At 70.4% G+C, this 114,697-nt stretch carries 94 protein-coding genes, 1 tRNA gene, 5 pseudogenes and 1 riboswitch (2 of these 101 cut by a window edge); of the genes and pseudogenes, 44 read left to right on the top strand and 56 right to left on the bottom strand.

What is annotated here, in order from left to right; all coding sequences use genetic code 11:
* A protein-coding gene (locus RPQ07_RS22395; RefSeq protein ID WP_384443602.1) for an acyl-CoA dehydrogenase crosses the window boundary here: on the bottom strand, window positions 1-44 show its beginning. 1,138 nt of this gene lie to the left of the window's left edge; the window shows 44 of its 1,182 coding nt (coding positions 1-44); its start codon is at window positions 42-44; the stop codon falls past the left edge of the window.
* Between the two features lie 163 nt (window positions 45-207).
* Here RPQ07_RS22395 and RPQ07_RS22390 point away from each other — a divergent pair, with 163 nt between their 5' ends.
* On the top strand, window positions 208-1,551 hold the full coding sequence (locus tag RPQ07_RS22390; protein ID WP_313945958.1) for a UDP-glucose/GDP-mannose dehydrogenase family protein: 1,344 nt from the start codon (window positions 208-210) through the stop codon (window positions 1,549-1,551).
* 63 nt (window positions 1,552-1,614) lie between these two features.
* Here RPQ07_RS22390 and RPQ07_RS22385 read toward each other — a convergent pair whose 3' ends face one another.
* A complete protein-coding gene (locus RPQ07_RS22385) occupies window positions 1,615-2,133 on the bottom strand; it encodes a CGNR zinc finger domain-containing protein (protein ID WP_313945957.1) in 519 nt (172 codons plus the stop codon).
* A 116-nt stretch (window positions 2,134-2,249) separates the two neighbouring features.
* Here RPQ07_RS22385 and RPQ07_RS22380 point away from each other — a divergent pair, with 116 nt between their 5' ends.
* Window positions 2,250-2,612, top strand: a complete 363-nt coding sequence (locus tag RPQ07_RS22380) for a VOC family protein (protein WP_313945956.1) — start codon at window positions 2,250-2,252, stop codon at window positions 2,610-2,612.
* A gap of 58 nt (window positions 2,613-2,670) precedes the next feature.
* On the opposite strand, the gene RPQ07_RS22375 is transcribed toward RPQ07_RS22380, so the two are convergent.
* The 4 genes from RPQ07_RS22375 to RPQ07_RS22360 all read right to left on the bottom strand — a co-directional run bounded on the left by RPQ07_RS22375 (window position 2,671) and on the right by RPQ07_RS22360 (window position 7,172).
* Window positions 2,671-3,777 (bottom strand): membrane dipeptidase, encoded by a 1,107-nt coding sequence (locus RPQ07_RS22375; RefSeq protein WP_313945955.1) that lies wholly within the window; start codon window positions 3,775-3,777, stop codon window positions 2,671-2,673.
* Window positions 3,778-4,320: 543 nt separating this feature from the next.
* Window positions 4,321-5,517 (bottom strand): dipeptidase, encoded by a 1,197-nt coding sequence (locus RPQ07_RS22370; protein WP_313945954.1) that lies wholly within the window; start codon window positions 5,515-5,517, stop codon window positions 4,321-4,323.
* Window positions 5,518-5,523: 6 nt separating this feature from the next.
* A complete protein-coding gene (gene purE, locus RPQ07_RS22365) occupies window positions 5,524-6,057 on the bottom strand; it encodes a 5-(carboxyamino)imidazole ribonucleotide mutase (RefSeq protein ID WP_313945953.1) in 534 nt (177 codons plus the stop codon).
* Window positions 6,054-7,172: a 5-(carboxyamino)imidazole ribonucleotide synthase gene (locus RPQ07_RS22360; RefSeq protein WP_391844843.1), complete on the bottom strand. Its 1,119-nt coding sequence runs from the start codon at window positions 7,170-7,172 to the stop codon at window positions 6,054-6,056. Before RPQ07_RS22360 ends, purE begins: the two co-directional genes overlap by 4 nt.
* 168 nt (window positions 7,173-7,340) lie before the next feature.
* Here RPQ07_RS22360 and RPQ07_RS22355 point away from each other — a divergent pair, with 168 nt between their 5' ends.
* Window positions 7,341-7,850: a GtrA family protein gene (locus RPQ07_RS22355; RefSeq protein ID WP_313945951.1), complete on the top strand. Its 510-nt coding sequence runs from the start codon at window positions 7,341-7,343 to the stop codon at window positions 7,848-7,850.
* A 47-nt stretch (window positions 7,851-7,897) separates the two neighbouring features.
* On the opposite strand, the gene RPQ07_RS22350 is transcribed toward RPQ07_RS22355, so the two are convergent.
* On the bottom strand, window positions 7,898-9,163 hold the full coding sequence (locus RPQ07_RS22350; RefSeq protein ID WP_313945950.1) for an ATP-binding protein: 1,266 nt from the start codon (window positions 9,161-9,163) through the stop codon (window positions 7,898-7,900).
* Window positions 9,164-9,787: 624 nt separating this feature from the next.
* Entirely contained in the window at window positions 9,788-10,465 is a 678-nt protein-coding gene (locus tag RPQ07_RS22345; protein WP_313945949.1) for a response regulator transcription factor, read from the bottom strand.
* A gap of 461 nt (window positions 10,466-10,926) precedes the next feature.
* Between RPQ07_RS22345 and RPQ07_RS22340 the strand changes: the two genes are divergently transcribed.
* Complete coding sequence (locus tag RPQ07_RS22340) at window positions 10,927-12,426, top strand: peptide MFS transporter (RefSeq protein WP_313945948.1); 1,500 nt, start codon at window positions 10,927-10,929, stop codon at window positions 12,424-12,426.
* Between the two features lie 69 nt (window positions 12,427-12,495).
* Here the strand turns inward: RPQ07_RS22340 and RPQ07_RS22335 are convergent, their stop codons facing one another.
* The 6 genes from RPQ07_RS22335 to RPQ07_RS22310 form a co-directional block, all read right to left on the bottom strand.
* A complete protein-coding gene (locus RPQ07_RS22335; protein ID WP_313948983.1) occupies window positions 12,496-13,866 on the bottom strand; it encodes a hypothetical protein in 1,371 nt (456 codons plus the stop codon).
* Window positions 13,867-13,880: 14 nt separating this feature from the next.
* Complete coding sequence (locus RPQ07_RS22330) at window positions 13,881-14,969, bottom strand: hypothetical protein (RefSeq protein WP_313945947.1); 1,089 nt, start codon at window positions 14,967-14,969, stop codon at window positions 13,881-13,883.
* Window positions 14,966-15,820 carry a hypothetical protein gene (locus tag RPQ07_RS22325; RefSeq protein WP_313945946.1) on the bottom strand — a complete coding sequence of 285 codons (855 nt, stop codon included), beginning with the start codon at window positions 15,818-15,820 and terminating at the stop codon, window positions 14,966-14,968. The genes RPQ07_RS22330 and RPQ07_RS22325 overlap by 4 nt, the downstream gene beginning before the upstream one ends.
* Before the next feature lie 2 nt (window positions 15,821-15,822).
* Window positions 15,823-16,524 carry a peptidase gene (locus RPQ07_RS22320; RefSeq protein WP_313945945.1) on the bottom strand — a complete coding sequence of 234 codons (702 nt, stop codon included), beginning with the start codon at window positions 16,522-16,524 and terminating at the stop codon, window positions 15,823-15,825.
* A gap of 175 nt (window positions 16,525-16,699) precedes the next feature.
* On the bottom strand, window positions 16,700-17,191 hold the full coding sequence (locus RPQ07_RS22315; protein ID WP_313945944.1) for an ATP-binding protein: 492 nt from the start codon (window positions 17,189-17,191) through the stop codon (window positions 16,700-16,702).
* Window positions 17,192-17,349: 158 nt separating this feature from the next.
* Window positions 17,350-17,718, bottom strand: a complete 369-nt coding sequence (locus RPQ07_RS22310) for an STAS domain-containing protein (protein WP_313945943.1) — start codon at window positions 17,716-17,718, stop codon at window positions 17,350-17,352.
* A gap of 328 nt (window positions 17,719-18,046) precedes the next feature.
* On the opposite strand from RPQ07_RS22310, the gene RPQ07_RS22305 reads away from it, so the two are divergent.
* The 3 genes from RPQ07_RS22305 (at window position 18,047) to RPQ07_RS22295 (ending at window position 22,484) form a co-directional block, all read left to right on the top strand.
* A complete protein-coding gene (locus tag RPQ07_RS22305) occupies window positions 18,047-18,940 on the top strand; it encodes an RNA polymerase sigma factor SigF (RefSeq protein WP_313948982.1) in 894 nt (297 codons plus the stop codon).
* A 171-nt stretch (window positions 18,941-19,111) separates the two neighbouring features.
* Window positions 19,112-20,293: a DegT/DnrJ/EryC1/StrS family aminotransferase gene (locus RPQ07_RS22300; RefSeq protein ID WP_313948981.1), complete on the top strand. Its 1,182-nt coding sequence runs from the start codon at window positions 19,112-19,114 to the stop codon at window positions 20,291-20,293.
* Window positions 20,286-22,484 carry a lipopolysaccharide biosynthesis protein gene (locus tag RPQ07_RS22295; protein WP_313945942.1) on the top strand — a complete coding sequence of 733 codons (2,199 nt, stop codon included), beginning with the start codon at window positions 20,286-20,288 and terminating at the stop codon, window positions 22,482-22,484. Before RPQ07_RS22300 ends, RPQ07_RS22295 begins: the two co-directional genes overlap by 8 nt.
* On the opposite strand, the gene RPQ07_RS22290 is transcribed toward RPQ07_RS22295, so the two are convergent.
* The 6 genes from RPQ07_RS22290 to RPQ07_RS22265 all read right to left on the bottom strand — a co-directional run bounded on the left by RPQ07_RS22290 (window position 22,459) and on the right by RPQ07_RS22265 (window position 29,337).
* Window positions 22,459-23,544, bottom strand: a complete 1,086-nt coding sequence (locus RPQ07_RS22290; protein ID WP_413777845.1) for a glycoside hydrolase family 26 protein — start codon at window positions 23,542-23,544, stop codon at window positions 22,459-22,461. The genes RPQ07_RS22295 and RPQ07_RS22290 overlap by 26 nt on opposite strands.
* A gap of 26 nt (window positions 23,545-23,570) precedes the next feature.
* A complete protein-coding gene (locus tag RPQ07_RS22285) occupies window positions 23,571-23,972 on the bottom strand; it encodes a hypothetical protein (RefSeq protein WP_313945940.1) in 402 nt (133 codons plus the stop codon).
* On the bottom strand, window positions 23,969-25,897 hold the full coding sequence (locus RPQ07_RS22280) for a hypothetical protein (RefSeq protein ID WP_313945939.1): 1,929 nt from the start codon (window positions 25,895-25,897) through the stop codon (window positions 23,969-23,971). Before RPQ07_RS22280 ends, RPQ07_RS22285 begins: the two co-directional genes overlap by 4 nt.
* Window positions 25,898-26,121: 224 nt before the next feature.
* Entirely contained in the window at window positions 26,122-26,913 is a 792-nt protein-coding gene (locus RPQ07_RS22275; RefSeq protein WP_313945938.1) for a polysaccharide deacetylase family protein, read from the bottom strand.
* Window positions 26,914-26,930: 17 nt separating this feature from the next.
* Window positions 26,931-28,229 carry a glycosyltransferase gene (locus RPQ07_RS22270; RefSeq protein WP_313945937.1) on the bottom strand — a complete coding sequence of 433 codons (1,299 nt, stop codon included), beginning with the start codon at window positions 28,227-28,229 and terminating at the stop codon, window positions 26,931-26,933.
* Between the two features lie 31 nt (window positions 28,230-28,260).
* Window positions 28,261-29,337, bottom strand: coding sequence for a GNAT family N-acetyltransferase (locus RPQ07_RS22265; protein WP_313945936.1), 1,077 nt, complete (start codon window positions 29,335-29,337; stop codon window positions 28,261-28,263).
* A 340-nt stretch (window positions 29,338-29,677) separates the two neighbouring features.
* Between RPQ07_RS22265 and RPQ07_RS22260 the strand changes: the two genes are divergently transcribed.
* From RPQ07_RS22260 to RPQ07_RS22235, 6 genes are read left to right on the top strand one after another with little or no spacing between them, the layout of a single operon-like run.
* Window positions 29,678-31,132, top strand: a complete 1,455-nt coding sequence (locus RPQ07_RS22260) for an ATP-binding protein (RefSeq protein WP_413777764.1) — start codon at window positions 29,678-29,680, stop codon at window positions 31,130-31,132.
* Window positions 31,129-31,575: a roadblock/LC7 domain-containing protein gene (locus tag RPQ07_RS22255; protein WP_313945935.1), complete on the top strand. Its 447-nt coding sequence runs from the start codon at window positions 31,129-31,131 to the stop codon at window positions 31,573-31,575. Before RPQ07_RS22260 ends, RPQ07_RS22255 begins: the two co-directional genes overlap by 4 nt.
* Window positions 31,572-31,931, top strand: a complete 360-nt coding sequence (locus RPQ07_RS22250; RefSeq protein ID WP_313945934.1) for a DUF742 domain-containing protein — start codon at window positions 31,572-31,574, stop codon at window positions 31,929-31,931. The genes RPQ07_RS22255 and RPQ07_RS22250 overlap by 4 nt, the downstream gene beginning before the upstream one ends.
* Window positions 31,909-32,565 carry a GTP-binding protein gene (locus RPQ07_RS22245; protein WP_313945933.1) on the top strand — a complete coding sequence of 219 codons (657 nt, stop codon included), beginning with the start codon at window positions 31,909-31,911 and terminating at the stop codon, window positions 32,563-32,565. The genes RPQ07_RS22250 and RPQ07_RS22245 overlap by 23 nt, the downstream gene beginning before the upstream one ends.
* Window positions 32,562-33,893 (top strand): cytochrome P450, encoded by a 1,332-nt coding sequence (locus RPQ07_RS22240; protein WP_313945932.1) that lies wholly within the window; start codon window positions 32,562-32,564, stop codon window positions 33,891-33,893. Before RPQ07_RS22245 ends, RPQ07_RS22240 begins: the two co-directional genes overlap by 4 nt.
* A gap of 26 nt (window positions 33,894-33,919) precedes the next feature.
* On the top strand, window positions 33,920-35,125 hold the full coding sequence (locus RPQ07_RS22235; RefSeq protein WP_313948979.1) for a cytochrome P450: 1,206 nt from the start codon (window positions 33,920-33,922) through the stop codon (window positions 35,123-35,125).
* Between the two features lie 60 nt (window positions 35,126-35,185).
* Here RPQ07_RS22235 and RPQ07_RS22230 read toward each other — a convergent pair whose 3' ends face one another.
* Entirely contained in the window at window positions 35,186-35,875 is a 690-nt protein-coding gene (locus tag RPQ07_RS22230; RefSeq protein WP_313945931.1) for an aspartate/glutamate racemase family protein, read from the bottom strand.
* A gap of 74 nt (window positions 35,876-35,949) precedes the next feature.
* Here RPQ07_RS22230 and RPQ07_RS22225 point away from each other — a divergent pair, with 74 nt between their 5' ends.
* Window positions 35,950-36,816: an SDR family oxidoreductase gene (locus RPQ07_RS22225; RefSeq protein ID WP_313945930.1), complete on the top strand. Its 867-nt coding sequence runs from the start codon at window positions 35,950-35,952 to the stop codon at window positions 36,814-36,816.
* On the opposite strand, the gene hutI is transcribed toward RPQ07_RS22225, so the two are convergent.
* The 4 genes from hutI to hutU form a co-directional block, all read right to left on the bottom strand.
* On the bottom strand, window positions 36,795-37,964 hold the full coding sequence (gene hutI, locus RPQ07_RS22220; RefSeq protein WP_313945929.1) for an imidazolonepropionase: 1,170 nt from the start codon (window positions 37,962-37,964) through the stop codon (window positions 36,795-36,797). The two genes, RPQ07_RS22225 and hutI, sit on opposite strands and share 22 nt — an antisense overlap.
* Window positions 37,965-38,061: 97 nt before the next feature.
* Window positions 38,062-39,399: a formimidoylglutamate deiminase gene (locus RPQ07_RS22215; protein WP_313945928.1), complete on the bottom strand. Its 1,338-nt coding sequence runs from the start codon at window positions 39,397-39,399 to the stop codon at window positions 38,062-38,064.
* Window positions 39,390-40,580 carry an allantoate amidohydrolase gene (locus RPQ07_RS22210; RefSeq protein WP_313948978.1) on the bottom strand — a complete coding sequence of 397 codons (1,191 nt, stop codon included), beginning with the start codon at window positions 40,578-40,580 and terminating at the stop codon, window positions 39,390-39,392. The genes RPQ07_RS22215 and RPQ07_RS22210 overlap by 10 nt, the downstream gene beginning before the upstream one ends.
* Before the next feature lie 26 nt (window positions 40,581-40,606).
* Complete coding sequence (hutU, locus tag RPQ07_RS22205) at window positions 40,607-42,319, bottom strand: urocanate hydratase (protein ID WP_313945927.1); 1,713 nt, start codon at window positions 42,317-42,319, stop codon at window positions 40,607-40,609.
* A gap of 130 nt (window positions 42,320-42,449) precedes the next feature.
* Here hutU and RPQ07_RS22200 point away from each other — a divergent pair, with 130 nt between their 5' ends.
* From RPQ07_RS22200 to RPQ07_RS22170, 7 genes are all read left to right on the top strand, one after another.
* Window positions 42,450-43,763: a diaminopimelate decarboxylase gene (locus tag RPQ07_RS22200; RefSeq protein ID WP_313945926.1), complete on the top strand. Its 1,314-nt coding sequence runs from the start codon at window positions 42,450-42,452 to the stop codon at window positions 43,761-43,763.
* Between the two features lie 54 nt (window positions 43,764-43,817).
* Window positions 43,818-44,282, top strand: a complete 465-nt coding sequence (locus tag RPQ07_RS22195; protein WP_313945925.1) for an SRPBCC family protein — start codon at window positions 43,818-43,820, stop codon at window positions 44,280-44,282.
* Window positions 44,283-44,457: 175 nt separating this feature from the next.
* Complete coding sequence (locus RPQ07_RS22190) at window positions 44,458-45,822, top strand: APC family permease (protein ID WP_313945924.1); 1,365 nt, start codon at window positions 44,458-44,460, stop codon at window positions 45,820-45,822.
* Window positions 45,823-45,998: 176 nt separating this feature from the next.
* A complete protein-coding gene (locus RPQ07_RS22185) occupies window positions 45,999-46,445 on the top strand; it encodes a hypothetical protein (protein WP_313945923.1) in 447 nt (148 codons plus the stop codon).
* A 17-nt stretch (window positions 46,446-46,462) separates the two neighbouring features.
* Window positions 46,463-47,221: a transcriptional regulator gene (locus RPQ07_RS22180; RefSeq protein ID WP_313948977.1), complete on the top strand. Its 759-nt coding sequence runs from the start codon at window positions 46,463-46,465 to the stop codon at window positions 47,219-47,221.
* 79 nt (window positions 47,222-47,300) lie between these two features.
* Complete coding sequence (locus RPQ07_RS22175; RefSeq protein WP_313945922.1) at window positions 47,301-47,687, top strand: roadblock/LC7 domain-containing protein; 387 nt, start codon at window positions 47,301-47,303, stop codon at window positions 47,685-47,687.
* A gap of 57 nt (window positions 47,688-47,744) precedes the next feature.
* Window positions 47,745-48,119 (top strand): hypothetical protein, encoded by a 375-nt coding sequence (locus RPQ07_RS22170; RefSeq protein WP_313945921.1) that lies wholly within the window; start codon window positions 47,745-47,747, stop codon window positions 48,117-48,119.
* A 35-nt stretch (window positions 48,120-48,154) separates the two neighbouring features.
* Here RPQ07_RS22170 and RPQ07_RS22165 read toward each other — a convergent pair whose 3' ends face one another.
* From RPQ07_RS22165 to RPQ07_RS22155, 3 genes are all read right to left on the bottom strand, one after another.
* Window positions 48,155-48,715, bottom strand: coding sequence for a hypothetical protein (locus tag RPQ07_RS22165; RefSeq protein WP_313945920.1), 561 nt, complete (start codon window positions 48,713-48,715; stop codon window positions 48,155-48,157).
* A 186-nt stretch (window positions 48,716-48,901) separates the two neighbouring features.
* Window positions 48,902-49,738, bottom strand: a complete 837-nt coding sequence (locus RPQ07_RS22160) for a MurR/RpiR family transcriptional regulator (RefSeq protein ID WP_313945919.1) — start codon at window positions 49,736-49,738, stop codon at window positions 48,902-48,904.
* A complete protein-coding gene (locus tag RPQ07_RS22155; protein WP_313948976.1) occupies window positions 49,735-51,240 on the bottom strand; it encodes an aromatic amino acid ammonia-lyase in 1,506 nt (501 codons plus the stop codon). The genes RPQ07_RS22160 and RPQ07_RS22155 overlap by 4 nt, the downstream gene beginning before the upstream one ends.
* 142 nt (window positions 51,241-51,382) lie before the next feature.
* Between RPQ07_RS22155 and RPQ07_RS22150 the strand changes: the two genes are divergently transcribed.
* From RPQ07_RS22150 to RPQ07_RS22120, 7 genes and pseudogenes are all read left to right on the top strand, one after another.
* Entirely contained in the window at window positions 51,383-52,435 is a 1,053-nt protein-coding gene (locus tag RPQ07_RS22150) for an ABC transporter ATP-binding protein (RefSeq protein WP_313945918.1), read from the top strand.
* On the top strand, window positions 52,432-53,076 hold the full coding sequence (locus RPQ07_RS22145; RefSeq protein WP_313945917.1) for an ABC transporter permease: 645 nt from the start codon (window positions 52,432-52,434) through the stop codon (window positions 53,074-53,076). The genes RPQ07_RS22150 and RPQ07_RS22145 overlap by 4 nt, the downstream gene beginning before the upstream one ends.
* A gap of 1 nt (window position 53,077) precedes the next feature.
* Window positions 53,078-53,740 carry an ABC transporter permease gene (locus RPQ07_RS22140; RefSeq protein ID WP_313945916.1) on the top strand — a complete coding sequence of 221 codons (663 nt, stop codon included), beginning with the start codon at window positions 53,078-53,080 and terminating at the stop codon, window positions 53,738-53,740.
* A 9-nt stretch (window positions 53,741-53,749) separates the two neighbouring features.
* Window positions 53,750-54,691, top strand: coding sequence for an ABC transporter substrate-binding protein (locus RPQ07_RS22135; RefSeq protein ID WP_313945915.1), 942 nt, complete (start codon window positions 53,750-53,752; stop codon window positions 54,689-54,691).
* Between the two features lie 3 nt (window positions 54,692-54,694).
* Window positions 54,695-56,140 (top strand): cytosine permease, encoded by a 1,446-nt coding sequence (locus tag RPQ07_RS22130; protein WP_313945914.1) that lies wholly within the window; start codon window positions 54,695-54,697, stop codon window positions 56,138-56,140.
* A gap of 11 nt (window positions 56,141-56,151) precedes the next feature.
* On the top strand, window positions 56,152-56,577 hold the full coding sequence (locus RPQ07_RS22125; RefSeq protein WP_313945913.1) for a hypothetical protein: 426 nt from the start codon (window positions 56,152-56,154) through the stop codon (window positions 56,575-56,577).
* Between the two features lie 46 nt (window positions 56,578-56,623).
* Window positions 56,624-57,016, top strand: a pseudogene (locus tag RPQ07_RS22120) (transcriptional regulator); the annotation flags it as partial.
* 341 nt (window positions 57,017-57,357) lie between these two features.
* Here the strand turns inward: RPQ07_RS22120 and RPQ07_RS22115 are convergent.
* A complete protein-coding gene (locus RPQ07_RS22115; RefSeq protein ID WP_313945912.1) occupies window positions 57,358-58,746 on the bottom strand; it encodes a cystathionine beta-synthase in 1,389 nt (462 codons plus the stop codon).
* Window positions 58,747-58,880: 134 nt separating this feature from the next.
* On the opposite strand from RPQ07_RS22115, the gene RPQ07_RS22110 reads away from it, so the two are divergent.
* The 3 genes from RPQ07_RS22110 (at window position 58,881) to RPQ07_RS22100 (ending at window position 62,670) form a co-directional block, all read left to right on the top strand.
* Entirely contained in the window at window positions 58,881-59,876 is a 996-nt protein-coding gene (locus RPQ07_RS22110; RefSeq protein ID WP_313948975.1) for an SGNH/GDSL hydrolase family protein, read from the top strand.
* A gap of 152 nt (window positions 59,877-60,028) precedes the next feature.
* Window positions 60,029-61,249, top strand: coding sequence for an acetyl-CoA C-acetyltransferase (locus tag RPQ07_RS22105; protein WP_313945911.1), 1,221 nt, complete (start codon window positions 60,029-60,031; stop codon window positions 61,247-61,249).
* A gap of 569 nt (window positions 61,250-61,818) precedes the next feature.
* Window positions 61,819-62,670 carry a hypothetical protein gene (locus RPQ07_RS22100; RefSeq protein WP_313945910.1) on the top strand — a complete coding sequence of 284 codons (852 nt, stop codon included), beginning with the start codon at window positions 61,819-61,821 and terminating at the stop codon, window positions 62,668-62,670.
* A 109-nt stretch (window positions 62,671-62,779) separates the two neighbouring features.
* Here the strand turns inward: RPQ07_RS22100 and RPQ07_RS22095 are convergent, their stop codons facing one another.
* On the bottom strand, window positions 62,780-63,106 hold the full coding sequence (locus RPQ07_RS22095) for a hypothetical protein (RefSeq protein WP_313945909.1): 327 nt from the start codon (window positions 63,104-63,106) through the stop codon (window positions 62,780-62,782).
* A 99-nt stretch (window positions 63,107-63,205) separates the two neighbouring features.
* On the opposite strand from RPQ07_RS22095, the gene RPQ07_RS22090 reads away from it, so the two are divergent.
* On the top strand, window positions 63,206-63,436 hold the full coding sequence (locus tag RPQ07_RS22090) for a DUF4287 domain-containing protein (protein ID WP_313945908.1): 231 nt from the start codon (window positions 63,206-63,208) through the stop codon (window positions 63,434-63,436).
* Between the two features lie 60 nt (window positions 63,437-63,496).
* Here the strand turns inward: RPQ07_RS22090 and RPQ07_RS22085 are convergent, their stop codons facing one another.
* Window positions 63,497-64,387, bottom strand: coding sequence for a Bax inhibitor-1/YccA family protein (locus RPQ07_RS22085; protein WP_313945907.1), 891 nt, complete (start codon window positions 64,385-64,387; stop codon window positions 63,497-63,499).
* Window positions 64,388-64,574: 187 nt separating this feature from the next.
* Window positions 64,575-64,657, bottom strand: a tRNA-Leu gene (locus RPQ07_RS22080).
* Window positions 64,658-65,058: 401 nt separating this feature from the next.
* Here RPQ07_RS22080 and RPQ07_RS22075 point away from each other — a divergent pair.
* Both RPQ07_RS22075 and RPQ07_RS22070 read left to right on the top strand, forming a co-directional pair.
* Window positions 65,059-65,829, top strand: a complete 771-nt coding sequence (locus tag RPQ07_RS22075) for an ABC transporter ATP-binding protein (RefSeq protein ID WP_313945906.1) — start codon at window positions 65,059-65,061, stop codon at window positions 65,827-65,829.
* 51 nt (window positions 65,830-65,880) lie between these two features.
* The gene (locus RPQ07_RS22070) at window positions 65,881-68,427 is read left to right on the top strand and encodes an ABC transporter permease (RefSeq protein ID WP_313945905.1); all 2,547 of its coding nucleotides are present in this window, start codon (window positions 65,881-65,883) and stop codon (window positions 68,425-68,427) included.
* 61 nt (window positions 68,428-68,488) lie between these two features.
* Here the strand turns inward: RPQ07_RS22070 and RPQ07_RS22065 are convergent, their stop codons facing one another.
* The 13 genes from RPQ07_RS22065 to RPQ07_RS22005 form a co-directional block, all read right to left on the bottom strand.
* Window positions 68,489-69,778: a cyclopropane-fatty-acyl-phospholipid synthase family protein gene (locus RPQ07_RS22065; protein ID WP_313945904.1), complete on the bottom strand. Its 1,290-nt coding sequence runs from the start codon at window positions 69,776-69,778 to the stop codon at window positions 68,489-68,491.
* A 234-nt stretch (window positions 69,779-70,012) separates the two neighbouring features.
* Window positions 70,013-71,398 (bottom strand): NAD(P)/FAD-dependent oxidoreductase, encoded by a 1,386-nt coding sequence (locus tag RPQ07_RS22060; protein ID WP_313945903.1) that lies wholly within the window; start codon window positions 71,396-71,398, stop codon window positions 70,013-70,015.
* A gap of 319 nt (window positions 71,399-71,717) precedes the next feature.
* Window positions 71,718-72,647, bottom strand: coding sequence for a Ppx/GppA phosphatase family protein (locus tag RPQ07_RS22055; RefSeq protein ID WP_313945902.1), 930 nt, complete (start codon window positions 72,645-72,647; stop codon window positions 71,718-71,720).
* Window positions 72,644-73,240 (bottom strand): DUF501 domain-containing protein, encoded by a 597-nt coding sequence (locus RPQ07_RS22050; protein WP_313945901.1) that lies wholly within the window; start codon window positions 73,238-73,240, stop codon window positions 72,644-72,646. The genes RPQ07_RS22055 and RPQ07_RS22050 overlap by 4 nt, the downstream gene beginning before the upstream one ends.
* 49 nt (window positions 73,241-73,289) lie before the next feature.
* Window positions 73,290-73,760: a septum formation initiator family protein gene (locus RPQ07_RS22045; protein WP_313945900.1), complete on the bottom strand. Its 471-nt coding sequence runs from the start codon at window positions 73,758-73,760 to the stop codon at window positions 73,290-73,292.
* A gap of 91 nt (window positions 73,761-73,851) precedes the next feature.
* Window positions 73,852-75,138 (bottom strand): phosphopyruvate hydratase, encoded by a 1,287-nt coding sequence (gene eno / locus RPQ07_RS22040; RefSeq protein ID WP_313945899.1) that lies wholly within the window; start codon window positions 75,136-75,138, stop codon window positions 73,852-73,854.
* A 262-nt stretch (window positions 75,139-75,400) separates the two neighbouring features.
* Window positions 75,401-76,063: a transglycosylase family protein gene (locus RPQ07_RS22035; protein ID WP_313945898.1), complete on the bottom strand. Its 663-nt coding sequence runs from the start codon at window positions 76,061-76,063 to the stop codon at window positions 75,401-75,403.
* 4 nt (window positions 76,064-76,067) lie between these two features.
* Window positions 76,068-76,242, bottom strand: a riboswitch (cyclic di-AMP (ydaO/yuaA leader).
* A gap of 263 nt (window positions 76,243-76,505) precedes the next feature.
* Entirely contained in the window at window positions 76,506-77,438 is a 933-nt protein-coding gene (locus RPQ07_RS22030) for a transglycosylase family protein (RefSeq protein WP_313945897.1), read from the bottom strand.
* A gap of 132 nt (window positions 77,439-77,570) precedes the next feature.
* On the bottom strand, window positions 77,571-78,806 hold the full coding sequence (locus RPQ07_RS22025) for a cytochrome P450 (protein ID WP_313945896.1): 1,236 nt from the start codon (window positions 78,804-78,806) through the stop codon (window positions 77,571-77,573).
* Entirely contained in the window at window positions 78,803-79,777 is a 975-nt protein-coding gene (locus RPQ07_RS22020) for a nucleoside triphosphate pyrophosphohydrolase (RefSeq protein WP_313945895.1), read from the bottom strand. Before RPQ07_RS22020 ends, RPQ07_RS22025 begins: the two co-directional genes overlap by 4 nt.
* 19 nt (window positions 79,778-79,796) lie before the next feature.
* Window positions 79,797-80,447, bottom strand: coding sequence for a SurA N-terminal domain-containing protein (locus RPQ07_RS22015; protein ID WP_313945894.1), 651 nt, complete (start codon window positions 80,445-80,447; stop codon window positions 79,797-79,799).
* Between the two features lie 197 nt (window positions 80,448-80,644).
* Window positions 80,645-81,166: a hypothetical protein gene (locus RPQ07_RS22010; RefSeq protein WP_313945893.1), complete on the bottom strand. Its 522-nt coding sequence runs from the start codon at window positions 81,164-81,166 to the stop codon at window positions 80,645-80,647.
* A 57-nt stretch (window positions 81,167-81,223) separates the two neighbouring features.
* A complete protein-coding gene (locus RPQ07_RS22005; protein WP_313945892.1) occupies window positions 81,224-81,415 on the bottom strand; it encodes a hypothetical protein in 192 nt (63 codons plus the stop codon).
* Between the two features lie 85 nt (window positions 81,416-81,500).
* Here RPQ07_RS22005 and RPQ07_RS37815 point away from each other — a divergent pair.
* A pseudogene (locus RPQ07_RS37815) lies at window positions 81,501-81,657 on the top strand (site-specific integrase); the annotation flags it as partial.
* A 1,043-nt stretch (window positions 81,658-82,700) separates the two neighbouring features.
* On the opposite strand, the gene RPQ07_RS21990 reads toward RPQ07_RS37815, so the two are convergent.
* The 3 genes and pseudogenes from RPQ07_RS21990 to RPQ07_RS21980 all read right to left on the bottom strand — a co-directional run bounded on the left by RPQ07_RS21990 (window position 82,701) and on the right by RPQ07_RS21980 (window position 84,726).
* On the bottom strand, window positions 82,701-83,015 hold the full coding sequence (locus tag RPQ07_RS21990) for a helix-turn-helix domain-containing protein (protein ID WP_313945889.1): 315 nt from the start codon (window positions 83,013-83,015) through the stop codon (window positions 82,701-82,703).
* A pseudogene (locus RPQ07_RS21985) lies at window positions 83,012-83,396 on the bottom strand (type II toxin-antitoxin system RelE/ParE family toxin). Before RPQ07_RS21985 ends, RPQ07_RS21990 begins: the two are co-directional and overlap by 4 nt.
* A gap of 949 nt (window positions 83,397-84,345) precedes the next feature.
* On the bottom strand, window positions 84,346-84,726 hold the full coding sequence (locus tag RPQ07_RS21980; protein ID WP_313945888.1) for a hypothetical protein: 381 nt from the start codon (window positions 84,724-84,726) through the stop codon (window positions 84,346-84,348).
* 75 nt (window positions 84,727-84,801) lie between these two features.
* Between RPQ07_RS21980 and RPQ07_RS21975 the strand changes: the two are divergent.
* Window positions 84,802-85,224 (top strand): annotated as a pseudogene (locus RPQ07_RS21975) (tyrosine-type recombinase/integrase); the annotation flags it as partial.
* Between the two features lie 536 nt (window positions 85,225-85,760).
* Here RPQ07_RS21975 and RPQ07_RS21970 read toward each other — a convergent pair.
* Window positions 85,761-95,453: a polymorphic toxin-type HINT domain-containing protein gene (locus RPQ07_RS21970; RefSeq protein ID WP_313945887.1), complete on the bottom strand. Its 9,693-nt coding sequence runs from the start codon at window positions 95,451-95,453 to the stop codon at window positions 85,761-85,763.
* Window positions 95,454-95,606: 153 nt separating this feature from the next.
* Between RPQ07_RS21970 and RPQ07_RS21965 the strand changes: the two genes are divergently transcribed.
* The gene (locus RPQ07_RS21965; RefSeq protein WP_313945886.1) at window positions 95,607-97,568 is read left to right on the top strand and encodes a tachylectin-related carbohydrate-binding protein; all 1,962 of its coding nucleotides are present in this window, start codon (window positions 95,607-95,609) and stop codon (window positions 97,566-97,568) included.
* 201 nt (window positions 97,569-97,769) lie between these two features.
* Here RPQ07_RS21965 and RPQ07_RS21960 read toward each other — a convergent pair whose 3' ends face one another.
* Together RPQ07_RS21960 and RPQ07_RS21955 are read right to left on the bottom strand one after the other, a co-directional pair.
* The gene (locus RPQ07_RS21960; protein ID WP_313945885.1) at window positions 97,770-98,186 is read right to left on the bottom strand and encodes a GtrA family protein; all 417 of its coding nucleotides are present in this window, start codon (window positions 98,184-98,186) and stop codon (window positions 97,770-97,772) included.
* Window positions 98,183-99,160 (bottom strand): glycosyltransferase family 2 protein, encoded by a 978-nt coding sequence (locus RPQ07_RS21955; protein WP_313945884.1) that lies wholly within the window; start codon window positions 99,158-99,160, stop codon window positions 98,183-98,185. The genes RPQ07_RS21960 and RPQ07_RS21955 overlap by 4 nt, the downstream gene beginning before the upstream one ends.
* 124 nt (window positions 99,161-99,284) lie before the next feature.
* Here RPQ07_RS21955 and RPQ07_RS21950 point away from each other — a divergent pair, with 124 nt between their 5' ends.
* From RPQ07_RS21950 to RPQ07_RS21940, 3 genes are all read left to right on the top strand, one after another.
* Window positions 99,285-101,774 (top strand): YfhO family protein, encoded by a 2,490-nt coding sequence (locus tag RPQ07_RS21950; protein WP_313945883.1) that lies wholly within the window; start codon window positions 99,285-99,287, stop codon window positions 101,772-101,774.
* A gap of 96 nt (window positions 101,775-101,870) precedes the next feature.
* On the top strand, window positions 101,871-103,859 hold the full coding sequence (locus tag RPQ07_RS21945; RefSeq protein WP_313945882.1) for a tachylectin-related carbohydrate-binding protein: 1,989 nt from the start codon (window positions 101,871-101,873) through the stop codon (window positions 103,857-103,859).
* 344 nt (window positions 103,860-104,203) lie between these two features.
* On the top strand, window positions 104,204-105,130 hold the full coding sequence (locus tag RPQ07_RS21940; RefSeq protein WP_313945881.1) for a class I SAM-dependent methyltransferase: 927 nt from the start codon (window positions 104,204-104,206) through the stop codon (window positions 105,128-105,130).
* 55 nt (window positions 105,131-105,185) lie between these two features.
* Here RPQ07_RS21940 and RPQ07_RS21935 read toward each other — a convergent pair whose 3' ends face one another.
* The 3 genes from RPQ07_RS21935 to RPQ07_RS21925 form a co-directional block, all read right to left on the bottom strand.
* On the bottom strand, window positions 105,186-106,733 hold the full coding sequence (locus RPQ07_RS21935) for a serine/threonine-protein kinase (RefSeq protein WP_313945880.1): 1,548 nt from the start codon (window positions 106,731-106,733) through the stop codon (window positions 105,186-105,188).
* Window positions 106,730-107,386 carry a hypothetical protein gene (locus RPQ07_RS21930; RefSeq protein WP_313945879.1) on the bottom strand — a complete coding sequence of 219 codons (657 nt, stop codon included), beginning with the start codon at window positions 107,384-107,386 and terminating at the stop codon, window positions 106,730-106,732. Before RPQ07_RS21930 ends, RPQ07_RS21935 begins: the two co-directional genes overlap by 4 nt.
* A 271-nt stretch (window positions 107,387-107,657) precedes the next feature.
* On the bottom strand, window positions 107,658-109,727 hold the full coding sequence (locus RPQ07_RS21925) for an N-6 DNA methylase (protein WP_313945878.1): 2,070 nt from the start codon (window positions 109,725-109,727) through the stop codon (window positions 107,658-107,660).
* Between the two features lie 212 nt (window positions 109,728-109,939).
* Here RPQ07_RS21925 and RPQ07_RS21920 point away from each other — a divergent pair, with 212 nt between their 5' ends.
* Both RPQ07_RS21920 and RPQ07_RS21915 read left to right on the top strand, forming a co-directional pair.
* Window positions 109,940-110,773: a DUF4352 domain-containing protein gene (locus tag RPQ07_RS21920; RefSeq protein ID WP_313945877.1), complete on the top strand. Its 834-nt coding sequence runs from the start codon at window positions 109,940-109,942 to the stop codon at window positions 110,771-110,773.
* 142 nt (window positions 110,774-110,915) lie between these two features.
* Window positions 110,916-111,713, top strand: coding sequence for a hypothetical protein (locus RPQ07_RS21915; RefSeq protein ID WP_313945876.1), 798 nt, complete (start codon window positions 110,916-110,918; stop codon window positions 111,711-111,713).
* A 209-nt stretch (window positions 111,714-111,922) separates the two neighbouring features.
* On the opposite strand, the gene RPQ07_RS21910 is transcribed toward RPQ07_RS21915, so the two are convergent.
* Window positions 111,923-112,669, bottom strand: a complete 747-nt coding sequence (locus tag RPQ07_RS21910) for an N-acetyltransferase (RefSeq protein WP_313945875.1) — start codon at window positions 112,667-112,669, stop codon at window positions 111,923-111,925.
* Window positions 112,670-112,780: 111 nt separating this feature from the next.
* Window positions 112,781-113,203, bottom strand: a pseudogene (locus tag RPQ07_RS21905) (HNH endonuclease family protein); the annotation flags it as partial.
* A 122-nt stretch (window positions 113,204-113,325) separates the two neighbouring features.
* Between RPQ07_RS21905 and RPQ07_RS21900 the strand changes: the two are divergent.
* Both RPQ07_RS21900 and RPQ07_RS21895 read left to right on the top strand, forming a co-directional pair.
* A complete protein-coding gene (locus RPQ07_RS21900) occupies window positions 113,326-114,447 on the top strand; it encodes a tyrosine-type recombinase/integrase (RefSeq protein WP_313945874.1) in 1,122 nt (373 codons plus the stop codon).
* A gap of 173 nt (window positions 114,448-114,620) precedes the next feature.
* A protein-coding gene (locus RPQ07_RS21895) for a site-specific integrase (protein ID WP_313945873.1) crosses the window boundary here: on the top strand, window positions 114,621-114,697 show its 5' end (the start). Its footprint extends 1,951 nt past the window's final position; only the first 77 of its 2,028 coding nucleotides appear in the window; its start codon is at window positions 114,621-114,623; its stop codon lies off the right edge, out of view.

Raw genomic sequence — 114,697 nt, 5'->3', positions numbered from 1 at the left:
GGGCGGTACAGGTCAAAAGCCGAGTTACCGGTCGATCCGGCCACTTCTCTCACTCCCCAAGCATGCTAACTACCGTTAAGTAACCCAATTTTAGAGGTCCCCCGGCCCATCGGCATACGTGAGCTTGGCGACAGCGGAAAAGTGCCCCGGCGGCGGCGCGGCTATGCTCGGGTCGCATTCTTGCCGCGCAATTCTCTGGAGCACCGCATGGCCCTCAAGATCACCGTGATCGGCACCGGCTACCTCGGCGCCACGCACGCCGCGGCCATGGCCGAGCTGGGCTTCGAGGTGCTGGGACTCGACGTGGTCCCGGAGAAGATCGAGATGCTCTCCGCGGGCCGGGTCCCGATGTACGAACCGGGGCTCGAGGAGCTGCTGGCGAAGCATGTCGCCGGGATCGAGGGCTCCAGCGGACGGCTGCGCTTCACGACCTCCTGGGAGGAGGTCGGCGAGTTCGGCGACATCCACTTCGTCTGCGTGAACACTCCGCAGAAGCACGGCGAGTACGCCTGCGACATGTCCTTCGTGGACCGTGCCTTCACCTCGCTCGCTCCGCTGCTGAAGCGCCCCGCGCTGGTGGTCGGCAAGTCGACCGTGCCGGTGGGCAGCGCGGCCCGGCTGTCGGCGCTGCTCGCGGAGCTGTCGCCGGTCGGCGCGGACGCCGAGCTGGCGTGGAACCCGGAGTTCCTGCGCGAGGGCTTCGCGGTCCAGGACACGCTGCACCCCGACCGGATCGTGGTCGGCGTCGAGAGCGAGCGCTCGGAGAAGCTGCTGCGCGAGGTGTACCGCACGCCGGTCTCGGAGGGGTCGCCGTTCGTGGTGACGGACTTCCCGACGGCCGAGCTGGTGAAGACCTCGGCGAACTCCTTCCTCGCGACGAAGATCTCCTTCATCAACGCCATGGCCGAGGTGTGCGAGGCCGCCGACGGCGATGTGGTGAAGCTCGCCGAGGCCATCGGCTACGACGAGCGCATCGGCTCCAAGTTCCTGCGGGCGGGCATCGGCTTCGGCGGAGGCTGTCTGCCGAAGGACATCCGCGCCTTCATGGCGCGCGCCGGTGAGCTGGGCGCCGACCAGGCGCTGACCTTCCTGCGGGAGGTCGACTCGATCAACATGCGGCGCCGCGGGCACATGGTGGAGCTGGCCAGGGACGCGGTCGGCGGCGACTCCTTCCTCGGCAAGCGGGTCGCGGTGCTGGGCGCGACGTTCAAGCCCGACTCGGACGACGTCCGGGACTCGCCCGCGCTGAACGTGGCGGGCCAGATCCATCTCCAGGGCGGCCAGGTCACGGTCTACGACCCCAAGGGCATGGAGAACGCGCGGCGGCTCTTCCCGACGCTCGGCTACGCGGACTCGGCGCTGGACGCGGTCCGGGGCGCGGATGTGGTGCTGCACCTGACGGAGTGGCGCGAGTTCCGCGAGCTGGACCCGGCGGAGCTGGGCGAGGTCACCTCGAGCCGGCTCATCCTGGACGGCCGCAACGCGCTGGACAGCGTGAAGTGGCGCGAGGCCGGCTGGACGTACCGGGCGATGGGCCGCCCGAAGGCCTGAGCAGGGTCTGAGCGGGATCCGCGCCCTGGGCCTCGGGGCGCGGACTGGCCGGGGCTTCGCGGTTCAGCCGGCCGTCGTGCGACGGGCCCGGTACGTACGCATCTTGGCGCGCGCCCCGCACACCGACATCGAGCACCAGCGCCGCCGGCCCGATGGGCTGCGGTCGTAGTACGCCCACCGGCAGTCCTCGGCCTCGCACGCCTTCAGCCGTGCCCATGTGCCGTCCGCCACGGCTGCCGCGATCGCTTCGGCGACCCGTGAGGTGAGGCTGCCGGGAGCGGCCGGGCGCAGGGCGGCCGTGCCGTCGTCGGCGACCGTGACCAGCAGAGGCGCCGCCGCGAGGAGCCCGTCGAGGGCCGTGGGCGGCGGACCGCCCGCCGGCCGGTGGCCCGCATGGGCGAGACAGGCCGCGCGCAGGGCCTCGCGCAGTTCCCGAGCGGCAGCGACCTCGTTCTCGGCGAGGCCGTGGGCGGCGCGGCCCTCGGGCGTGTCGAGGGCATCCCTGCCGGTCTCGACGTCCAGCGTGTTCACCAGCGCTTCGATCAGCGCCAGCCCGCCGGGTGCGACTGCCCTCTCATTCATGGTTGCGACGTTACCTCCGATGCGGGACCATGCAGTAACGGTTACCGGTTGAGCCGATGTAGCGGTAACTGCGCCAACAGTCGCCGTCGGCTCCGCATTCCGATCGAGGAGGAACCATGGCCATCGCCACCCTGGGCACGGTCGTACTGGACTGTCCCGACCCCGTCGCACTCGGCCGCTTCTACGCCGAGGTGCTCGGCGGGGAGATCGAGGACGACGGCGCGGGCTGGGTGAACCTGGTGGGCGCCACCGGTACCGCGCTCGCCTTCCAGGCCGCGCCCGGTCACGTACCGCCGAAGTGGCCCGCGCCGGACGACTCCCAGCAGTTCCATCTGGACCTGATGGTCGACGACATGGACGCGGCCGAGAAGCAGGTCCTGGCGCTCGGTGCGACGGTGCTGGAGGCGGACGACCGGTCCCGCGGCTTCCGCGTCTACGCCGACCCTGCCGGTCACCCGTTCTGTCTCTGCGCGAACTGATCCCGCGCCGCCTCCGCCAAAGGGGGCGGAAGAAGCAGGGACCGGAAGGGCGGACCTCTTACGCGTCCAGCGTCGTCAGTCTCGCCGTCGACGCCGGCCGCCTCGCCTGCGTCGCCCGAGCGACGAACTCCGCGTCCCGCAGCACTCGGTGCACGTTCGACCACGTGAGCAACTCGATGTCGGCCTCCGGCCAGCCGCGTTCGAGCAGTTCGGCGATCAGGCGGGGATAGCACGAGACGTCCCCGAGGCCGGGAGCGTGGGCGGCCCCCGTGTCGTAGGCACCGGTGAGGGCAATCGACCGGGGGCCCGCCAGGTCGCGGATGTGGTCCAGCAGATCGGCCGTCTCACGGAGCGAGGCGGCCGTGCAGACCGCCATGCACACGCCTCCGTTGGCGCGCAGCTGCCGCAGCACGTCGTCGGGGACGCGCGCCGGGTGCTGCGAGATGACCGCCGGGGCCCGGGTGACCGCAAGGGTCCGGTGCATCGTCGCGGGGGTGCAGCCGGAGAGGTCCACCAGCATCCCGAGACGGTTCATCTCCCGTACGACTTCGTGGCCGAAGGGCGTCAGGCCGTCGCGCTGGGTCCAGCGGGTGCCCGCGAGGGCCGCGCTGCGGACGCCGAGCGCGTGGTACGCGCGCAGGGTGCTCAGCGAGTCGGCGAGCGCCGGGCCCGAGACCGGGCCGAGCAGACCGGCGATACGGCCGCAGTTGCGGGCGTGGGCGAGTTCGTCGGCGCTCCGCGCCGGTCGCAGGGCCTCGGGGTGGGCCTCCACCACGGAACGGATGAGGTCGATGTGTTCCAGGGTCGTGGCCAGCGCACGGTCCCCGGCGAGCCCGGGCGGCGTCAGGAGCGACCAGAACAGCGCGCCGACTCCCCCATCGCGCAGCCGCGGGATGTCCGTCTCCAGAAGGCTCTCGCCTTCCTCCAGGTCGTAGTGCGCCATCTCCCTCAGGGCGTGCGCGAGTCCGTTGGAGCCGTCGACGACGGGGTACCGCGCCAGCAGTTCGCGGGCGCGCTCCAGAGGTCCCGGGCCACCGTCTGCCGGGGCGTCGGGCCCGTCGGGCTCCGCGGGGGCAGGGCCGGCCGCCGGCGCGGAGTCGCGGACGTGGTCGACGTCGCCGACCGCGACCGAGCCGGTCTGGGGGTCGTCCTGAAGATCTGCCATGTGCTGCTCCGTGCTCCGACGGCGGGCCGTACGGCCACCGTGGCACGGGAGCGGCGAGGGGTCGCGGCGGACGGAGCGTTCGGGGGTACGGGGCGGCGGGGCGCCCGTACCCTCCGGGGGCGCTGTCGAAGGGCTCGCCCTCACTGCGGCCCCTCGGCGGGACACAGGCCACGTGTGAGTGGGAATCTCCCGGCCCGCAGTGCGTGGCGGGAGGGCCTGATGCGTGGGATCGCAAGGCGGAGGACCGAGCCGCCGCGGTGGGGCACCGAACGCGCGCCAGATCGCTGGGCGGCACGGGAGCTGGTGCGGACACCTCCCGCACTCGAAGGGGTGCGAGTGGGGGTGCCCCCGGGCCGAAGGGCTGGGGGGTGCCTCCCGTTCCTGAAGGGGAGCGGGTGCGGACACCCCTACCCGAAGAGGTGCGGGCTTCTCCCCCGCCCGCGGTACTACGGGTGGGGGCACCTCCCGTGCCCCGAAGGGCTACGGGGCCACAGGAGGTGCGGGCCGGGGCACGCGACCCCGGTGCGAGCCGAGCGACCGGCTCTAGCCGTCGAGCTCGTCGATCGTCGCGTTGGACGGTCCGCGCCGGGCCTGCTCGTCCCGTGCCACCGCCTCCGCGTCCGCCAGGACGCGCACGGCGTTCTGCCAGGTGAGCTTCGCGAGGTCGGCCTCGGACCAGTTCCGCCGGAGCAGCTCCGCGACGAGGTTCGGATAGCCGGCGACGTCGTCGAGCCCGGCCGGTGTGAACGCCGTCCCGTCGAAGTCGCCGCCGATGCCGATGTGGTCGACGCCCGCGGTCTCCCGCATGTGGTCGAGATGGTCGGCGACCGTGGACGCGGTGGCGGCGGGCCGCGGGTTCGCCTCCTCGAAGGCCTGGTGCAGCTTCATCGCCTCGGGTGTGGTGTCGAGGTGGTGGAAGCCGTGCGCCCGCAGGTTCTCGTCCGCGGCCCGGGTCCAGTCGCCGGCGGCCGGCAGGATGAACTTCGGTACGAACGTGGCCATCGCCACGCCGCCGTTGTCCGCGAGCCGCTCCAGCACATCGTCCGGGATGTTGCGGACGTGGTCGCAGACCGCCCGGGCCGACGAGTGCGAGAAGAGGACCGGGGCGACCGAGGTGTCGAGCGCGTCCCGCATGGTCGAGGCGGCGACGTGCGAGAGGTCGACCAGCATCCCGGCGCGGTTCATCTCGCGGACCACCTCGCGCCCGAAGGCGGAGAGGCCGCCGACGCCGGGCTCGTCCGTCGCCGAGTCCGCCCAGACGGTGTTGTCGTTGTGGGTGAGCGTCATGTAGCGCACGCCGAGCGTGTGCAGCGCGCGCAGCGTCGCCAGGGAGTTGTTGATGGAGTGGCCGCCCTCGGCCCCCATCAGCGAGGCGATGCGGCCCTCGCCGCGGGCCTTCTCCATGTCGCCCGCGGTCAGCGCGGGCGCCAGGTCCGCGGGGTAGCGGCTCAGCAGCTGCTGCACGCCGTCGATCTGCTCCAGCGTCGCGCTGACGGCGTCCTCGCCGGACATGTCGGAGCGGACGTACACGGACCAGAACTGTGCGCCGACCCCGCCGGCCCGCAGCCGCGGGATGTCGGTGTGCAGCCTGCCGGTCTGGTCACCGGCGATGTCGAGCTTGTCCAGGTCGTAGCGGACGTTTTCGCGCAACGCCCAGGGCAGGTCGTTGTGACCGTCGACGACGGGGTGGGCGGCGAGCAGCTCGCGCGCCCGGGCGAGGTGATCCGTGCGGGATGTCATGAACACTTACTTCCCGAAGCCGAAGGAGTCCGCACCTGCGACCTTGGCGCGCAGGCGCTTGCCCTTGTCGGTGGCCTGGTCGTTCAGCTCCTGCTGGAACTCCCGCATCCGGGAGAGCAGTTCGGGGTCCTGCACGGCGAGGATGCGCGCGGCCAGCAGACCGGCGTTGCGCGCGCCGCCCACCGAGACCGTGGCCACCGGCACACCCGCCGGCATCTGCACGATGGACAGCAGCGAGTCCATGCCGTCGAGGTACTTCAGCGGGACGGGCACACCGATGACCGGCAGCGGGCTGACGGAGGCGAGCATGCCGGGCAGATGGGCCGCACCGCCCGCGCCCGCGATGATCACCTTCAGGCCGCGGGAGTCGGCCTTCTCGCCGTACGCGATCATCTCGCGCGGCATGCGGTGTGCGGAGACGACGTCGACCTCGTAGCGGATCTCGAACTCGTCGAGGGCCTGCGCGGCCGCCTCCATCACGGGCCAGTCGGAGTCGGACCCCATGACGATGCCAACGGCAGGACCGGTCATGCTGCTCATTCGACGATCGTTCCCTTGAGATAGCCGGCCGCGTGACGGGCGCGCTCCAGCACGTCGTCCAGATCGTTGCCGTAGGTGTTGACGTGCCCCACCTTGCGGCCGGGCTTGACGTCCTTGCCATACATATGGATCTTCAGCTGCGGGTCCCGGGCCATGCAGTGCAGATACGCCTGGTACATGTCCGGGTAGTCGCCGCCGAGGACATTGCACATCACGGTCCAGGGCGCGCGGGGGCGGGGGTCGCCGAGCGGCAGGTCGAGGACGGCCCGCACATGGTTGGCGAACTGGGAGGTGACGGCGCCGTCCTGGGTCCAGTGGCCGCTGTTGTGCGGACGCATGGCCAGCTCGTTGACGAGGATGCGGCCGTCGGCCGTCTCGAACAGCTCGACCGCCAGATGCCCGACGACGCCGAGCTCCCCCGCGATCCGCAGGGCGAGCTGCTGGGCCTGCCCGGCCAGCTCCTCGTCGATGCCCGGGGCGGGCGCGATGACGGTGTCGCAGACGCCGTCGACCTGCTGCGACTCGACGACGGGGTAGGCGACGGCCTGGCCGTGCGGGGAGCGCACGATGTTGGCGGCGAGCTCGCGGACGAAGTCGACCTTCTCCTCGGCGAGGACCGGCACACCCGCGCGGAACGGGTCGGCGGCGTCCGCCTCCGTCCGGACGAACCAGACGCCCTTGCCGTCGTAGCCGCCGCGCACGGTCTTCAGGATGACGGGGAAGCCCCCGACCTCCTCGGCGAACGCGGACACGTCGGCGGGGTCGGTCACGATGCGGTGGCGCGGGCAGGGCGCGCCGAGCTCCATGAGTCTGGCGCGCATCACGCCCTTGTCCTGCGCGTGCACGAGCGCGTCGGGGCCGGGCCGGACGGGGATGCCGTCCGCCTCCAGCGCGCGCAGGTGCTCGATGGGGACATGCTCGTGATCGAAGGTGATCACATCGCACCCGCGGGCGAACTCACGCAGCGTGTCCAGGTCGCGATGGTCGCCGATGACGACATCGCTGACCACCTGGGCCGCGGAGTCCTGCGGGGTGTCACTGAGGAGCTTGAAACGGATGCCGAGGGGGATGCCTGCCTCGTGGGTCATACGGGCGAGCTGACCGCCGCCGACCATGCCGACTACCGGGAACGTCACTCTCCTAGGGTATCCGCCGCTCCGCGGGGCCCCGCCGCCCGTGTCACAGCCTCGCCACACGATTGTCGATGTGCCCGGGCAACCGGGGAGGCGGCTGGTTAGCATGACGGGGATGACGCTGTCGATCTGATGGGCTGGACTCTCACTATGAGTGAACGAGGCGGAGCGCTACGCGGGCGGCTCGATCAGCTCATGCGGGAGATCGCGAAGTTCGGCGCGGTGGGCGGCGCGGGGCTGCTCGTCAATCTCGCCGTCTTCAACCTGGTGCGGCACACCACCGAGCTCCCCGTGGTCCGGGCGTCCGTCCTCGCCACCGTGATCGCCATCGCGTTCAACTACGTGGGCTTCCGGTACTTCACCTACCGGGACCGCGACAAGTCGGGCCGGACCAAGGAGCTCACGCTCTTCCTGCTGTTCAGCCTGGTCGGCCTGGTCATCGAGAACGGCGTTCTCTACACCGCGACGTACGGCTTCGGCTGGGACAGCCCGCTGCAGAGCAACATCTTCAAGTTCCTGGGCATCGGCGTCGCGACGCTGTTCCGCTTCTGGTCCTACCGCACCTGGGTCTTCCGGGCGCTGCCGGCGCGCGAGGCCGTACAGACCGCGGAATCGTTCCTGGGACAGCCCGCGGCGGAGCCGGACCGGGTCGGCCGCTGAGCCCGTTTCCGGCCGGGGGCCGCGTCAGCTGAACGGGCCGGTGCCGGCTATCTGACAGTCGGCGGGTCGTCCTTGGGCTTGCGCGCCACCCGGCTGAGGAAGAGCGCGAAGACCGGCGGATGCTGCTGCAACAGCTCCAGCCGCCCGCCGTCCGCCTCCGCGAGGTCCCGCGCCACGGCCAGTCCGATGCCGGTGGAGTTGCGGCCGCTGATGGTCCGCTCGAAGATCCGCGCGCCGAGGTCGGCCGGCACGCCCGGCCCCTCGTCGGTGACCTCGATGACCGCCTGGTTGCCGGTGACACGGGTGCGCAGGGCCACGGTCCCGCCACCGTGCATCAGGGAGTTCTCGATGAGCGCGGCGAGGACCTGAGCGACGGCGCCCGGGGTGCCGACCGCGCGCATCCCCGTCTTCCCCGAGCAGACCACCGCGCGCCCCGCGCTGCGGTAGGCCGGCCGCCACTCCTCGATCTGCTGCTTCACGATCTCGTCGAGGTCGAAGACGATCGCGGAGCCGATACGGGGGTCGCGGGAGTTCGTGAGCAGCCGCTCCACGACATCGGTGAGCCGCTCCACCTGGGCGAGCGCGACGCTCGCCTCCTCCTTCGCGGTCGCCGGGTCGTCGGTCTCCGAGATCTCCTCCAGCCGCATGGACAGGGCTGTCAGCGGCGTACGGAGCTGGTGCGAGGCGTCCGCGGCGAGCCGGCGCTCCGCGGTGAGCATCCGCGCGATGCGCTCGGCGCTGGCGTCCAGGACGTCGGCGACCCGGTCGAGCTCGGGAACGCCGTACCGCTTGTGACGGGGGCGCGGGTCACCGGAGCCGAGGCGTTCGGCGGTCTCGGCGAGGTCGGTGAGCGGCGAGGCGAGACGGTTCGCCTGCCGTACGGCGAGCAGGATCGCGGCGATGACGGCGAGCAGCGCGACGGCCCCGATAATCATGAGGGTGCGTCCGACCTCGCGGGTCACGGAGGAACGGGGCTCCTCGACGGTGACGGTCTCACCGCGCTCCCCCTGGGCGACCCCGCGGATGACACTGCCCTCGGGCCGCTCACCGATCTCGATGGACGGCCGCCCGGGGATCTCGATCAGGGCGTAGCGCTGGGCACCGCTCTGGTCGGCGAGGATGCCGGGATTGACGGGCTCACCGCCGATGAGCCGGCTGTCGACGATGCTGACGAGCCGCACGGCCTCGGAGTCGACGCTCTCCTGGGCGCTGTTGCTGATGGTGCGGGTCTCGACGAGGACGAGGGACACGCCGAAGACGGCGATGACGACGAGGACCACGGCGAGCGTGGAATTGATGAGCCGTCGACGCAAGATGCCCTCCGGGCGGGGTGGATGGTGCCGACACCGAGCCTATGGCGTGCGGGGGGTGTTCTCGGCGGGGCACGTCTTGTCGATGGGAGTGGGGGCGTTCCCCACGGGGCGGTGGCTCTCGCCGAGGTCGGTGTTCCCGGGGCCGGGTGCGGCCGTTCCCCGCCGAGGTCGGTGCTCCGGGGGCCGGGCGCGGACGTTTCCCGCCGAGGTCGGTGCTCCGGCGTCGGACGCCGCCGTTCCCCACCGAGGGTTGGTGCTCCCGGCCAGGGCCCGCCTTCCCTGTCGAGCGCGAGGGCTCTTCGCAGGCAGCGGTCGTTCCGTGTCGAGCACCGGGCCCCGGGCACTCCGCCGGGTGCTGGTGCTCTCGCCGGGGGCTGATGCTCCACCGTCGGATGGCCGCCCCTGCCCAGCGGTGCCGTTCGCCATCGAGGCCCTGGCCGCCTCCGGCCGCACGGGGGGCTCCTCACTCCGCTGTCCGCGGGCGCCACCCACCGAGCCCAAGGACTGAGCGCGCCGAACGCGACCGCTCGCCTCGCCTCGTACCGGCGCTCCCCCGCCAGGCGCCCGGTGCTCCGCCGGCACAGGCGCCCCGGCCGGCCCCTGGGCTCCGCGCCGACCGTCCCGTCAGCTCTTCTCGAAGCGGAAACCCACACCCCGCACCGTCGCGATGTACCTCGGGTTCGCCGCGTCGTCGCCGAGTTTCTTGCGGAGCCAGGAGATGTGCATGTCCAGCGTCTTCGTGGACGACCACCAGGTCGTGTCCCAGACCTCCCGCATCAGCTGGTCGCGGGTGACCACCCGGCCCGCGTCGCGGACCAGGACGCGCAGCAGGTCGAACTCCTTGGCCGTCAGCTGGAGTTCCTCGTCGCCCATCCACGCACGGTGCGACTCGACGTCGATCCGCACCCCGTGCGTCGCGGGCGCCGGGGCGGGCTCCGTCGCGCCGCGCCGCAGCAGCGCCCGTACCCGGGCGAGCAGCTCCGCGAGGCGGAACGGCTTCGTCACGTAGTCGTCCGCGCCGGCGTCCAGGCCCACCACCGTGTCCACCTCGTCCGCGCGTGCCGTCAGGACCAGGATCGGCACGGTGTGGCCCTCCGAGCGGAGCCTTCTGGCGACCTCCAGGCCGTCCATGCCGGGCAGGCCGAGGTCGAGAACGACAAGGTCGACACCGCCCGCCAGACCGGCGTCCAGCGCTGCCGGACCGTCCTCGCGCACCTCGACCTCGTACCCCTCGCGGCGCAGGGCGCGGGCCAGCGGTTCCGAGATGGATGCGTCGTCCTCGGCGAGCAGTACACGCGTCATGTGGTGATGGTAGTCCGCGTGACGTGCACATCGGTGCGTCTTCCAACCACCCTGCGGGACTGGGATGCAATCATGGTTGCGACCTTCGATTCAGGGTGGACGGTTCCAGTAAAACCTGTGATCCATCTCTCAAGTCCTTCCATATGCCACTGTGTCGTGTCGTATGGTGGCGAGACGCCTGTTGTACTGCACGGGGACCCTTTGGCCTGCCGGCCAAGGGTCTCTTTTCTGCGCTGAGCCCTTCGGCCCCGAGCGCAGTGAATGACCTGTGGGCCGGGCCCCGGACGCGACGTTGCGCCAGGGGCGTGGATCCCGGTGCGGACCGTCCCCGCCTCCGTCACGACACGGAGCGAACCCCTCGGGCGTGGGGGTGGAGCGGCTTGCTGCCGGTGCCGGCCGCCCCCCACCGGGCGCGTAACCGCTCACGAGGCAGTCGCGTCCCGAGCAAGCAAGGATCGACCATGGCGTCCAGCCTGACGAAGGACTCGGCCACTCCCGGCGAGAAGACCTTCCTCGGCCACCCCCGCGGTATGGCCACACTCTTCATGACGGAGATGTGGGAACGCTTTTCCTGGTACGGAATGCGCGGCATCCTCGTCCTCTACTTGGTCGCGGGTGTTCTCGACGGTCCGCTGGCCGGTCGCGAGGCGCTGGCCGCGTCCATCTACGGCGTCTACAACGCCGTCGTCTACATGGCCGCGATGCCGGGCGGCTGGGTCGCCGACCGTCTGTGGGGCGCGCGCAAGGCCGTCCTCGTCGGCGGCATCATCATCGCTCTCGGCCACTTCACCCTGGCCATCCCGTCGGACTCGGCGTTCTTCGCCGGCCTGGCGCTCATCGCCGCCGGTACGGGCCTGCTGAAGCCGAACATCTCCGCCATGGTCGGCGGGCTGTACGAGGGGCAGCCCAGCGCCCGTCGTGACGCGGGCTTCACGCTCTTCTACATGGCGATCAACATCGGCGGCATGGCCGCCCCACTGGTCGTCGGCTACCTCGGCGAGAACGTCAACTGGCACCTCGGCTTCGCCGTCGCCGGTATCGGCATGACGCTGGCCGTCGTGCAGTACATCCTCGGCAGCCGCCACCTCGGTGACGTCGGCAAGGAGCCGGCGACTCCGGCGACGCCGGAGGAGAAGCGGACCGTCCTGCGCAAGGTGCTGCTGTGGAGCGGCCTCGCGGTCGTCGCGCTGCTCGCCGACATCGTGCTCGGCACCTACGACATCGAGCACATCGTCAACGTCCTGGCGGTCCTCGGCATCGTCGTCCCGGTCGTGTACTTCGTCTCGATGTACCGCAACCCCGGACTGCAGACCGAGGACAAGCCGAAGATCAAGGCCTTCGCCTGGTTCTTCGCCACCGCCGTGCTCTTCTGGATGATCTACGACCAGTCCGGTTCGCTGCTGACGCTGTTCGCGGACAACAAGACCGACCGCATGATCGGCGGCTGGGAGTTCCCCGCCTCCTGGTACCAGTCGGTGAACCCGGCGTTCGTCATCATCCTCGCGCCGCTCTTCGCTGCCCTGTGGGTCAAACTCGCCAAGCGCAACCGCGAGCCCAGCACCCCGATGAAGTTCGCTCTGGCGATGCTGCTCATCGGCGGCTCGTTCGCGATCATGGGCCTGGCAGGTGCTGCGGCCGCCAACAGCGAGACCGGCAAGGTCACCGTGTTCTGGCTGCTGAGCGTCTACCTCGTCCAGACCATCGGCGAGATGTGCCTGTCCCCGGTCGGCCTGTCGCTGTCGACGAAGCTGGCGCCCAAGCAGTTCGTCGGCCAGATCATGGGTCTGTGGTTCCTGGCCACCGCGACGGGCAACGCCCTGAACGGCTGGACGACCAAGCTCAACGAGCCGCTGGGCGACGCGATGTACTACACGCTGTGGGCCGTCATCGCGGTCGTGACGGGTCTGGCCTTCATGACGGCCGGCAAGAAGATCCGCTCGCTCATGGGCGACGTCCGCTGACCCCTGCCCCTGGCCGAGAAGGGCCGCCGCACCGATCCGGTGCGGCGGCCCTTCTCGCGTAACAGCCCCTCAGCGGGAGAGACCCCGCAGCCTCCGCCACGGCGTGAACGTGAACACCGCGCCGCCCAGCAGGATCACCGTGCCCGCGACCAGGGCCAGGGCGCGCAGGGCGCCGTTGTCCTCGGCGCCCGTCTGGGCCAGGCCTCCGCTCGTGCCCGCGCCTCCCGCGCTGCCCGCTCCGCCGGATGCGGCACCGCCCGAGGACGTGCCGCCGGCCGCGCCGCCCGGCTGGGCCGCGGTGTCGAGTTCCAGGGAGAACGCGACATTGCCGGGCGGGGTGCAGGTCGTCGTCGTACCGAGCGCCTTCACCGTGAAGACACCGGGAGCGAGCGTCGCCTTGCCGGTGGCGCCCGGCTTGTACGTGCCCGTCATGTCGGGGATCGTCATGGGCTCCCCGGACTTGATGGGGTCCTTGTTCAACGGGCCCTCGACATGCACGGTGCCCTTGTCGGCGCCGCCGAGCTTGACCTCCATGGACGGCTTGACCGAGTTCGCCGGGATGTCGGCGGGGCTGTCCATGACGGACTTGGAGAACTTGACCGTCAGGTCGTAACTGCCGCCGTTCTTCTTGGCGTTGATCTGCACCGGGGAGACGGCGTTCTTGTCGCCGATGGGCGTCTTGCAGGCGTAGGCGACGCTGATCTCCTTGCCCTCGAAGTCGGTCTGGCCACCGCCGCCGCCCGTGGTCCCGCCGGAGGTCGTCCCACCGGACGTCGTCCCACCAGAGGTGGTGCCGCCGGACGTCGTACCGCCGCTCGTCGTCCCACCGGACGTCGTCGTCCCGCCGGTCGTGGTCGTCCCACCGTTCGTCGTGCCGCCCGAGGTGGTCGTCCCTCCGGTCGTCGAGCCGCCGCCCTCCGTCACCTTGATCGTGGCACCGGGCTGGACGGCCGCCTTCGGCGAGCACTTCGTGTCCGTCGACAGCGGCTTGGAGACGTTGATGTTGTACGCCCCCGGCGTCAGCGTGATGTCGCCCGCCTTCTCCAGCTTCAGCTTGGCCTTCATGTCCGGCAGCACCATCGGGCTGTTCTTGGGGATGGGCGGGTTCTGGCGCGGTCCCTCCATCTTCAGCTCGCCCGAGGCCGCGCCACCGATCGTGATCGTGCCGGTCGGCTTGACCGTGTCCTTCTCCAGGTCGAGGACGTCCGGGTTCTTGGACGCGGCCTCGACCGTCTTCCACACCACCTCGACCTCGTCCCCGACCTTGGCCTCGGCGGGCGCCGTGATCTGCACCTTCGTGGTGCCCTGAACCGGCGGCAGGCCGGAGATCGGCGGTGGTATGCACTCGGTCGCGTACGAGACCTCGGCTGCCTGAGCGGGGCTCGCGGCCAGCAGGATCCCCGCGCCGCCGAGCATCAGCGCGACTCCCGCCGCGCTCATCCTCCGTTGCGTGCTCACGAATGTCCCTTCGTCGTGGGTCGGTTCTCTGACGGTGCGGAGTCAGCTGTGAACCACGGCAGTGCCGTGGTGGTCGTGGTGCCGGCCGCCGTGGGGGCCGGGGGCGTCCCGCCGCGGGACCTGGTGCCGGGAAGCCGCAGGGCCGGCAGCCGGACGGTGAGGTCGGCGGTGCGGTGCCGGCCCCCGCCCCGCGGGCGGAGCCGGTCGACGACCGCCATGCCGATACGGAACACGGCGGCGGGGACGACGACGGCCAGCAGGACCCAGAAGAGCGTCACGCCCCAGGGACGGCCCACTCCCCACGGCTGCGCGACGATGACCTTCGTGCCGTACTTCACGGAGATCTCGTAGTCGCCGTGTGCTCCGGCAGCCAGTTGAACGGGCAGTTCGACCTGCACCTTCCGGCCGGGCTCGATGGTGCCGCGCCACTGCTGTTCCTCCCACTGCGGCGCGAACACACCGTGCGAGGTGCCGACCTGGAACACCGGGTCCTTCACCGGCGCCGAGCCGAGGTTGCCGACGGTGAACTCGAGCCGGCGGGAGGGCGGGGCACCGAAGAAGACGAGAACGCCGGAGTCGCCTTCGAGCCGGGTCGCGGCGAGCACGGCGAGCCTGCCACCGGTCGTCTCGCTGGGCAGGGGCGCGGTGGGGTGTCCGGCGACGGTGAACACGGCGTCCACAGCGGTCTGTTCACCGGTGACCGTGGCGACGTGCACCACGCACGGACAGGGCTTGGGCGGTTCGGCGACCGGCATCTTCTTGCTGAACACGCCCTTGGAGTCGGTGGTGACGGCGCGGCCGTCGGCATTGGCGCAGGCGTTGGTGCCGCCGATCACGCCTCTGGCGGGGGTGGCCTGTCCGCAGATCAGCAGCATGAGGAGGGCTCCGGGCCGCCAGCCCGTGCCGCTCACGGTGATGTCGCCGCCCTTGCCGGCCTGCTGCCGGGAGACCGCCACACCGGGGCCGGGCTCGGCGGCGGAGGCCGTGGGCGCCGGCAGGAGCAGGAGCAGAGGGACCAGGGCGAGCAGCAGCGCCAGGGCCCTGCTCGCTGTTCCGCGCGGGCGGCCGGCTACATCCATCATCATGCTCCTGACCTCGCCAACTGCCGCTCTGTGGTGGCCTGTTCGCACTCGGGGGCAGGGGGACGGCCGCGACGGCGGCGCAGCCAGAGCGCGGCCGCCGCAGCGCCGAGGGCGAGGGCGAGGGCGGACGCGCACCAGGCCCAGGGCACGAACCGCACCGACGTCGTCGCGTCCGCCGCGGGCGCACCCGCGGCCGTGGCCCGTACGCGGACGTCCACCGCGTCCAGCGCCGGGCGGTCCCGCCAGTTCTCGGTGAGCGTGATGCGCCGGGCGGGCAGGAGTTCGGCGGGCAGGCCCTCCGGTGTGCGGCGCAGCACCTCGCCGAAGAGGCCGTCCGCCGTGATCGTGACGCGCGGTGAGAGGACGGTGTTGCCCCGGTTCACCAGGGTGTAGCGGATGGTGCCGCCCGCGACCGAGACGTCCTCGACGGTGAGGGCCGCCAGTAGCGGCCCGCTGACGCGGAGATGGATCCGTACGCGCGACTCACGGCCGCCCGACGACGCCGTGACGGCGGCACGGTGGTCACCCGGCACGGCATCCGGCGGGACCGTGAGGGAGAGAGGGACCTCCGCGCGGGTGCGCGGCGGGACCGTCACGGAGGGTGCGGCGAGCACGATCCGGCCGCCCTGCCCGTCCGCCCGGAGCCGTACGGTGAGCGGTTTCGTGCCCGGGTTGGTCACGGCCAGCGTGTCCTCGAGCACGGCGCCGGGTGCGCCCTCGGCGTAGATGTACGGCCGGTCCCCGCCCGGCCCGGGCGTCGCCGTCCAGGCCGGGCCGTCCGCCGCCACCGCCGTGACGGGCGTCAACAGCCCGGCCAGCAGCGCGGCGAGAGCGGCGAGGAGCCGTGCCGTCACGGTCAGCCCGCGGTCCGCCGGCCACCGCGCCGGGTCAGCCACAGCACGCCGGCCGCCCCGGACAGCAGCACCGTCCCGCCGAGCGTGCCGAGCGCCGTCGCGGAGTCCAGCGGGCCGGTCCTGGGCAGTTCGTCGCCGCCGGACGGGGTGGCCTGCGAGTTCGACCCGGAGCCGCCCGTCGATCCCGAGCCGCCGCCGGCCGCCGTGACGTCCAGTTCGAGGGAGGGCCGCGGATTGTTCTTCGGCGTACAGGTCGTCGTCGTACCCAGCGCCTTGATCGTCAGCACCCCGGCGGTGAAGGTGACCTTCCCGCTCTTCTTTGGGGTGTACGTGCCCGACAAGTCACTGATCTTGATGGGGGTGTTGGCGGGGATGGCCGCCGCGTTGGACGCGCCGGACACCGGGACCGACCCCTCGCCCGCCCCGCCCACCTTGATGAGCGCGCTCGGGTTCATCGCGCCCTTGCCCAGTTCCACGGGGCTGGAGGAGACGCCCTTCTGGAAGGACATGGTCAGCCGGTAGCCGCCGCCGCTCTTCACCGCCTTGATGTCGATCGGCGAGACCGCGCCCTTGGGGCCGATCGGCGTCTGGCACTGGTAGTCGACGTCCACGACGGTGGCGTGTGCGGCGGGGGCGGCCATGAGCACCACCGGTCCCGCCACCGCAGCCGCCAGCGCGAGTGCCGTCCGTTTCTGGTACCTCACCTCAAGTCCCCTCGGCCGGAAGTCGCCACACGTTACTGACGACACATCAGATCGGGCGCTCAAGGTACGCCTGGGACCTTGGGGAGGGAAGACAAAGAGCACGCCGTATTGACGTGCTCCACAAGAGATTCAAAAACGTGCCGGTACACCCGGGCGAACCGGGAGGGCGCCGCCCCTAGGACGGCGCCGCGAGCTCCGCCCACACGGTCTTGCCGGCCGATTCCGGTGTCCGGACGACCCCCCAGTCCAGACAGAGCCGCTGGACGATGAACATGCCGTGGCCGCCGGGCCGTCCGGCGCGGTGAGGGGTACGGGGCGCGGGCTGGCCGCCCCCGCGGTCGGTGACTTCGAGGCGCAGTACCTTGCCGTCGCTGGCGACCCTCAGCTGCTCCGGGCCGTCGGCGTGCAGGCAGGCGTTGGTGACCAGTTCGGAGACGACGAGGAGGACGTCCTCGGCGGCGGCCCGCCGGTCGGCCGTGGCCGCGGGGAGCCAGCCCCAGTCGTACAGTGCCTGACGCGTGAAATCACGGGCGAGGGGAACGATCCCGCTGGCCGAGCCCAGGGCAAGAGTGCGCACCGGGGCGCCGGGAACCGCGGAGGCAGAGCCGGTGGCGCCTTCGGGCTCGGGGCCGAGGTCGCCCGGCGGCTGCTGCCGGGTGGTGCTCATCAGCGCTTCACCTCACCGATTCACCATTTCGCTAGTGCTTCCATACGCAGAGTGCCGAGTGGCCGACGGTCTGCGGGGTTCTCCTGCCCTGCCGACTCGTGACAACACGTACTACGCCGACAGCGGATTGTCCGACACGGACGACAGGGGTCTGCGTCTCAGTCGGCGAGAGCCGCGTCGAGCGACTCGTGGACGGTGAAGACCGCCTCGGCGCCGGTGATTTCCAGGACCCTCGCCACCACCGGCAGCAGGCCCGCCAAGTGGACGCCACCCCCGGCCGCGTCCGCCTGCAGCCTCGCGGCCAGCAGGACATTGAGGCCCGTGGAGTCGCAGAACTCCAGCTCCGAACAGTCGATGACCAGTCGTGAGCGTCCTCGGGCGAGCGCCTCCTCCAGGGGAGTGCGCAGCAAATCGGCGGTGTGGTGATCCAACTCACCCGCCGGTTTGACTACCTCACTTCGGCCCTCGGTCCGAACCTCGACCTGAAGCCGGCCCCGATTCGCGCTGCCGACCGTCCCGCGGTCCATGCCCGTCCCTCTTCGCCGTGTCGTTCACCGTGTCATCACTGGGCGCCCGCCGTGCACTGCCACTCCGCACGTCGTACTGCACCCAGCATCATCGCGCCGTCGGGCGACGGCGCGACCTCGGCGGAAGACTACGCCTTCCTTACGCCACGGAGCCACCGGAACTCCCTGGCAAATCCGACATACGGAATAATTGGTACTTGCAACTGCCCCTGGGGAGCGGGTAGGCCTAGTACAGACACAACGACCCACGACCGGCTTTGGAGGCGCCGCACACCGCAGCGCATGTATGGGCTTCGGCGGCCATACGCCGAGAACGATGGAGGAGACCATGTCACCCCGGCTCGACGCTTCGCGTACCCCCACCGCGCCGTCGACACTTCCCGAAACGACCGGCGACTCGTCCCGGCCCCTCGAAGGCCTGGAGGATCTCCCCGAGATCCCGCCCTTCGACCAAGTGGGCCCGCTGGACGCACGAGCGCTGTCCAAGACGCTCTTCGGGCGCCTCGAAGGCCTCGAAGAAGGCACCCACGAGCACGCGTACGTACGCAACACGCTCGTCGAACTGAACCTGGCGCTCGTCAAGTTCGCCGCCTCCCGGTTCCGCTCCCGCAGCGAGCCGATGGAGGACATCATCCAGGTCGGCACCATCGGCCTGATCAAGGCGATCGACCGCTTCGAGCTCAGCAGAGGCGTGGAGTTCCCCACCTTCGCCATGCCGACCATCGTCGGCGAGATCAAGCGCTTCTTCCGTGACACCAGCTGGTCGGTGCGGGTACCGCGCCGGCTCCAGGAGTTGCGTCTCGACCTCGCCAAGGCGGGCGACGAACTCTCCCAGCGCCTGGACCGCGCGCCGACGATCGACGAACTCGCCACCGCGCTCGGCATCGGGCGGGACGAGGTCGTCGAGGGCATGGCCGCGAGCAACGCGTACACCGCGAGCTCGCTGGACGCCCAGCCCGAGGAGGACGACTCCGAGGGGGCGCTCGCGGACCGCATCGGCTATGAGGACCACGGACTCGAAGGCATCGAGTACGTCGAGTCGCTGAAGCCGATGATCGCAAGCCTTCCCCCACGGGACCGTAAAATCCTCTCCCTCCGTTTCGTCGCCAACATGACGCAGTCGGAGATCGGCGAGGAGCTCGGAATCTCGCAGATGCATGTGTCCCGGCTGCTCTCCCGCACCCTGGTCAAGCTCCGGAAGGGCCTGACTCTCGAGGAGTGAGGGCGCACCCGCCGAAACGACCTGTGAAGGGCCCATTCCTCAAGGAATGGGCCCTTCCCCGTTATTGACGGGGCCATCCTGATTGGTCCACATTGAGCGCGGGGTAAATGGGGGGACAACATGGCTCTTGGGGAGGGCTGTCCTGCGGCGTACGCACCACTGGAAGAACTGATGCGCCGGCGTCTGGGCAGGGAATGTCTGTATGTACCGTCATGCCGTCTCGGGCTCTATCTGGCGCTGCGCCACTGGTGCCGGCCCGGCGGCCGGGTGCTGATGTCACCCGTCAACGACGACGTGATCTTCTTCGTGGTGCTCGCGGCCGGTCTGCGGCCGGTGCAGGCACCCCTGCGCGCCGAGGACGGCTCGATCGACGTCGCGGCCGTGCCCGATGCCGTGTGGCAGGGGCTGTCCGCGGTGCTCACCACCAATCTGTACGGCAATCCCGACGAGGCTCCCGGACTGCGTGAGCACTGCGACCGGCTGGGCATCCCCCTGGTGGAGGACGCGGCGCACGCCATCGGCAGCGTGGTCGGCGGGCAGCCGGTCGGGACCTTCGGCGAGGCCTCCGTCTTCAGCCTCTCCAAGCACACCGGCGCCAGGACCGGCGGATTCCTCGCGATCGCCGATCCGTCCCGGCGGTCCGCACTGGAGCGGGCCCGCGACGAGCTGATGGAACCGGCGGGATCGGTGGCGGAGCTGGCCTACGGGCTGAGACCCTACGCCGAGGCCGCCGTGCGGGGGCTCCGGCTCGTCGGGGCGGCCCGCGCCACCCTGCGGCTGACCGGGCGGGAGGAGCGTGAGGGCATACGGATGGCACTGCGGCCCGGCGAACTGGAGCAGGCGCTGACCGCCGCACCCGCGCTCGCGGACTTCACCTCCTGGATACGCGTGGACATGCACGACTACCGGCTCGCCCCCGGCCCGCTGCGGCTGCGCCGCACCCGGCGGCTGCTGAGCCGCCTCGACGGGCTGCTCGACGCGTACCGGGCCGGCGTCCGCACCCTGTCCGCCTCCCGCTGGGCGCTGCCGCGCCCCGGGCCCGTCCAGCCGCTGTTCCGGGTGCCGCTGCTCGTCGAGGACCGTGATGCCGCCGTCGCCGCGCTGGCCCGGCGCCGGATCACCGTCGGCTACCTCTACGACCCGCCGCTCGACACCTACGCGGGGCCGCACTTCACCGACCCGTCGCCCATGCCGCAGGGCGCTGCCTGGTTCGCGCGCCACGCGCTGCCCGTCGATCCCCTGCGGGCCGACGCGGTGCTGGAGGTCCTCAACAAACGGGGCAGCCGTCCCGTTGCGCCGCCGGCCCGCATCGTGGCGGCACAGCCCGCCATGCAGGGCGGGACCGGTGTCTGACACCACCCGACTGCGGAAGCCGCAGCTCCAGGGGTCCGCCGTTCCCGAAGCCCCGGAGACGGACCGGACGGACGCCGCGCCGGCGGACGCCGCCAGCGGCGACTCGATGTTCCGCAACGCCTACGCGCTGATGCTCTCCACCGGTGTCTCCGCGGCCCTCGGCCTCGGTTTCTGGCTGGTCTCGGCGCGCTACTACACCGAGGAGGCCGTCGGCCAGGGCTCCGCGGCCATCGCCGCGATGCGCCTGCTGGCGTCCATCACGGCGACCACGATGATCGGCGCGGTGGTGCGCTACGTCCCCCGGGCCGGGCGCGCCACCGGACCGCTGGTGTGGCGGGCCTATGCGCTCAGCTCGCTCGTGGTGTGCGTGGCCTCGGTCGTCTTCCTGCTCACCCTCGACCTGTGGGGGCCGTCGTACGCGCCGCTCGGCGGCCTCGGACCCGGGATCTTCTTCGTGGCCGCGTGTGTCGGCTGGGCGCTGCTGACGCTTCAGGACGGGGTGCTCACCGGGCTGCGCAGGGCCTTCTGGGTACCCGTGGGCAACGCCGTGTTCTCCATCGGCAAGCTGCTGCTGCTCGCCGTGTTCGCGACGACACTGCCCGTGCTGGGCATCTTCGTCTCCTGGGGCGCGGCCATCGCCCTGTCGGTCCTGCCGCTGGCCTGGCTGATCTTCCGCCGGCTCATCCCCCGGCAGGCCGCGGCCGACCGTGACCGCGAGCCGCCGAAGGCGAGGGAGATCGGTCGGTTCCTGGCCGGTGACTCGGTGGGGTCGCTGTTCTCGCTGGCGATGATCAACCTGCTGCCGGTGATGGTCGCCGTCCGCTTCGACGCCACGCACAACGGCTTCTTCTACATTGCGTACACCGTCGGCGGCACGATGGAGTTCATGGCCATCAACATGGCCTCCTCGCTGACGGCGCACGCCTCGCACAGCCCCGAGACCCTCGCGGCGGGCGTCCGCGGCGCGCTGCGGCGGATGACCGTGCTGCTCGTGCCGGTCGTGATCTTCCTGGTGGTCTTCGCCCCGCAGATCCTCGCCCCCTTCGGTGAGGAGTACGCAAGCCACGGCACGACGGTCCTGCGCCTCCTCGCTGCCGCCGCGCTCCCGCGCGTGGCGGTCGAGCTCTACATCGGCGTGCTGCGCGTCCAGGGACGCACGGGCGTGCTCGCGGTCCTCCAGGGCATGATGTGCGCCCTCGTACTGGGCAGCGCGGCCGTGCTGCTGACGCCCGTCGGCATCGCCGGCGCCGGCTGGGCGATGCTGCTGTCGATGACGCTGATGGCCGTGGTGTCGGCTCCGGGGCTGCGTGCCGCGCTGACGGGCAGCGACCCGAAGCCCTCCCGGTTCGCCCGGCTGCTGCGCACCCGGCGCGGCACGGAGCAGCAGGAGTACGGGACCGAGTGGGCCCGCAGGGCCGCCGAGCGCCGTGAGCGCGCCGCCCTGGAGGAGCGGGAGTACGGCGCCCGCCCGACCTATGTGTCGAGCGGACACGACACGGCGACGCCCGCGTTCGGCTTCCCCGTGTACGTTCCCGAGCCCGCGGACGAACGGCCGCCCGCCGCCGACGGGGCTGAGGACCGGCTCACCCAGTGGCTGTGGCTGTGGCTCGGGATGGCCGCCGGTCTCTTCTGGGTGCCGCTGGCCCGCGCCGAGGACCTGGGCCGGCGCCATCTGCATGACGGCGAACTGCTCGAAGCGCTGCCCCCGGTCACCCTCACCGCGGGCATTCTGCTGGTCGTGGTGTACGTCGCCGCCGTCGCTCTCCAGCGGCCACGCCCGGTACTGACGGGCACGGTCCTCGTGGTGACGGTCGCCGCGCTGCACACCGCGCCCCTGCTGCTGGGCATCCGGCCGGAGCCGGCGGCAGGCTCGTGGTTCGGGGCGTACGCGGACTTCCTCGCGGAGGCGGCCGGACTGGGCAGTGCTGCCGGTGTGCTGACCACGCTGCCCGTCGTCGTCCAGCTGCTCTGCCTCGGGCTCGCCGCGGCGGCGCTGCGCACGGCGGGCGCGGACGGACGGGTCATCGCGGCCGTGGTGTGGCTGCTGGCCGTCGCCGGGTGGGCGGCACAGGACGCCGTGGCCGGGGCGGCGCAGCCTGTGTTCGCGGCTTTCGCGGGGCTCTACGCGGCCACGGCCCTGTGGGCGGCCCTGCGGCGACGGGCGGTCAGCGGGTCGGGACCGGCTGTCTGAACCAGCTGTCGAGGCCGGCCTCGCGGTAACCAGCGAGCGCCGGCCCCTCGTTGACCGTGAGGTCGCACTTGCGCTCCTCGGACGTCGGCCGGTTCCAGTGGACCATCGCCTTGACCCGCGGCATCGTCCGGATGACCTCGGGGATCTCGGTGTACCAGCCGCGCTGCCGGTCGGCGTCGGCCAGGTCGGGCGCGGTGGCGAACTCCGCCATCATCAGGGGCTTCTTCGCGGAGATGTTCTCCAGCAGCCAGTCGTAGGTGGGCCGTTGGCTGTCCTCGAAGGTCTTCCAGTCGGTGGTGTCGTGGCAGCCGAAGTAGTTGTACTGGTCCATGCCGATCCAGTCGACGTAGGCGTCGCCCGGATAGAGCTGCTTCATCACGTCGGCGCTGCCCAGATACCCGGAGACCGTCCACACCCAGACGACGTTGTCCGCGCCCAGCTCCTGGAAGCGCTGGTAGAGGTGCCGGTAGGCGGCGACGTACTCGGCGGGCGTGCCCGCGCCCTCCTTGATGCGCGCGTCGACCTCCTGGTCGAAGGAGAACAGCACCTTCTTCCCGTACGCCTTGAGACGGCGGATCTGCGGGTCGATGATCTCCTTGTCGTGCTTGCCGGAGGCGATGTTCTTCCAGCCGAGCTGGGTCTCCGTGTAGTCCTCGTGATGGCGCTCGGTCCACACCGTGGACTCCCAGGCCAGCATGAGCATGCGCTCCTTGCCGAGCCGCTGCTCGTCCTCGGTGAGCAGTTCGCCGTCGACCTTGTTCCCGGACATGTCGTGGTACGTGTAGACGAGGTCCAGCTTGCGGCCGATCTTCTTCTCGAACGCGAGGACCGGTTCGGCGAGAGAGCCGTCCTCGTCGTACGGAATGTAGGCGCCCCACCAGGCACCGCACCCCGGGACCAGCCGCTCGTCCGGTGCGCAGCTCCCCGTCGGGGACGGGCCGGACGCCGCATCGGCGGGCAGATCCCCGCCCTTCCCGGACGTCGTGCCGGCGCCCCCGCCCCAGACGGCGATCCCGGCGACGAGCAGCGCCACGACCATCAGGGCGGCGGCGGTGTACATCTGCCCGCGGGGCACGGCGCGCCCCTTCACCGGTCCCCCGTCGCGGGCTTGCGTTTCACTCGCTCGGCCGCTCCCTGGGTGGCGGCGGGCAGTGGCAGCCCGGGCAGCGCGGCGACCACGGTCGCGAACGCGGCGAGCGACACCATGAACGCCGTGGCCGAGAACGCCTCCACCAGGAACAGCGAGGTGGCGGTCAGCACACCCAGCGACAGGCTGATCGGGGCCGCCAGCGCGAACGCCTCCAGCCGGGCGCCCGACCGCAGCCGGGCGGGCTGCGGATGGAGCACGGCGAAGCCCGGCCCGAAGCAGACGAAGAGCAGCGCCGGGACCCAGCGCAGCGGCGAACCGCCGGGCAGCGCCGTCGCCGCGAGGGCCACCCAGCCCGAGAGGGCCACCGCCACTCTGAGCCGGTGCTCTTCCACCTTCATCGGACGGTCCCCCCGCTTCCTGTCCCAGGGCCTTGCGGCCGGTATTCCAGTACGACTCCGTACGGATGCTCCTCCACGACCCTGAACAACGGTGATGCCTCCAGGCGCGAACGCAGCGTGGCGAAGCCGCCGGCCGGGAGCAGTCCCTCGCCGGCGCTGTAGATGTCCTGCGTCCGGGTGAGCAGGACGAAGGCTTCGGTACCGCGGGGGATGCCCGCGGCCAGATAGCCCGCCGGATCCTTCAGCATCTTCTCGTTCTCCGGGAGTTCCTGCTCGGCGAAGAACCAGTGCTCCACCTGGTCGTAGCGGTGCAGCGCCTGCGGGAACGAGCCGGTGGTGGCGAGCAGCAACGCGCCCTTGGGAGCCCGGTCGATGGCACGGGTGACCATCGCCGTCTCGGCGGGCGGCGTGTAGTACATCCTCTCCTTGCCGTAGTACGACGGCAGGAATCCCACGACCAGCGCCACCAGCACCACCGGGAGCGCCACCGCCGTGACCCGGCGGCGGATCAGATGGACCCGCGTGGCCGGTCTGCGCAGGCCGGCGACGGGCGGGACGAGCGCGGCGGCCGCGAAGAAGGCCGCTCCCGGGAGCCCGAAGAGGTAGACGCGGAACAGCATTTCGCCGCCGTAGTCGTTGACGGCGAACAGCGGCACGGGAGCGGCCGACACGAGCAGCAGCGGCAGTGCGCTGCGGGTCAGCTTGCGCCGCGTCAGCACCGCGATGCCCGCGAGCGCGGCGACCGCCAGCACCATCAGCACATTGGCGAGTCCCGCCAGCTCCGGCCCCGGCCCGGTGAGCTCACCGGCGTAGCCCGCGCGGGAGTTCTGCATCAGCTCGCCGAGCGAGTCACGCAGGGTGCGCAGGGTCTCCAGGAACAGCGGCCGCCCCATCGTCAGGTCCCAGGCCAGCATGAGCAGTCCGGCGACGGCCAGGAGCCCCCAGTTGCGGTAGCGGCGGGTGAGCGTGAGGGCGAGCAGCGAGGCGCACAGCATCACCGGTGTGAGCTGGTGGGAGGCGTTGATGGCGACGATGAGCGGGGCGAGGATCGCGATGCAGACGGCCCGCTGGCGTACGCCGGTGGGGGGCGGCACCGGGGCCGCCACCGGATCCAGACAGGTGCGGTCGCGCAGCCTGCCCGCCGATCCCGGGCGCACGAAGTGGCGCAGCACCACGGCCAGCACGGTCAGATGCAGCAGGAACGCGAAGCCCTGCGGGGCCAGATAGTCCTGCCCGACCCAGTTGGCCACCTGGAAGATCCAGACGGCTGTCCACACCAGGCGCCAGTCCTCGGTGAAGGTGCGGTAGATCAGGATCAGGACCGGCATGACCAGCAGGCCGAGCACGATCGGCGCCCAGTTGAGATAGGCGGCCGCGCTCTCCACCCCGAAGACCCGCACCAGGGCGGCGTTGAGGGAGAAGAAGCCCGGCCACTGGTCGTACGCCGACATGTTGCCGGACAGGGCGGCGCCCGGCCGCAGTTCACCGTTCGCCAGCAGCTGGTTGATGACCGCGTCGTGCTTGGACGCCCAGGGGTAGCGCACCGAGTCGTACAGCAGGGCGGGCGCCGCCTTGAGCGCGAAGAGCAGTGCGACGCAGTAGGCCGCGGGCCACCACGGTGCGGTTCCCGCCCGGCGCAGACTGAACAGGAAGCCGCAGGTCAGCACCAGCAGCGACAGATGGAAGGCAAGGGGCAGCCGGTCCAGCAGACCGTAGTCGCCCATCGTGCGGAACCCGATGCGCGGCAGCGCGAACAGCCACAGACAGACGCCGGTCAGCAACGGCAGCCAGGTGAGCAGGAGATCCGGCCGGAGCAGGTCCGGGGGTGTCCTGGTGGTGGTCCGGGCCGCGTCGGCGGGCGGCGGCCCCTCTGCCGTCTCCAGGGCGGGCGACGGCACGCTGCGCCCTGTGAGCGGTGCAGGCATGCGTAGGCGCACAGTGCGACTCCCCCCACGAATGTGGTCGCGGCCGTCACGCCGCTTGTCCCTATCGGCGAAGTATAGAAAGAGATTTCGCGTTTGCGTGGCTCTCCCGGATTCTTGTCCGCCGCTTCTGCCGCCGGTCCGCGAACCGCGCCGCCGCGTGCCGGGCGCCCGGCCGTGGACGCGTCCGCCGCGTGCCGGGCGCCGGGCCGTGGACGCGTCCGCGGCTACCCCGCGAAGACCGGCCCCCTGACCGTCGCGCGGGCACGGCGGTAGAGCCGCCAGCCGACCGTTTTGAACGAGTCGGGGAACGGCGCGACCGGTGCGCCGCGGCCCTCCATCCACTCCTCGACATCGGCCGTGGTGTGCGTCCGGCGCAGGATCAGCCGGGAGATGCGGTAGGCCTCGTCGGTCTCCGAACTCAGCGCGTGCCGGACGGCCACCGCCGAGGCGTAGCCCTCGCGCAGCGCGGCCCGGCGCACCGCCCGGCTGTTGTAGCCGTGCGGATAGGCGAGATGGGTCACCTCATGGCCGAGCACGTCCTCCAGCACCCGTCGGGGCTCGCGCAGTTCGCGCCGCAGCTGTGACCGCGACAGCGTGTCCAGCTGCGGGTGGGTGACCGTGTGGGCGCCCACCTCCATGCCGTGCCGCACCAGCAGCGGCACCTGCGCGAGCGTCATCATCGGCGCCGGCGGCAGCAGCGAGTGCCGGCCCGGGGTGATGGCCCCGGTGGTGAGGTACGCGGTGGAGGGCAGTGACCGGGCGGCGAGTGCCTCGGCGGTCGGGCCCGGCAGATCGGCGAAGCCGTCGTCGAAGGTGAGGACGACGGGCCGGTCGGGCAGCGGCCCGTCACCCGCGAGAGCGCGCACGAGCGTCCCGATCGTGACCGGGGTGCGGCCGCTCGCCACGACGGCGTCGAGCTGCGCCTCGAAGTCCTTCGGGGTGACGGTGAACTCCGCGATCCAGTCCGGCGGATCGTCCATGACGGCGTGGTACAGCAGTACGGGAATGCGTGGCATCGTCGCGCCACCGCCTTTCATCGGTTGTCGCGGTCCCACGGCAGCGGTACGCCGCGGACCCGGCGGCGCGCCCTGGCGTAGCCGAGGGGACCCGCCAGCATGCCGCGGCGCTCCAGCCGCGAGAGATGGCGCGGCCAGGGGTGGTCCTGGGCGCCGTGCGCCCCCGGCACGACGGCGCCGCCGGAGTCGCGGTGCGCGGTGATGGTGCGGGCGTGGGCGAGACCCCGGGGCAGTTTCCGCAGCAGGGCGGGCAGCAGCGCGGGGCGCCGCACCAGCAGGGCGGTGAGATACGCGGTGAGGCCGGCCCCGTAGCCGTACGCCTGGTTCGTCAGGTCCCGCCAGGTCTCCCGGTGGTGGTGCCAGACCAGGGCCTCGGGGGTGTAGCGCAGCCGGTGGCCGGCGGCGAGGACGCTCACGAAGGCGTAGAGGTCGTCGCCTCCCCGGGCGGGGGTGCCGGTGCCGGTCGCCGGGTCGAAGCCGCCGATCGCGCGCAGCGCCGACGCCCGGAAGGCCATGTTGGCGCCGGAGCCGAAGCTGCCCGCGGTGAACGGGAACAGCGGTTCGTCCGCGGGCGGGTCGGCCGGGTCGTAGGTCCGGGGCGCGAAGCCCTTGGCGAAGCCTCCGTGGCTCTCCAGCAGGATCTGCGCGGGGGTGCCGAGTTTCGCGGGAAGGATCAGGCCCGTCGTGCAGCCGAGGCCGGGGTCGGCCGCGAAGGGCGCGGTGAGGGTGGAGAGCCACCGCCGGTCGGCGACGACGTCGTCGTCGGTGAAGGCGATGACCTCGCCATCGGCGACCGCGACACCGCGGTTGTGGGCGATCGCGAGACCGGGCACGGTCTCGCGGGCGTAGCGGACGCGGTCGGCGTACTTGTGCTCGACGAGGTCCTGGGTGGCGCCGGTGACGGGCGCGTTGTCGACGACGACGATCTCGAAGTCGGGGTGGTCCTGCGCGAGCAGCGAGTCGAGCGCGCGGGCGAGCTGATCGGCGCGCTCTCGGGTCGCGATGACGACACTGACCCGCGGTGGCGGACCGTCCGCCGGGCCCGCGGTGCGGTCCTCCCCGGCCGGGCGGGCCCCCTTCAGGTGCGCACGAGCGGCCGCCGCCACCGTGGTCGCGGGGTCCTCGCCCGGCGGGACATGGCAGACGATCGTGGCGACCGGGCGGCCGCGCAGCCGGACCAGGGCGTAGACCTCCCCTTCGGCTGCGGGCTCCGCCGCGTCCAGGGCGGGGCCGAAGCTCAGCACGGCGCCCTCGGGGCCGTCCAGGTCCAGTTCGGTGACCTGGATCGGCGGCATCTGCGGTACGTGGGTGTCCATCGTTCTTCCTTGCTTCCGAGTGCTCCCGCTGTCAGTGGCCGCGCAGTCGGGCCAGCCGGTTCAGCGCCGACCGGCCGTATCCGGCGAGCCTGGGCCTGCTGCGGACGAAGCTGTGGGCGCGCCGGCCGGGCTCGCGGCTGATGCGGTACAGCGCGGCTCGCGGTCCCGGGCGGACGGACGAGCCTTCCTGGACGAGCAGTTCGCAGGTGCGCAGCGCGTCCTTGTACTCCGCGTCGCCGCGGCCGAGGTCGAGCATCCCGATGCCCTCCGCCGCCGCCGACTCGGCCATCCGCAGATGCAGGATCAGTCCCGGTGAGTACTTGGCGAACTCCGGGTCGTACGCCGGGAACCAGCAGGACAGCACCGTCCTCGACCGCAGACCGAAGTGCGCGGCGACCGGCCGGTCCCCGGCGTAGAGCACGGAGAGCACTCCGGAGCAGCCGGGCGTGCGTGTCCCGTGGAGGTCGCGCACCAGGGTGCTGATCCAGTCCTTGGCGAACCGGTCGCGGCGGCCCGTCCTGCGGTACTGCGCGGACTTCCATTCCATGAGCCGGCGCAGCGCGGCCGGATCACGCTCGTCGAAGACGAAGCGCACCTCGCCCGCCTGCCGGCCGAGCCTGCGCTCCTTGGCCAGGGTGGTCTTGAGGAACTTGGGCGAACGGGCCCGCAGCTGCTCCTCGTACACCTCGTATCCCGTGCCGACGTCGATGACCGGAGAGGCGAACTCCTCCACCGCCCCGGGCGAGAACAGCCGCTGGCCCGCTTCGAGGTTGTCGAACTCCCAGGCGGACAGCCGGCAGGCCCGCAGCAGCTCGCGGGCCGTGATCTCCAGGCCGGGGCGCAGGATCGCGCCCTGGCAGTCGGACACTCCCAGTCCGATCGCCCGGCCGTGGCCGAGCGGGCCGCGCTCGTGGGGGAAGAAGCCGGCCGGCTCCCCGTCCTCGCGCAGTACGGCCACTCCGGCGCCCGGCCGCACCCGGCCGACGGCCAGGGTGAACTCCGGCTCCATGAAGGGGTTGGCGGGCATGCCGGTCTTGGCACGCAGTTCACGCCAGGCCTCCGCCTCCCCTTCCCCCAGCTCCTCCGGCTTCACGACATGAATGCGCACACCGCTCAACTCGACCCCCCGGCCGTTCCCCTGGAACTTCCCCGGACAGGACGCTACCGGTCCAAATGCGCCCAGTCCCCCATTACGGGGAGCATCACCCATCTTGTGACGGAGTTGTGCAGTTCCAGGCCGTGAGGTTACGTGCGATGTCCGAGTGACGGGCAGGCTTGTGCACCAATGTGGCGGGGATTGGCCAACTGCACTTCGAACGAGACCGGTTGATCGTAGGATCTGACTGCTCCCGACCCCCCTAGGGAGCTTTGTGTGTCCTGGAAGGGCTCAGCTCCGTGATCGTGATCAACGTCGTGGTCTGCAAAGACGCCGATTCGAGGTCGTCGTGGTGAGCCGGGCGGGCGCCGGGCCGGGGGTGTGGTGGCCCGTCGCGTTGATCGTCGCTGCCGCCGGTGCGGCGCTCACCGGCCGGGCCGCGGCCGACGCCGAGTGGCGGCAGATCCTGGCGGGCGGCTGCGCCGCCGTCGCGGTGCTGGTGATCGCCTGGGCCGTGATGCTGTCACGGCAGCTGGCGCTGGAGCGGGCGGGACGCGACCTCGACCGCCGCACCGCGGCCGCCCGCGGCGCCGAGATCGCCCACCTCGCGGCGGTCCGGCTGCCCGCGATCACCGAGCGGCTGCGCACGGGCCAGCGGCTGGACACCGTGCCGGGCCCGCTCGCACCCGCCGCGCACACCGGCGAGGAGTTCGCCCGTGCACTGACGGCCGTGGTCGACGCGCTCGGCTCGGACGACGCCGTGCGCCGCGAACGGGCGCTGCGGGACTCCGTCCAGGCGGCCTTCGAGTCGGTCGCCCGCAACATGCACGCCATGGCCACCGTCCAGCAGCAGGTGCTCGACCGCGTCGAGCAGACCATCGACGACCCGCGGCTGATGGCCGAGGTCATGAAGGCCGACCACGCGGCGGCCCAGATGACCCGCAAGTCGCAGACCCTGCTGGTGATGTGCGGCATCTGGCCGGCCCGGCGCGAGACCCGGCCGGTCTCGCTCTACGACTGCGTACGCGGCGCACAGTCCCGGATCGTGGAGTTCGGCCGGATCGACGTGCACGGCGGCCAGACGCTCTACGTCGTCCCGCCCGCGGTCGAGGGCCTGATGCACGCCGTCGCCGAACTCCTGGAGAACGCCACGGTCTTCTCCCCCTCCCGCACCCAGGTCGTCGTCACCGTCCGCGAGGTGGGCGCAGGCGCCGTCGTGGAGATCGACGACGCCGGGCTCGGCATGCCGCCGGACGTGCTCCACCAGGCCCAGGCCCGGCTGCGCGAGGAGATGGACCTGGCGAACCTCGGCGCGGTGCCGCGCCTCGGTCTCGCCTGCGTCGGGCGCTGGAGCCGGGAGCTCGGCTTCAAGGTGGAACTGACGGGAGCGTCCGCGTACGGCGGCACCCGTGCGGTGGCGTTCGTGCCGTACCGGCTGCTGACCGAGCCGCTGTCGCACTTCTCCGACGTCACCGACCGCGGCACCGTCTCCGTGTCCCGGGCCGACCGGCCCGGCACCCACACATCGCCGCACGGCACGGCTCAACAGGCAGCCCTCCAGGGGCATGCCGCGCCGGGGGCGCTGCCCCGCCGGCGCAGCCGCCGCGGCGCCGCCGTGGAGGCCGCCGCCCAGCAGGCCCTCCAGGCACCGCCTCCCGCGCCGGCCGCACCCGACGGGCCTGCCTGGACCCCGGAGGCCGCTCGGGCGTCGATCGCCAGTGTGGTCTCCGGTTCGCGCCGCGGGCGCGCTGCCGTGGAGGACACCACAACCGACCCGTACGACGAAAGCGATGGAGGCCGGCCGTGACCGGGACCATAACCAGACTTCCCGACCTGGGCTGGATGCTGCGACCGCTGACCGAGATCCCGGGCGTCCGGCACGCGGTGGTGGTCTCCGAGGACGGGCTGCGCCTCGGACACGCGTCGGCGGAGAACCTCTCGGGCCCCGTCGCCTCGCTCAGCGTGGGCGAGGCCGAGGCGCTCTCCGCGGCCTGCGCCGCGATGACGATGACCGGACGCTCCACCGCCGCGCTGCTGTTCGGCGGCGGCGCCGGGGTCCGTCAGCTGATGCTGGAGTCCGAGCACGGCTTCGTGCTCTTCACCCACGCGGGAGTGGGCGCGCATCTGGGCGTGGCCACCGACCCGAGTGCCGATGTCGGACTGGTCGCCCAGCAGATGCAGTTGCTGGTAGCGAAGATCGGCGCGCACCTGGCCAGCCAGCCGCGGGACCCGGTGACCGATTCGTCATGACCGACCGCCCGGAGGAACGGACCACATCGGCGGTACGCCCGTATGTGATCACAGGGGGACGCTCGGACAGCGGCGGTGAGCCGCTGTCCTGGGAGACCCTCGTGATGGCCACTGACGCCGCCTTTCCCGCGTCCCTCCAGCCGGAGCACCACATGATCCTGGCCCAGTGCCAGGGGCTGCTGTCGGTCGCCGAGGTGGCGGCCCACATCGGCCAGCCGCCCTCGGTCGTCCAGGTACTGCTGTCCGATCTCGTCGAGTGGGGACTGATCGTGGTCCGCCCGCCCGTCCCGCCGGCCGAACGCACCGATGTGACCATGCTCAGAAAGGTCCTCCATGGCCTCGAAAGCCGCCTCTGACGCCCCGGGCCGGGCGCCGGGTGACGCAGCGGGACACCCGGGCCCGCCCCCGGTCGCCCAGCCGGGCAAGTACGTCACCCCCAGCGTCGCGGGCGCCGCGAAGATCCTCGTCGTCGGACCGCTGGGGGTCGGCAAGACGACGCTCATCGGCACCGTCTCGGAGATCGCGCCGCTGTCGACCGAGGCGATGATGACGCGGGCCGGCGCCCGGGTCGACACCCACGTCCACAGCGGCAAGACGACCACCACCGTCGCCCTGGACTTCGGCCGGATGACGATCGACGGCGATCTGGTGCTCTATCTGTTCGGCACCCCGGGCCAGCCGCGCTTCCTGCCCGCCTGGCGGGACCTCGCCAAGGGCTCGCTCGGCGCGCTGGCCCTGGTCGACACCCGTGACCTGGAGGCCTCCTTCGACGCCCTGGGCAATCTGGAGGACCTCGGGCTGCCGTTCGCGGTCGCCGTCAATCTCTTCCCGGAAAGCCCGCAGCACGACGAGAAGGAGCTGCGGGCAGCGCTCGACCTGCTCCCCGAGACTCCGCTGGTCACCTGCGACGCCCGGGACGCCCGCTCGTCGGTCGGAGCACTGATCGCTCTGGTCGGCCACCTCATCAACGCCGCCACGGAGTCGTCATGACCGTCCCGCCCCCGCCCACCGGCACCTCCCGTCCGCCGGCCGGCGGGCGCTGCCCGGTGGCCACCCCGCTGTACGGCCCGGACCTCGACGGCGACACCATGCCCGCCTTCTACGAGAAGCTGCGCCGTGAACACGGCCCGGTGGCGCCGGTGACCATCGCGCCCGGCATGCAGGCCTGGCTGGTGCTCGGCCACCGCGAACTGCTCCGGCTCACCCGCGAGGAGCAGGACTTCTCGCACGACCCGCGCCGCTGGACCCTGCTGCGCGAGGGACGGGTGCCTCTCGACTCGCCGATCATGCCGATGGTCGGCTGGCGGCCCGCGCTGCTGTTCACCGACGGGCAGCAGCACCGCCGGATGCGCTCCGCCGTCTCGCACGCACTGGCCTGCATCAACGGGCACGAACTGCGCCGCAGCGTACGGGCCACCGCCGAGCGGCTGATCGCCTCCTTCGCCGACCGCCGCGAGGCGGACCTGGTGCCGCACTACGCGCGCAAGCTGCCGCTCCAGGTCATCACCGGCCTGCTCGGCCTGGACGAACGGACCGGCCAGCAGCTGGTGCAGGCGATCGCCGGGATGGTCGCCGCCAACGCGGACTCCGTCAACGCCGCCCAGCGCATGAACACGATCCTCCAGGGCCTCATCGAGGAGAAGCGGCGCAGACCCGGCAACGACGTCACCTCGTCCCTGCTGCACCACCCGGCCCGGCTCACCGACGAGGAGGTGCTGCACAACCTCGTGGTGATGTTCGTGGCCGGCAACCAGACCACCGTCAACTGGATCGCGACCACGCTGCGCATCCTGCTGTGCGACCCGGCCTTCCGCTCCTCGCTCACCGGCGGGCACCTGAGCGTCGACGACGCGCTCGACCTGGTGCTGTGGCGCTACCCGCCGACGCAGAACTTCCCCGCCCGCTACGCCACCCGGGACCTGGAGTTCGGCGGCCAGCACATCCGCACCGGCGACATGCTCCTCCTCGGCCTCGCGGGAGCCAACCAGGACCCCGAGGTCCTGCCGCCCGACGGCGTCCCGGTGACCGGCAACCGCTCGCACCTGGCGTTCGGCGCGGGTCCGCACACCTGCCCGGCGCAGGACCCGGCCCGGCTCATCACCCGTACCGCCGTGGACACCATCCGGCACCGGCTGCCCGATCTGGAGCTGGCCGTACCGGAGTCGGACCTGGGGTGGATCAAGTCGCCCTGGAGCAAGGGGCTGGCGGCGCTGCCGGTGCGGTTCACCGAGCCGCAGCTGCCGCAGGCCGCGCAGTCCCCCACCGCAGAGCAGCAGGCCTTCTCGCCGACCTTCCCGCAGTCAGGAGAGCCCCGTTGAACACCTCCCCCAGCACGCCGCACCGCATGGACCCGGCCGGTGGCTGCCCGCACGCGGCCAACGCCCGGCTGCTCGCCGAGAACGCGGTGGCCGAGGTCGTCCTGCCCGGCGACGTCCCGGCCATGGCCGTCCTGGGGCACGAGGCACTCAAGGAGTTCCTCGCCCGGCCCGACGTCGCCAAGGGGGCGGCGCACTTCGCCGCGCTCCAGGCCGGTGAGATACCCGACGGCTGGCCGCTGAAGACCTTCGCCACCGTGCAGGGGATGACCACCGCCGACGGGGACGACCACCGGCGGCTGCGGTCGCTGGTGAGCAAGGCGTTCACCGCCCGCCGGGTGGAGGCGCTGCGGCCGCGGATCGCCACGGTGACCGCCGAGCTGCTCGACGGCCTCACCGACGCGGCCGCGGCGGGCGGCGGAGTCGCCGATCTGCGCACCCACTTCGCGCTCCCGCTGCCGATGGGCGTGATCTGCGAACTCCTCGGCGTGGACGCCGAGCACCAGGACCGGCTGCACCATCTGTCGAACCAGGTCGTGAGCACCTCCATCGGTCCCGAGGAGGCGATGGCCGCCAACCGCGAGATGGTGGAACTCCTCGCCACGGTGGCCGCGACCCGTATGCAGGACCCCGGCACCGATCTGACCAGCGCGCTGATCGCTGCCCGCGAGGAGGACGGCGACCGGCTCAGCCGCCAGGAGCTGATCGGCACCCTGCTGCTGATGATCATCGCGGGTCACGAGACCACGCTGAACCTGATCACCAACGCCGTGCGCGCCCTGTGCACCCACCGCGACCAGCTGGAGCTGGCGCAGTCCGGCAAGGCGGGCTGGGCGGACGTGGTGGAGGAGACGCTGCGCTGGGACAGCCCGGTCAGCTTCTTCCCGTTCCGCTATCCCACCCGCGACATCACGCTGGACGGGACCGTGATCCCCCAGGGGACGCCGGTGCTGGCCGGGTACTCGGCGGCCGGCCGGGACACGGCCGCGCACGGGCCGGACGCGGACCGCTTCGACATCACGCGCACCGCCGCGACCCGGCATCTCTCCCTCGGTCACGGCGCGCACTACTGCCTGGGAGCGCCGCTGGCCCGGATGGAGGCGACGATCGCGCTGGAGCAGCTGTTCACCCGCTTCCCGCAGCTGGACCTCGCGGTGCCCGACGGCGAACTGCCGCGCCACGCCAGCTTCGTGGGCAACAGCGTGCAGAAGCTCCCGGTGCGGCCGGGGGGCTGACACGGCGGGTCGGGGCGCGGTTCCAGCGGGTACGGCAGCCCGGCAGCCCCCGCGCCTCGCTCAGCGCAGCGCCGCGTCCACCGCGGCCTGCGCGTGCAGCCGGGTCGTCGGGAACACCGGCACCGGGCTGTCCCCGGCCCCGATCAGCAGCTCGATCTCGGTGCAGCCGAGGATGACGCCCTCCGCGCCCTCCGCGACCAATGCGGCGATGACCTCCTGGTAGGCGGTACGGGACTCCTCGCGTACGACACCGAGGCAGAGCTCCTCGTAGATCACCCGGTGCACCAGAGCGCGCCCTGCGGCGTCCGGGACGATGACGTCGAGCCCGTGCCCCGCGAGCCGGTCGCGGTAGAAGTCCTGCTCCATGGTGAAGGCGGTGCCGAGCAGCCCGACCTTGCCGAGGCCCGCGGACCGTACGGCGTCGGCGGTGGCGTCCCCCAGGTGCAGCAGCGGGACGGAAACGGCCTCCTCGACCTGCCCCGCCACCTTGTGCATGGTGTTGGTGCAGATCAGCAGGAGTTCGGCGCCCGCGGCCTCCAGCCCCTTCGCGGCGTCGGCGAGGATCTCGCCCGCCCGCTCCCACTCCCCCGCGGCCTGAAGCTCCTCGATGTCGGCGAAGTCGACGGAGTGCAGTACGCACCGGGCGGAGTGCAGACCGCCGAGCCTCTCGCGGACGAACTCGTTGAGAAGCCGGTAGTACTCCGCGCTGGATTCCCAGCTCATGCCGCCGATCAGCCCGATGGTCCTCATCGCTTCACTGTGCCAGCCCCGCGGGCGGCGGGGCGAGCTGCGGCCCCCGGCCGGGGTGACCGACACTGGAGGGCATGTCTGAGGTCATCGCCGTCACCGGAGCCGGCGGCCGCATCGGCGGCCGTGTCGCACGTCGTCTCGCCGAACAGGGCGCCGCGGTGCGTCTGTTGGGACGGGATCCGGCGCGACTGCCACGGATCGCGGGGTCATCGATCGCGCCGGGCGCCCCGTACGGGGACGGCGAGGCGATGCGCGGGGCGTGCGAGGGCACGGGAACCCTCTTCCTCGTCTCCGCGCACGAGGCGCGGGACCGGGTGCGGGAGCACACCACCGCCGTCGACGCGGCCGTCGCGGCGGGCGTCGGCCGGATCGTGTACGTGTCCTTCCTCGGTGCCTCGCCGGACGCCACGTTCACCTTCGCCCGCGACCACTGGCACACCGAGGAGCACATCCGGGCCTCGAGCGTGCGGTACACGTTCCTGCGCGACAGCTTCTATCTGCTCGCGCTGGCGTCGATGGCCGGGGCGGACGGAGTGATCCGCGGGCCGGCGGGCGAGGGGCGGGTCTCGGCCGTCGCCCACGACGACATCGCGGACTCGGCGGTGAGCGTGCTGCTCGGGGAGGGCCACGACGGCCGGACGTACGACATCACCGGACCGGCGGCCCTCTCGCTGACCGAGGTGGCCGCCGAACTGAGCCGCGTCACCGGCCGCACCGTCCGCTACGAGGACGAGACCCGGCAGCAGGCCTACGCCTCACGCGCCGGCTACGGCGCCGAGGACTGGGAGGTGACCGGCTGGGTCACCTCCTACGAGGCCATCGCGAACGGGGAGATGGCCGAGGTCTCCGGCGCGGTGCCGGAGCTGACCGGGCGTCCCGCGCAGAGCCTCGCCCGGTACCTGGCCGAGAACCCGGACGCCTACCGGCACCTGACGCCCTGACGCCACACGTCGCTCACCAGCGGCACGCCGGGACGGTAGGCGAGATGGACATGGCTCGGCGCGTCGAGCAGGGCGATGTCCGCACGGGCACCGGGGGCGATCCGGCCGATGTCGGTTCGGCGCAGGGCGGCCGCGCCGCCCGCGGTCGCCGACCAGATCGCCTCGTCCGGGGTCATCCCCATGTCGCGTACAGCGAGGGCGATGCAGAACGGCATCGACGAGGTGAACGACGAGCCCGGGTTGCAGTCGGTCGACAGCGCCACGGTGGCTCCCGCGTCGAGCAGCCGGCGCGCGTCCGGCCACACGGCCCGGGTCGAGAACTCCGCGCCGGGCAGCAGCGTGGCGACCGTGCCGCCGCTCGCGAGCGCGTCGACGTCCGCGTCCGTGAGATGGGTGCAGTGGTCGGCGCTGGCCGCGTCGAGTTCGACGGCGAGCTGGACCCCGGGGCCGAAGCTCAGCTGATTGGCGTGCACGCGGGGGATGAGGCCCTTCGCCCGGCCCGCCGTGAGGATCGCGCGTGCCTGGTCGCCGTCGAAGGCGCCCTTCTCGCAGAAGACGTCGATCCAGCGGGCGTGGGGCGCACAGGCGTCGAGCATCTCCCCGGTGACCAGGTCGACGTAGCCGGCGGGGTCGTCGGCGTAGTCGGGCGAGACGATGTGCGCGCCGAGGTAGGTGACCTCCTCGGTGTGCTGCGCGGCGATGCGCAAGGCGCGGGCCTCGTCGTGGGTGGTGAGGCCGTATCCGGACTTGGTCTCGAAGGTGGTCGTGCCCTGCCGCAGAGCCTCGTCGAGATAGCGGGTCAGATTCGCCTCGAGGGCGGCGTCGCTCGCGGCGCGGGTGGCGGCGACGGTGGTCCGGATGCCGCCGGCGGAGTAGGCGCGGCCGGACATGCGGGCGTTGAACTCCGCGGTGCGGTCGCCGCCGAAGACGAGGTGGGAGTGGGAGTCGACGAACCCGGGGATCACGGCGCGGCCGCCGGCGTCGAAGGCCTCGTCGGCGGCGGGGGCGTCCGCGGCCGCTCCGACCCACGCGATGCGGTCGCCGTCGATGACGACGGCGGCGTCGAGGACGAGGCCGAGGGGGGTGGCGTCGCCCTGGGCGGGGTCGTTGGTGACGAGGCTGCCGATATTGGTGACGAGCGTGCTCATGGGGTCCTCTCGGGTCGTTCCGTACCGGGGCTCATCCGGCCCCGCGCCCGCGGCACCGGCGATGCCGGCAGCCGCGCGCGCTCAGGCGTTCCGGGCCTCAGGCCCTCAGCCCGGTGATCGCTTCCGCCAGGGCCGATGCCACGTCCGGAACCAGTGTGTGGGTGCCGGAGCGCACCACATGACGGCCCGCGACCACCGTGTCCCGTACATCCGCCGAGGTCGCGGCGAACACCGCCGTCTCCGCCGCCAGCCGCGCCACCGGGCCCGCCGTGCGGACCGAGTCCAGTGCGACGGTCGTGAAGTCGGCGAGCGCGCCGGTCTCCAGGCGTCCCGCCTCCTCCCAGCCCAGTGCCGCGTGCCCGTCGCCGGTCGCGGCCCGCAGCAGTGCCGCCGCCGTCCAGTGGCCCCGGGTCCGGGTCCGCAGGCGTTCGTTCAGCTCCATCGCCCGCGCCTCCTCCAGCAGGTCGATCACCGCGTGGCTGTCGCTGCCGAGCGAGAGGGGTGATCCGGCGCGCTGGAGGGCGGCGGCCGGGCCGATGCCGTCGGCGAGATCGCGTTCGGTGGTCGGGCACATGCAGGTGCCCGTGCCGGTGGAGCCGATGAGCGCGATGTCCTCGTCCGTCAGATGGGTGTTGTGCACGCCCGTCGTGCGGGGGCCGAGCACACCGTGGTCGGCGAGCAGCCGCGTCGGGGTGACGCCGTGCGCCGCGCGGCAGGCGTCGTTCTCGGCCGTCTGCTCGGAGAGATGGACGTGCAGCGGGGCCCGCCGGGCGGACGCCCAGGCGGCGACGGTCTCGAGCTGCGCCGCCGGCACCGCCCGTACGGAGTGGACGGCCGCGCCGATCCGCACCTGGTCGCTGTCCTTGAGCAGCGCGGCACGCGCCGCCCACGCATCCGCGGTCTTGTCGGAGAACCGGAGCTGGTGGGCGTCGGGCGCCTTGCCGAAGCCGGACGACAGATAGGCCGTGTCGAGCAGGGTGATGCGGATGCCCGCGTCCGCGGCCGCCGCGATCAGGGCCTCGCCCATGGCGTTGGGGTCCGCGTACGGCACCCCGCCGGGCCCGTGGTGCAGATAGTGGAACTCGCCCACCGCGGTGATCCCCGCCAGCGCCATCTCCGCGTACACCGCCCGCGCCAACGCGTGGTACGTCTCCGGGGTCAGCCGGGACGACACCTGGTACATCACCTCGCGCCAGGTCCAGAACGTGCCCGAGCCGACCTGGACGGTGCCGCGCAGCGCCCGGTGGAAGGCGTGCGAGTGCGTGTTGGCGAGGCCCGGCAGCGTCAGCCCGCGCAGCGCCACGGCGCCGGGCTCCGGTGCCCCGACGCCGGTGCGGACGGCCACGATCCGGCCGTCTCGCACGTCCAGTGCCACACCCGGCTCGACATAGCTGTCCAGCCAGGCGTGTTCGGCCCAGTACGTCGTCAGCGGCACGCGAGACCCTCCAGTACGTCGGCGAGCGCCAGTACCCCGGCCACACAGTCGTCCTCGGCCGCGAACTCGGCCGGGGAGTGCGAGACACCCGTGGGGTTCCGTACGAACAGCATGGCGGTCGGGACCGAGCCGGAGAGGATTCCGGCGTCGTGTCCCGCGCCCGTGCCGAGGACGGGCACCCGTCCGCCGAGGATCCGGTTCAGTTCGTCGCGCAGGGCGTGCTCGAACTCGACGACCGGCGTGAAGGACTCCCGTACGACGGTGAGGTCGACGCCGTCGCGCTGGGCGCGCTCCTTGGCGGCCTGCTCGACCGCGGCGACGACGGTGTCGAGGGTGGCCTGGTCGGCGGCGCGTGAGTCCAGCCAGCCGCGCACCAGCGACGGGATGGCGTTGACGCCGTTCGGCTCGACGGAGATCTTGCCGAAGGTGGCGACCGCGCCGGCGAGTTCGGCCTCGCGACGGGCGGCCAGGACGGTCTCCGCGTACGTCAGCATCGGGTCGCGGCGGTCCACGAGGCGGGTGGTGCCGGCGTGGTTCGCCTCGCCGTGGAAGTCGAACCGCCAGCGGCCGTGCGGCCAGATGGCGGAGGCGATGCCCACCGCGTCGCCGGACAGGTCGAGCGCGCGGCCCTGTTCGACGTGCAGCTCGACGAACGCCCCGATCCGGGCGAGCCGCTCCGGGTCGGGCCCGATCGTCTCGGGGTCGTAGCCCGCCGCCTCCATGGCCTCGGGCAGCGAGACGCCGTCGCCGTCCCGGAGCTGATACGCCTTCTCCTTGGTCAGCTGCCCGGCGCTGAGCCGGGAGCCGACGCAGGCGAGACCGAAGCGGGCGCCCTCCTCGTCACCGAAGTTGGTGACGGCCACCGGCCGGGTGAACTCCGCTCCCCTGCGACGGAGTTCGTCGAGCGCGGCGAAGGAGGACACCACACCGAGCGGGCCGTCGAAGGCTCCGCCGTCGGGGACGGAGTCGAGGTGCGAGCCCGTCACGACGGCGTTCGGGGCCTGCGGGTCGCCGTGCCAGGCCCACTGGTTGCCGTTGCGGTCGGTCTCGTAGGCGAGGCCGCGGGCCTCGGCCTGCTCCTGGAACCAGGTCCGGCAGTCGGCATCGGCCCCGGTCCACGCGTGGCGCCGGTAGCCCTTGGTCTCCGCGTGCCGCCCCACGGGGGCGAGCTCGGCCCACATCGAGTGGAACGAGCCACCGGCGTCGCTCACGCCTCCTCCCGCATCGGGACGCGGACGCCCTTGTCGTCGGCGACGGACTCGGCGATGTCGTAGCCCGCGTCGACGTGCCGGATGACGCCCATGCCCGGGTCGTTCGTCAGCACGCGGCGGATCTTCTCGCCCGCGAGCTTGGTGCCGTCGGCCACCGAGACCTGGCCGGCGTGGATGGAGCGGCCCATGCCGACACCGCCGCCGTGGTGGATGGAGACCCAGGACGCACCGGAGGCGACGTTGACCATCGCGTTCAGCAGCGGCCAGTCCGCGATGGCGTCCGAGCCGTCGAGCATGGCCTCGGTCTCGCGGTACGGGGACGCCACCGAGCCGCAGTCCAGGTGGTCGCGGCCGATCGCGAGGGGGGCGGCCAGCTCGCCGCTCGCCACCATGTCGTTGAACCGCTCGCCGGCGCGGTCCCGCTCGCCGTAGCCGAGCCAGCAGATACGGGCCGGGAGGCCCTGGAAGTGGACCCGCTCGCCGGCCATCTTGATCCAGCGGTGCAGCGACTCGTTCTCGGGGAAGAGTTCGAGCATCGCCTTGTCGGTCTTGTGGATGTCCGAGGCCTCGCCGGACAGGGCCGCCCAGCGGAAGGGACCCTTGCCCTCGCAGAACAGCGGCCGGATGTAGGCGGGCACGAAGCCGGGGAAGTCGAACGCCCGGTCGTAACCGGCCAGTTGGGCCTCACCGCGGATGGAGTTGCCGTAGTCGAAGACCTCGGCACCGGCGTCCATGAAGCCGACCATCGCCTCGACGTGCCGGGCCATGGACTCCCGGGCGCGCTGGGTGAAGTCGGCGGGCTTCTCGGCGGCGTAGGAGGCCATGTCGTCGAAGTCGACGCCGAGCGGCAGATACGCCAGCGGGTCGTGCGCCGAGGTCTGGTCGGTCACGATGTCGACGGGCGCACCCTCGGCGAGCATCCGCGGCAGCAGCTCCGCCGCGTTGCCGAGGAGGCCGATGGAGAGCGGGCGGCGGGCGTCCCGCGCCTCGGTCGCCAGCTGGAGCGCGTGCTCCAGGGAGTCGGCGCGCACGTCCAGGTAGCGGTGCTCGATCCGGCGGTCGATGGCGCGCGGGTCGACGTCGATGCAGATCGCCACGCCGTCGTTCATGGTCACGGCGAGCGGCTGGGCGCCGCCCATGCCGCCGAGACCGGCGGTGAGGGTGATCGTCCCGGCGAGGGTGCCGCCGAACTTCTTGGCCGCGACCGCGGCGAAGGTCTCGTACGTGCCCTGGAGGATGCCCTGGGTGCCGATGTAGATCCAGGAGCCGGCCGTCATCTGGCCGTACATCGTGAGGCCGAGGGACTCCAGGCGCCGGAACTCCTCCCAGTTCGCCCAGTCGCCGACCAGGTTGGAGTTGGCGATGAGCACACGCGGGGCCCACTCGTGCGTCTGCATGACGCCGACGGGGCGGCCGGACTGGACGAGCATCGTCTCGTCCTGCTTGAGCGTCCGCAGCGTGCGCACCATGGCGTCGTAGGAGCGCCAGTCGCGGGCGGCCTTGCCGGTGCCGCCGTAGACGACGAGCTTGTCGGGGTGCTCGGCGACCTCGGGGTCGAGGTTGTTCTGCAGCATGCGGAGGGCGGCTTCCTGCTGCCATCCCAGGGCGCTCAGTTCCGTACCGCGCGGTGCCCGTACCGGAGTGGAGGGCGGCCCGGAGGGCCTCGGCTGAGGGCGGTGGTGGGGGACGGGTGGGAGGGGTCCTGACATGGCGATGCCTCCTCGCGACTGCGACTGCTGGTGCGACGGTGAATGTTGCCGCTTCTATTCACATCCTGGAGGTCTGAATAGTCTTAGTCAACAGCTGCACCCGGTCCCGCCGGATGATTGGCTGGCACACATGTCTTCCGAACGCCGGCACCGAGCCGTACGAGCAGCCGTCGAACAGGGCCTTCTCAGCGAGGAGCAGCCCGTCGCGGCCCTCCTCGACGTGGCCGGGATCCGCGCCTGTGCAACCGCCCTGCGGGACGCCTTCGCCGCCGTGACCGACGCACCCGTGCTGCACGCCTTCGCCGTGAAGGCCGCGCCCCTCGTACCGGTGCTGGCGCTGCTCGACGACGAGGGCATCGGGGCGGAGGTCGCGAGCCCCGGCGAGCTGGCACTGGCGCGGGCCGCGGGTGTACGCCCCGAGCGCATCGTCCTGGACTCCCCCGCCAAGACCCCCGCCGAGCTGCGCGAGGCCCTCGCCCTCGGCATCGCGGTCAACGCCGACAACCCCCAGGAACTCGTTCGCATCGACGCCCTCGTGCGGTCGGCGGGCAGCACGTCGCCGGTCGGACTGCGCGTCAACCCCCAGGTCGGCTCAGGGGCCATCGAAGCGCTCTCCACCGCCACGGCGACCTCGAAGTTCGGCGTCGCGCTGCGCGACGAGGGCGCCCGCGAGAGCGTCGTCCGCGCGTATCTCGACCGGCCCTGGCTGACGCGGCTGCACACCCACACGGGCTCGCAGGGCGTACCGCTCACGCTGATGGCCGAGGGCGTCGCCGCGGCGTACGACCTCGCCGAGGAGATCAACCGGGCCGCCGGCCGGCAGCAGATCGACACCCTGGACATCGGCGGCGGGCTTCCGGTCAACTTCGCCTCCGACGAGCAGACCCCGTCCTTCGCCGAATACGCGCGGCTGCTCCGGGAGCGGGTGCCGGGGCTGCTCGACGGCCGCTACGGCCTGGTGACCGAGTTCGGCCGGTCGCTGCTCGCCAAGCACGGGCTGATCCTGGCCCGCGTGGAGTACACCAAGACCTCGGGCGGGCGGCCCGTCGCGGTCACCCACGCCGGCGTGCAGGTCGCCACCCGTACCGTCTACGACCCGGCGTCCTGGCCCCTGCGCATCGAGGGCTACGACGCCAAGGGACTGCCCCGGACCGGCGAGAGCGTCGTGCAGGACGTCGCGGGCCCGGCCTGTTTCGCCGGGGACCTGCTGGCCGAGGCCCGGGCGCTGCCGCGGCTGGAGCAGGGCGATGTGATCGCCGCGCTCGACACCGGCGCGTACTACTTCTCCAGCCACTACGGCTACAACAGCCTGCCGCGGCCCGGGGTGCACGGGTACACCGCCGGGCCGGACGACACGGTGCGGTTCTCGCTCGTACGGGCTCCGCAGACCATGGCCGAGATCGTCGCCGAGTCGGGCGGAGCGCGACCGGACGCCCTGCTGTAGGCCGTGGCGCGCGGCCGGGGAGCGAGTGTCGTACCCGGCTGCTTTCCTGTGAGCATGGCCAACACGAGTGTTGTCGTCGAGCGCAGGATCGCGGCCCCGCCGGCCGCCGTCTGGGACGCCCTGACGGATCTGGAGAACGCGCCGAAGGTGCTGAGCGGTGTGGACGCGGTGGAGGTCCTCTCCCCCGGCCCGTTCGGCGTCGGCACCCGCTGGCGCGAGACCCGGCGCATGATGGGCAAGCAGGCGACCGAGGAGATCTACGTGACGGCGAGCGAGCCGCCCGCCCGCTATGTCGCGGAGGCGGACTCGCAGGGCGCGCACTACGTCTCGGAGTTCCTGCTGCGGGCGGAGGGTCCGGACGCGACGCAGGTGCGGATGACCTTCAGCGCCGAGCCGCCCGGAGGGTTCGCCGGGCTGCTGGCCAAGGTCCTCGGTCCGCTCGGCGCGCGGGCGGTGGCCAAGGCGATCGCGAAGGACCTCGACGACGTGGCGGCCGCGGTGGAGGGCCGCAGCACCTGATCCGGGCACGGCCTCTTCCCCGGACGGGGCTGCGCGGACTCCCCCTGGCCTCGCGGCCTCTTCCCCGGGCCGGGCGCGCGGGCTCCCCCGGACAGGCGTGTTCGGCGCCCCGGAGGCATCACCCGCGCCGGACCGGGCACACCTCAACCCACACCGAACTCCGGGGGAGGCTGCCGTGACCACCGAAACGCCCCAGGCTTCCGAGACTCCGGGCGGAGACAGTCCGCTCAAGCGAGCCATCGGGCCCAAGCTGCTGATCCTCTTCGTGATCGGCGACATCCTGGGCACCGGCATCTACGCCACGACCGGCAAGGTCGCCGGCAAGGTCGGCGGTGCGCTGTGGCTGCCGTTCGTCATCGGGTTCGTCGTCGCGATCCTCACGGCCGCGTCGTACGTCGAGCTCGTCGGCAAGTACCCGAAGGCCGCCGGAGCCGCGCTCTACACCCAGAAGGCGTTCAAGGTCCCGTTCCTGACCTTCATCATCGCCTTCATGGTGATGTGCTCCGGGCTGTCGTCCGCGAGCGCGGCGGCCCGGGCGTTCAGCGGGGACTACTTCCAGGAGTTCACCGACGCCATCCCGGCCACCCTCATCGCCATCCTCTTCATCCTCGCGCTGGCCGCGCTCAATCTGCGTGGTGTGTCGGAGTCGGTGAAGACCAATGTCGTGCTCACCATCGTCGAGCTGACCGGCCTGCTGATCATCCTCGTGATCGGCGCCTGGGCGGTGCTGACCGGCGAGGGTGACCCGTCCCGGCTGACCGAGTTCCAGGCGAGCGGCACGGGATACGCGCTGATCACCAGCGTGCTCGGCGCCACGGCCCTCGGCTTCTTCGCGTTCGTCGGCTTCGAGGACTCGGTCAACATGGCCGAGGAGACCAAGGACCCCGTGCGCACCTTCCCCCGGGCGATCTTCATCGGTGTCGGTGTCACGGGCACGATCTATGTGCTGGTCGCGCTGGCGTCCTCGCTGCTGGTCGACTACAAGACGCTGGAGAAGTCCAGCGGGCCCCTGCTGGAGGTGGTCGAGGCCGGCGGCGTGGCCTTCCCGCCCAAGCTCTTCGCCCTCATCGCGCTGTTCGCGGTCACCAACTCCGCGCTGATCAACATCATGATGGCCTCGCGGCTCTGTTACGGCATGGCCAACGAACGCATCCTGCCGCGGGCGATGGCCAAGGTCCTGCCCCAGCGCCGCACCCCCATCGTCGGCATCGTCTTCGTCTCGGCGCTGGCGATCGGGCTGGTGTCGACGGGCGAGATCGAAGGGCTCGGCGACACCACGGCATTCCTGCTGCTGTGCGTCTTCGCGGTGGTCAACGTGGCCGTTCTGGTGCTGCGCAAGACCCCTGTCGAGCACTCCCACTTCCGCGCCCCCACCGTGCTGCCGGTGCTCGGTGCGATCACCTCGCTGATCCTGGCCAGTCCGCTGGCCGACCGTGACGCCGAGGTCTACATCCGGGCGGGCGTGCTGATCGCGATCGGCATCGGACTGTGGGCGGTCAACAAGCTCGTGATGAAGGCGGGCGGCGAGGACACCGCCTGATCCGTACGGCTACCGCCGGCGGAGTCCGGCGCCATCGAAGCGCGGACCTTATCGGGACCGGGGCATGTTCCGATGGAAAATGCCCCAACTCCCCCCGACAGTAGCCACGTTGCGTAACCTCCCCGTCACTGGCGCACAACAGTGCGCGGAACGCCGAGGCGGGGAGGGGAGTCGGCGTGCCCGGAATCGACGAGTGCCTGCTGGAAGCCATGCTGGTGCCCGGTGCGCGCGGGGCGTCCATCGTGGACTGGATCAGCGGGCTCGCGCTCGGCACCGTCGGTGAAGCGGCCGGGCCCGATCACGAGACCACCGCGGCCGAGACGGCCGAGGTGGCCCGCATGGCCACCGAGTACACCGCAGTCGTCGCCCAGGAGCCCAGCATGCTCGGCGGCGACGGCGGACGGGATCTCGACGGCGGCGGCACGGAGCCGCTCAAGGACGACGGGCTGATCGTCGAGGACCTCATCGTCACCACCCGCACCTGCTATCACCTGGTGCGGTTCGTGGACACCACCGTCGACAGCAGCGTCTTCCTCCATCTGTGGCTCGACCGGGACCTGGGCAATCTCGCGCTGGCCCGCATCCGTCTTCAGCACCTCGCGGAGGGGCTGGTGCTCGGATGAGAGCGGCCGTGTCCCCGATGCTCGTCAGACTCGCGGACGAGCGCGCCACCGGCGTCCTCGTCCGTGACCACGGAGTGCTCTATCTGGCCGACGGCGAGGTCGTGCACGCCGAGAGCCCCGAAGCGCCCGGCCTCGACGTCCTGCTGACGGCGAGCGGCCGGCTGCGGCCGGACAGTTGGGCCGAGGCGGTCGCCCGGGCGGGCGCGCGCCACGAGGTCGCCCGCTTTCTCGTCGACAGCGGCCAGGTACCCGGCGGCGAGCTGGAGATCTGCCATCTCGCGGCCGTGTTCGACGCCGCGTTCTTCGCGCTCGCGCCGACCAGCGGCCCGACCCGGTTCCGCTACGGGGTGGTCCACTGGATCGGCCGGGTGCGGCCGGTACCCACCCGGGTCGTCGAACGGGAGGCCCGGCGGCGATCGATGCTGCTGAACGCCGTGTGGCCGCACCCGGCGGTCGACACGGCGCCGGTGGCGCGCAGCCGCCACCTCGCGGGACGGGCGGTCAGCCCCCGCCGGCGGTCACTGCTCGACCTGGCCGACGGCGTACGGACCCCGTCCGCCATCGCCCGGGAACTGGGCCGTCCCGCCTTCAACACCCTCATCGAGATACGGCGGCTGGCCGCCGAGGGACTCATCGGCACACCGGAGGAGTCCGCGGCACCCGCAGCCCCACCCGTCAGCGCCAACGCCGTGCGGACGGGGGGCCAGGAGCCGTCCTCGGCACTGGATTCCGCCATGCTCCGCCGGCTCCGTGACGCCCTGGAGGCCACGCTGTGACGCCCCGCTCCGCCCACCAGGTCCATTGCTGCACGTCATGAGGCGCGCGATGAGGCTGCGCGCAGAAAGGAGACAGCTCATGACGGCCACGGCGGATGTGCTCGCCGAACTGAAGCGGCTGCGCCTGCGGGTGCCGCAGCTGACGGGCGCACTCGCCGCCACCGCGGACGGTCTCGTGCTGGCGTCCGACACCGCCGACGCGGAGAGCGTCGCCGCACTCACCGCCGCCGCACTCGGCGTCGGGGTGCGGCTGACCGAGGCCACCGGACAGGGGAGCTTCTGCGAGCTGCTGGTCCGGGGCGACCGGGGGTACGTCGCGACCTACGCGGCGGGCTCCTCGGCCGTCCTCACCCTCCTGGCCGAGCCACGCATCAACGTGGGACGGCTCCATCTCGAGGCCCGCCGTTCCGGCGTTCGCGTCGGAGAACTGGTCGACGGCGCCCTCGAACGACCGGAGAACACCTGACCCATGACCGACACACCATCACGCACACCCAGCAGACGGAAAGGAAGTGCGCATCTCATGGCCAACACCGAACGCGCCCTCAAGGAAGCCACCACTGTCATCGAGGGCGCCATCGGCGCCGCACTCGTCGACTACACCAGCGGAATGGCGCTGGGCACGGTCGGCGGCGGAAAGGACCTGGACCTCTCGGTCGCCGCCGCAGGCAACACCGATGTGGTGCGCGCCAAGGTCCGCACCATGGAGCAGCTCGGACTCAAGGACGGCATCGAGGACATCCTGATCACCCTCGGGACGCAGTACCACCTGATCCGGCTGATGAAGGGCCGGGGAACGAACGGCCTGTTCCTCTACCTGGCGCTCGACAAGGAGCGGTCGAACCTCGCCATGGCCCGCCACCAGCTGAAAAAGATCGAGGCGGAGCTGGAACTCTGACCGGCCGCGGCGCCGCCGTCCGCCCCCGTGGGCGCTCAGCGGCGCCGCGCCCCTCCGGGCGAGGCGTCCCCCGCCGCGATGCCCGTGCTCCGGAATCCCTTGACCAGCCTGCCGACCGGGCCCCTCGCGGTCCAGTCGGACCGCAGCCACAGCAGTGTCTCGGCGCGTCTCTCCCGGTGGCCCAGCCACCCGGCCTTGGCCCACAGCCCGGCTCCCGCGCCCGCCAGCACCGCACCACCCGCGGCGGGCAGCGCGAACGAGGTGCCGACCGCGAGGGCGAAGGCCCCGAGCAACTGCCACCGGTGCGCGCGTCGCCAGGCCCGCACCGTCACCCGGCGGTCCTGGAGGTAGTCGGTGCGCCCGGCGCGAGTGGCGGCCTCGGCGAAGTGCACGTACCGCCTCCGCCGTACGAGGGCGACCGCGGCGGCCGTGACGATGAACAGCGCCGCCCCGGCGAGCACCCCGATCCGGCGTCCGGTGAGCCCCGGCACGAGAAGTCCGATGCCCGCGGCGAACACCCCCAGCCACCACAAGGGCGCCGCCCCGGCCCGTACGACCACCGCCACCCTCACCAGAGACTGCGCCCCGCGCCCCACGTCCGGTCCCCTTCCGCGCATCCCTCGGGCAGATGCCCTTCGGGCGCGGAGACTAGCGGCGGATTCTGAAGACAGCGTGAGAGAAGACAGCGTGAGGAGGGCCGGGCCCGATCGCACCCGGCCGGCCGGTGTCCTGCGCGGAGAACGGTGCCGACCCACGAACCGGTCCCGCTCCACCAACCGGCGCTACTCCACGAACAGTCCGCGGGCCGCCGCCCGCCCGTCGAACTCCTCCAGCCGTGCCTGCGCGTCCGGCAGGTCGTCGCACATGGCCTCCAGCAGCACCCGGCCCAGCAGCATCGGCGCGCAGGCGGTGTCGAAGGCCAGGCCCGTGCCGACCGCGGCGGGGATCAGCAGGTCGCTGTGCGCGGCGACGGGGGCGAAGGCGGAGTCGGCGACGGTGACGACCGTCAGCCCCGCCGAGCGGGCGTACGCCAGTGCCTCGACGACCTCCTTGGGGTGCCGGGGCAGCGCGAAGCACAGCAGCGCGCTCGCACCCGCGCGGCGGGCGGAGTCGATGCGGTCGGCGAGCATGGTGCCGCCCTCGTCGAGGAGGCGTACATCGGGGTGGACCTTGCCGGCGAAGTACGCGAAGCCGCGGGCCTGCGAGGACGCGGCCCGCAGACCGAGCACGGGCAGCGGGCGGGAGGCGGCGAGCAACCGGCCCGCGCGCTCGACCGGCGAGGGGTCGGCGAGCAGGTCGGAGAGATGGCGCAGGTTCTCGATCTCGGCCTGCACCGCCTGCTGGTACTCGTTGAGGCCGTCCTCGGCCTCCTCGCTCTCCGCGGGCGCCACCTCCCGCAGGTGCTTGCGCAGCGCCGGGTAGCCGTCGAAGCCGAGGGCGACGGCGAAGCGGGTGACGGACGGCTGGCTGACGCCCGCGAGTTCGGCGAGTTCGACGCTGGACAGGAACGGCACGTCGCCCGCCCGGCGCACCATGCTGTGGGCGATCCGCCGCTGCGTGGGGGTGAGCCGGTGCCCCTCGAAGAGCTGCTGCAGTCGTGCGGCAGGGCTGTCGCTCATGCCGTCCCCCTCATGTGATCCGTCATCAGGTCCGTGAACCGGTCGAGCAGCGCCGCGGCCGCCGTCACGTCGTCGGTCAGCGGCCGGTCGGCGAGCTCCTCGTCCAGGACGGACTCGGCGAGCTCGTAGGCCGCCCCCACCGGGAGTTCCGGGTCGGGCCGCAGCCCACGCTGGCGCAACGCCCGCACCGCGGCGACGAGTTCACAGCCGACCACGAGCCGGTAGGCGGCGCCCGTGCGCAGTGTCTGACGTGATGCCAGCGACGCGAAGCTGGCCTGCTCCTCGACGCCACGGGACAGTACCGCGTGGCCCAGCGACGCGGGCGCGGAGTACGCCCGCAGATCGCCGAGGGCGGCCCCGGCCGCGTACTCGAGGATCATCACGCCGGAACTCGCGGCCTCCGCGTCGGCGAGGAAGGGCCGCAGCCGGGTGAAGCCGGGCTCGTTGAGTGCGGAGAGCCTGGAGGTGGAGAGCCGGGCCGTCTGGGTCAGCGCCAGCCTGAAGTGGTCGAGGTCCAGGGCGAGTTGAGCCATGTAGAAACCGCCGTGGTGATAGGCCGCCATGTCCGAGGGGCAGATCAGCGGGTTCTCCGCCGCCGCGTTGATCTCCACCGCGAGGGTCCGCTCCAGCGCGTCGGCGGCGTCCTCGGCGGGCCCGTGGATCTGCGGCAGACAGCGGAATCCGTACGGGTCCTGGATGCGGCCGAGCGGCGGGGTGGGCCGCTCCGGCGCGCCGAGCAGCCGACGCATCCTGGTCGCGACGGCGTAGGAGCCGGGGTGCGGGCGCGCCGCGTGCACGGGCTCGGCGACCGCCTCGTAGGAGCCGTCGACGGCCAGCAGCGAGAGACCGGCGACGAGTTCGGTGGCACGGACGAGGGCGCGCAGTTCGCCGAGGGCGAGCGCGGCCTGGCCGAGCGTCAGGGCGTTGGAGCTGATGAGCGCCAGGGCGTCGTTGTTGTCGAGGGCCTGCGCCTGCGGAGGCGTGCCGCCCCGCCAGGGGTGTTCGCCGGCGAGGGCGAGACCCATCTGCGAGAGGGCCGCGATGTCACCGGTGCCGACCGAGCCGAACTCGTTGACGACCGGGTACGCACCCGACTCCAGGGCCTCGCACAGCGCGGTGACGACACCGGGCCGCAGTCCCGCGCCGCCCGCGAGCAGCTGGTTGGCGCGGACGGCGAGCATGGCGCGGACCTCGCGGGCGGGCAGCTCGTCACCGATCGCTCCGGCATGGGAGCGCAGCAGCCGCAGGCCGTGGCCGGCCGCCGAATCGGAGGGCACGGCCTCATTCCGGTTGGCGCCGACGCCGGTGGAACGGCCGTAGACCCTGCCGGACGCGGCCAGCTCGCGGGCGGCGTCCCAGGCGACCTCGACGCGCTTCATCGCCTCGGAACCGGGTACGGGACGGGCCGCGCCGTCGGCCAGCCGGACGATGTCCGCGACCGGGAGGCTCTGTCCGTCGAGGACCACGATGCCGGTGGGTGAGTCCACCATGTGGGACGACATCATGCGCGAAACCCTCCTTTTCCGGACGGTCTGTCTTGCCTCGCGAGCATCCGTACCCAGCGATTTACCCCGAGGCATTGACAACTTATTCAGACACCGAGAACTCTGCATGACTATATGCAGCCCGGGCAAGGGACGACTGATGATCAAATTCGATGCAGTGAACAAGCGCTTCCCCAACGGCACCACTGCAGTCCACGACCTCACTCTGGAGATGCCGGACGGCGGGATCACCGTCCTCGTCGGATCCTCCGGATGCGGTAAGACCACGACCCTGCGCATGATCAACCGGATGGTCGATCCGACGTCCGGCACCATCCACGTCGGCGGCAAGGACGTCCTCGCACAGGACGCGGCCGAACTGCGCCGCTCCATCGGCTACGTCATCCAGCAGTCGGGCCTCTTCCCGCACCGCACGATCATCGACAACATCGCGACGGTCCCGCTGCTGCTGGGCTGGGGCCGCAAGAAGGCCCGCGCCCGCGCCGCGGAACTGCTGGAGACGGTCGGCCTCGCGCCCGAGACCGCCAAGCGCTACCCGCACCAGCTCTCCGGCGGCCAGCAGCAGCGCGTCGGCGTGGCCCGGGCCCTCGCGGCCGACCCGCCCGTCCTGCTGATGGACGAGCCCTTCGGCGCGGTCGACCCGGTCGTCCGCACCCAGCTCCAGGACGAACTGCTGCGTCTCCAGCAGGAACTCAGCAAGACGATCGTCTTCGTCACGCACGACATCGACGAGGCCGTGCGCCTCGGCGACCGCATAGCCGTGTTCCGCACGGGCGGTCATCTGGTGCAGTGCGCGACCCCGGCCGAACTGCTGGCCCGTCCGGCGGACGACTTCGTGGCGGACTTCCTCGGCGCCGAAAGGGGCCTGAAGCTGCTGTCGCTCAGCACTCTCGCGGACGTGCCGCAGAGCCCCCTTCCGCAGACCGGCCGCTGGGAGCTCGCCCTCGACGCGGCCCGCGTCCCGCTCGGCTGGCGCGACAAGGACGGCGACCCGTCCGACGCCGACCTGCTCCCGGTCCGCCCGCTGCGCGACACGGACTCCCTGCTCTCCGCGCTGAACGAGTCGGTGGCCTCCCCCTCCGGCCTGGTGGCCCGCGTCGACGCCGACGGCGTGCTCACCGGCGTCACCTCGCGCGAGGACATCCACGAGCGGGCCGGCTCGGCCCACTCCGCGGCCCGGGTGGCCGTATGACCGTCGACTGGTCGTGGATCTCCGACCATGCCGGCGACCTCACCACGCTGAGCGTCTCCCATCTCCAGGCCGCTCTGAGCGCGGTGCTCCTGGGGCTGGTCATCTCGCTCCCGCTCGCGGTGCTCGCCCACCGCGTCCGCCCGCTGCGGGGCTTCCTGCTCGGGATGTCGAACGTGCTGTTCACCATCCCGTCGATCGCCGTGTTCGTGCTGCTCCTGCCGGTCTCCGGGCTCACCCGCACGACCACCGTGATCGGGCTGACGATCTACACCCTCGTCGTCCTCCTGCGGAACACCGTCGAGGGCCTCGACGCCGTTCCCGCCCGTACCAAGGAGGCCGCCAAGGCGATGGGCACCCGTCCGCTGCGGACCCTGTTCACCGTCGAACTCCCGCTCGCGCTGCCCGTGATCATGGCCGGAGTGCGGATCGCCACCGTCATGTCCATCTCGCTGGTCAGCGTCGCCACCTACATCGGCGACGGCGGCCTCGGCCAGCTCTTCACCGACGGCTTCCAGCGCAACTTCCCGACCCCCGTGGTCGCCGGAGTGGTCCTCACCCTCCTCCTCGCGCTGATCGCGGACGCGCTGCTCGTCGCCGTGCAGTACGTCCTCACCCCCTGGACCAGGAAGGGCAGGGCCTGAGATGTACGAGCTCTTCAAGGACCTCGGCTCCTGGCTGACCAGCGGCGCCCAGTGGTCCGGCAGCGACGGAATCGCCCACCGGCTCGTCGAGCACCTCCAGTACTCACTGCTCGCGACGCTCATCGCCGCCGTCATCGCCCTGCCGGTCGGTCTGCTGATCGGGCACACCGGACGCGGCGCGTTCCTCGCCATCAACCTCTCGTCGTTCGGTCGGGCCCTGCCCACCGTCGGCCTCGTCGTGCTGGTCTTCCTCGCCAGCGGCCTGTCCATGACGCCGGTGTACGTGGCGCTGGTCGCCCTCGCGATCCCGTCCATCGTCACCAACACCTACGCCGGCATGTCCGCGGTCGACCCCGAGGTCCGGGACGCCGCCCGCGGCCAGGGCATGCGCGGCCACCAGGTGCTGCTCCAGGTGGAGGTCCCGCTGGCGATGCCGCTGATCATGACGGGACTGCGGCTCGCCCTGATCCAGGTCGTGGCCACGGCCACCATCGCCGCGTACGTCAGCTTCGGCGGACTGGGCCGCTACGTCTTCGACGGCCTCGCCCAGCGCGACCTCGTCCAGGTGCTCGGCGGAGCCGTCCTCGTCGCGGTCGTCGCCGTCGTGCTCGATCTGGCGCTCGCCGGCCTCCAGCGCGTCCTCTTCAGCAACCGCCCCGCATAAGGACTTCCCATGAACCGACGCACCCTGCTCGGCAGTCTGCTGGCCGCCGCATCCGTCCCCGCGCTCGCGTCGTGCAGCAGCGGCATCACCTCGCTCGAAGGTGAGGGCGGCTCGCTGTCCGGCGGCGGCTCCAGCAAGGACGGTGTCACCATCGGCACCGCCAACTTCACCGAGAACCAGATACTCGGCTTCCTGTACGCCGCCGCCCTGAAGGCGGCCGGTGTGAAGGCGACCGTCCGCCCCAACCTCGGCACCCGCGAGATCCTCATCCCCGCGCTGCGCGGCGGCGACATCGATCTGCTGCCCGAGTACCAGGGCGCCCTGCTGCACTACCTCGACCCCAAGGCCACGGCCACCGAGGAGGGCGAGATGCAGAACGCGCTCGCCGTCGCCCTCCCCCAGGGCCTCCAGATCCTCCCGTACGGACTGGCCGAGGACTCCGACGCCTTCGCCGTCACCAGCGAGACGGCACGGAAGTACGGGCTCCGGTCCCTCGGCGACCTCGCCAGGAAGAACGGCGAACTCGTCATCGGCGCGGCCCCCGAGGTCAAGAAGCGGGTCGTCGGCGTCGTCGGTCTGAAGGACATGTACGGCGTGGAGTTCAAGGAGTTCAAGTCCCTGGACTCCTCCGGGCCGCTGGTCAAGGGCGCGCTGAAGAAGGGGGATGTCGACGTCGCCAACCTCTTCACCACGGACACCGACATCAAGGCCGAGGGCTGGGTCGTGCTCTCCGACCCCAAGAACCTGATTCCCGGTCAGCACGTCGTCCCGCTGATCGCCGACCGCAAGGCGGACTCGCGCGTACGCAAGGCACTGGCCCGGCTCGGCGCCGTCCTGACGACCGAGCAGCTCACCGAGCTCAACCGGCTGGTGGACAAGGACAAGAAGGACCCGGAGGACGTCGCGAACGACTGGGCCCGACAGCACGGAATCACGAAGAAGGGCAGCTGAACCATGGCAGGCCTCGTCGAAGTACGGTCCATCGACGTCGTTCCCGACAGTGAGCGGCACGGCACCGCCTTCTCCCAGTTCACTCTCTGGCTCGGCGCGAATCTCCAGATCACCGCCGTGGTCACGGGCGCGCTCGCCGTCGTCTTCGGGGGCGGCCCCTTCTGGTCGGTCGTCGGCCTCGCGGTGGGCAATCTGCTCGGCGGCGCGGTGATGGCCCTGCACTCGGCGCAGGGACCGAAGCTCGGCCTGCCGCAGATGATCCAGTCACGGGCGCAGTTCGGCGTGAAGGGCGCGATCATCCCGCTGCTGCTGGTGATCGTGATGTACGTCGGCTTCTTCGCCAGCGGCAGCGTGCTGGCCGGCCAGGCGGTCGGCGAGCTCACGCATCTCGGCGAGACGCCCGGCATCGTGATCTTCGCGCTGGTGACCGCGGTGACGGCGGCGATCGGCTACCGCGTCATCCATGTCCTCGGCCGGGTCGCGAGCGTCGTGTGCGCGCTCGCCTTCGTCTACCTCGGCATCCGGCTGCTGGACCGGATCGACCTCGGCACGGTGCTGGCCGACCGGGCCTTCGACCTGCCGATGTTCCTGCTGGCGGTCTCGCTCTCGGCGTCCTGGCAGCTGGCCTTCGGCCCGTACGTGGCCGACTACTCCCGCTATCTGCCGCGGCACACCAGCGCCCGCGCCACGTTCTGGTGGACGCTGTCCGGCTCGGCCATCGGTTCGCAGTGGTCGATGATCTTCGGCGTGCTGGTCGCCGCGACCGCCGGGGACGCCTTCCTCGGAGGCCAGGTCAGCTATGTGGTGGCCCTCGGCGGCACCGGCCTGATCGCCTCGTTCCTGTACTTCGTCATCGCGCTCGGCAAGCTGACGATCAATGTGCTCAACACCTACGGCGGCTTCATGTCGATGGTGACCAGCATCAGCGGTTTCCGCGGCCAGAGGACGCTGTCACCGCGCGGCCGGGCGCTCTACATCGCGGCCATCATGATCGCCGGCACGGTCGTCGCCCTGCTCGGCAAGGACAGCTTCCTCACCTCGTTCAAGGACTTCCTGCTCTTCCTGCTGACCTTCTTCACCCCTTGGTCGGCGATCAACCTGGTCGACTACTACCTGATCTCGCGCGAGCGCTACGACATCCCGGCGCTCGCCGATCCGCACGGCCGCTACGGCGCCTGGCGCGCGGACGCCCTCGCCGTGTACGGGGTGGGCCTGCTGGCCCAACTGCCGTTCCTCGTCACGCACTTCTACACCGGCCCGCTGGTGGAGCCGCTGGGCGGTGCGGACATCTCCTGGATGGTGGGGCTCGTCGTGCCGGCGCTGCTGTACTGGCTGATCGCCCGCCGCCGTACCGCGCACATCCCGGAGCGGACGATCCTCGCCCCCGGGGCAACCCCGACGGAAAACAGTGGGGCTACCCCCACTGACGCGACGGCCGGGCGCCCGTAGCGTGAACGGTTATGGAAGCCCGCGACCCTGAGCTCGAGAAAGAGCTCGACGCCACCCTGCACGCCCGCCGTGAGCTGGGCGAAGAATACGATTCAGCGCTCGTCGAATCCTTCCTGGAGAAGGTCGAACAGCGCCTGGACGGCACGGTGGACCGCCGTGTGCGCCGGCAGCTCGCCGAGCAGCAGATGGTGGTCGCCCGCGGCACCCGGCCGCCGCAGCAGCCCGCCGACCCGAACTTCGGCGAGCGCTTCGGCTTCGGGATCATCTCGATGATCCTCGCGATCCCGCTCTCGGCGATCGGTGTCGTCAACGCCGATCTGCCGGGGCTGATCGTCGCCTGGGGCGGCATCGTCGGCGTCAACGCCGTCCATGCCGCCAAGGGCTGGCCGTGGCTGCGGCACAAGGCCCCGGAGAAGACCTCCGACTGGGAGGGCTGAGGCCCGGCGATCGTGTGAGTCCGGGCCACGGCCTCACGGCCGGCGCGAGCGCGATGTTCCCCGCCAGGTCTTCCTGGACCCGGCCGCGCGGGAGATGTACACGGACCGGGAGGCGGTGGCCGCCGAGGTGGTCGGCTGTCTGCGCCTCGACGCCGGCCGCCATCCCGACGACGGCGAACTCGGCGCGCTGATCGGCGAGTTGTCGGTGAAGAGCGAGCACTTCCGGCGGCTGTGGGCGGACCACGAGGTCTAGGAGAAGACCCACGGCGTCAAGCGCATCTCGCAGCCGACGGCGGGCGGGCTGACGCTGCCGTACGAGACGCCCACGCTGCCGGGCGACCCGGACCAGCCGCTCGTGGTCTGCACACCGGAGCCTGGCTCCCCCACGGCGGAGCGTCTGTCGGTGCCGAGCTGGACGGCTTCCTCGCCGCGCGAGTGAGCCCGGTCGCCGGTCGACACACCGGCGCCCGGGAAGCCTGTGCCACGCGGGCGCCGGGGAAGAGTGTGCGCGGGGACCGCCTCACCCCCGGCAGGGCCGGGGGGCGGGACGACGACGGTCCCCGCGTGGGACACGGTCCCGGGTCAGGGCCGGTCGCCGCGTCCGGGGCGTCTGGGAGTCCGGGAGCCGCTCCGGAGTTCTTCGACGCCGCCTGTGCGCCGGCCTGGTTCCCTGCCCGGGAACCCTGCCGACACCCATGACTGTGACGGACGCGTGTTAAGCGGGTGCTGCGCGTACGTGACGTGCGCGTACCGTTTGCGCGAAGCCCCTTCCCCGCGCTACTACTTGCCGCCGCCGGCGAGGAAGGCCAGCAGGTCCTGACGGCTCACCACGCCCATCGGCTTGCCCTCGACCAGCACGATCGCGGCGTCCGCGGCTCCGAGCACGGTCATCAGGTCGCCGACCGGCTCGCCCGAGCCGACCTGCGGCAGCGGGTCGCTCATGTGCTTCTCCAGCGGGTCGCTCAGCGCGGCACGCTGGGTGAACAGCGCGGCCAGTAGCTCGCGCTCCACGACCGAGCCGATGACCTCGGCGGCCATCACGTCGGGGTGGCCCGCGCCCGGCTTCACGATCGGCATCTGCGACACGCCGTACTCGCGCAGCACCTCGATGGCCTCGCCGACGGTCTCCTCCGGGTGCATGTGCACCAGGCTGGGGATCTTGCCGCCTTCCTTGTGCCGCAGCACGTCGGCGACGCGCGCGGCGTGGCCGGCCTCCTCCAGGAAGCCGTAGTCGGCCATCCACTCGTCGTTGAAGATCTTGGAGAGATAGCCGCGGCCGCTGTCCGGCAGCAGGACGACCACCACGTCGTCGGGGCCGAGACCCTCCGCGACGCGCAGCGCGGCGACGACCGCCATGCCGCAGGAGCCGCCGACGAGCAGGCCCTCCTCCTTGGCGAGACGGCGGGTCATCTGGAAGGAGTCCTTGTCGGACACGGCGACGATCTCGTCGGTCACGGTCCGGTCGTACGCCGTCGGCCAGAAGTCCTCACCGACGCCCTCCGTCAGATACGGACGCCCGGAGCCGCCCGAGTAGACCGAGCCCTCGGGGTCCGCACCGATGATCCGCACACCGTTGTCGCTGACCTCCTTGAGGTAGCGGCCGGTGCCCGAGATGGTGCCGCCGGTGCCGACGCCCGCGACGAAATGGGTGATCTTCCCGTCCGTCTGGTCCCAGAGCTCGGGACCGGTCGTCTCGTAGTGCGAGCGCGGGTTGTTCGGGTTGGAGTACTGGTCCGGCTTCCACGCACCCGGCGTCTCCTGCACCAGACGGTCGGAGACGTTGTAGTACGAGTCGGGGTGCTCGGGGTCGACCGCGGTGGGGCAGACCACCACCTCGGCACCGTACGCACGGAGCACGTTGATCTTGTCCGTGGACACCTTGTCCGGGCAGACGAAGATGCACTTGTAGCCCTTCTGCTGGGCCACGATCGCCAGGCCGACACCCGTGTTGCCACTGGTCGGCTCCACGATCGTGCCGCCGGGCTGCAGTGCTCCGCTCTCCTCGGCCGCCTCGATCATGCGCACGGCGATGCGGTCCTTCACCGAACCGCCCGGGTTGAAGTACTCGACCTTGGCCAGGACCGTCGCCTGGACGCCCGCGGTCACGCTGTTCAGCTTCACCAGCGGGGTATTGCCGACAAGACTGATCATCGAGTCATGGATGCGCACAATGTTCTCCGGGATCTCCGTAGTGATGCGGCCAGGGTATGCGGACCGGCGCGGGATTGGGCGACGGCCGCTACGGGGCAGTTAGCTGATGACAGGCGACGAGGAGAGGAGGTGGCTCGGTGTCGAGGGCGAGGGTGGCACGGCGGATCGCCGCAGGCGCGGCGTACGGCGGAGGCAGCATCGGTCTGCTCGGAGCGGCGGCCGTGGGAGTCGTGCTCGCGGAGGTCCAGCTGGCCAAGCGCTCGGTGGGCGGGGGCATCGCCCCGATGCCCCCGCGCGGCGACGGGCTGTACGGGCTGGCTTTCGGGCACAACGATCCGCTGCTCCTCGGCGTGCTGGGCGACTCCACAGCGGCCGGCCAGGGGGTGCGCCGGGCGGGCCAGACCCCGGGGGCGCTGCTCGCGTCCGGGCTGGCGGCGGTGGCCGAGCGTCCCGTGGAGGTGTGCAATGTCGCACTGCCGGGTGCCCAGTCGGACGATCTGGACCGTCAGGTCACGGTGCTGCTGGAGGACAGGTCCCGGCTGCCGGACGTCTGCGTGATCATGATCGGCGCCAATGACGTCACCCACCGGATGCCGCCCACCGAGTCCGTCCGCCATCTGTCCTCCGCGGTGCGGAGACTGCGTACGGCAGGGGCGGAGGTGGTGGTCGGCACGTGCCCGGATCTCGGCACCATCGAGCCGGTCTACCAGCCGCTGCGCTGGCTGGCCCGCAGGGTCTCGCGCCAGCTGGCGGCCGCGCAGACCATCGTGGTGGTGGAGCAGGGCGGGCGCACGGTGTCGCTGGGCGACCTGCTGGGCCCGGAGTTCGCCGCCAACCCGCGCGAGATGTTCGGCGCGGACAACTACCACCCCTCGGCGGAGGGCTACGCGACGGCGGCGATGGCGATGCTCCCGACGCTGGGCGCGGTGCTGGGCGTGTGGCCGGAGTCGGACCGCCCGGAGGCGGACCGCGACGAGGGCATGCTCCCGGTGGCGAAGGCCGCGGCGACGGCGGCCAAGGAGGCGGGTACCGAGGTCACGGGCGCGCGCGGGCCCTGGGCTCTGCTCAAGCACCGCAGGCGCCGGCGGCTGCCGTCCACGTCCACGGCGGCGGAACCGAGCCCGTCGCCGTCTCAGGCGCGGCAGTAGGACGTACGGGTCCGGCCGGCCGCACCCCTGCCGAAAAAGTGAGCGCTCGCTTAGAATTGAGGCGACCGTCACACCGGCGTACCCGTGACCCGGCCCGTACCTCCTAGTAACTTCCAGACAGTCCGCCCACCAGCACTCCTCCTGGAGCCGTGATGCCCGAAGCCGTCATCGTTTCCGCCGCCCGCTCCCCCATCGGACGGGCCTTCAAGGGCTCGCTCAAGGATCTGCGGCCGGACGACCTCACCGCGACGATCATCCAGACCGCGCTGGCCAAGGTGCCCGAGCTGGACCCCCGGGACATCGACGACCTGATGCTCGGCTGCGGTCTGCCCGGCGGCGAGCAGGGCCACAACCTGGGTCGCATCATCGCCGTGCAGATGGGGATGGACCACCTCCCCGGCTGCACCGTCACCCGTTACTGTTCGTCGTCCCTCCAGACCTCGCGCATGGCGCTGCACGCCATCAAGGCCGGCGAGGGCGACGTCTTCATCTCGGCCGGCGTCGAGATGGTGTCCCGTTTCGTCAAGGGCAACTCCGACAGCCTGCCGGACACGCACAACCCGCTGTTCGCCGAGGCCGAGGCCCGTACCGCCTCCGTCGCCGAGAAGGGCGCCGCGGACTGGCACGACCCCCGCGAGGACGGTCTCGTCCCGGACGCGTACATCGCCATGGGCCAGACGGCCGAGAACCTGGCGCGCCTCAAGGGCGTGACCCGTCAGGACATGGACGAGTTCGGTGTCCGGTCCCAGAACCTCGCCGAGGAAGCCATCAAGAAGGGCTTCTGGGAGCGTGAGATCACCCCGGTCACCACGCCCGACGGCACGGTCGTCAGCACGGACGACGGTCCGCGCGCGGGTGTCACGCTGGAGGGCGTCGAGGGCCTCAAGCCCGTCTTCCGCCCCGACGGCATGGTCACCGCGGGCAACTGCTGCCCGCTGAACGACGGCGCCGCGGCCCTGGTCATCATGAGCGACACCAAGGCCCGCGAGCTGGGCCTGACCCCGCTGGCGCGGATCGTCTCCACCGGTGTCTCCGGCCTGTCCCCCGAGATCATGGGCTACGGCCCGGTCGAGGCGTCCAACCAGGCTCTGAAGCGGGCCGGCTTGACCGCCGGGGACATCGACCTGGTCGAGATCAACGAGGCGTTCGCCGCGCAGGTCATCCCGTCGTACCGGGACCTGGGCATCCCGCTGGACAAGGTCAACGTCAACGGCGGCGCGATCGCGGTCGGCCACCCCTTCGGCATGACGGGCGCGCGCATCACGGGCACGCTGATCAACAGCCTCCAGTTCCACGACAAGCAGTTCGGCCTGGAGACGATGTGCGTGGGCGGCGGCCAGGGCATGGCGATGGTCATCGAGCGGCTGAGCTGAGCGGCAGCGGAGGGTAGGGGCTGTCGTTCGGATCAGGCTGGGTCAGTGAGCGGGGTCTGGTGCGTGCGATCGCAAGGCGGAGGAAGGAGCCGACGCGGAGCGTCGGCGACTGACGACAACGCGGCGAGCGTGCGTGCCAGGGCACGCGAGCCCCGGCAAGATCCGAACGACAGCCCCTGAGGGTCGCCCGAGGGACGAGGGCGGCACCTGCCCGCAGCGGAGGCGAAGCTCAGCGCGACCACAAGAACAGTGCGGCTGAGCTGAGCCGCAGCGGAGGGGTCGCCCGAGGCACCAGGGGCGGCCCTTGTCCGTAGCCCCGCGCAGCCCAGGCGGATGAGCCTCTGGACAGGTTTTCGGGCTCCTCGGAGCTCAAGTCGTGACCGAAACTCCCCCAGGATGTGACCTATCTCCTGGGGGAGCATCATTTCCCCAGGTCACAGTGGTTATCCCGCTAAACACCAGGCCCAAAGTCCTGTCCATTTCGTGACGTAATGCACTGACAGGGGGCGCGGGCTCCCCCCAAGCTGAGGTAGGAAGTCGGGGGTATCGATGGAACCGGGAGTATGTCAGTGAGCGCCATGTCTTTTGCCCTGCTGCTGACCACGGCCGCCGCGACGGCTGTGGGCGCCGCAGCCCTGCACGCCGCCCACGGGCTCCGCAAGCAGGTCACCGCCCTGCGCAGCGAGCTGGCCGAGGTGCACGGCACCGGGCCGAAGGTCTCCGTGCCGCAGGCCCGCCCCACCCCCGCCGCCGAGATACGCGAGGCCGTCGCCGAGGCCCTGGCCGAGGAGCGGGAACGCGAGCTCGCCGAGGCGCGCGCCTTCTGGGCCGCGCAGGAGTCCCGCGACGCCGCGGACGCCTCCCCGCGTCTCATCGGCGAGGCCCCCGTGACCCTGCTGGGCGGTCTGGTGGCTCCCGGTGAGGAGCTCCCGTTCTACGTCCCGCGCCAGTCGGACTTCGTGGGCCTGGAGGCCATGGACTTCGAGGCCGTCGAGGCGTTCGACGACATGGCGGACCTCCCCGAGGTCACCGAGTTCGCCGAGGACTCCCCCGAGCTGGCCGCGGCCCGCCGCCGCCACCCCTCGCACCCGGACTTCGTCCCGGTGCAGACGCCGGTCGTCACCGACCACGAGCGCACGGTCTCCCGGCTCGAAGAGCTGTCCGGGAACCGCACCGAGCTCGCCGACGTCCGGCCCGGCCCGCTCGGCACGCTCGACGTGTACGTCTTCGCCGACGGCACCACGCTCTGCATGACCCCGGGCCACCGCGAGACCGCTGAGCGCCTTGCCGAGGCCCTGCGGACCGGCGACACCCCGGTCCTCCTCGGCGGCTCCAGCATCTCGGGGGCGTACGCCCTCACGTTCGAGTGCGGCGAGGAGACGGTCTACATCCTGGCCGACCGCGTCATCGCCTCTCTCTGAGGATCCCCAGGGGCCTTCGCGGGCCCCTTCCGGGTCCCGCCCGGCGGGTCTCCCCCCGGAGCCCCCTCAGCGGTCCCCCAGGACCACAGCACGGCCCGCCGGCCCGGACCTACAGCCCGGCCCGCCCCTCGGCCGACCGGACCAGACTCACGGCCTCGTCCACCTCCGCCACGGAACGGGACGGGGCCGTCCGCAGCGCTTCGGCCAAATCCGTACCGGCCACCATCAGTTGATCCGCAACTGCGAAGATGCCCGCGTCCGGCATGATCGAAGGCTCCGTTCCCGGGGCCTCGATGCGCTGGGCCAGCCGCGCCAACTCCCTGGCCAGGTCCAGCCCTTCAGCCGCGGCACCCCGCTGCAGACGGCTCTGCGGAGCGGCCCGCAGACGGTCGGCGAAGCGGTCCACGGCGTCGGTCAGCTCACTCGTATCCAGCACGGTTCGACCCTATGTGCACCCCACGGACTGTTGCCAATACGCGAACACTCAGGCACGGTGGCGTGAAGGAGCACACGCGCAACGCGTCCGGAGGCGCCGATGTCCCAAGTCTTCTCCGAAGAGACCCATCGAAATCTGCTCTCCCGAATCCCTCATTGCACCGGTCGTGAGATCTCCGACTGGCTCCGCGCCGTCGACGAAGGCCCCTCCCTCTTCCGCTTCGAGGAGAAGGTGAGCTGGCTCCGGAGCGAACACAACCTCGCATACGGGCATGCCAAAGCGATCATCCACGAGTACGACCTGAGGCGCGCCGCGCGCAAACTGCTCTAGGTCTCGACGCCGAAGGGCCCGCAGGCAATGCCTGCGGGCCCTTCGTCATTGCGTGGTCGGCTAGTCGTTGCCCTGAAGGATCGACAGGAGACGCAGCATCTCCAGGTAGATCCACACCAGGGTCAGGGTGAGGCCGAAGGCCGCCAGCCACGACTCCTCGCGCGGAGCGCCGTACGTCACACCGTCCTCGACCTGCTTGAAGTCGAGGGCGAGGAAGCAGGCACCGAGGATGATGCCGATCACACCGAACAGGATGCCGAGACCGCCGCTGCGGAAGCCGAGGCCGTCACCGCCGCCGAAGACGGAGAACAGCAGGTTGGCCACCATCAGCAGCAGGAAGCCCATGGCGGCCGCCATCACGAAGCCGTAGAAACGGCGCGTGACGCGGATCCAGCGCATCTTGTAGGCGAAGAGGACACCGGCGAAGACACACATGGTGCCGAGGACGGCCTGGACCACCACACCGGGGCTGATGTAGGTGCTGACCGCGCTGGAGATGACTCCGAGGAAGACACCCTCGAACGCGGCGTAGGCCAGGATGAGCGCCGGTACCGGCTTGCGCTTGAAGGCCTGGACGAGCGACAGGACGAGAGCCACGAGGGCCGCGCCGATCGCGATGCCGTACGACTTGCCGATGTTGGCCTCGTCGACCGGCAGCAGGACCCAGGAGAGAACGGCGGTGATCACGACGGTGCCGAGCGTCATCGCGGTGCGCGAGACGACATCGTCGATGGTCATCACATCGGCGCGGGCGGGCGCCTGCGGTCCGGCACCGGTCTGGGTGTCGGCCGGGGCGTACGGGTTGGTCGCGTACGGGTTGCCGGTGCCCTGGGCGTAGGGGTTGTTTCCTACGGCGGGGCCCCCGGCCTGCGGCTGCTGCGCGTTGAAGCCGGCGTAGCCGCTGTCACGGCTGAACCCCCGTCGCGAGAAGACCGGGTTGCTGCTCCTCATCTCACTCCTTCATGGCCGCCCAGCGCGGCCTTGAAGTCAAGAGTAATGCGCGAGCAAAAGAAGCACCCTAGTGCTCGGGGAGGATCTTTCCACGATCGTGACCGGCCGGGGTCCGACGGCCGGTGTCCCCGTGACGTCCGACACTTGGGTTTTCAACGATTTTGAGGGGGTAACCGGGCGTGCGAGGTGCCCGGAGCCGGACTTGAACCGGCACGCCCGCGAAGGGCAGCGAGGTTTAAGCTCGCCGTGTCTGCATTCCACCATCCGGGCCAGGTGCGCGGCTCCGCGTAAGCACAGGAGCCTATCCGGGTAGATCGACGTGCCCGGCCGGCCGTGGCCCGATGTTGTCTTATTTTATTGCCGCCTGAGGGTGCGTCAGCCCAGGTCAGATGGCATGCCGGGGCAGCCGGCCCGACAGGTGGGCGCCACCGCACCCCCATGGGATTGACGGAAACTCGCCGCCTCGGCCCGCCCGTCGGCGGCCCCTCCCGCCGGCCCGCGCCACCGGTCCCCTCTCAGGGGCACCGTCATACCAAAGGAGGAGGAGCGGGGCGCGTGGTCCGACCCAAGAGGGCCCCGGGAACGGGCACGGGGACTGACGATCCGCGGCCGCGGGGCAGACACGATGGGAGGGTCCCCGATGCTCACCCCATGTGACAGGAGCCCTCCTCGTGACCACCACGCCCATCGCTCACCGCGCCACCGCCGTGGCCGCCCGCGCCACGGAACTGTCCAAGGTGTACGGCCAGGGCGAGACCCAGGTGGTCGCGCTCGACCGGGTCACCGTCGACTTCCAGCAGGCGCAGTTCACCGCGATCATGGGCCCCTCGGGCTCCGGCAAGTCCACGCTGATGCACTGCGTGGCCGGCCTCGACACCTTCAGCTCCGGGTCCGTGCGCATCGGCGAGACCGAACTCGGCACGCTCAAGGACAAGCAGCTCACCCAGCTTCGCCGCGACAAGATCGGCTTCATCTTCCAGGCGTTCAACCTGCTCCCGACGTTGACCGCCCTGGAGAACATCACGCTCCCCATGGACATCGCGGGCCGCAAGCCGGACAAGAAGTGGCTCCAGAACGTCATCGACATGGTGGGCCTGCACGACCGCCTCGGTCACCGCCCGACCCAGCTCTCCGGCGGTCAGCAGCAGCGCGTCGCCGTCGCCCGCGCCCTGGCCTCCCAGCCGGAGATCATCTTCGGTGACGAGCCGACCGGAAACCTGGACTCCCGCTCCGGCGCCGAGGTGCTGGGCTTCCTGCGCAACTCCGTACGCGAGCTCGGCCAGACCGTCGTGATGGTCACCCACGACCCGGTGGCCGCCTCCTACGCCGACCGGGTGATCTTCCTCGCGGACGGCCGGATCGTCGACGAGATGATCCACCCCTCCGCGGACGGCGTCCTCGACCGCATGAAGGAATTCGACGCCAAGGGCCGGACCAGCTGACCACCCGCCGATCCGTCGACCTCCGGCTCTCACCACAGGACTGACACAGACATGTTCCGTACCGCCCTGCGCAATGTGCTTGCGCACAAGGCCAGACTGCTGATGACCGTGCTCGCCGTCATGCTCGGCGTGGCCTTCGTCTCCGGCACCCTGGTCTTCACCGACACCCTCGGCAACGCCTACCGCAACCAGTCGGCCAAGAGCTACGACGACGTCGCCGTCGCCGTGACCACGTACGGCGGGCAGGACGACGGCAAGAAGTCCGGCGTCGACACCGCGACCCTGGAGAAGATCCGCGCTCTGGACGGGGTCGCCGAGGCCACCGGGCGGGTCTCCGGCTTCGCCGGGGTCGCCGATCAGGACGGCAAGCTGATCGGCAACGGCTGGTCCAACACCGGGGCGAACTACAGCCCGGGCAAGAACGGCAAGGATGCCGCGTACGCCTTCACCGACGGCTCGGGCCCGGTGAAGAACGACCAGATCGCGCTCGACAAGGACTCCGCGGCCAAGGGCAAGTACGAGGTCGGCGACACCGTACGGGTCGCCACCAACGGGCCGGTGAAGGAGTACACCCTCGCCGGTGTCTTCACCACCGAGGACGGCGCCGTGAACGCGGGCGGCAGCCTCGTGCTGTTCGACACCGCCGTGGCGCAGAAGCTGTACCTCCAGCCCGGGTACTTCAAGGACGTCACGATCGCCGCCGAGCCGGGCGCGTCCGACGCGAAGCTCCTCGACGCCGTCCAGCCGCTGCTGCCGAAGGACTCCGAGGCACAGACCGGCAGCGAGCTCGCCGACAAGCAGGCGAAGGACATCGAGTCCGGGCTGAGCAATCTCAACACGATGCTGCTGGCCTTCGCCGCCATCGCCCTGTTCGTCGGCGTCTTCCTGATCGCCAACACCTTCACCATGCTGGTCGCCCAGCGCACCAAGGAACTCGCCCTGCTGCGGGCCGTCGGCGCCTCCCGCCGGCAGGTCAAGCGCTCGGTGATCCTGGAAGCCCTGGTCGTCGGCGTGATCGCCTCCGTCGTCGGTTTCGCGCTCGGCATCGGACTGGCCACCGGACTGCGTTCCGCGATGGGCTCGTTCGGCGCCAAGGTCCCGGCCGGACCGCTGATCGTCTCCCCCACCGCGGTGCTCTCCGCCCTCGGCGTCGGTGTCCTGATCACCGTCCTCGCCGCCTGGCTGCCCGCCCGCCGGGCCGCGAAGATCCCGCCGGTGGCGGCCATGGGCAGCGCCCATCTGCCCGCCAGCACCAAGTCGCTGGTCGTGCGCAACACCCTCGGCAGCATCATCACGCTGGGCGGCGCCGCGGCCATCTTCGGCGGCGCGGCCGTCGGCAAGGACACCGGCCGCATGCTCATCGGTGCCGGTGCCTTCCTGGCGCTGATCGGCATCATCGTGCTGATCCCGCTGCTGTCCCGCCCGGTCATCGCACTCGCCAAGCCGGTGCTGCACCGTGTGTTCGGGGTGTCCGGCAAGCTCGCCGGCAAGAACGCGGTGCGCAACCCGCGCCGTACCGGAGCCACCGCCTCGGCGCTGGCGATCGGGCTCACGCTGGTCACCGGCCTCACCGTCATCGGTGTCACGCTGGGCCAGGCCATCGACAAGATGACCACCGACAACATCCGCGCCGACTACATGGTCACCATGGCGGGCGGCGGTGCCCTCGACAAGTCGGCGCTGACCGCGCTGGAGAAGGCCGACGGCGTCACCGCGGTCTCCCCGCAGCAGGCCACGTCGGTGAAGGTCAAGGGCACCTACCACTCCGCCTCCGCGGTCACCCCCGGCGACGTGCAGCAGGTCTTCGACCTGAAGCTCCTCTCCGGTTCCCTGGACACCCTCGGCAAGGGCGGGATCGCCGTCGCCGAGAAGACCGCGAAGTCCAACGGCTGGAAGGCCGGCGACAAGCTTCCCGTGACGGTCGGCGACGACCAGGAGGGCGGCAAGTCGGCGACGAAGACGATGACGGTCGGCGCGATCTACGAGGACAACGAGTTCCTCTCGCCGGTCGTGGTGCCGACCTCGCTGGTCGCGCCCTTCGAGCCCAAGCCGTACATCCCCGAGATCTGGGTGAAGACGGACGGCGGCGCGAGCAAGGCCAACGAGCAGGCGCTCGTGGACGCGCTCGGTGACAACCCGGCGATGAGCGTCATGGACCGTCAGGACATCCGCAACATGTTCGGCGGAATGATCAACACGATGCTGAACATCATGTACGGGCTGCTCGCCATGGCTCTGCTCATCGCGGTGCTCGGCGTCGTCAACACCCTCGCGATGTCCGTCTTCGAACGCCAGCAGGAGATCGGCATGCTGCGGGCGATCGGCCTGGACCGCGGCAAGGTCAAGCGCATGATCCGCCTGGAGGCGGTGGTCATCTCGCTGTTCGGCGCGGTGATCGGCGTCGGCCTCGGTACGTTCCTGGCCTGGGCGATCGGCGAGACGATCCGCTCCAGCATCCCGAACTACGCACTGGTCCTGCCGTGGGAGCGGATCGGCATCTTCCTGCTGCTGGCCGGAGTCGTCGGTGTGCTGGCCTCGCTGTGGCCGGCCCGCAGCGCCGCGCGGCTGAACATGCTGACGGCGATCAAGACGGAGTAGCCGCCCGTCCGCACAAGGGCCCCGCGATCGAACCGGTCGCGGGGCCCTTCGCGTCTCCCGGTCAGCGCCAGTCGCGGGTGCGCAACGGCAGTCCCGAGTCACCGCTCGGCGGGGTCCGCACGGCCAGGACCTGGTTGACGCCGATCTTGCCGTGCTCGAAGGCGAGGGCGCAGGCGGCCATGTACAGCCGCCAGACGCGTGCCCGTCCGGGCGAGCTGTGGCGTACGGCGCGGCGCCAGTCCGCCTCCAGATTGGCCACCCAGCGGCGCAGGGTCAGGGCGTAGTGCTCGCGGATGGACTCGACGTCCCGTACCTCGAAACCGGCCAGCTCCAGGGTGGCGACGGTACGGCCGAGGGGGGCAAGCTCGCCGTCCGGGAACACGTACCGGTCGATGAACGGGTCGAGACGGTAGTCGGCCTCGTCGCGCTCCGGGCGGCGCGCGATCTGGTGGTTGAGCAGCCGACCGCCGGGCCGCAGCAGGGTCAGAAGCTGCTCGGCGTACTCCAGGTAGCGGACCTGGCCGACGTGTTCGGCCATGCCGATCGACGCGACGGCGTCGAACGGACCGTCCCTGACGTCCCGGTAGTCCTGGACGCGGATCTCGATGCGGTCAGTGAGGCCGGCCTCCGCGATGCGCTTGCGGGCGTAGGCGGCCTGCTCGCGGGAGAGGGTGACGCCGGTGACCTGGGCGCCGTACTCGCGGGCCGCGTGCATCGCCAGCGAACCCCAGCCGCAGCCCACGTCGAGCAGCCGGTCGCCCTGCTGGAGCGCCAGTTTGCGGCAGACGAGGTCGAGCTTGTCCCGCTGGGCCTCTTCGAGGGTGCCGCCGTCGCTCCAGTAGGCGCACGAGTAGACCATGGACGGCCCGAGGACCTGTTCGTAGAAGCCGTTGCCCACGTCGTAGTGGTGGCTGATGGCCTGTCTGTCCCGGCGCCTGGTGTGCAACGGGCCGCTGCGGCGGCGCACTTCCTCGGGCGGCGGGGGCGGCGGCGGCAGGGCGCCGCCGATCGAGAGCAGCGCGCGGGCGGCGGTGCGCAGACGCGGGTCACGCACGGGATGAACGGCGGGAGCGAGGTCCTCCTCGCGCTCCCAGATGATGCCGGAGAGGAGATCGAGAGCGGCGTAGAGGTCGCCCTCGACATCGATCTCCCCGGCCACCCAGGCGCGGGCCAGCCCGAGCTCGCCGGGCCGCCACAGCAGCCGCCGCAGAGCCCGCCGATGCCGTACGACGAGCACGGGCGCGCCCGGCGGCCCCGATTCCGATCCGTCCCAGGCCCGCACGCGGACCGGCAGCGGAAAACCGAGCAGTTCTTCGGCAACGGTGGTCAGCCGCAGTGCGGCGTCGGCCATGGCGAACACCTCCGTGACGGTGGGTCCCAGAAATCCACGTTTCCGAGAACAACCCGACCCTTGTGGGTGCTTCCCGTGACACGCAATGCCCAAGCAAAAGGTGCGGTCCGCACACCCATCAGGCCCCATCGGGCACGGTGTTCGAAGGAGGCGCACCCCCCGGAATCCCCCCGGACATGCCGGAGGGCCGCCCGCACCACGGATGGCGGACGGCCCTCAGGGACAGATGCCGCGTCAGGAAGCCTTGGCCTTCTCCGGGGCCGGCGCCGCCGCCGTCACCGCCGGAGCGGGCTTGGCCGCCTCGTAGAACTCCTCGCGCGGCGTCTCGATCGCGCCCAGGGACACGACCTCACGCTTGAGGAACATCGCCAGCGTCCAGTCGGCGAAGACACGGATCTTGCGGTTCCAGGTCGGCATCGCCATACCGTGGTAGCCACGGTGCATGTACCACGCCAGCCGGCCCTTGAGCTTGATCTTCACCTTGCCCATGACGATCATCGCGACGCCCTTGTGCAGGCCGAGCCCGGCGACCGCACCCTTGTTGGCGTGGCTGTACTCCTTCTGCGGGAAGCCCCGCATACCGGAGATGACGTTGTCACCGAGGATCTTCGCCTGACGCAGCGCGTGCTGTGCGTTCGGCGGGCACCAGGCGTTCTCCACGCCGGCCTTGCGGGCCGCCATGTCCGGCACCTGGGCGTTGTCGCCCGCGGCCCAGATGTAGTCGGTGCCCTGCACCTGGAGGGTGGTGGCGGTGTCGACGTGGCCGCGCGGGCCGAGCGGGAGGCCGTAGCGCGCGAGCGCCGGGTTCGGCTTCACACCGGCGGTCCACACGATGGTGTTGGAGTCGACCTCGAGGCCGTTCTTCAGCACGACGTGGCCGTCCACGCAGGAGTCCATCGACGTCGAGAGGTAGATCTCGATGCCGCGGCCCTCGAGGTGCTCCTTGCCGTACTTGCCCAGCTTCGGGCCGACCTCGGGAAGGATCTTGTCCGCCGCGTCGACGAGGATGAACCGCATGTCCTCGCGCTTGACGCTGGCGTAGTACTTGGACGCGTCCCGCGCCAGGTCCTCGACCTCACCGATGGTCTCCGCACCGGCGAAGCCGCCGCCCACGAAGACGAAGGTCAGCGCCCGGCGGCGGACCTCCTCGTCGGTGGTCGAGTCGGCCTTGTCGAGCTGCTCCAGCACGTGGTTGCGCAGGCCGATGGCCTCCTCGATGCCCTTCATGCCGATGCCCTGCTCGGCGAGGCCGGGGATCGGGAAGGTACGGGAGACCGCGCCGAGCGCGACGACCAGGTAGTCGAACGGCAGCTCGTACGCCTCGCCGACGAGCGGCGAGATCGTGGCGACCTTGCGGTCCTGCTCGATGGTCGTGACCCGCCCGGTGAGCACCTCGGCCTTGGGCAGGACGCGTCGCAGCGGGACGACGACATGCCGGGGCGAGATGCTGCCGGCGGCAGCTTCGGGAAGGAAGGGCTGGTACGTCATGTACGAGCGCGGGTCGACGACCGTGACGGTCGCCTCGCCGTAGCGCATCTTCTTCAGAATGCGCCGGGCTGCGTACAGGCCTACGTACCCACCGCCTACTACGAGGATCCGGGGACGCTCCGTGGTGCTCATGCCATCGAGTATCCACCCCCCTCGGAGGGGGTGCTCGTGAGCCCCTTCACAAGGAGTGGACCCACCTCTGCTACACTGCGCGGCCCACGTGATGGAGGTCATGATCCCGAAAGGGAACCACGCCCCCCACGGAGACGTTGTTCACCCCCTGTGAGCTGCTCGCTTGAGCGAGCCCCGGGGTGAACCACCGTCGCGTCCCAGCCGCCCGGCAGTGGTCCGGAACGGCCGGGCGGGTGCCCGGCGGGCCCCTGTCAGGGGGCCTCGCCGACCATTCGGCCCCCTGAAGCGCCCATCAGGGACCATTTCCTTGTGAAGAACTTCACGAAGTTCGTTCGGCGGCGACGGACCAGGCGATCCCGTCCAGGATGTCGTGCTCGCTCACGACCACTTCCCGGGCCCCGATCCGCTCCATGACGGCGAGCAGGACAAGGGCTCCGGCGACGATGACGTCCACCCTGCCCGGGTGCATCACGGGGATCGCCGCCCGCTCGTCGTGGGTGGATTCCAGGAGCCTGCGCGTCACCTCGGCGACCTTCTCGTAGGAGATCCGCGCATGGTGGATCGCCGTGGAGTCGTACGCGTCGAGGCCGAGCGCGATGCCCGCGACGGTGGTCACCGAACCGGCGAGACCGACGAGGGTGCCGGCGCCCCTCAGCGGGACGGTCAGCTCCGCGAGGTCGAGCGCCGCCTCGATGTCGGCCCTTATGGCGGCGACCTCGGCGGCGGCCGGCGGATCGCTGCGCACATGGCGTTCGGTCAGCCGTACGCAGCCGATGTCGACGGACCGGGCGGCCTCGACGGTATGCCGGCCGATGACGAACTCGGTGGACCCGCCGCCGATGTCGACGACCAGGCGCTCCTCGTCACCGGCAAGCTCCTTGGTGGCACCGGTGAAGGAGAACTCCGCCTCCTGGTCACCGGTGATCACCTCGGGCTCGACGCCCAGGATGTCGAGGACGCCCCGGACGAAGTCCTCCCGGTTCTCGGCGTCCCGGGAGGCGGAGGTGGCGACGAAGCGCACCTTCTCCGCGCCGTGCTCCTTGATGATGTCCGCGTACTCGCGGCAGGCCGCGAAGGTGCGCTCCAGCGCCTCGGGGGCGAGCCGGCCGGTGCGGTCGACGCCCTGGCCGAGGCGGACGATGGTCATCCGGCGGTCGAGGTCGACGAGTTCGCCCGTGGCGGGGTCCGCGTCGGCGACGAGCAGCCGGATCGAGTTCGTGCCGCAGTCGACGGCGGCGACCCTCGTCATGCCGGGCCGCCCTCGTCGCCGCCGCCCGCCGTCGTGTCCGCCGTCGTACCCGCGGCCGCCGTGCCCGGCTCGTCCGCGATCCCCGCGGAGACGCACGGGCCCTTGCGCCACCACTCCGGCAGCATCGCGATCGCCTCGTCGCCCAGCGGGTTGACCCCCGGGCCCGCCGCGAGCGAGTGGCCCACCAGGACGTGCAGGCACTTCACCCGGTCCGGCATACCGCCCGCGCTCGGGAAGTTGGCCAGGACCTCGATGGCGTCACGGCGCGCGATGTAGTCCTCGTGGGCCGCCCGGTAGGCTGCCGCCAGTTCGGGATCCGTGGCGAGCCGCTCGGTCATCTCCTTCATCACGCCGTTCGCCTCCAGCGTGCCGATCGCCGACGCCGCCCGCGGGCAGGTCAGGTAGTACAGCGTCGGGAACGGGGTGCCGTCCGGAAGGCGGGGTGCCGTCTCGACGACATCGGGCTGCCCGCAGGGACAGCGGTGCGCGATGGCGCGCAGTCCGCGCGGCGGACGCCCGAGCTGCTCCTTGAACGCGGCGATGTCCGCGTCGGTGGGCTCGGTCGGATCGGTGTGGGGAGGAGGGGTTTCCATGCCTGCCTTGGCTCTACGGTTCTACGGTTCTACTGGCGTGCGGTGCCGTCTACCGGCGGTCGGCGGTGTCGACGCCGTCCCAGACGTTGGAGTACCAGGGACGGTCTGCCGCCCCTTCCTCCGTACGGCGCTTCTCCGCGACTTCGGGGTCGATCATGATGTAGCCGGTCTCGCCCGGCATCACGTAGTGCAGATGCTCGCGGGCCAGCCGCTTGACGTACATGTCGTCCTGGAGGCGTGCCTTCTCGTCACGCAGCTCCTCGACCTGCTGCTCCGCCTCGGCCATCCGGCGCCTCTGCTCGGCCATGTCGGAACGCTGGGAGACGTACTGCCGCATCGGATAGGCGAGGGCGACGACGAGGGAACAGACGATCAGGGCGAGGAACGCCGCACGGCCGGTGAGCCGGGAGCGACGGGCCTGCCGCCGGGTCTGGGAGCGGTAGACACGAGCCGCGGTCTGCTCGCCGAGCAGCCGCAGCCTGGTCGCGGTGGAGAACCGATCCCGGTCCTTCGCGGCCATGTCCTGCCTCCCCTGTTACGTGCGCACGTCCCCGGACACGGTACGGGACCGCGGCCGGGGACGTGTGGACGACTTGCTAGCCCGCTGCGACCTAGCCCTTGAAGCGGGGGAAGGCGCTGCGGCCGGCGTACACCGCGGCGTCGTCGAGGATCTCCTCGATGCGCAGCAGCTGGTTGTACTTGGCGACGCGCTCGGAGCGGGCCGGGGCGCCGGTCTTGATCTGGCCGCAGTTGGTGGCGACGGCGAGGTCGGCGATGGTGACGTCCTCGGTCTCACCGGAGCGGTGGGACATCATGCACTTGAAGCCGTTGCGCTGGGCCAGCTCGACGGCGTCCAGGGTCTCGGTCAGCGAACCGATCTGGTTGACCTTGACCAGCAGGGCGTTGGCGGAGCCCTCCTCGATACCGCGGGCGAGGCGCTCGGGGTTGGTGACGAACAGGTCGTCGCCGACGATCTGGACCTTGCTGCCCAGCTTGTCGTGCAGGACCTTCCAGCCGGCCCAGTCGTCCTCGAACAGCGGGTCCTCGATGGAGACCAGCGGGTAGGAGGCGACGAGCTCCTCGTAGTACTCGGTCATCTCGGCGGCCGAGCGGGACTTGCCCTCGAACTCGTACGCGCCGTCCTTGTAGAACTCGGACGCGGCGACGTCGAGCGCGAGCGCGATGTCCTTGCCGGGGGCGTAGCCGGCTTCCTTGATGGCCTCGAGGATCAGGTCCAGGGCGGCGCGGTTGGAGTCGAGGTTCGGCGCGAAGCCGCCCTCGTCACCGAGACCGGTGGACAGGCCCTTGGTCTTCAGCACCTTCTTCAGGGTGTGGTAGACCTCGGCGCCCCAGCGCAGCGCCTCGGAGAAGGACTCCGCGCCGATCGGGGCGATCATGAACTCCTGGATGTCCACGTTGGAGTCGGCGTGCGAGCCGCCGTTGAGGATGTTCATCATCGGAACGGGCAGCAGGTGCGCGTTCGGGCCGCCCAGGTAACGGAAGAGCGGCAGGTCGGAGGCCTCGGAGGCGGCGTGGGCCACGGCGAGCGAGACGCCGAGGATGGCGTTGGCACCGAGCGAGGACTTGTCCGGGGTGGCGTCCAGGTCGAACATCGCCTGGTCGATCAGGCGCTGCTCGGTGGCGTCGTAGCCGACGAGCTCCGGGCCGATCTGCTCGATGACGGCGAGGACGGCCTTCTCGACACCCTTGCCCTGGTAGCGGTTCTGGTCACCGTCGCGGAGCTCGAGAGCCTCGAACGCACCGGTGGATGCGCCGGACGGAACTGCAGCACGACCCGTGCTGCCGTCGTCGAGGCCAACCTCGACCTCGACCGTGGGGTTGCCTCGGGAGTCCAGGATTTCCCGGGCTACGACGACGTCGATGGACGGCACGAGCATCTCCTTCTGGGATGTGACGCTTGGAGTGCAGGGTCTCATTGGCCTTGCGGCACGAGCCTAACCGGCGGCGGGGCATCAGCCGCCCGATGCCCGCCTCCTGGGACGAAAAAGGGCATGAACAGCGGGTGCTGGGGACAAAACGCCCCCAATCTACCCATGGGTAACAGAGAGAACCCCGGCCCGGCGCGTACGGGGGATGCGCTCCGGACCGGGGTGGTCTGTGTCCCGGGCGGGCCGGCGCGGGTGCGCCGGCCCGGGTGGGTCAGCTCAGGTGGAGCTGCTGGCCCGGGTGGATCACGTCGGCGTCGGTGACGACGTCCTTGTTCAGGTCGAACAGCTTCTTCCAGCCGCCCTTGACCTTCTCGGCCTTGGCGATCTTGCTGAGCGTGTCACCGGCCTTGACCTTGTACTCGCCGTCGCCCTTCTTGAAGGACTTGGCGGCCGGCTTCGAGGACTTCGCCGGGGCGGGGGCCTCGGCGCGCTCGGAGCGGGTGGTCGGGGCCTCGGCACGCTGCTGCGGCTGGGCCTCCTGCGCGGAGCCGGCGTCGTTGGCGGCGTTGGACAGGTTCACGCCGCAGTTCGGCCATGCACCCTTGCCCTGGCCCGCGAGGACCTTCTCGGCTATCTGGATCTGCTGCGCCTTCGAGGCCTGGTCGGCGGTCGAGGCGAACTGGGTACCGCCGTACGCGGCCCAGGTGGAGGCGGAGAACTGCAGGCCGCCGTAGTACCCGTTACCCGTGTTGATCGACCAGTTGCCGCCGGCCTCGCACTGCGCGACCTGGTCCCACTCGGACGTGGTCGCGGCGGAGGCGGTGGTGGCGCCGAGCAGCGGGGCGGCGACGGCCGCACCGGTGACACCGGCGAGCGTGGCGATACGGGTGGCCTTGGACGGGCGACGGTGCTTGGCCTTGCCGGAAAACAGCATGGAACATCTCTCTCACCGACGCCTACGAGGTGAGCTGTCGGGTTCGGGCCAAGTGAGTTGCCCGGCCGCGCAGTCGTGCGCACGGCTCCACCCCAAGCCGGTACCCGCAGTTCATCTGCAACTGCCGGGGCCGGCGCTTACCTTGGTTCCCCCGCTCCTGCCTACGGCGCATACGCGTCGGCTACTCCCCCCGACCGACGGCAGGATTCGGCGTGACGGTCAGCGGTGCCCGCGATGGCGAGCGGTTCAGACCGTAAACACAAGGCTCCCCGATGTTCAAAGACGAACATCGGGGAGAAAACGCCCATCCCGCCCCTCCGGAACCGTGCGTTCCTGCAGGTCGAGGGCGGAATGCCCCGTTCCGCCGGGCAAGATGGGCGAGTTGCGGCAAAGAGACCCTTGTCTCAGTTGCACGATTCGGACAAAGGCGCCTGTACTGCCCCTACTTCGGGCCGAGCTCCAGGCTCTGGCCAGGCAGGATCAGGTCGGGGTCGTCACCGACGGTCTGAGCATTCGCCTTGTAAAGGGAACTCCAGCCTCCGGGCAGCTTCTGCGCGGCCGCGATGGCCGACAGCGAGTCGCCGGGGCGGACGGTGTACGAACCGGGCGTGGCGTCCGCGTCGTTCGTCTCGGCCGGCTTGCCGGCCTCATCGGCCGCGCCCTCGCCGTCGCGTGCCGCATCGTCACCGCGCGAGGCGTGACGCCCCGCTTCGCGCTCATTGTCCGTATTGCCCGACTCGGCCGTTCCGGTCGCCCCGGTCGCCCCGGTCGACTCCGGCTCCGTCGGCTCGGCGGCGGGTTCGCCGCGGTGCTTGCCGGTGGCGCTGCCGCTGTCACCGGTCCCGTTGTTGCCGATGCCCTGCGTCGGGGCCGGCGCGGGCTCGGCCGTCTCGGAGGGCGAGGCGGACTTCGAGGGCGCCAGCGAGGCGAGGGGGTTGTCGGACGTCGCGCCCTGCTCCGCGGGGGTCGAGGCGCCCGGGTCGACACCGGCGCCGGTGCCGTCCTGTGTCAGCCCCGCGATGCCCGCGCAGGTCGCCCACGCCTCGGGGCCCTGGGCCTCCAGGACCTTCTCGGCGACGGCTATCTGCTGGGAGCGGCTGGCGAGGTCGGCCCGGTCCGCGTAGTCCGTGCCGCCGAAGTCCTCCCACGTCTCCTGGGCGAACTGCAGACCGCCGTAGTAGCCGTTGTCCATGTCGGCACTCCACTGGCCGCCGCTCTCGCAGGCCGCGACGCGGTCCCAGGTGGCGGCGTCGGCGGCGGAGGCCGAACCCGCACCGAGAAGGGGGATCGCGATGGCCGATCCCGTCACCCCTGCCGCGACAACGATGGCCGGAGCCTGACGGGGACGACGGTGACGACCTTGGCCGGAAAGCATGCGGGTGCCCTTCGAGTGACTACAGATAACAACTGATGTCTTCTGAGACGACCGTGAAAGTAGCCGGATTCGATCGTGTGTCACAAGTCGATGCAGCGGAGATCACGTGAAAGTCACAGTCTTGACGGGTCGTCAGCTGCGTCCAGGTGTGAACTCAACGGGCAGGCTTCGCAATCCACGCATAATGAGACCCCCACGCCAGCGCAAATCGGCTGGATCGCCCGCAAGCCGCAAGTCCGGCATTCTCCGGAGCAGCGTGGCGATCGCGGTCTGTCCCTCCAGCCGGGCCAGCGGTGCGCCGAGGCAGTAGTGGATGCCGTGCCCGTAACCGAGGTGCTGGTTGTCGCGCCGGGAGAGGTCGAGCGCGTCGGGGTCCGTGAACCGCTCCGGGTCCCGGTCGGCGGCCGCGAGCACCACGAGCACCGGGTCGCCCGTCGCGATCTCCTGGCCGCCGATGACGAGGGACTCCGTGGCGAAGCGCCAGGTGGCGAGCTCCACGGGGCCGTCGTAGCGCAGGAGTTCCTCCACGCCGGTCTCCAGCAGCGCGCTCTCCCCGGCGGCGAGGGAGGCCTGCAGCCGCTCGCGCTGCTCCGGGTGGCGCAGCAGCGCGTACACACCGTTCCCGATGAGGTTCACCGTCGTCTCGAAACCGGCGAACAGCAGGATGAAGGCCATCGCGGCGGCCTCGTTCTCGGTGAGGTGCTCGCCGTGGTCGCTCGCCCGGATCAGCCCGGAGATCAGATCGTCGCCGGGATCCTCGCGCTTGCGGTGGATCAGCTCGGCGAGATACCCCCGCATCTTCTTCACCGACCGCGCGACACCTCCGCGCGGCCCGCCGCCGTGACGGATCATCATGCCCGCCCAGTCCCGGAAGTCGTCCTGGTCCTCCGGCGGGACACCGAGCAGATCGCAGATGGCGTAGATGGGGAGCGGAAAGGCGAACTCGTGGATGAGGTCCGCCTCCCCCTTTTCCACGAAGCCGTCGATGAGCTGATCGGTCAACTGTTGAACACGCGGCGCGAATTCGGCGACCCGCCGAGGGGTGAACGCCTTGGAGACGAGCCGCCGCAGCCGGGTGTGGTCGGGCGGGTCGATATTGAGCAGATGCGTCATCAGCTCGGCCTTGCGCTCGCCGGGAATTCCCGTTTTCCCCTTCGCGTGCGCGGGCTCGTCGTGGTGCGCGGGATTCTTCGACAGCCGCTGGTCGGCGAGCGCCTGCTTGGCGTCGGCGTACCGGGTCACGAGCCACGCCTCCACCCCGCTGGGCAGCCGGGTGCGGTGCACGGGCGCGTGCTCGCGCAGCCAGGCGTAGGCGGGATAGGGGTCGGTGGCGAACTCCCAGGTGAACAGCTCGGGCCGGTCGGTCACCGCTCGACGGCCTTGATCTCGTCCCGGTAGACGCGGGCGGCGGCACGCAGCGCGGCCTCCGGGTCGACCCCGGCCGCCTCGGCGCGGACGGCCGCGGCCAGCAGCTCGTAGCCGATTCCCTCGCCGGACGGGAGCGGCACGTCGAGCCCCGCCGTACGCACCCGGGACGCCAGCTTGGCCGCGAGCGCCAGACCGGGCTGGCCGAGCGGTACGCCGTCGGTCACCGAGTCGCGCTGCTTCTCGATCGCCTTCGTGCGGAGCCAGTGCTCCTTCACGTCCTCCGGGGTCTCGGCCTTCTCGTCGCCGAAGACATGAGGATGCCGGTGGATCAGCTTCTCGACGATCGTGCCGGCGACGTCGTCGATGGAGAACGGCTCGGCGCCGTCCTCCTCGCGGCCCTCCTGCGCGATGCGCGCGTGGAAGATCACCTGGAGCAGGACGTCCCCGAGCTCCTCACGCAGCTCGTCCCGGTCCCCCTCCTCGATCGCCTCGACGAGTTCGTACGCCTCCTCGATCCCGTACTTCGCGAGACCGCGGTGGGTCTGCTGCGACGACCACGGGCACTCGATACGGATGCGGTCCATGACCTGCACCAGATCGAGCAGCCGCGCGCCCGGGAGGTCGTACGAGCCGGGCAGCAGCTCCAGGTCCGGCATCTGCACCCGGCCCGAGCCGGCGAGCCGGGCGAGCCCGTCGGTCAGCGCCTGGTCCCCCTCACCGGCGGGCACGACCACGACGGTCGCGCCGCCCTCGCAGGCGCCGAGGAGCTCCTCGGCGCTCGGCGCGGCGATCTCCACAGCGACACCGGCCTCGCGGAGGTAGGGCAGCTGCGGGTGCGAGGCATCGGCGCACAGCACCCGGTCGGCCGCCTGCAGCGTCTGCCAGGCGGGCCAGGACAGCAGTCCGGGGGCGACGCGATGGCTGGCGGTGAGCAGGACGATGCGGCCGGGAGAAGGGGTGTGTGTGGTCACCCCTCGAACCTACCCCGCGCTACACACCCGTCTCGACGGGCTCCTGCGCCTTGGTGACCTGGGCGATCCAGGGCGCCTTGTAGTCGCCGAGCTCGAGCTTCTTGTCGTCCCAGACGCCGAAGCGCGGGTTGACGTCGATGTCCAGCTCGGCGGCGGCGGCGCTGAAGGCGTCGTTCAGCTTCTGCTGGCCCTCGGGGGTGTTGCCGGCGCCGAGCGAGGCGGCGAGCTTGCTGACGAGGAGGTCGCGGCGGACGACGTCGTCGACCTGGTCCGGAGCGACACCGCGCTGCTGCAGATACATGGCGGCGAGCTGCTCCTCCCCACCGGACTGCTGCACGAGGGCGGCCCGCCCGTCCTGGATCTCCTTGCGGCTGACCCGCACCCCGGCGTCCTTCGCGGCGCGCTCGACGACCTGCTCGACGATGAGGTCGTAGAGCTTGGCCCGGCTCAGCTGCCCGCTCTCCTTGATGAGCTGGGCGGACTGCGGGGAACTCTGCTGCGCGGTGCGGACGTCCTTCACCTTCGCCTGGACGGTGGACACGTCGATCCGCTCCCCGCCGACGACGGCGGCGGCGCCGGGGTGAGCCTCGTTCCCGCAGCCGGCAAGGAGCGGCGCGGCGACGAGAAGCGCGGCGGAGACGGTGATCGCGGTACGACGACGGCGGTGCAAGGGAGCCTCCCGGCGTGATTGTGCGGCGGTGCACAAAGTCCTGCGGTGATCGATGGTAGGCAGTCCAGGGGGTCTGGGCCACTGGTTCGACCAACGATTCGTCTCGGGTTCGAGGTGCGGATCCGGGTGCGTCATGCGCGCGGATCACGAAAACCCGGCGGGCCGCGCTGTCCGGGGACGTACCCCCCGGCCGGGGGTCAGGCCCGGTAGGGCTCGAATGCGGGGAAGTCGTCGGGAAAATCGTCCGGGAAGATCGGGGTGCTCCAGGTCCTGGAAAGCACGTCCAGCAGCACTCCGGTGGACGACCTGTGCAGGACGGCGAACGCGAGCTGTCCCGCCTCCACGACGACCGTGGGCCACGTCTCGGGCTCACCGACCGGAATCCAGAACAGCCAGTCGGCGTTGCTGGTCCCACCCCACTGGACGAGGTCCTCGGGGCGGGCCCCGAAGGCATCGAGCTGCGCGCGCAGTTCGGGGATCGCCTTGCCCGCGAGGATCTTTGTGGACCGCGCCGTACCGTCCGAGATGTCGAGATAGGTGTTGCCGACACCGTTTCCGTAGATGGACAGGAAGTCGTCGAAGCAGCCGACGCCATAGACCGCGAGCAGTTCGGTGTGTGCCGAGGGAACGGGGATGCGGCCCTGCTCCACCGGCGGCGGAGGCGCGGCGGGTGGAGGGCAGAGGGCGATGAGGCGCGACAGTTCGGGTGCGGCACTCATGGGGTCGTCCTCTGCTTGTGCGAGACGGTGATTCTGCGTGACGGCTCAGAACGAACCTCAGGACGATGAGGCGCGCATCTCGATGATCTTTTCCGCCTCGTCGTCCCGGCCGGCGAGCCGCCCGCCGCGTCGGATCTGCTCGTCGGTCAGCGAAGGCGCCATCGAGAAGATCTCGTGGATGCCGTCGAAGCTGGGCATGTCCAGCATGCCGAGGAACCACCTGACCGCCTGAACGCCGTCCGCCTGCACGCCGACACCGTCCCGGTACCGGCTGCCGACGGCACCCCGCCCCCGCCACTTCGAACCCCTCACTGCTGAGGAAACCCGCCAGTTCCTAACAGTCGTCAAGGAACTTCTCGGCCACGCCCACATCGGCGTCACCGCTGGCGTCTACGCACACGTCCGGCTCCGCCTCCAACGCCAAGCCATCGACGCCCTCAACGAGGGCCTCAGCCACCGACGACCCACCTACCACAGCAGCCGTCCGCTGACATTGCCGTCACCGTTTCCGTCAGACACCCTGGAAGCCGGACGGAATAAAACTCCAGCGGGGCCGGCGTTCGGTTTGAACGCTGGCGCCAAACTTGGTTTCCTCAGTAAGGTATAAGAATGACTCAACGGTTTGTTGATATCCTGCAGGGCCTCATGAGCAACCGTGGACTATCACCCCGGGCCGTTAGCCGTGCATCGGCACGGGCTGAATCGACCATTCTGCAATTACTCCATGGGAGCGTTCCACCATCACCGGAAATAGTGAAAGACATCGCGCCGGTATTGCAGATCCCCGAAGCCGATTTGCTCGTAATTGCCGAGCTCGCAACAACGCCAGCCTCCGCCTCCCCCAAACCCTACCGTAATTCAACGGAGATCGGCGAGCTAGTTTCAATCGCGAGCTCGCTATCGGATGGATAATTTCGGCGATTGATTGACGTTGCCCGCAACCTAAAGTCGGAAGATCACAACTAATCCACACGGGAATCCCCTAATCGCCCACTTGGACGAGTAGGGGATTCCCGTGTGAGAACTCAATCAAAGTGGAATGGATCCCACCTTGCTCCATCCACGTTAAAGCCATTTCTATTCAGAGCGTCTCGCGCCACCGACTCCATCCCGGATCCATCCGGCCTATAGTGACCAGAGAAGTTGCCGAATTCTGTAACGGATCCGTTCGATACGGCAAATGTGCCGGCCATGGCCACGGGTCGACCTCCAGAGAGGCTAGTATGCCCTGCCCATACCTCGCCCTCGTAGACGCTCTCGTGAAACGTTCTCACTGAACCACCCGGCATCACGACGTAGCGCAATTGTGCACAAGCACCGGAGTTTTGCCCGCTTGCACATAGTACGTGTGGAGGGAAAGGGTCCGTTACCTGCGACTTCGCTGGTCAGTGCGGGAGTTGACAGCAAATCGGTGCTCGTGCTTGTGCGCTGGAATCCGTGGTTGTTGCCGTCATTTACTGCCGTCAGAAGTGACGGCCTCCGGTGAATTCCGGGTTGGGGAGATTCCTCGGGTCGTCAGGCGTCGGGCGGTTGCTCAGGCTGCTTGGTGGTGTGGGGTGAGCTCGATGGTCAGGTCGGCGTCCAGGGCGCGCGCCAGGCGTCGCAGGAGGGGGATGGTGGGGACGGTGCCGCCGCCTTCGATGCGGGAGATCTGAGGCTGCTTCATCCCGCAGCGTTCGGCGAGTTCGGTCTGGGACAGACCCAGGGCGGTGCGCCGGTCGTAGACCAACTGGCCGAGGTCATGGGCGAGTTCCGCCTCCTCGTACAGGCGGTCGTACTCGGTGTTCTCCTCGACCGTCTCACCGAGGAGCTTGCGGTGACGGCGGGTCTTCCACTCGGCGTGGTTCACGGCAGTTCCTCCTTGATCGGGCGGCTGTAGATGTCGTGCTCAGCGGCCGGCGGATGGCTGGCCTCGCATGCTGCCTGAACCGCACGGGCGCGGTCGACCTCGGCCTTCTCACGCATCTTCGTCTTACGGAAGACGGTCAGCAGGACGACACGGCGACCTGGCGAGCCAGTAGGTGATGCGCTGCGCATTGTCCCCGAGGTCGAAACGTAACTCGCGGACCTTGCCGCCGAGATGGCGACTGTAGGGCTCGCCTAGCGTGGTCGCGTTCTCGGCGAGGCGGTCGACCTTCTGCTCGGCTATCACGTAGTGGTGGGCGGGTAGGTTCTCCAGCCAGAGGCGGACCTCGGGCTCGATCTCGATGGTGTACCGCTCACCGGTCATGCCTTCGATGCTATATGGCTCAGGTGTTATATGCCACCAGTTCCCGTAGGAGTCCTGGGGATGCCCACGCGGGGGTTGGGGGGACCTTGGGTCGGGGTCCTGGCTGGTGTGGGGCCGGTCGTGTTCCGGGGGCCATACGCTCGCCCGGCGAACGGGGCAGGGTTCCCCTGGCCTTGTGCTGGCCCCGTGGCCCCGGAATGCGGCCGGCGCGGGACCCGCATCTGACGGGTGGCTCAAGGTGCCCTCGGCCCCCGCCCCGGCCACCGACACCCCCGACCGAGTACGCCCTCGGGGTCTGGTCCCGGCGCGCTGCTCGGGGTTCTGTACCGGGTTCATGCCCCCGACTCCTTGTGGTGGGCGGGTGCGGTGTGGGTGGTCCGAAGGTGGGAGGGTCGCCGGTTCCGACGGATCAGCCCGCACCCGCCGCCCGGCCCCCAAGGGCCGGGCCCTTGATACCCAGTAAACAAACTCTGAGCACGATCAACAAAAGACACAACAAAAGACCCGGCCAGAGGCAGTATGCGGATCGGGCTGACGGTGATTGCGGGAGCGGTGGACGAAGACCCCAAGAGGCACCGGATCGACCCGCCGCGCACATCGCAGTCACCGCCACGACCGCACTCGGGAACGCCCTCAGCCACCCTGACACACGCCCGGCAACGGCGGCGAACACCCCCGAATGTTCGCCGCCGTTGCCGTCAACTACTGCCGTCAGACCTCGAATCGGCCCCGTCGACTACGGATCTGCGGGGTCAGATTCGCCATTGCGAATCTGATTGCCGTCGAACTGAGAACCCACCAGCAGCCACTTCCGCCACCAACCCACACGGATACCCTCAAGCGTCAGGAAATCCAGGAAATCCGCAGCCGCTACTTCGACTCGCCTGCCGTTGTGGACCCAGAAGTAGACGGCAGCGAATAGGGACACTCCGACCAATGGGGTGAGCGGTTAGACCTCGGACGCAACCCGACCCATTACCCCATCCGGATAGCGATCGACTTCGCCTACCCTAGAAAATAGAGATGGCGCATCGACGGCGCAGTCAGCTACGGCCCATGAGGGCTCACCTGCGACGATAAGCCCATCTCCGCTTTCGGAATTCAATGCGAACATATGATCCAAATGCTTCTTGATTCCGAACTTCTCGGCCAGGAAGGCAACTTCGCCTGAATCCGAAACCTTGCGAATTTCGAGCCCTCGCATGACCGACCGCAGAAAAACGACCTGGACGTTCACTGCGGAAACTTCGATGCGCGGCAAAGACGCAAGATTGATGCCGACATCGCTACGCAGGAGCAGAGTTCGATGTGTGACCGAATAACTCCACACCTTAAAAGTCGATCCGGGTGATTAAATCCCATCTCTCCTACCACATTTCATCCGAATGGGTTTGCTACGCCTTCGATTCGCTGGCCTCCAGAGTGCCAATTTATGGAACCCCACCACCAGGAACGTCAAGAGGAGGAGCGCAAAACGGCCGGGACACGCTGGAAGGACAGCGGCCTCGTCTTCGCTACCCCAGAGGATGGCCCTTTGGACCCGGCCAACATGACCCGCCACTTCGCGGCATTCCTCAGACGCGCAGCGCTGCGCCGCATCCGCTTCCACGACCTACGGCACTCGACCGCCACCCTGTTGCTGGAACACGGCATCGACCTCGTCGTCATCAAGGAACTCCTCGGCCACGCGCACATCGGCGTCACCGCCGGCGTCTACGCTCATGTCCGACTCCGCCTCCAACGCCAAGCCATCGACACCCTCAACGACGCCCTCAGCACGGGCAACGACGACCCCGCCGACCCACCCGCCACGGCAGCCGTCCGCTGACGTTGCCGTCAGCGTTGCCGTCAAACATTAAATGCCCCCTCCGCAACAGAGTTGCGGAGGGGGCATTTAATTGCACAGCCGAGTGAAATCGACCACCAGTTCCTTGCGGCTAGATCACGCCGACCCGAATCAACGAACCGCAAGGAACTAGCCATGTAGAGAACTGAGCTACGAGAAGCACAGGGCATGTGCACTCCCGAGAGGAAATAGCCCAGTTCAATTCACTTCAACATGTAGCCGGAAGGGCTAGTCGGCAGCAGAGTCGCCTACCAGTCGAAAATTGGGAATTTCCTCGACCCCTTTCAGGACCTTGCTCCCCAAAGGGGGCAGCGCTGCACGATTTGGCACCAAGCCGCTGAGACAGGAATTACACCAGAACACTGCCACCCCCGACTCGGCTCCCATGCTATCGACGACGAAGATCAGTCGGAGCTCTTTCATCCCGCAACTCGGGCAGCTACGAGACGGCACGACATCAGGATGCACGTATGCCTGCTCGTACTCGTGAACCCAGCTCGACAGCTCCGACCTCATGCTCACCGCAACACACTCCCGATCGTTTCCCACCAATGGTCTTCGAAGCCCTGGGCGGCCGTCTCCCATGCATTTCCAGAATCATAGTCGGTCGGGTAGCCCATTCCAGACCTGATTTGATCAACATGAAAGCGCTCATGCGCGAGTGTTCGCGCCAGTTGCTCCTCGTTGCGGAAGGCACTTCGCGTCAGAGTGATGACACCGTCGGGGGAAGTTGATCCGTAGTACCCCATGCGACTTTTGTCGATCTTCACTGTGACGTTCGAAATGTCAATCCCGTATTTATTTGCGATCTGGCAAACGCAGTCCATCGTCATTGGCAGCTTTGGGCCAGAGCCTGCCGCATTCCTGTTCTGGAGTGCCGGCTCTGCGCCACCACCACAGTTATGAACTAGGACTGGTGTGGCCCCCGCCAGCACATAGTACGTGTGCGCCGTATCAACCGTCAGGTTGTAAACCGCCGCCTGCTGCGTCCACGCCTGGACCGCGTCCACCTGGACCCGAGAGCCCGCGCCAGTCTGGAGCCACTGGCCCGGCTTGAGTTCGCCGGCCTTGAGCCACTTCTTCAGGGACGGGACCCAGAACGGGTGGCCCGCCGTGGCGGTAATCGTGTCCGTCGCTTCGCCCTGGTCGCCGTCTGTGTCGACGGTGACCTTGATGAGCTTCTTGAGGCCCTTGCCCTTGATCGTTTCGGTGACTTCCTGTTTCGAAGTCTTCCCGGTCGTCGGGTCGGTCGCGGTGACGTGGTCGCCAGGCTTGACGTCCTCGATCGGCTTTCGGGTGCCGTCTGCCATAAGGACTTCAGTGCCCGGTGCGAAGCTCTGGCCTGTGGCCATGGTTGCCACATCTGCGGCCGTGGTCGCGCATTCGACTGCCGATTCGACCTTCTCGGCGACCTCCTCGGCCTTCTTGAGCTTGTTCGACCCCGCCACTACGTCTTCGGTGTACTTCGCCGCCTTCATCGCCATCCGGCCGGCCTTCGCCGCCCGGACCAGGCCCGCGCCCGCACCGCCCAGTGCCAGGCCCGCCACCGTCGCGACCGCCCAGGCGCAGGCTTCCATGTCGCCCTTGGTCACGCAGTTCTTGATGTCGTTGAAGCCCGTGACCTCGCCGACGAAGTTGCCGACGGTCTTCACTCCGTCCCAGACCGCGCCCCAGTCGACCGCGTCCTTGACGTCTTCGACCACGTTGCCGACCTGCTCGACGACCGCGTCCCGGATGGCGTCGGTCGCCTTGGCAACGTCTGCGATCACGTCCCGGGTCGCGCCGACCAGGATCGCCGGGAGGTTCGGGTCAGCGGTGACGATCGCCTTGGCGACCGCGAGCAGCGGCCTCGTCGCGGCCACGATGGCGGGAATCGGATTGTGCTTCGCCGCGAACGACGCCGCCGCCTTGGCCTTCTGGGTGACGTAGACCTTGGCCTGGTACGCAGCTTGTCGAGCCTGCGCGGCCTTCTCTCTGGCCCATTGGGTGAAGCCCGTCTTCTGACCCACCCACTTCGCTGCGGTCACAAGCCCGTTGACGATCGTCTTCAGACCGGACTTCCGGTAGGCCCAGCTCGCGGCCTTGCCCAAGAAGCTGACAGCGCTCCGCAGGGCCGCGCCCGGATGACGGACGGCGTACGTGACAGCGTTCTTGACCGCGCGGGCACCCTTGTAGAGAGCGCTGGTTCCCTGCGAGGCCTTCTTGCTCACCCACTTCTTGGCCTTCTCACACTTGCCCCATCCGAAGCACGGGAAGTGTCCGTCGGGGTCGGTGTAGTCCATCGGCGCGCCCGCGCCGTAGGTGTACCGATTGGACAGGATCGAGGCACCGGACGTGGACTGGAACGAGTCACGTGAGTCGAACGCGCCCGTGCCCGGGTCGTACCAGCGCGCCCCCATGTTCACCTGGTCGGTGTCCGGGTCGGTGTAGTCGCCCTGGTAGCCCGCGTTGCCGGTGACGTCGCCGGTGCCCAGCGTCTGGCCGAAGGGGTCGTACGCCGTCGACCGGGTGAGCGAGGCCGCCGCGCCGTTCGTCGGGGACATGTCGCCGACGACGTCACCGTGCTTGTCGGTGACCGACAGCTGCGCCGGGCCGGTGCCCTCCGCCACAGACAAGAGCTCGTCCGCCGCGCCGCGGCCGTAGGTGGAGGAGTTGTCCTTCACCGGGTCCGGAGAAAGGCCCGCGTAGCTGAAGTCCGTGCCGTTGCGGGACGCCACCCGGTCCAGCGAGTCGTAGGTGTACTGCGTCTGCGACTCGCCCGCCTTGGTCATGCGGTCGAATGCGTCGAAGGTGAAGTCCTCCGTCAGACCCGAACTTGTGCGCGTCGCGAGGGTGCCCCGGGGGGTGTGGTCGTAGGTGTAGTCCCCGTCGGACAGCAGCCGGTTGCGCTCGTCGAACGTCGAGGTCTTGGCGCCGTTCTTGACCCGGTTACCGCTGTCGTCCCACTCGTACTGCGTGGTCTGACCGTCCCCCTGCCAGGACGTGAGGCGGCCGGCGTCGTCGTAACCGTAAGCGTTCTCGCCGGCCTTGGCCGTCCCGACCGTCGTCTTCGAGGTCAGATGGTCATCGGTGTTGTAGCCGTAGTCGGTCGAGGCGACCGTGCCGCCGCCACTGTTTTTCACCGTGTCGGTGTCGAGCCGGCCCAGATTGTCGTAGGTGAACGAACGGGACTGACCTGCGCCATAGTTGATCTGCTTGATCGCACCGGCACTGTCGTACGCGTAGTTCTGCGCCACGCCCGTGAGCGGGTCGGTCGCCGAGTTCAGCTGCTGCTTGACGTAGCTGAAGCTCGCCGTGCCCGACGCGTCGGTACGGGACACCAATTGGCCGTCGTTGTTGTACTCGTACTCGGCCTTGCCGGACGGACCGTCCGCCTTCAGCAGCGCACCGCGGTCGTTGTACTCGTAGGTGTTGTCGCCCTTGGGGGACGACGCCTTGGTGAGCCGCCCCGCGGGGTCGTACCGGAATGTCTTCTCCGGGGTCGCGACCTCGGCACCCGAGCCGGTCTCGCGGATCAGCTGTCCGCCCTTGTCGTACTCACGCTCGCGGACCACCCCGCCCGGAGCCGTCAGCTTCACCACCTGGCCGAGCCGGTCGTACGCCGTCGTCCAGGTACGGGCCTCCGGCGAAGGGTCGCGGGCAGTGGAAGGCTCGATCACCGATTCCGGGAGACCCAGGCTGTTGACCGTGTAGATCGTCTTGTTGCCGCGGCCGTCGGTGTAGCGCGTGCGGTTGCCCAGCGCGTCGTACCCGAAGGACGTGGTGATCGACTTGGTCGCCGAGACCGGTTCGGTCTGGCTGGTCAGCCGGTTCAGTGCGTCATAGGCATATGTCGTCGTGTGGTTGAGGGCATTGGTCGCAGAGACGAGGTTGCCCGCATCGTCGTATCCGTAGGACACCTTCCGCAGTTGGCCGTCCGTGGCATCGAGGTCCGAGTCCTGCAGGAGCTGACCGAGGCGGTCGTAAGACTTCGCCGAGGTTCGGCCGAGCGCATCACTGCGACGCACCTCCCGGCCACTCATGTCATAGCCGAGGATCGTCTTCGCACCGCTGGGATCGGTGAGCTGGGTCATCTGACCGAGCGCGTCATAGGTGAACTGACTGACACCGCCGCCGGGAGCGGTCTGCTTGACCACGTTGCCCGCGTCGTCGTACTCGTTGCGGGTGGTGAAGGCGCCAGGCAGTGGTTTGCGCTCGAGCTGCGTGGTGGTGACCGGGCGGTCCAGGTCGTCGTATGTCGTCTCGGCCCGGCTTCCGTTCGGATCGGTGACCGTGAGCACCTCACCGGTTCGGGTGTAGGTGTACTTCCACTGGGCGCGATCGTCACCGGTGCCGACCGGGACGTCCTTGACCGTCATGCGGTTCTGACGGTCATAGGTGAACTTGGTGACGCGGCCCAGCGGGTCGGTCGCCTCCACCACGTTGCCCAGCGCGTCGTACGTGTTGCTGGTGGTCGGGGTGACGGGCTCGGCCGAGCCGGGAGGCGTGTACGACGGTGCGGTGCTGGTGATCGCACGGCCGAGCCGGTCATAGGTCGTGCGGTTGATGTTCCCCACCGCGTCGACCGACTCGGTCACGGCGCCGAAGGAGTCGTACCCGGTGTAGGTGGTGGGGCGTGAGGAGATCGGCGCGGACCCGTTCGACTCGGTCTGCACCGAGGGTGCGGTGACCGAGAGGGGGCGGCCCACCTCGTCGTAGGCGTACTCCGTCTTGTTGCCCGCGGGGTCCGTCTTCGACTTGGCGAGACCGCGTTGGTCGTACTCGTACCGCGTGGTTCTGGAACCGCTGTTGCCCAGGGTCGTTTCCTGGACGGCGTTCCCACCGTCGTCGTACTGGTAGCTGACGGTCTCGGCGCTGACACTCATGGGCCAGGGAACATTCGATGCCGAGCCGTTGGTCGCGGTGGTGAGAACGTTGCCGGCCAGGTCGTAGGTGAATTCGGTGCGCCGTACCAGGTTCCCGGGGTCGGTGACCTCGGACTTCTGGCGGCCGACCGCGTCGTAGGTGTACTGCGTGACGAGCTTTCCGTTGTTGGACGTCTCGGTCAGTACATTGCCCGCGCCGTCATAGGTGTTGGACTCGACGAGGATGTCCCGCTTGGTGCCGTCCGGGTTGCGGAAGCCCTTCAGCGTGATGGACTTGATCAGATCGTCCGCGAAGTACTGATAGACCAGCGTTCGGCCCATGGAGTCCGTGTGTCGTGCGACGCGGCCGCCCATGTCGTAGGCGTACGACTGGAGGACCGTGTAGTCGTCGTTGCCGCCGTCGTCCTCCCAGTCGTGCAGCCGGGTCTCGGCCATCATGTTCCGGGCGGTGTACAGGTAGGAGAACTTGTTGCCGTTGGCGTCCACCATCGACGTCTTGTTGCCGACCGCGTCGTAGGTGTAGGTGGTCTCGCTGCCTTCCGCGTCGATCGCCTTCTCGGGACGGCCGTGCTCGTCCAGCTCGAACGTCATCACACGCGAGGCATCGCCGCCCGTGAGGTCACTGACCTCCGTGCGCACCACATTTCCGTCGGCGTCGTACGTGCTGACGGTCTTCTGCTGATGCTTGCCCAGGGTGACGACGTTGGTGGACGCGGGGTCCGTTGTCGAGACGACTCGGGAGAGCTTGTCGTAGGCGATCGTCGTGGTCACGCCCGCCGGCTGCGCGTCCGAGATCACCGTCTCGGTGAGCTTCCGGCCCAGCGTGTCGTAGGTGAACTTCGTGACCAGACCGGACGGTTCGGTGACCGTGGCCATGTCACCGGACTTGAAGTACTGGTAGCGAGTGACCTTGCCGCGCGGGTCGGTCGTCGTCAACGGCAGACCGGTGGGCGTGTTGCCTCCGCCGACAGCCGGTTCGCCGCCATTCGTGTACGTGTTCTTGACGGTGCCGGCGTCGGGCATCGTCTGCTGCGTCAGTGCGCCGCTCGCGTTGTACTGGTATTGCGTGCGGAAGCGGTTGTCCGTCGGCCCTGACGAGCGTCCGTCGCGCGTCTCGGTCGGCTGGTCGCCCCTCAGGTCGAAGTCGCCGGCCGCCGCCGGATACGTGGTGTACGCCGTCTGGCAGTCGTCCTTGCCGCGGCACGTCTTCCGGCTGGTGACATTGCCACGAGCGTCGTAGCCCAGGGTGACCTTGTCACCGTTCTCGCTGGTGATCCCGGTCTGGAAGCCGTTGTCGTCGTACTCGAACAACCGGATCGCCACACCGCCCACGGGATGGCGGACAAAGTCCGGTTCGGCCCCGGGGTTGGCGGGTGGGGTCGTACAGAACGACGGGTCGCCCGGATCCGGGACGGTGCAGACCTCGCCAGGCGGATTGCTGCCGGACGGGGAGGGCGACGGCGAGGCTTCCTCACGCGCACTGATGGCCATCGGCTCGCCGTAGCGCAGCATCCGCGCCGTCATGCCGTCGTACTCGTAGAAGTACGGCGAATCCAGCGGGTCGTGGACCTCGACGGTGCGCCGCAGATCCTTGTCGTTGCCGAATACGGCCGGAGCGCCGATCTTCCAGGTGCCACCGTTGCGGTCGGTGTACTCGTGAACACGATCGCGGGAGAGGTCGTAGGAGACCTCGGATGCGATGCGGCCGGAAGGCAGCGTCGTCTTTGCCAGCAGATCGGCGGTGCGATTGCCCTCGCGGTAGTGACCGGCCACGGCGGCAGACCCGAGCGGGTGGTGGTAGACGGCGACGTCATCGATGGTGCCTGCGAAGGACTTGGCGCCCGTGGTGCCCCAGCCCGGCCATGAGGCTGGTGTCGTCGCGTTGGCCGCACCGATCTGGTTGTACGTCAGATCGCCTTGGACCAGCTGCTTTCCGGTGATGGTGCCGGACAGCTTGCCGTCGAGGTACAGGGTCTGCGTGGAGCCGGACGCCGACAGCACGGCATGGTGCCACTTGCCGTCGTTGACGTTCTTGGTGATGTCGGTGATCGGGGCGACGGTGCCGGTCGAGAACTGGCCGCGCAGCTTGCCGTCCGTGCCGACGTACAGCATGGGGACGCCGGTGGTCGGCGTCGTGCCCCATGCCTTGTTCTGGTAGCCGACGAGCGGTCCACCGACTCCGAGCGTGCCGGTCTTGAACCACACCTCGACCGCCGCGTCACGGCTCTTCTTCAGCGTGCCGGCAGGCAGGTCCACCCGAGAGCCTGATCCGCTGAAAACGGCTGCTGTGTCGGGATCACCCGAAATGGCGCCGGTGGCGCCGAGCGTCACGCCGGAGTAGGTTCCGCGGTCCTTCCCGAGGTTGGCAGCGATCGTGCTGTTCGCTGCGGCGCCCTCTTCTTCTCCGAGCTTCCAGTACGACTCGGGTCCGGAGTCGAGGACCGTGGTGCCGTAGTGGCTGCCCTTGGCGTACGTGTACTGGGTGCAGCCGCCCGTCGGGTCGCACACCTTGTCCAGCAGATCGCCGGTGTAGGTGTACGTCCAGCTCAGCGGGGCTCCGTCGACGGCGTTGGTGGACACCTTGGTGACGTGCGCGCCGGTCCAGGTGAAGGTCAGCGAGCGGCCGCTGCGGGCACTCGAGGCCGTGATGAGCTTGCCCGCACTGTAGGTGTAGGCGATCGAGTTCGAGTATTTGTCAGTGACCTTCGTCAGCAGACCGCCGGTGCTGAAGTCGTAGGTGGTACCCGACTTGTCCTGCAGCTTGTAGGTGAGAGCTGTGGGGTCGAGTGTCAGTTTGGCGAAGCGGCCCGGCGGCGGAGCGAACGTCCCGTCGGTGTTCTTGCCGAAGCGCACGTCCTGGCCGTCGGGGTAGCGGATGACGACATTGCCGGTCCCGTCGTCGTCCGGGGTGAGCCGCATGTCGTAGCGGGTCGACCAGCCGGCACCGAAGGCAAGGTCACGGCGCGGGTCGAGGCTGTTGTACGTCCGCACCAGCGTCAGCTCGGGGCCGACTCCGGTGATGGAAGCGTCGACGGCAGCGCTGGTGAAGTTGCCGACGTTGGGGTCGAACTCCTTGCCCTGCGCCTCCGAGAGGCGGGAGGTGATCTCCGGCTGCGGGACCGCCGCCACCATGGCGATCTGCGCGGTCGGCACCTCGTTGGAGGCGTCCTTCACGAAGCCGCGCCACAGATAGGTCTTGCCCCACTTCAGCCGCCCGGCCGGGACCGGATAGGCAGAAGCCGTCTGATAGGCGGAGGTGGTGCAGCCGGTGGGCTTGCCGTCCTTGTCGGCCTCGCAGATCTCGTACTTGTACTGGAGGGCCGAGCCGGCCGGTGCGTCGATGTCGATGCCGCTGGCCCAGAGCTGCGGGGTGAGCGTCTGCGCCTGATAGCCGTTGGGCGGGAACTGCTCCTTGACCACCGGAGCGATGTCGAAGACCTGGAGCGTGAGGCGGCCCGGTGGCACCTGCTCGTCCGTGAAGACCTTGCCGCCCTGGCGCACCATCGTGAAGTCGAGCATGTACGCGCCCGGCGGCAGCGCCTTGATCGTCGCGTCGACCGTGGCCTTCGCGCCGTAGGCAACATTGCCGGCGAGGTTGGCTGCGCGCTGCTGGGTGACCAGCTTGCCCTTGGAGTTGTAGGCCCGGTACGCGAGGTAGTAGGTGCTCGGCGTCCAGGTCTCCGCGCCCTTGTTGGTGACCGTGACCTTGACCTTGCCGGCCTGGTTCTGCAGCACGGGAGGGTCGGGGACGGGCTTGGGGAAGGCGTAGGTGGCGCTGTAGGGCGAGTGCGTGACGAACAGCTTCGGCGGGTTGGCCGTGGAGTGACCGGTGAACTTCTTGAACGCGAGCGAGTCGGAGGCCGAAGCACGCAGGGAGAGACCGTAGTTGGGCTGCGTGCCGTCGACCCAGCGCTGCACCAGGTCACGGCCGCCCTTGCCCAGGTCGTACAGCTCACCGGCAGCCGGGCACGCGGACTGGGACTGACCGAAGCCGATGTGGCCGTACGCGTATGACTTCGAGGCGAGCGAGCCGCCGACCGCCGGACCGGGGTAGGAGGTTCCGGTACCGGCCGTCCAGGACTCGGTCACCGGATGAACGGAGACGGCCCGCGGCTTGCAGGAGGCCGAGTCGAAGTTCACGACCTGGAGCTGAGTGCCGAAGATGCGGTGGCGCCGCAGCTCCTCGTCCAGACCCGGGAAGCCGAGGAACGAGTACGTGGCGCCGTTCGGGCCCTTGCCGACCTGGAGTTCGCTGGAACCGACGACCGAGGCGCCGCCGTTCCGGACGTACATGGACGTCGACGCAGCGGTCGTGTCGACGGACGGATCCACGCTGACCGGGAAAGCTCTGGCCGGATCCGTGAGCCAGGCGTCGTCGACGCTGACTCTCAGCACCTGACTCGAGCCCGCCTTGACGATGCCGTAGCGCACGCCGTGGGAGACCGCGCCCTTGGCGTCCTCCATGAAGCCCGCCGGCACGACGGCCTTCGTGCGTCCCTCGGAGTCGGCGAGGACGACCGATCCGCCGACGGCGCGGGCGGTGAGACCGGCGAGGCTCAGCGGGAAGTCGAAGGTCCTGGGAGCGTCGGCCCCGCGGAGAACGAGGGTCTCCTTGACCCCGCCCGCCTGCGAGTCCAGCCACAGATCGACGCCGGGCAGGACGCTGTCGTACGTGACCCGGTTCCCGGCAAGGCTGCCCCGTGCCTCAGCCGCTCCGCTCAACCCGTATGCGAAGGATTCACCGGAGGGAAACTCGATCGCTGCCAGTTCCGGCGCGTCGGCCCGGTCGGCGATCCGCAGACGTACGGAGTCGGCAGTGTTGGCCCAACCGCCGTCCACGTTCGCGAGACGTGCATTGATGGGCCGCCAGTCTCCCTTGGTGTCCTGGTAGTTGATGGGGGTGGTGGAGAGCTCGCTGGTCTGCGTGCCGTCCTGGTTCGCGTACGTGCGGCTGCGGGCGTCGCGCTCGGCGACAATCTCCTCGCTGGTCCGCCGGTCGAAGCCCTTGACCTTCGGCGCGGGCGGCGCGACGACCTCGACGGTGTTGCGCCGAGTCGACGGCCTCGCCGAAGGCGGTTGTTTCAAGGGGTACTTGGAGCGCAGTGACTCGGGGGCCTGGGTGTTCCCCGGACCGCCGGCCAAGTGGGTACGCCCCTCGGCGCTGCCCCAGCGCTGTTGCGGACCCTTCGCGGCTGCGGGCGCTTCCGGGAAGAGCGGAAAGCCGACCCCTGCCACTGCAAGCGATCCCACGGCGAGCACCATCGCCACCGAGACGCCGATGACCTTGAACCAGCTACTGCTACGCAGTCTTTGCAGAAGGAAGTTGCGCGCAAGCTTCCGGTACACCGACAGTCCCCCCGGACAGAAGTCATAACAATGTAGAGATCTTGTGTCAGATGTGACTAGCCTGTCGAATGCTTGTGTGAGTGAACACCCGAAAGTTACCAAACCGATACACGCAGTAACGTCGATGTCGATCACTCGCGAAGCCAACGTCACTTGCCACAGGGGGGATTGACCATGCCTATTCGGTCAGAGAGACGCCGCAGACTGACCGCGGCGGCCGCCACGTTCGCCACAGCGATGTCGCTGATTGCGCTTGCGCCGGGGGGCGCTCAGGCCGTCGAGTCGGCCACGTGCGCGGCGAACGGCCTTACATACGTCACCAATTCCACGGGTGACCTGCTGCAATACACCATGGCCACACCGTTGACCGGGTCGACGTTCAGCCCATACAGCAAGGTCGGCGCGGGTTGGGGGGCCTACGGCAAGGTACTCGCCGGTCCGGCGGGCGAGTTCTACGCCTTCAAGTCGGACGGCACGTACTACGCCCACCGCACTCCGAGCGGAACCTGGGACGTCGCTCCGAAAAAGATCAGTACCGCTCTCGGGTGGCTCAGCAACGCCGCGGACCGGGACCAGGCCACGGTGGACCGCAACGGATGGCTCTGGGTGGCCGACAACCTCGGCCAGCTGTACGCCTACCGGTATGACGCGACCATCGGTACCACCGGAGGCCTTCGGTCCCTCAAGATCCTGGACAAGGGATGGGACCGCTACAACCTGATCACCGCCGGCGACGCCGACGTGCTCTACGGGCGAGCAACCGACGGCAGGCTCTATCGCTCCCGCTACGACTACACGAGTCAGCGCTGGCTCGAGCGCCACGTCCTGGTGGGCGCCGCAGCGTGGAAGAACTTCAAGTCGATTACCGCCGGCGGCGGAGACACCGTCCTCGCGGTGCAGACATCGGGCGAGGCACTGCACTACCGCTACGACGAGAACACCAACACATGGCCCGTCGTGGCGAAGGAGGTCGCCGCCGGCGGCTGGCAGAACTTCACCAACGTCACCTCCCGGCCCGACAACTGCAAGCTCGTCAAGAACCACACTCCGGCGTCACCCTCGGTTCCTGTCGAGGAGTGGAGCGCCACGGCGGCGCTCTCGGTCTCCACGGTGGAGATGGCGTTCAGCAATCACGACGGTACGCTGAAGCACGGCCGCGCGGATGCGGCCGACCTGAACGGTGCTCAGTGGACGACTCTCGGCGATACCTTCGAAGCCTTCACCGGTAAGCCCTCGTTGAGCGCACTTCCCGACGGACGAGTTGTCGTCACTGCACACACTCTCTTGGGGGCAGTTCACCAACGGGTGCAGAAGGAGAAGGGCAGCGCCGACTGGATCGCCTGGAGAGATCTGGGTGGTGCCATGGCGCAGCATCCTGTCAGCGCCAAGGCCCCCAGTGGTGCACTCGCCCTCTTCGCCGTGGATGCGGATGGCAAGGCCTGGTATCGCATCCAGACCAACGGGGACTACATGGGCTGGATGCCGCTGCCCGGAGTGGCCTTCTCCGGGCCTCTCTCAGCTGTGCCTGTGCGCAACGGGCTCCAGTTGTTCGGCAGAAGCACCGCTGGACTGATCACCACAGCAACGCTCCAGGAGGACGGAACGCTCTCCGCCTGGGCAACTGTAGGCACGCAGACGATCACCGGGCCCCCCACGGTGCTCTCCATTCCGGGTTCCCGGATCCGCGTCTTCGCGACTGACCCGAACGGCACGGTCGTCACCACCGCGCAGTCCACAGAAGGCGGCCCGTTCAGCGCATGGTCCTCCCTGGAGGGTGTCACTGCGGCAGGGCCTCCGAGCGTGGTGCCGAGGCCGTCTGACGGCTACCTGCAGGTAGTGGTGCGTGGGGCCGACAACCGGGTGCACACCACAGGCGCAACGTCAGCGAGCGGTACGACGTGGCGTCCCTGGAGTGAAGCCGTATCGGATGAGCTCGCCACCGACCCCACGGCGTTCGTCTACAGCACGGGCAGCTTCGACAACTGGGCCTTCACCTTCCGTAACGCGAACAACCAGCCCATGGTCTACAACCTCAACACGGGTGGTCTGGATGCGGCTCGGTCGGCGGGCGGCAAGCCCTCGTTCACCCGACACGTCTTCGAAGCGCCGAAGTAGTCCCAGCCGGCAGTAACGCGGGCCGGCCTGACACATCGCGCGGTGACACAGTCGCCCCCTGCCGTGAGACAGGGGGCGACTGTCTGCACACATGCACTGCCTGGCGGCGAGCCCTGCACGGGGCCTCGGCGCAACGTCGGCGACCACGTCGTTCGGGGCGTCGGGCGATGTTCAGCCACGCTGATACCGCCGTCGCAGGGCTCAGCCCCGCACCCGCTCCGGCTCCCGCTTCCTCTCCCCGCCCTCCGGCTCCGGACGCAGCATGATCGTCCGCGAGACCACGAACGTGATCGGGACGGCCGCCGCCGCCGAGATCAGCGGTGCGTAGTGGGTGGCGAAGTGCAGCACGTCCACCAGGACGTAGACGCCCGTCGTCGTCACCACGAAGTTCGCCGCGTTGGTGAGCGGGAAGAGCAGGAACTTCCGCCAGGTCGGCCGGGTGCGGTAGGTGAAGTACGAGGTCAGGAAGAACGACCCGATCATGCTCAGCACGAAAGCGACCACATGCGCCGCGACATACGGCAGCCAGGTCAGCAGGATCAGGTACAGGCCGTAGTACGTCCCGGTGTTCACCGCTCCCACCAGGGCGAATCTGACCATCTGGCCCCGGACCGTCATCGTCTTACGAGCTCCCCCGTGCGTGCGGGCCGGTCTCCCTCCTGCTCACGCGGGAGGCCGGCGTTGGTGGCCTTCACCAGGAAGTGCGGCCGCCGCTTCACCTCGTAGTAGATACGGCCGACGTACTCGCCGACCACCCCGAGCATCAGCATCTGGACGCCGGCGAGTGCGGTGACTGCCACCAGCAGGGTGACATATCCGGGGGTGTCCACGCCGTTCACCATCGCGACACCGACGATCCAGGCGGTATACGCCATGGCAACGGTGAGCAGGACGAGACCGAGATAGACGGCGGCCCGCAGCGGCTTGTTGTTGAAGGACAGAAGTCCGTCGAGACCGTAGTTGAGCAGTTTTCCGAAGCTCCATTTGGAGCGTCCCTGCTCACGCAGCGCATTCTCGTAACTGAAGGTCGTCGTGCGGAAACCCACCCACGCGAACAGGCCTTTGGAGAAGCGGTTGTACTCGGTGAGTTCGAGAATGGCGTCGACGGTACGGCGCGACAGCAGCCGGAAATCACCCACGCCGTCGACCAGCTCCACGTCGACCAGCCGGTTGATCAGCCAGTAGTAGGCGCGGGCGGTGATGGTCCTGGTGACCCGGTCGCCGGTGCGCGTACGGCGCGCGATGACCTGGTCGAAGCCCTCCTCGTGCAGCGTCAGCATGCGCCTGACCAGCTCCGGAGGATGCTGGAGGTCGGCGTCCATGATGACCACCGCGTCGCCTTCGGCGTGCTGGAGGCCGGCGAGCATCGCGGCCTCCTTGCCGAAGTTGCGGCTGAAGGAGACATAGCGGGTACGAGGGTCGGCCTCGGCGATCTCCTCGAGGAGAGGGAGCGTCCGGTCCTGGCTTCCGTCGTCGACATAGACCAGCTCGAATTCCTGCCCCAGCAGGGAAAGTTCGGCGGTCACATGGTCGTGGAAGCGGCCGATGATCTCCTCTTCGTTGAAGCACGGGACCACTATCGAGATCAGCACGGAAGAACAACATCCCACCCGAATGTCGTCGGCGGATTCGCCACATGACGGGTGGGCGACCATTGCGTGAACTGGGCCGCCCTCAGGATGTTTTCACGATCGGCGCTGGCATATTCGAAACATCATGTCGACCTTGGAATCCGTGCGCGGCCGCGCTGCCGCCCTCGCCGCACTGATCACCGTGGGTGCCGTGTGCACCGGTGACGCCGTCGCCCGCAGCTTCCCCTTCGGGTCCCGGACCCGCAGCGTGAACGACCTCGGCAACCAGTTCGTCCCGTTTCACGCTCATCTGTGGGATCTGCTGCACGGCCGCGCCGACGGCGGAGTCCTGCTCAACTGGCAGTCCGGGTACGGCACCAGCTTCTTGCCCGACCTCGGGACCTATCTGACCAGTCCCTTCTCGATACTCGTCGGGCTCTTCCCGCGGGACGAGATCGATCTGGCCGTCTATGTGATCACGCTGCTGAAGATGGCCACCGCCGCCGCGGCCATGACCTGGCTGCTTTTCGCGCTGCACAAGGGCGGGCGCTGGTGGATGGCGGCGGTGCTCGGCGCCTCGTACGCCCTGTGCGGCTGGTCGGTCGTCGAGGCCTCCTACAACCCGATGTGGATGGACGGACTCGTCGCCTTCCCGCTGCTGTGCCTGGTCGGAGAGTGGGCGTGCACGGCGCGGCGGCCGGTCCTCGGGCCCCTCGTCGTCACCGTCGCCTGGGTCGCCAACTTCTACACCGCCTACATGGCGACCATCGGGGCCGCGCTGGTGCTGGCGGTCCGGCTGCTGCTGTCGGACGCCGACGCGCGCGAGCGGATACGGGCACTGCTGCGGGCCGTGCGGTCCATGCTCCTCGGGATCGCACTGGCCACGCCCGTCCTGATCCCGGTCTTCCTCGGCTCGAAGCACGCCTACCCGGGATGGACGAAGGAGTTCGCGCCCGCCGGCTGGGGCGATGTGTTCGCCCGTACGCTGCCGGCGACGTACAGCTTCTTCACCCCCGCGGTCTTCCTCGGCAGCGGTGCGCTGCTCCTCGCCTGCGCGCTCGCCTTCAACAGCGCGGTCCCCCGGCGTGAGCGGTGGCTGTGGTCGGGGCTCGCGGCGGCGACGCTGGTGTCCCTCCAGTGGGCGCCGACGCACCTGGTGTGGCACGTCTTCGCCACACCCAACGGCAGCCCCTACCGGCAGACGTTCGTCTTCGCCGGAATCCTGGTCATCGCCGCATGGATCTGCCTCTCGTACGACTGGCCGGGGCGGCGGGCGCTGCTGGGCGGCGGCGCCGTGGTCGCGCTGGTCGCGCTCGGGGCGTCCGGCAGCGAGCTGATCACCGCCTGGACCTTCCCGCTGTTCGCGGCCGGGATCGCCGCGGTGCTCGGCGGTCTGCTGCTGGCCCGGCGCGGGAAGTACCTCGTGGTCGCCGCCCTGCTGCTGTGCGGCGCACTGGTGGGGCAGGCGGCCGCGACCACCGCGTACGCCGAACGGCAGCGGCTCGGCAGGCTGGACGACTATCCGGCCTGGGGCGAGCAGCACAGTGAGCGGGCGGCCGCCGTGGCCGGAGCGGACCACTGGCCCGCGTACCGCACCGACGTGGGCCGTGACCAGATCACCGGCAACGACCAGATCACCGGCAACGACCCCGTCCTGATGGGCGGCCAGGGCGGCTCGTACTACAGCAGCCACACACCCGACGTGTTCACGCGCACGCTGGCCGCGCTCGGCGCCGGCTGGACGTCCAACGGGCGCAGCGTGCAGTCCCTCGACAACCCGGTCACCGACGCGATCTTCTCGGTCGGCGCGCGGGTGCGCACCCTCCCCGGGGAGTACCCCCGGGCGATCCGGGCGGAGCAGACGCCGCCGCTGGTGACCGTGCGGACCACTGAGCCGCGGGGTCGGTACGGGTGGAACCCCTTCCGCAACCAGGAGCTGCTGCTCGGCTCCCCGGTCTACGGCGCCCCGGTGGACGGCGCCTGCCCGGTGGGCAGCGAGGTCTTCCTGTGGGCACCGAACTACACCGGCAAGGCCCGGCTCGGCGACGCGGAGTGGGTGACGCTGCGTGGCGGACAGCCCAAGCGGCGTGCCGCGCTCACCTCGCTGGGCGTGGTGAACTCCCCCGGCACCAAGGTGAGTTACAGCAAGGGCACTCCGCGTACGACGCTGGGGTGTCTGGACCGGGCGAAGCTCGGCGCCGCGGTGGCGGAGCTGACGTCGACCGGAGCGGTGTCGATGCGGGTCACGGAGAGCGGCGTACGTGCCGAGCTGCCGCCCGGCACTCGCGGGACGGCCGTGCTCGCCGCGCCCCGGATCGCGGGGTGGAGCTGCAACGGCAGGCCGGCGGGCTCCTACCTCGGCCTCGTCGCCGTACCGCTGGCCGAGGGCTCGACAACGGTCGACTGCTCGTTCCGGCCTCCCGGGCTGAAGGCGGGGGCGCTCACCGGATCGGCCGGACTGCTGGCGCTCATCGCGCTGGGCTTGCTGCCCGGGGTCCGTACGCGGATGCGCGGTCGCACCTCCGGCGCGGGCACGGGCGCGGGCCCGGACGCCGGTGCCGGTGCCGGTGCCGGTACCGGTGCAGACAAGGGCGCCCGCATCAGCGCGGATGCCGTCAACACTCCACGCCGGTAGGCACACTGACTGTTCATCAGCCCTTGATCTTCCGATGGATCTTGTTCACATGAAGGCCACCGCAGCGTTCACCTGACGACGCCTAACGTCCAGACCATGACCAGGACTTCACCCCGTGCACACATAAGACGCACCGCTCTCACCGCCGCTCTCGCGATCGCAGTCCCCCTGCTCGTGACGCTTCCCGCCGGCAGCGCCCAGGCGGCCTCCGCGCCAGTGACCTGCGGCATCGGGCCCACGTACATGCTCGACTCGGCGGGCAGGCTGACCCGGTCGGACATGCCCTCCCCGCTGACGGGTTCGGCCCTGCCGGCCGGGGGCGTCATCGACACCACCTGGACCGGTTACGGGAACATGCTCGCCGGTCCCGGCGCGTCCTTCTACGGCATCAAGTCGGACGGCCTGTACTACTCCCACCGCATCACCGCCACCACCACGTGGGACGTGCACCACCGGAAGATCAGCACCGGCTTCGCGGAGTTCGACAACGCCGGGCGCAAGGACGACATCACCATCGACCGCGGCGGCTACATCTGGACGCTGACGGGCGACACCCTGCGCTGGAACCGCTACGACGCTGCCACCCAGGCGTTCATCACCGGCAGCGGCAAGATCGTCGCCTCCGGATGGAGCCGCTACGACGCGATCTACGCCACCGACAAGGGTGTGATCTACGGGCGTTCGGCCACGGACGGCAAGCTCTACCGGTCCCGCTACGACGTCACCAGCCAGCGCTGGATCGAGCAGCACGTCCTGGAGTCGGCCGCCGACTGGTCCGACACGAAGTCGATGACCTCCTACGGCGGCGACACCCTCTTCCGGGTCAAGGGCAGCGGCGCGGTCGCGTACTACCGCTTCGACGAAGGCATCCGGGACTTCCCGGTCTACAACAAGCAGGTCGAGGCCGGCGGCTGGGCCGGGTACACCGCCGTCTCCGGCGCGCCCGACGGCTGCCGCCTCGACGTCAACCACACCCCGGCCTCGCCGTCCGTCGCGCTGGAGAACTACAGCCGCGCCTCGGTGACACAGTCGTCGGCCGGTTCACTGGAGTTCGCCTACACCGACAACATCGGGCGCCTGGTGCACGGCCGGGCGGCCGACGCCTCCAACCTCAACGACGTCCAGTGGACGACGATCTCCGGCAACGAGGCCTTCTCCGGACAGCCCTCCCTCGCCGAGCACACCGACGGACGCGTGGTCGTCTCCGCGCACAACATCTCCGGCAGTGTCTGGCAGCGCAACCAGGCCGCCAAGTCCAGCGCCGACTGGGGCGGCTGGATCAACCTGGCCGGTGCGATGGCGCAGCACGTCGTGACCGGGAAGACCCCCTCCGGGCTGCTCGTGCAGTTCGCCGTGGCCGCCGACGGCAAGCCCTGGTACCGCATCCAGCAGCGCGCGAACGTGGACTTCATGGGCTGGACGCCGCTCGCCGGCTCCGGCTTCACCGGCCCCTTCACCGCCGTGACCGTACGCGACGGCATCCAGCTCTTCGGCACGAGCGCCTCCGGTGTCCTGAGCACCGCGCTGTTCAAGGAGGCCGGGATCCTGTCCTCCTGGTCCACGCTCGGCGCGCAGGGCATTTCCGGCACGCCGACCGTGGTGGTGTACCCCGGATACCGACTGCGCGTCTTCGCGACGGACGGACTCGGCAAGGTCGTGACCGCGGCCCAGTCCGCCGAGGGCGGCCCCTACGGCGAGTGGAGCGCGCTCGGTGACGCCGCGCAGGACAACGGCAACCCGGTCAGCCTCACCGCCGACGGTTCCCCGAGCGCGGTGATCTCCCCGCTGACCGGTCTCACGGAGGTCGTCGTCCGCGGCAGCGACGGCAGCATCTACAACACCGGTGAGACCACCCAGGGCTCCGGCGCCTGGCGCACCTGGCAGAAGGTCTCCTCCGAGACCTCCGCCACGGAACCCACCGCGTTCACCTTCACCAACTCCGCGGGTCCGGCCTGGGCATACTCCTTCCGCACGCCCGACAACCAGACGCGCGTGTACCAGGTCCAGGTGACGTCGTCACTGTCCGCGATGCGCACCGCGGACAAGGCACCGGACTTCGCCGGGCGCGCGCTGCCCCGCCCGTAGTCCCCGCACACCGCACCCGCTCGCCGCCCGGTCCCGCCGAGGACCGGGCGGCGGTCGCGTCTCCCCCATCGTCCCGAGAGAGTCCTCCTCCCTGTGCCCGCTGTCCGCACCAGGGCGGGCCCGCTGCCCGCCTTCGCCGAAGCCCGCACCTCACCCCAGCGGTACAAAGGGTCACTGGACAAGCTCCGGCTGATCCGGCGGGCGCCGAGCGCGAGGGCCGGAGGCGGGCGTCCGCCCCTCTGATCGCGGTCCCGGTGCCGCGTCGCCGCGACGACGCCAACACTTCACCTGCCTCACACTGGCCCGTGGTGTGCGTGCCGCCCGTTCACCCCTACGTTCCCGACATGCCCTCTCTGTTGCGCAACCGTCTGACGAAGCGAGTCCTGCACCCCGCGGTCGCCGCGGTCGACCACCTCCTGGACCGTGGTGCGGTCCGGAACGCGAAGCCCCTGCGGCACGAACTCGACGTCCTGCGAAGCGAGATGGACGAGCTGAAGCGGCAGCAGTACGCGGTCGGGCTGCTATTCGACGCCACGGCCCGCAGCGGCCACCGCGTCCCGCAGGAGCGGCAGATCGACATGCTCGTGGGCGCGATAGAGACGGTGAGCGGCGGCACCGAGCACGCCCGCCGGAACGTGGTCGTCGCCTACCGCACGCTGATCGCGATGGAAGCCCTCGCGGTGGGCCGGATCGCGGGCTCCACCTCCAACATCTGCGGAAAGCTCGCCACCGTTCCGCTGCTCTCCCCGCCCAACGGCAACATCCTCGAGATCGGCACCCTGCACGGGCTGTTCGCCTCCGCCCTGGTGCGCATGGTCCACCGGGCCGGTATCGAGCCCGACCTCACCATCGTCGACCCGCTGGCCGGAGCGCAGCTCCAGCCGGGCACCTCCACGGGCGCCGACCCCACCGGAACCCCGGTGCGCGAGGACGTGGTGCGGGCCAACCTGGCGCTCGGCGGCAGCCGGGCCGGCCTCGACGCCCGGATCCAGCAGGGCTTCTCCTCCGACCCCGAGGTGCGCGTCGCGGTCTCCGACCGGAAGTACGGCGTGATCATCGTGGACGGCGACCACTCGGAGGAGGGCGTGCGCGCCGACCTGGAGTGGGTCGAGGAGATCGCCGCCCCCGGCGGCATCGTGGTCCTCGACGACTACGGCGACGTGGCCTGGCCCGGCGTCCAGGACGCCCTGGACAAGCACCTGGTGGGCGGGACCTCGCGGCTGCGCATGCTGGGCCGGGTCGCCACGTCCGCGTTCCTGCGCGCCGACTGAGCACGGTCGGACGGGCGGCCCAATGCCCGGTGCCGGTGCCCGGTGCCGGAGACCGTCAGCGGCTGAAGAACTTCTGCTGCCGGCTGATCGCGCGGCGCAGCTCCTGCGGCAGCTGGTGATAGGGCCCGTACGCCCGCTCCGTGTCGTACAGCAGGCCCTGGAACTGCTGCTGGGCCGCCGTGTGATCGCCCACGGCCAGCAGCAGGTTCCCGATCCGGTGCCGCACGTCGAAGGCCCGTGCCGGGTCGGAACTCGCCGACTGCCGACTCTCGTAGAACGGCAGGACCGCCCGGTACTCGGCGAGAGCCGCGGCCGGCTCGCCGAGTTGCTCCAGGCACTGCGCCGCGTCGTAGCGGAACTGAAGCGTCTGCGGGTCGGCCGGTCCCGCCTCCGCGGCCCGGTCGTCCGCGAGCCGGCGCAGTTCGGGCAGCGCGCGGCGGTACTGCCCGTCGTCCATCAGCGTGGTGGCGTACTGCTTGCGCAGGATCCGCACGACCGGCGAGTGCTCGCCGTGCTCGGCCGCGGCCGCCGGGAGGATCCCGCCGAGGATGTCCACGGCCCGGGTGATGCTTCCCTCGCCGAGGAGACGCTTCACCTCGTCGACGGCGCCCGCGACATCGGGGCGCGGCGCGGGCGGGGCGGTGGGCATCGCGGGCGGCGGGGTCGCGACCCGGTCGGGCCAGGGCGCGTGCGGGCGCAGGAAGGGGCGGGTCGGATCGAGCGGCCCGCCCGCCGGGGTCCGTACGGCGGAGGCCGCGGGCATGCCGCGCACCGGCAGCAGCGGCGCGAGCGCCTCGTAGACGTCCTGGGCGCCGGAGGGGCGGTGCTGCGGGTCCTTGGCCAGCAGCCGCAGGACAAGGGCCTCCAGCGGCTCGGGGATCTCGGGGCGCAGCCGCCGGATCGGGAGCGGCGCCTCGTACAGATGGCGGTGCAGCACCCCGAGCGCGGTGGAGCCGGCGAACGGCACGTTCCCGCTGAGCAGTTCGTGCAGCAGCACCCCGAGGGCGTACAGATCGGTGTACGGGCCCACGGCGCCGCCCATGGCCTGCTCGGGGGCCATGTAGGCGGGGCTGCCGATCGGTGAGCCGGTGTGCGTGAGGCGCGTGGTGTCGGTGTCGATGACGGAGGCGACGCCGAGGTCGAGGACGGTGACGGTGCCGTCCGGCTTCACCATCACGTTCCGCGGCTTGAGGTCGCGGTGGACGATGGGCACGGCGTGCACGGCGGCGAGGACGGCGCACAGCTGGGCGGCGACCGAGACGGCCCACTGCCAGGGGTAGGGCTCGTGCTCGGCGAGATGGTCGGCGAGGTCGGCGCCCTCGACGTACTGCATGACGAGATAGAGGTCGTCGTCGTCGCTGCCCGCGTCGTGGACGGTGACCAGGCCGGGGTGCGAGACCTGGGCGGTCACCCGGCACTCGCGCACGAAGCGGCGGCGCATCTCGCCGGCGGCGGTGGCGGCGGCCATGTGGTCGGGGCGCAGCAGCTTGACGGCGACCCGGCGGTCGAGCCGCCCGTCGTACGCCGTCCAGACCTGGCCCATGCCACCCTGCCCGATGATGGTGGAGAGCTCGTAACGGCCCGCGATGACGCGTCCGTTCACCGGCCCTGCTCCTTGCGCAGGTAGTCACTGAGCTCATCCAGCTCGGCGCGTACCTGGTCGATGCGGGGCTTGTCGGAGGGCGTGTGCGGCTGCCCCTGCGGCTGCGGGGCCGGGTGCGGCGGCGGTGTCTGGTGCGGCTGCTGTGCCTGGTGCGGTTGCTGCGGCGGGATCGGCTGCGCGGGCGGGTAGCCGTAGCCCGGTGCCGGTGTCACCGGCGGAGGCGTCGTGGACGGCACCGGATGTCCGGCGGGATGGGCCGGCGGCCCGTAGGCGTTCCAGGCGGGGCGCGGCTGCTGGAAGTGGCGTATGTCCGCCACCAGATAGTGCACGGGCACACCAAGAGCCATGCCGAACAGGACCGCCAGGCACACATAGTCGACCGGGCCCGGCTCCGCCTCCTTGGCGGCGTTCACCTCGGTCTCGGAGCCGAACACCCCGATGACCACGAACGCGGTGATCGACAGGGCGAGGCTCAGCCAGAACAGCAGCCAGTCCATGCGCCGGCGGCGCATGACCGCGATCCGCAGCATCGTGCCCCAGGCGAGGAGGCCGCAGGTGAGCAGCGCGAGAGCCACGAAGAGCACGCGGAGGGTGACGAGGACCGCGCCCGACGGGGGACCGGGCTGCGGCGGGGCATAGCCGTGGCCGTGCATTCCTGCTCCTGATGGCCTGGGGACAAGGCAGATGATGAGAGGACGAGCGTATACACCGACACGGACAACGTGACCCGGGTTGTACGGACCGGCTGTCCGATACGTCACTTCGGGAGTGGACGACCGCTCCCGGCCCTCTCGGCGGGGGTGCCCGGGGCCGTGATCACCGCCGCCGCGGACCGGGGGCCTGGCCGTTCCGGCTGTCCCGGGGCTGTCCCGGGGCCCCTGTCGCGCCCGTCACGCCCGTCACGCCCGTCACGCATGTCGCCCGTCACGGCCTGAGCGTGCCGTCCGTCAAGCCGTCGTACAGCCCCTGGACGAGCTGCTCCCCGAGCCGTCCCGCCAGTCGCAGCGCGTCCTCGAACGCTGCAAGGGTGCGGAAGCGTTCGCCGTAGCGCTGCTGGTCGGCAGGTGGCAGCCGCGGCAGCTGCAGCCGGCGTACGTCGAGCCGCGTCGCGGTCGACGCATAGCTGCTGGCCTGCCGGGTGTTGGCGGTGCCGCGCAGGAACCCGGCGAGGAACCACGCGTCGAGCGCGGCCGGATCGGGCCGCAGCAGCTGGAGGTTGCGGCCGAGCGCCGCGCCCGCCGTCGCCGCGTCGACGACGCGGACCACCGATCCGCCGCCGAGGACGGGGACGACGACATCGCCCTCCTCCAGGAGGACGGCCTCCTCCTCGGTCCCCTCGGGGAGCGCGCCGGATGGCCCGGCGCCCGCGAGGACGTCGTGCTCGGTGAGGACGGGGACATGCCGGCCCGCCGTCGCGCCGGTGCCGCCCGCCCGGATCAACAGCGCGCCCGCACGGGCCAGTTCGCCGACGGTGGTGGCAGGCCAGGGCGCGGGCCGGTCGTCGGCGGTGGGTGACGGGGTGAGTTCGCCGGTCAGCCGGAGGGTGTCGGCGAGCCGGTCCCGTACGAGCAGGAGTTCGTCCGCACCACCGCCCGCGGCGGTGGGCGGCACATGCCGGGCCGGCGCCAGATCCACATCGTCGTCGAGGAGCCCGATGACCGGCACCGAGCGGCTGACGCCGGGCCGTTCGTCGGCGGTGCCCTCCCGGTCGAAGCGCCGCCAGGCGTCGAGGACGGCGGTCTGCACGGCCTGCCAGTCGAGCTTGTCGCGGCCGCCGGCCGCACCGGCCAGCTCGGCGGTGTCGACGAGCAGCAGTTCGGAGGCGGGCGGCCGGCCCGCCTCCGGCTTGCGCAGCACCCACAGATGCAGGGGGATTCCGTACGGGGGCGCGGCTCCGGCGGGCAGTGCGATGACGGCCCGCAGCGCACCGCGCCGCAGCAGCCCCGCGCGGATACGGCGACCCGAGCGGCGCGACGCGGCGGCGGGCGGCATGAGCAGCACCGCCGTGCCGCCGGGGCGCAGCCGGGCCAGCGCGTGCTGGACCCACGCCAGTTCGGACTCGGTGCGGGCCGGGAAGCCGTACTCCCAGCGCGGGTCGTAGGCGAGCTCGTCGTGGCCCCAGTTGCGCTCGTTGAACGGCGGATGGCACAGCACGGCGTCGACGGCGGCCTCGGGGAAGGCGTCCGCGCGCAGGGTGTCGCCGCAGCGGGCCCGGACGGTGGCGTCGGAGTGCAGCGCGAGACGCAGGGCGGTGAGCGCGGTGAGGTCGGGGTCGGCGTCCTGGGCGTAGAGGGCTTCGGGGTACTCCACGGCCCGCAGCAGTGTGCCTGCTCCCGCGGCCGGATCGAGAACGCTCGCGGCGGGTCCGGCGACGGCGGCCATGAGGGCGGCCGGCCCGGGCGGGGTGAGTGTGTACTGACGCAGGTTGGCGTCGAGGAAGCGCCCGAGCAGGAACTCGTAGGTCTGCCGGTGCCCCAGCTCGTCGGCGAGCTCGGCGACCGAGCGCAGCAGGGGCACGCTGTGAACACCTCCGGCGATCGACGGCACGCCCGACGAGCGTTCGGAGGCGCCGAGCTCACGGAAGAGTTCGCCGCGGTCGTCGCCGAACCGCACGGCCAGCACCTGTTCCACCGCGGTCGGCAGCAGTTCCGCCATCCGCTCGTCCGAAGCCGCCGCCAGCTCCTGCCAGACGGTCGGCCGCTCCCGTACGAGCAGCAGGGTGCAGCCCGCCTGGATCAGCGCGGTGGCGGCGGTGGACGGGTGGTCGGCGAGTTGTTGCCAGACCCGTTCCCGCAGCGGGACCTCGGCGAGTTTCCCCTGGTCACGCAGCCACTGCTCGACCTCCGCGAGGGCGAAGGAGGGGCTGGTCTCGGTGCCGCCGACGGGCCTTGGGAAGTCCGCGTGCCGGCGCCGCCAGTTACTGACCGCGGCCCGTCCGACCCCCGCCAGCCGGGCGATTCCCGCGGCCGTCACCTCGCTCGCGTTCTCCGGCACCTGCCGCCTCCTTCGTCCGCACCGCCCGGCCCTGCCCGTGGGTTGTGCCGCCGAGCATACCGGCGCGCACGGATTCCGACGCTTCACAGTGTGAGTGGACTCGAATCCCGTGAACTGTGTTGACTCGGTTCACAGGCTCTGCTCTTATTGACCCGTCGCTACACGGGAACTTCACCGGTCCCCACCACACTCCACGTCCCCGGAGGACATCCATGTCCCATTCCATGCAGCAGCCGCAGTACAACGCGCCGCAGGCGCCGTACACCCCGGCACCCGCCCCGGCGCGCAACGGTCTCGGCACGGCAGCGCTGGTGCTCGGCATCATCGGCACCGTCTCCGGTCTGATCCCGTTCTTCTTCTGGCTGGCCGGCATCCTCGGACTGATCGCCCTGATCCTGGGCCTGGCGGGCCGCGGCCGGGTCAAGCGCGGCGAGGCCGGCAACAAGGGAGTGACCACCACCGGCGCGGTGCTCGGGCTGGTCGCGATGATCCTCTCGGTGGTCGGCGCGGTGCTCACCTTCAAGGCCGTGGACGACGCGGTCGACGAGCTCAACAAGGCGGCCACCGGCACCACCGCGTCGAAGGAGCCGGGCGCCGCGAAGGGCGACGGCGCGGCGAAGGACACCACCAAGGACGACGCCAAGGGCAACAAGGGCGCGGGCCTCGCGGCCGGTGACAGCGCCGTCTACGACGACGGCGTGAAGATCACCGTCTCCGCGCCGAAGGCGTACAAGCCGAGCGAGTTCGCCGCCGGTCACACGGAGGGCAACAAGGCGTACGAGGTGACCGTGGTCCTCGAGAACGGCGGCAGCAAGAAGTTCGACGCCACGCTGGTGACCCCGGACGCCCGCGCCGGCAAGGACGGCGTCCCGGCCGAGCAGATCTTCGACGACAAGGTCGGCACCGGCTTCAGCGGCACCGTCCTGCCCGGCAAGAAGTCCACGGTCCGGTTCGCCTTCGACGTCCCGGCCGCCGCCAAGGACCTCACCGTCGAGGTCAGCCCGGGCTTCACCTACGACGCCTCGCAGTGGGAGCTGAAGCTCTGACCGGCCGCGCCGGGCCCTGACACCCCCGCTCCCCGGCGCACCCCTCCCCTTCTTCTGCTCCCCTCCCCCCTTTCCTCCCTCCCTCTCTCCTTCTCCCTCTCTCCTTCTTCCCTTCCGTCCCGACCCACCCCGGAGACCCGTCATGCAGGCCACCGCTTCCGCCCGCCACCGCCGCACCGCCGCCACCGCTCTCGCCGTCGCCCTCGCGTTCGGCGGCACGGCCTGCGGATCCCTCGACGCGGACCCCACGAGCACCAAGAGTCCGGCCGGTGCAGCGGCCGGGAAGTCCGCCGAGGCGTTCCCCGGGCTGTCAGGCCCCGACATAGTCAACAGAGCGGTCACCGCCACCAAGGCGGCCACCTCACTGACCCTCGACGTCACGCTGAAGACGGCCGACGGCCCCCTGAAGGGCTATATGGCGATCAGCAAGAAAGGCGACTGCGCCGGCACCCTGTCCGTCGGCTCCGACGGGACCGCCGAGCTGATCAAGACAGGCGACACCGCCTATCTCCGCTTCGACGAGGCGCTGTTGAAGTCGCAGAACAAGGGGGCGCCGGCCGAGGAGCAGAAGGCGGTGCTGGACATGATGAAAGGCCGCTGGGTGAAGACGGACGCCTCCGACGCCGAGGCCCGGGACAGCCTCGAACTCTGCGACCTGAACAAGCTGCTGGCGGACGTCGAGGCGAACGACACCGCCGCGCGCCGGGTCGGAGAGGCCACGGTCGGCGACCGCAAGGCGGTGAAGCTCACCGAGTCGGACGGCAAGGAGACCTACACGATGTACGTCGCCGCGGAGGGCGAGCCGTATCTGCTGAAGTTCGAGCAGGTGGGCGGCGAGGAGCCGGGCACGATGACGTTCTCCGGGTTCGACAGGCCCGTGCCGGCGAAGAAGCCGGCAGCCAAGGACATCCTCGACCTGGACAAGCTCGGAAAGCAGTGACGGGCGGCCGCGCCCCGGGAAGCACGGGGCCGCCGCGAGCACGGGCTGCACGAGAAGGCCCGAGAACCGAAGGAGGCCGCCCCTGAGGGCGGCCTCTTCGCGTCGTTCCCGAATCCCCCGTCGTTCCCGGACTCGCGTCGTTCCCGGATTCGCGTCGTTCCCGGATTCGCGTCGTTCCCGAATCCCGGCGCTCCCCGCACCGGAAGTGCTCACACGCTGTGGCGCACCCACACGTTGGGCTCCACATAGACGGCGTACCCGCGGTCGCTCTCGCAGTGCACCGGGACCAGCGCGCCCGGCACCTCCACGGGTCCGGCCGTGTCGAACGGCAGCCCGGTCCAGGTGCGCCACTGCGCCAGCGAGCCGGAGACCGTCATCGACGCCGGAGCCACCGAGTCGATCACCCCTCCGGCCCGCACGTGGACCCGCAGCCACGGGTCGTACGGCAGGCCGTCGTCGGGGCGGGTGCGGTGGGCGTACTCCTCGATCAGGGTCCGTGGCTCCTCGCTCTTGCGGCTCGGCCGCACCGGCGCCACCAGATCGGTGAAGCCGAGCCGGCGCACGTTGTCGCGCATCGCGGCCAGCATCCGGCCCGAGATGCCCTTGCCCTGCCGGCCGTCCGCGACGGTGATCTCGATCGCGCTGACCGTGTCGGGCGCGCGGCCGTGCCGCAGATCGGAGAAGGCCCACAGCATCACCTGGTCCCAGCCGCCATCGGGCAGGGAGCGACGTCCGTCGGCGTCCAGCCGGAAGGGCACGCTGAACGCCCGTGCGGCGACGTGGCCTTCGGAGTCGGTCGCCACCAGTACGTACTCGGGCAGTTCGGCGAGGATTCGCCCCATGTTGGCCCAGCCCACCGGGTCGTGCAGGACGAACTGGGGCCAGGTCTCGGGCATCTGCCAGAGCGCATCCCGCAGTTCGGGCCGGTCGGCGAGGGTCGTGACGGTCAGGTCCATCCGCGCAGGCTAACTCCGGAGGCCCCCCGCGCCCCACCGGATTTCTTTCCGGCGGTGGGCGGCTCGTGGGACCGGGCAGCGGCCACACCCTTCGGCATGCGGTGGCCGCGCTCAGCCGCCGCACTGCGCGAGCATGACCTCCTTGTCCGCGACCGTCACCGGCAGGGCGTACTTCACCGCGACCTGCGAGACCCGCACCGCGTACGAGCAGCGGATCGACTTGTTCGGCGGAAGCCACGACGCCGGGCCCGAGTCGCTCTTCGAGCTGTTGGCCCGGCCCGCCACGGGCAGCAGATTCAGCGGGTCGTTGGCGAGTTGCTGCCGCTTCTTCACCGGCCACTGCGCGGCGCCGAGCTGCCAGCCGTACGAGAGCGGGACGACATGATCTATCTGGACCTCCATCGCGTCCTGCTTGCGCCAGTCGATGACGGCGCCGGTGTACGGGTCGTCGAGGGTCATCGCGACGACGACGCAGTCGGAGCCCGAGCGGTGCCGCACCTGCTTGCCGTCGCGGGCCAGGAGATCGTTGCGGGTTATCTCTATCTCTCTCCCGATCGCGATGCACATGAGGCACAGCCGTAACCCACTCCTGCCCCTCACCGTTATCAGTCATGCCACGAGGCACATGAGTGACGACGGAGACAGGAAGCAGATCCATGACGTTATGCACGGAGAAGGCCGTCTCACCCACCACCGGCGAGACCACCTGGCTCCTGGTCGACGAGGAGACGTACGCGCCCCACCCCGAAACCCGTGAGTTCTCCCTGTACCTGCGCGGAGCCGGGCGGTCACCGCAGACACAGCGCGCGTACATCCCCAGAATCGGCCGCTTCCTCAATTGGTGCGCAGAGCGGGGTACCGACTGGAGGACCGTCCGGCTCGGGGACATGAGTCTGTTCAAGTTCCACGTCGAGAGGACACCGACCCGGTACGAGCGGCCTCCGACCGGCAAGACGGTCAACGCCACGCTTACCGCGGTCTGCGAGTTTTTCCGCTTCTGCGCCGTCCAGGGACACGTGGCCCACGAAGTCGCCGCGCGTCTCAGCGAGCCCCGGTTCCTCGCCCACGCCCCTACCGGCTTCGATCCTGGCGAGGGCGGCCAGCACCTGATGATCAAAGCCCGCGTCCTGAAGGCGCCGGAGATCGAGCGGGCACCGCAGACGCTCACCCGAGCCCAGACGGATCAGATCCTCAACGCCGCTCGCACCGCGCGTGACCGGCTGCTGCTGACCGTCTTCCTGGAAGCCGGCCTCCGCATCGGCGAAGCCCTCGGACTGCGGCGCGAGGACATGCATCTACTCCCCGATTCCAGCCATCTCGGCTGCCGGATTGGTGGCGCACACCTGCACGTCAGGCCTCGGCAGGACAACGTCAACGGGGCACGGGCCAAGGCCGGGCGCCCTCGCATGGTTCCGCTGACACCGGAGGTGGTGCATCGGTATCGCGATCACCTCGCCGAGCGTGATCAGGTGGCCGGCTCCGCCGCCTGTGACTACGTCTTCGTCAATCTCGTCGGCGTGCACGCGGGACGGCCCCTGTCGTACTCCAACGCCAAGCAAGTGGTCGAACGGATCGGGAGACGCTGCGGTCTGACCGCCCGGCCGCACATGATGCGGCACACGGCCGCCACCCGCTGGATTCGCAACGGGGTCGCTCCGGACGTCGTACAGACACTCCTGGGCCATGCCTCATCGGCGAGCACAGCCGTGTACGTACACGCCCAGGACGAGGATCTCCGCGCGGCCGTCGACAGTCTCGCTTCGGAGCTGCTGCGATGACCATCGCACCTCTGCGCTCGGCTGTCGTTGCCTCCGTCTCCGTTGAACCTGAGTGGCCGTCATGGCTCGCGGCGCGCCTTTCGTCGGGCTGGCGGGCAGATGAATGGGACCCCGTTCAGGCACTGTTCACTGCCGATCCTGGTAATCCGACGACCAGCGTGTTCGTCTGCTCCGTGGCCTCCTGCACCACCCATGTGGCGAGCAACGGCTCCCGCTGCGACGCCTGCCGGAAAGCCCGATACCTCCTGGG

The organism is Streptomyces sp. AM8-1-1, assembly GCF_032229325.1.
Classification (GTDB): domain Bacteria; phylum Actinomycetota; class Actinomycetes; order Streptomycetales; family Streptomycetaceae; genus Streptomyces; species Streptomyces achmelvichensis.
The sequence above is the reverse complement of the archived record's forward strand: the minus strand, read 5'-3'. Positions and strand labels throughout refer to the sequence as shown.

Excerpts from the sequence above, each read along its gene's own strand:
- RPQ07_RS22170 (WP_313945921.1), top strand. The coding sequence starts at position 47,745 with ATGGCCAACACCGAACGCGCCCTCAAGGAAGCCACCACTGTCATCGAG.
- RPQ07_RS22280 (WP_313945939.1), bottom strand. The coding sequence starts at position 25,897 with ATGCCTGCACCGCTCACAGGGCGCAGCGTGCCGTCGCCCGCCCTGGAG.
- RPQ07_RS22050 (WP_313945901.1), bottom strand. The coding sequence starts at position 73,240 with ATGGAAACCCCTCCTCCCCACACCGATCCGACCGAGCCCACCGACGCG.
- RPQ07_RS22380 (WP_313945956.1), top strand. The coding sequence starts at position 2,250 with ATGGCCATCGCCACCCTGGGCACGGTCGTACTGGACTGTCCCGACCCC.
- RPQ07_RS22390 (WP_313945958.1), top strand. The coding sequence starts at position 208 with ATGGCCCTCAAGATCACCGTGATCGGCACCGGCTACCTCGGCGCCACG.
- RPQ07_RS22160 (WP_313945919.1), bottom strand. The coding sequence starts at position 49,738 with ATGAGCGACAGCCCTGCCGCACGACTGCAGCAGCTCTTCGAGGGGCAC.
- RPQ07_RS22275 (WP_313945938.1), bottom strand. The coding sequence starts at position 26,913 with ATGCCACGCATTCCCGTACTGCTGTACCACGCCGTCATGGACGATCCG.
- RPQ07_RS22335 (WP_313948983.1), bottom strand. The coding sequence starts at position 13,866 with ATGAGCGCGGCGGGAGTCGCGCTGATGCTCGGCGGCGCGGGGATCCTG.
- RPQ07_RS22355 (WP_313945951.1), top strand. The coding sequence starts at position 7,341 with ATGAGTGAACGAGGCGGAGCGCTACGCGGGCGGCTCGATCAGCTCATG.
- RPQ07_RS22375 (WP_313945955.1), bottom strand. The coding sequence starts at position 3,777 with ATGGCAGATCTTCAGGACGACCCCCAGACCGGCTCGGTCGCGGTCGGC.
- eno (WP_313945899.1), bottom strand. The coding sequence starts at position 75,138 with ATGCTCGTGCCGTCCATCGACGTCGTCGTAGCCCGGGAAATCCTGGAC.
- RPQ07_RS21900 (WP_313945874.1), top strand. The coding sequence starts at position 113,326 with ATGACGTTATGCACGGAGAAGGCCGTCTCACCCACCACCGGCGAGACC.
- RPQ07_RS21945 (WP_313945882.1), top strand. The coding sequence starts at position 101,871 with ATGACCAGGACTTCACCCCGTGCACACATAAGACGCACCGCTCTCACC.
- RPQ07_RS22065 (WP_313945904.1), bottom strand. The coding sequence starts at position 69,778 with ATGGCCGACGCCGCACTGCGGCTGACCACCGTTGCCGAAGAACTGCTC.
- RPQ07_RS22210 (WP_313948978.1), bottom strand. The coding sequence starts at position 40,580 with ATGTGGGCCGAGCTCGCCCCCGTGGGGCGGCACGCGGAGACCAAGGGC.
- RPQ07_RS22245 (WP_313945933.1), top strand. The coding sequence starts at position 31,909 with ATGGCCTCGAAAGCCGCCTCTGACGCCCCGGGCCGGGCGCCGGGTGAC.
- RPQ07_RS22285 (WP_313945940.1), bottom strand. The coding sequence starts at position 23,972 with ATGAAGGTGGAAGAGCACCGGCTCAGAGTGGCGGTGGCCCTCTCGGGC.
- RPQ07_RS22235 (WP_313948979.1), top strand. The coding sequence starts at position 33,920 with ATGGACCCGGCCGGTGGCTGCCCGCACGCGGCCAACGCCCGGCTGCTC.
- RPQ07_RS21950 (WP_313945883.1), top strand. The coding sequence starts at position 99,285 with ATGTCGACCTTGGAATCCGTGCGCGGCCGCGCTGCCGCCCTCGCCGCA.
- RPQ07_RS22290 (WP_413777845.1), bottom strand. The coding sequence starts at position 23,544 with ATGTACACCGCCGCCGCCCTGATGGTCGTGGCGCTGCTCGTCGCCGGG.
- RPQ07_RS22055 (WP_313945902.1), bottom strand. The coding sequence starts at position 72,647 with ATGACGAGGGTCGCCGCCGTCGACTGCGGCACGAACTCGATCCGGCTG.
- RPQ07_RS22230 (WP_313945931.1), bottom strand. The coding sequence starts at position 35,875 with ATGAGGACCATCGGGCTGATCGGCGGCATGAGCTGGGAATCCAGCGCG.
- RPQ07_RS22330 (WP_313945947.1), bottom strand. The coding sequence starts at position 14,969 with ATGATGATGGATGTAGCCGGCCGCCCGCGCGGAACAGCGAGCAGGGCC.
- RPQ07_RS22140 (WP_313945916.1), top strand. The coding sequence starts at position 53,078 with ATGTACGAGCTCTTCAAGGACCTCGGCTCCTGGCTGACCAGCGGCGCC.
- RPQ07_RS22250 (WP_313945934.1), top strand. The coding sequence starts at position 31,572 with ATGACCGACCGCCCGGAGGAACGGACCACATCGGCGGTACGCCCGTAT.
- RPQ07_RS22225 (WP_313945930.1), top strand. The coding sequence starts at position 35,950 with ATGTCTGAGGTCATCGCCGTCACCGGAGCCGGCGGCCGCATCGGCGGC.
- RPQ07_RS22150 (WP_313945918.1), top strand. The coding sequence starts at position 51,383 with ATGATCAAATTCGATGCAGTGAACAAGCGCTTCCCCAACGGCACCACT.
- RPQ07_RS21940 (WP_313945881.1), top strand. The coding sequence starts at position 104,204 with ATGCCCTCTCTGTTGCGCAACCGTCTGACGAAGCGAGTCCTGCACCCC.
- RPQ07_RS22070 (WP_313945905.1), top strand. The coding sequence starts at position 65,881 with ATGTTCCGTACCGCCCTGCGCAATGTGCTTGCGCACAAGGCCAGACTG.
- RPQ07_RS22180 (WP_313948977.1), top strand. The coding sequence starts at position 46,463 with ATGCTCGTCAGACTCGCGGACGAGCGCGCCACCGGCGTCCTCGTCCGT.
- RPQ07_RS22305 (WP_313948982.1), top strand. The coding sequence starts at position 18,047 with ATGTCACCCCGGCTCGACGCTTCGCGTACCCCCACCGCGCCGTCGACA.
- RPQ07_RS22340 (WP_313945948.1), top strand. The coding sequence starts at position 10,927 with ATGGCGTCCAGCCTGACGAAGGACTCGGCCACTCCCGGCGAGAAGACC.
- RPQ07_RS22145 (WP_313945917.1), top strand. The coding sequence starts at position 52,432 with ATGACCGTCGACTGGTCGTGGATCTCCGACCATGCCGGCGACCTCACC.
- RPQ07_RS21915 (WP_313945876.1), top strand. The coding sequence starts at position 110,916 with ATGCAGGCCACCGCTTCCGCCCGCCACCGCCGCACCGCCGCCACCGCT.
- RPQ07_RS22135 (WP_313945915.1), top strand. The coding sequence starts at position 53,750 with ATGAACCGACGCACCCTGCTCGGCAGTCTGCTGGCCGCCGCATCCGTC.
- RPQ07_RS22010 (WP_313945893.1), bottom strand. The coding sequence starts at position 81,166 with ATGAGTGCCGCACCCGAACTGTCGCGCCTCATCGCCCTCTGCCCTCCA.
- RPQ07_RS22045 (WP_313945900.1), bottom strand. The coding sequence starts at position 73,760 with ATGGCCGCGAAGGACCGGGATCGGTTCTCCACCGCGACCAGGCTGCGG.
- RPQ07_RS22370 (WP_313945954.1), bottom strand. The coding sequence starts at position 5,517 with ATGACATCCCGCACGGATCACCTCGCCCGGGCGCGCGAGCTGCTCGCC.
- RPQ07_RS22195 (WP_313945925.1), top strand. The coding sequence starts at position 43,818 with ATGGCCAACACGAGTGTTGTCGTCGAGCGCAGGATCGCGGCCCCGCCG.
- RPQ07_RS22345 (WP_313945949.1), bottom strand. The coding sequence starts at position 10,465 with ATGACGCGTGTACTGCTCGCCGAGGACGACGCATCCATCTCGGAACCG.
- RPQ07_RS22240 (WP_313945932.1), top strand. The coding sequence starts at position 32,562 with ATGACCGTCCCGCCCCCGCCCACCGGCACCTCCCGTCCGCCGGCCGGC.
- hutU (WP_313945927.1), bottom strand. The coding sequence starts at position 42,319 with ATGTCAGGACCCCTCCCACCCGTCCCCCACCACCGCCCTCAGCCGAGG.
- hutI (WP_313945929.1), bottom strand. The coding sequence starts at position 37,964 with ATGAGCACGCTCGTCACCAATATCGGCAGCCTCGTCACCAACGACCCC.
- RPQ07_RS22155 (WP_313948976.1), bottom strand. The coding sequence starts at position 51,240 with ATGTCGTCCCACATGGTGGACTCACCCACCGGCATCGTGGTCCTCGAC.
- RPQ07_RS21960 (WP_313945885.1), bottom strand. The coding sequence starts at position 98,186 with ATGACGGTCCGGGGCCAGATGGTCAGATTCGCCCTGGTGGGAGCGGTG.
- RPQ07_RS22360 (WP_391844843.1), bottom strand. The coding sequence starts at position 7,172 with ATGGTCGGCGGCGGTCAGCTCGCCCGTATGACCCACGAGGCAGGCATC.
- RPQ07_RS22090 (WP_313945908.1), top strand. The coding sequence starts at position 63,206 with ATGTCCCAAGTCTTCTCCGAAGAGACCCATCGAAATCTGCTCTCCCGA.
- RPQ07_RS21910 (WP_313945875.1), bottom strand. The coding sequence starts at position 112,669 with ATGGACCTGACCGTCACGACCCTCGCCGACCGGCCCGAACTGCGGGAT.
- RPQ07_RS22130 (WP_313945914.1), top strand. The coding sequence starts at position 54,695 with ATGGCAGGCCTCGTCGAAGTACGGTCCATCGACGTCGTTCCCGACAGT.
- RPQ07_RS22270 (WP_313945937.1), bottom strand. The coding sequence starts at position 28,229 with ATGGACACCCACGTACCGCAGATGCCGCCGATCCAGGTCACCGAACTG.
- RPQ07_RS22175 (WP_313945922.1), top strand. The coding sequence starts at position 47,301 with ATGACGGCCACGGCGGATGTGCTCGCCGAACTGAAGCGGCTGCGCCTG.
- RPQ07_RS22310 (WP_313945943.1), bottom strand. The coding sequence starts at position 17,718 with ATGGACCGCGGGACGGTCGGCAGCGCGAATCGGGGCCGGCTTCAGGTC.
- RPQ07_RS22085 (WP_313945907.1), bottom strand. The coding sequence starts at position 64,387 with ATGAGGAGCAGCAACCCGGTCTTCTCGCGACGGGGGTTCAGCCGTGAC.
- RPQ07_RS22125 (WP_313945913.1), top strand. The coding sequence starts at position 56,152 with ATGGAAGCCCGCGACCCTGAGCTCGAGAAAGAGCTCGACGCCACCCTG.
- RPQ07_RS22315 (WP_313945944.1), bottom strand. The coding sequence starts at position 17,191 with ATGAGCACCACCCGGCAGCAGCCGCCGGGCGACCTCGGCCCCGAGCCC.
- RPQ07_RS22030 (WP_313945897.1), bottom strand. The coding sequence starts at position 77,438 with ATGCTTTCCGGCCAAGGTCGTCACCGTCGTCCCCGTCAGGCTCCGGCC.
- RPQ07_RS22200 (WP_313945926.1), top strand. The coding sequence starts at position 42,450 with ATGTCTTCCGAACGCCGGCACCGAGCCGTACGAGCAGCCGTCGAACAG.
- RPQ07_RS22300 (WP_313948981.1), top strand. The coding sequence starts at position 19,112 with ATGCGCCGGCGTCTGGGCAGGGAATGTCTGTATGTACCGTCATGCCGT.
- RPQ07_RS22105 (WP_313945911.1), top strand. The coding sequence starts at position 60,029 with ATGCCCGAAGCCGTCATCGTTTCCGCCGCCCGCTCCCCCATCGGACGG.
- RPQ07_RS22060 (WP_313945903.1), bottom strand. The coding sequence starts at position 71,398 with ATGAGCACCACGGAGCGTCCCCGGATCCTCGTAGTAGGCGGTGGGTAC.
- RPQ07_RS22385 (WP_313945957.1), bottom strand. The coding sequence starts at position 2,133 with ATGAATGAGAGGGCAGTCGCACCCGGCGGGCTGGCGCTGATCGAAGCG.
- RPQ07_RS22035 (WP_313945898.1), bottom strand. The coding sequence starts at position 76,063 with ATGCTGTTTTCCGGCAAGGCCAAGCACCGTCGCCCGTCCAAGGCCACC.
- RPQ07_RS21930 (WP_313945879.1), bottom strand. The coding sequence starts at position 107,386 with ATGCACGGCCACGGCTATGCCCCGCCGCAGCCCGGTCCCCCGTCGGGC.
- RPQ07_RS21920 (WP_313945877.1), top strand. The coding sequence starts at position 109,940 with ATGTCCCATTCCATGCAGCAGCCGCAGTACAACGCGCCGCAGGCGCCG.
- purE (WP_313945953.1), bottom strand. The coding sequence starts at position 6,057 with ATGAGCAGCATGACCGGTCCTGCCGTTGGCATCGTCATGGGGTCCGAC.